The sequence below is a fragment of the Paraburkholderia sp. EG286B genome (assembly GCF_040965655.1).
Taxonomy (GTDB): domain Bacteria; phylum Pseudomonadota; class Gammaproteobacteria; order Burkholderiales; family Burkholderiaceae; genus Paraburkholderia.
The window spans coordinates 1-113,154 of sequence record NZ_JBFRCF010000023.1; the positions used below are offsets into that span (position 1 = coordinate 1).

A 113,154-nucleotide genomic window follows, 5' to 3' on the forward strand; every position below is an offset into this window, starting at 1 on the left:
TCGCGCTGGGCAATGCCCTTTGTCGCGCGCTCTTCGAGATCGCGGATATAGCCCCTGACGGCCTTGGGTACGTGCTTGAGATCGGGTGGATTCATGCGCCCCAGGATAGCGGAGCACGGCGCGCCGCCGTTGTTTACGTGCAACGTGTCTTTTGGGCAGACTAGCTCGCGTGCAGGTAGCGACGTACGGGCTGGTGCCGGCGGCCGTCCAGGTCGGCGGCGTGTCTTTGTCCGATCGATGGAGATCCACTTGCGAAGCTGGTTGGCGTTTACGCCGGCCTTGAGCGCAAGCCCGGCCACTGAGGCGCCGGGCTCCTGGCACGCCGCGATCAGCTTGCGCTTGCTATCGCGGTCGTACCGGTTCTTGCCGTCGGCCGATTTGCCGATTACCCGCAGGGGCAGGAAGTCAAAGTCAGTTTGTGGGTCAGTCATGATCTGCGTCCGCAGTGTGTAAGTTGCGGACGCAATCTTGATCCCTGTTACCCGCAGGTTCCAGATGAGCCGAAATTACCGCTTACGAGCGTTCTGCAAACCGTTGGCGAGGGCTTCGAAGCTCTCGCCGCCCTCAACCACGCAGGCATACTCCCAGCGCGAGAATGCCAGCACGAAGTGATACAGCCGGTGCTCGAACGGAGCGCCGCCGATCGTCACGCACAACTTGCTCATATCGGTGAAGTCAGACAGCCCGCGCACGCCGGGCCGATGCTCCTGGGGGAAGAATATCTCCTGGCTGGGACCTTCGAGCGCCCGCCATTGAGAAATGCGTCGTTCCAGCGTGCGACGCATGCTGTCGGGATAGCAGCCCGGGTGATCATCCTGCAGCTTGCGCAGGATCGTGATGCCCATCAGATGGGGAGCGTTACGCAGCAACGGCACGACCTCGCTGTCCCAGACATCGGCGAACGGATCGGGACGGGTGCGCCAGGAGCGCTGCGGCTTCTGGGATGGCAACGTCGCGTCACGCTCAATGCGGCGTCCGCTGCGCACGCTTATTCCTGCCTTCGCGGCCGCGAGTTCCTGCGGATGGTGTTTGCGCTTGTTCATGTAGAGGCGAACCTGTTGGTCGGTGATGCGGGTTCCAGACATGTGCTGACCGCTTCTTCTTTAAGAATCGATCAGCCATCCTATTGCCCCGCCGACGCGGCGCCGCCGGTGGTTCGTCGTCTCCGGCGGCCAAAACAAACGTCAACGACCGGCCAACATAATTTATATGAACGCCCCCGATGCGCCAGTTTTTCTTGCGTGTTGATTCGACAGGATGGGTTGCAGCTATATATGCGGCCTCGTTGCAGCCTCATACGCTGCGGGCCCCGATGAAATCCGCTGACTCGCCCCTCATTTGTCGCACGAGCTGAACACTTGAATTATGTTTCAGGTTCAGCGAGTCACGGTCCGACCAGTCTTGTCATCACGCTCGATTGCCAACGCAACCTTTCGACGTCATTCCTCCAAGCTTTACTCTATTGCTCGATCTATCAAGCTGACTCTGCTGTTGCATGAGCTGGATCGTACTGCCTGTCATGCGCGAGGATTGCCCAGATTGTTCGGGCCATCTTGTTCGCCAGCGCTACGGTGACCACGTTTGACGGACGTCGCTTCTGCAATTCCTCAGCCCACGGACCCACGTGCTTCCCGTGATAGAGCACACTTCGCGCGCCATGGATCAGCAGTGTACGTACGTATGTGTCGCCGCGCCGGCTGATACCCAGTAGCTGGATTTTCCCGCCCGTGCCAATCTGTTTGGGGACCAGGCCGAGCCACGCGGCAAATTCCCGCCCTGACCTGAACGCCTTCGCGTCGCCCATGGTGGCAACGGTGGCCGTTGCTGTCAGCAGCCCCACACCGGGAATCGCGGCAATTGCCTTGCAAGCTCTGTCTTCCTTCATCCAGGCCTGCAGGCGCCGTTCGATATCAGCGATCTGCCTGTCGAGCCGCTCAAGATCGCTCCATAGCTCGCGTAGTGAATCGATCAGCATCGCCGGCAGTCTCTCGGACAGCCTTGCCAGCACGCCGGGAATCGCCTTGTCCAGCGCAGCACGACTCTTTGCCATCACCTCGCCGTATTCTGTGAGCAAGCCTCGCAGGCTGTTCATCTGCATGGTGCGAAACTTGATTCGCTGTTGCCGCAACCGGTGCAGCGCCAGCACGGCCTGCTGGGCCTCTGTCTTCACGGCGACGGGCTTGCTGGGCATCTGCGTGGCCATCCAGATCGCACGAGCGTCAGCGGGATCACTCTTGTTGCCGATATTGAACGCCTTGACGAACTTCGCTGGCATCAGCTTGACCTGATGGCCCATTTCCGTCAGTCGCCTGGCCCAGTGTTGCGAACCGCCACAGGCCTCCATGCCGATCAGGCAGGGCTCGCGATTCGCAAAATGCTCAAGGAACGCGGCCCGCTTCACTTGCTTGTTCACAATCTCACCCGTGCTGGCGTCCACCCAGTGAAGCTGGAAGACGTTCTTCGCGATGTCCACCCCGACCGTCGTATACTTCATTTGGACCCTCCGGTTTGCCTGTGAAGACCTCGATGATCTTCCATCTGGGCACTTTGATGCCGTCGGCCCGCGAGGGTCCGCCTCCTCTCAGCGTCTCCCACCAGGTAGGTGGGGGCGTTCATTCCATTTGTCGCCCCCCACAGGGGGCGGATCATCCCGTACGAGCGTTGAAGGGCCAGTAATGGGCGTGGAGCAAAGGGGATGACTCAGCTCAAGGAAGGTTGTCGCCAACCGGGAAACCGGGAAGAGCTTTGGATCTTCCGCGTCGCTTTGCCATCGCGAGGTGGCATGGGAATGGCTGGGACGAGCCGTGTAAATGGAGACGTTTACGCACGGTTCTGTGGGCGGCTGGTGGTGAAATTCCACCGGTCGACCCGGCTGCTGAATGAGCCGAGAGGCTCACGTTCGGATGTGCGAGAGACTCGGGGTGCAACTCCCCGGGTCTACTCACCTCCCAATGCATTCTTATCCCAACGAACACGAAACCGGCACTTCTGGCCGAATTAACGCCCGCCGCGATCATCTGATTGTTGGCAGTCACGGCTTCAAAGTCGATTGATGTGCCCGCCCCCAGTGGGCATGACGTGTCTTCGAATGTCACTGTGCCATCGAGCACTTTTTTCCCCGAAGCGCGGGGCTTCAATGATCCGCTGAACGTACACGACCCGCTTGCCCCGGTGAAACTGCCATCGCCGGCAACTGTCATGGTCGTAGGGGCGGCACTTCCCGCCACTGTTGCCGCCCACGTTCCGGCGACTTCGGACACGGATGGCGACGTATCGTAGGCGGAATTGTACGTTGCGTCGAATTTCTGAGTCTGAGTGGCTTCCTTTACCACAGCGATGAGCTTCTGTTTGGCCGCGACCATACCCTTAATCTTGGCCGGCACCGCTGACGCCCCAACGGCGAGGTTCAAGTCGATTGCCGAATGGTCGGAGATTGAGGGGCCGTCGACCGCGAACGTTCCCTCGATCATTCCTTCGACTGAATTGTTGAATGAGTACGCAGCAAAGTACTGCCCTGTCTCCAGCACAAGCATTGCGATCGTGCGGCCACTGCTCGACTTGCCTAGCCAGAAGCCTTGTGGATCTGCATCGGACGTTCCTTGTGGATCTGCAACGGACGTTACATCGCTGCCATCACCACCACCGCATGCAGTCAGGAACGATGCAGCGACAATGCATATAGCTTTTTTCGCATTCATTTTGATCATGACTGATATCCCGGAATTAAATTCAGTGTTACCGTCCCAGGTCAGCGGGTGGAATCGTGCAGTTAGAAGGGTTCCCTTGCGTGACCAGACTTGTTTCAGGCCAACATGGCAACGCGCTCGTGTGGTATCTGCCTGCCTTCATACCAACCTGACGACAGTGTCGTGCATCAGGCTTTCCGCTCAGACATCCTTGTTCCTGCCGAGCAAGGCTGCCTATTCAGGATCCTCTATCAGCTTTGCGTTGACCTGCTGCATCTTGTCGAGGCTGTCCGTATAGATCAATCACACCGATTTCCACGCGCGGCGGATGCGGACGCAACGCGATCATGCCGGTGAGCCGGCCGCTTGCGCGGTCTTCCAGAACTCAGCGGATCAGCGTGCCGTTTAGCCAGCCTTGCGCGGACTCCTCGATGAACGCGAGCGTTTCGTCGATCTGCGTATGACACCTGAAATGGAGGTGGCGCGTGGTCGGCGTTGTCAAGGGCGGTCGAGTAAGATGGCCATATGACCAAGAACAAATCGCTTTATCATGGCCATCGGTTTCCTTGAGTTGGTACATCGCATTCGCAAAGGCCAATTCGGCCTCGCAAAGCTCGGCCTCAAAGATACCACTGCGCCCGCAGTCTGGGAGGCCGTCCTGTCTGCTTGATGAGGTATCCTCTAGATAACAACAATCTCGTACAGACCGCCTATTTGCACCAGAGCCATGCCAGGTAACTATGGCACACACAAATCGGCCTCGATCAAAGCCTGGTTCGCTCGACACGTCAACTCGAAGACGCGATCCGTCAATACCTGGACATCTACAACGCCTATCCACAACCGTTTTCCTGGAGCAAGTCGGCTGATGAAATTCTGGCCAGTCTCGAACGGTTTTGTATGCGGGTTCGGACGGCCGCGGGCGAAGCATCGTGAACATCAACACCGACGCAATTGATGAAGTCGCCCTGGCACTTCTCTACCTGACCCTGCATGATCGATACCGCGCATGGAAGGGTTTCGACTGGGATGTGCTGAACCGACTCTACGAACGGGGTTTCATCGAAGACCCGGCCAACAGGACGAAGTCTTTGATCTTTACCGAAGAAGGACTGCGCGAGTCCGAGCGGCTCTTTAATCAGCATTTCGTCACTCCAGAAAGACCGGGAATCAGCGGGCGGCGCGCTCCATCCCCGCGGCTTCCGATGCGGCAAGCTGACTTTCGCCGTCCATAGCCTTTTGTAGAAGCTGACGGCTGTTTTGCGACACATCCAGCGCCATCTGGCATAGCTGGAATAGCTGCGACATCTGATCGTTGTGCGACTGGAAATCCTGAGGCGACATTTGCGGCGGACCTTCCGGCATGCCGGAAGGCGAATGTGCGGGAGGCGGCTGACGGCTGGCGGACCGCGCACGCCGCGACGGTCCACCCGCCGTCAGGCCGTCGAGCACGCCAGAGTTCTGACTTGCCGTGGGCGCGCCGGAGGGCCGCCGGAGCGGGGATTGTGGCTCGTGCTCGGCGGCGTCGGTGTCAATAGGTGCAGCAGGGCCAATATGATAGTAACCAGGAAGTGTCATGTGCGTTCCTTAAAGCGTGGACGGTCCAGCGTGCAAGCGGCGCGCCCCCGGATTTTGAAAACAGTGAAGCCCGGTCTGACGACGCTAGCATGCGCCACGGGCGCAACGCCCGAAAATGCGAAGATGTTTCGTCACGAGCGAAGAAGAACACACGCTTCCCAGTTCCATCGAACGATTCGCGTTGGCGTTTAAGGGTTTAAGCAGCCGTCCTCGTGCTTCGCACGTGGCGCGCCGCCTTCGCGTCCGGCACGTGCGCATTTTTACGGATGCCTATGATCATCCCTGTGGTCGGTGCTTCTTCACCGGCCCCGGTCAACGCAGCAAACAGCCAACCAACGCAACTTTTCTCATCGGAGGCTCCTATGGCAATGGGCGTTCAAATAGGCGCAATGGCGGCAATGGAAGCCCAGATGGAAGCGCAGCAAATGGCAGCGATGCACTTCCAGATGGTCGAGCAGAAGTGCAACTTCGAGAACGGCATCACGAACGCCGAAGCGCAGTTCTCCAACGGGCTGTCGGACTCGCTCAAGTCAGCGGCAAAGTAACCGACTGATTGCTACGCCGCGCGCCGGCCGCCTGTTGCGGGGCAGCGTGCGGGTCCCCTGTCAGCGTCCTCGATCTCACGCCGCTGGCCGGGCTCCGGCATCCAGCGGTGCTGGCCGGGTTGCATTGGTACCGGCTTCGCTTTCAAGTCTTGTGCTCGCGGATGATACCGGACGTGCAACGAAATTGGACGATGCACTGTCGTCTGGAGAAGTGCCATGTCGGTCATGGTTGATTCCGGTCGAACACGGCGGACGGCCGCAGCGCTGGCGATGGCGATGGCGACGACATCAGGCCGTACGGCGTTGTCACGTAGCGTGTTAGGCACTTACGGCCAAACCTGGTAACCTGGCGGGATGAGCAAACGCCGCCCCTACCCGACGGATGTATCGGACAAAAAATGGCACTTCACTGCGCCGTATCTGACTTTGATGCGCAAAGACGCGCCGTAGCGTCGATACGAATTGCGCGAGATTTTCAACGCGCTTCGCTGGATCGTGCGTGCAGGTGCGCCATGGCGTCTGTTGCCCAACGACTTTCCGCCATGGGAGATGGTCTACCAGCAAACACAACGTTGGATTCAGGCGGGTTGCTTCGAGGCCATGGTCAGCGACCTGCGCTCGATCGTACGGGTCGTTCAAGGCCGCAAGGGGCAGCCCAGCGCAGTGGTTCTCGATGGCCGCACGCTGCAGTCGACGTGCGAGAGCGGGCCGCGAGCCGACTATGACGGTTATAAGCGCAAACAACGTAGCAAAGTCCATATGGCCGTCGATACCCTGGGGCAGTTGCTTGCTGTGCATGTGACGCCCGCCAATGAACAGGAGAGTGCACAGGTCGGCGAACTTGCGCGTCAGGTTCAGCAGGCCACGGGCCAGACGGTTAAGCTCGCGTTTGCCGATCAGGGATATACCGGCGAGGGCCCCCACAAGCCGCGTTTGAAGAGGGAATTGAGATTTCGGCCTTCGCGGCCGGATAGCTGCGCAACTGATCGATGACAATCCTTCGTGGCGCGTTGGCACAGGCGGCCAGCACGCGGTTGAAGAAGCGCTTTGCTGCGGCCTTATCGCGATGTTTCTGCAGCAGGATGTCGAGTTCGGCGCCGTGCTGGTCGACTGCCCGCCAGAGCAGATAAGGTTCACCGCGCAACGTAACGAAGACTTCGTCCAGATGCCATATGCGCCCAGGCTTGCGGCGGGCAGCTTTGACGCGATCTGCGAAGCCCGCGCCGAATTTGAAATACCACCGAACCGCGAGACTAAGGATTGCTGCCGGGAACCGGTGGCCGCGATAAAGCGATTTCTTTTCTTCATCGTGACACCTTACGTGACTACCTCGCCAACGTGACAGTGCCACAGGAGGTTTCCATGGAGTTAAAGCCGTTCGATACCATGAGCGCGTACGGCCTGATTGCCAGGCCGCTCACGCCAGACGACTGTCCGACACTCTTCGAACAGATGTTCAGCGACAACGAAACCATGCTCGATCTCGTGATCCCGAGGCATACTGACGCCTGGGCCACGCACGCATACATCACGGAATCCATGACGGGCTGGCAATACAGCTTGCGATACCGCTACGGCCTGTTCGGCGAGGACGACGGCGCGCTGACGGCTATCGTGGAACTCACGCCCCGGTTGCCGCAAGTCGAACTCGGCGTGATGATCAGCCGACAAGGCGGCAGCCGCAAGCGTCGCAAATTCATCCTTGCCCTGCGCGTCATTCTCGACTGGCTGATTACGCAGCCCGGGGTGTATCGGGTGTTCGCATGCTGTGCGGTGGACGGCCGCGCGCACAGCAGCATGGAGCGGCTCGGTTTTTGCCGCGAGGGGACGATGATCAATTACGAAGCACGTCCGAACCGCGGACTTGTTGCAGGCGACAGTTATTTGTACGCCATGACGCGGCCCGTGGCGCAGGGTGGCGGACCGGGAGAGGCGCGCGCCCGCGGCATGTGCGACCACCACAACATGCCGAACGCGCCGTCGAACCGGGCGGGCACTTCGCCGAGCCGATAAGCGTTCGCGCGCTCAAAACGGACGTGATCTTCTTGTGCAAGCTGCCGCCGGGCACGCCCGAGCGACGCTGCGTCGTAATCCACAGCATATAGCGAGCGCGCCGCCCCCGAGATTGCGCGGGTCCAGTAGCCAGTGCCGCACGCAATTTCGAGCACATCCAGGCCACTTAGCGCGTTGACCAGATGCTGCTTGAGCGGCGCCAGGCCGGCTTCGACCAGCACGGTGCCATACCCCACGGAGGCGTCGTATCCCGGGGCGCGGGCCTCATAGTACCGGGCATGTTCCTTTGCGTTCGACATGAGAGCGCCGTCGGCTCTAGAGGATACCTCATCAAGCAGACAGGACGGCCTCCCAGACTGCGGGCGCAGTGGTATCTTTGAGGCCGAGCTTTGCGAGGCCGAATTGGCCCTTGCGAATGCGATGTACCAGCTCAATACCAGAGAGCGTGATCGCTGCGTTCCTGAAACGTTTGAAGCCGAGCATGACTTTCGTTCGGGACTTGATGTTGCGGTGGTCCTGCTCGACCAGATTATTGAGATATTTCGAGGATCGGATCTTCGTGTCCTCAGGCAGCGAGCCATCGGCCTTCATCTCGCGCACGACGCGGTGCGAGGCCGCATAGCCGTCAAGCGTGATGCTCTTCGGTGGCTGGTCCTGATGTCTGATGGCCTTCCTGAAAAAGGCTTTTGCCGCCTCCACGGGTTCTGTCGCGGTAAGGCGATTTGGGCGAACGATAACGATATGATGAGGATTACTTACATCGCCAGCGAGTAGAATTGCCGGGCGGCCGATGGTCTGAGTTTGCCTGCGCCTTCCATCTGCCCCGTGGCGATCATATGCATGAGTTCAATGCCGCTCAACAAGATGCGGGCACAACGAAATTCCTTGAATCCCAAGATGGGTCAGGTACGGCGCTTGATCGCCCGATGGTCTTGTTCCACGATATTGTTGAGATACTTGGCCTGGCGGATCTTGATGGGCGTCTCACGCTCGGTGTTCACGGCGCGCAGCCCGGCCAGATTGGCACCACTCTTGTCGTTGGTTACCGTTTCGGGCGCGCCATTCTGATCGATGGCCTTCTCGAATTACCGTCGGGCCGCCTCTTTGACCCGCTTCGCTCGCAGCAGGAAGTCAACCGTGTTGCCGGCCTTGTCGACGGCGCGGGAGAGAACTTCCATGCACCCCGGACCTTCACATAGGTTTCGTCCATCCGCCAGCTCTTGCCGACCGGGCGCTTGCAGCGGCGGAACGCCTTTTCAAGCATCGGCAGAAGCTTGATAGGGGGCGAACAAGGTAAGCACTTATGCCCTGCAGCGCATAAGAGACCGTTTCAAAAAGACTGCTCGGCACGTCTGAAGATGTTCCAGCAGACGAGCGAGCAACCAAGTTTAAGGAATGCCTCGTGAATGTCGGCTCGACGCTCAAAGCGAATGCGAAGACGACGAAAATTGTGCAGCCATGCGTGAGTCCGCTCGACCACCCAGCGGAATTTGCCGAGTCCGCTACCGTGTTCCGTACGGCGCCTGGCGATCACCGGTTCGATACCGCGCGCACGAAGCCGCTCACGATGCGGCTCGGAGTCGTAGCCGCGATCTGCGTAGATGACCTTGGGCTTGCGAAGCGGTCGGCCGCGTACGCCGCGAATGGGCGGGATCGCGTCAATGAGCGGCAGCAACTGGGTAACGTCGTTACGATTCGCGCCAGTCAGGATTGCACTGATGGGCACGCCGTTGGCGTCGACGAGGATGTGATGCTTCGAACCTGGTCGCGAGCGATCGGTGGGGTTCGGGCCAGTTTTTCGCCCGCCCCAACGGCTCGCACCGAGGATGAATCGACCGCTGCCCGTGAGAAATCGAGTTCGCCGGCCTCGCGTAACTTGGCGAGCAGCAACTCGTGCAACGCGCTCCACACGCCGGCCTTTTGCCAGTCGCGCAAACGCCTCCAGCAGGTCGGCCCCGATCCGAATCCCAGCTTGGTTGAAAGGTCGCACCAGCGTATTCCGGTCTTGAATACGAACAGGATCAGCGCAGCCCGGTCTGAAATCGGAAGCCGCCCCGGGTATTTCTTGCGACGCGGCTTCGGCGGCGGTAGCAAAGGTTCGATCAATGCCCACAGTTCGTCATCAATGATCGGTGCGCCCATCCCCTTGGTTCCAGTTGTTCAGACGACCAAGGTTAACAGCTTGCCGAAAAGGTTAACAGCCCCCTTGGGGTCTTTTTGAAATGGTCTCTAAGTGCTTTTAGACACAGTTCCTGGTTATCAGCGGTTCTTCGATGTCGGTAGCCGAAGACGCCCAATCAGCAACGAGCAGCGGCGCGCAGTGCCGGAAGCGACTTCGCATAAAAGAGCAAGCTTTACCGATCGGCCATCGTGGCCGGTTGGAGAAGCTGATGTCAACATTACACTGTGCTGTCAGGCCGCGAAGGACCGCCACGTCGCCACGGCTCGTCGAATTACCCGCCGAACTTGATCGCTGGGTCAATGAGTTCGATGGCCACCTGTCGCAAGTCGCCGGTCTCGCGACGGCCACGCGTCGTCAATACTGCTTTTTCGTTCGCAGATTTCTTGCCCAATATCGCGACGTGGTTGTTCCGGAACGATGCGTATTGCGCGCGGAATGGCTCACGGATTTCGCTCGCCAGGAGGCTACCCGGCTTCACGGCCACAGTCGGAATAAGCCGGGAACATCTCTTCGGTCATGGCTTCGGTATCTCGTATTTTATGGGGTAATGGACGCTGGGATGGAGGCCGCGATCCCCTCAATGCCCCAATGGCGGTATGCGTCGCTTCCCGTTCGGCTGACTGCCGACGAAACCGAACGTGTGATCAATGCGTCGCGGGACGGCGGTTCTCACGAGTTGCGCAACCGAGCTATCCTGCTGCTACTGGCGAGGTTGGGATTGCGTGCCTGCGAAGCCAGGCATCTGACGCTCGATGACATCGACTGGGACGACGGTTCTGTACGCATCGCACCGGGGAAGAATCACCGCGAGCGGCGAGTACCGCTGCCGCACGACGTCGGTGACGCATTGTTAGTCTACCTGCGTGATGAACGACCGGCCTGTTCCTGCCGTGAGGTGTTCCTGAGCACGAGGAAACCCTACGGGCCGATTCGCGATTCGTCGCTGGTATCGGGCACCGTTCGGCAGGCAATGAAGCGTTGCGGGATCAATAGCATACCCGCAGCGGCGCATGCCCTTCGCCACTCCGCAGCTACGCGGATGGTCTGTCGGGGTGCGAGTTTCAAGGACGTCGCCGATGTGCTCATGCATCAATCAAGACCACCGGGATTTACGCAAAGCTCGACGTCGCAGCGCTTGCCCACGTGGCCTTGCCGTGGCCGGGAGTGACATCATGAACGGGCATCTTGAACTGCGTGACCATCTCGCTGCTTACCTGGCCGTCCGGGAAGCCCTGGGATTCAAGGATGCCGCGCGAACGAGGATGCTGAACAATTTCGTCGAATATGTGACCGGAGTAAACGGCAGATGGCCGATTGATGCTCGACTTGCGCTTGACTGGGCATGTGGTCCATCATCCGTCCGCAGCCCCGGCGGGCAGGCTTGCCGCCTCTCAACGGCTAGACGGTTTCTCTGCTATCTGAAGGCCAGCATTCCCGAGACACAGATCCCCGATAGTGGGCTGCTCGCTCGACCGCGGCGGCGACGGCCCTATATCTTTACGCAGGAAGAGATCGTTCGAATCCTGGATGCCGCTTCGGCGATGCGGCCACAGCGTACGCTGCGCCCCCACGTCTACGCATCGATGATTGGCCTGTTGGCCAGTACGGGCATGCGCGCGGGCGAAGTCATCCGATTGAGGATCGACGACGTTCTGCTGGAAGCTGATCCGCCATGTGTAACGATCCTCGAGACCAAGTTTCGCAAGTCGAGAATAGTAGTACTCCATCCGACCACTGCGGAGAAATTACGAACCTACGCACTGCTGCGAGGAAAGCTCGGCTATGCCGGACTGTCTGACCTGTTCTTCATGTCCGAAATCGGAACGGCGATCAACTACGGCTTCTTCGCAACCTGGTTTGCCCGCACTACACGCCAGCTCGGCATGGCGCCATCTTCAGGCGCCCGACCACCAACGCTGCACAGCCTGAGACACACGTTTGCCGTTGAGCGGTTGACGCGATGGTGCCAGGACGGCGCGCCAATCCGGGAATGGCTTCCGAACTTGTCCGTGTATCTCGGACACGTTAGCCCAGAGGAAACATATTGGTACCTGACGGCCACGCCAGCGTTGTTGGCGACCGCCTTATCGACGTTTGAACGGTCTGCAATCCGTGGAGAAAGGCAATGAAGCCTACCCAGTTGATCGGCCCGTTGCTGGAGGGTTTTTTCCTCGAACATCTGCTGGCGCATAAGCGGGTGAGTCCACGAACGATATCGAGTTATCGCGATACACTCCATTTGCTACTACTGTTTGTGCGGGACAGAACGCACACGGAACCTTCGTCATTACGTATCGACGCGCTGGATGTGTCGATCATTCTGTCGTTTCTCGATCACCTCGAAACCGAACGCCACAATTGTGCGCGCTCACGCAATACCAGGCTTGCAGCGATTCACAGTTTCTTCCGATGGGTAGCGCTATGCGATCCACTGTCGGTCGGCCTCGCGACTCGGGTGCTCGCGATACCGTGCAAACGGACCGACCGATTGCTGATCCACTCACTGAGCCGCGATGAAATCGACGCCATTCTCGCTGCACCCGACCTTTCGCAATGGCGTGGGCGACGCGACTATGCACTGCTGCTCACGTTGTACAACACTGGCGCGCGCGTATCCGAAATCACCGCGCTCCAAATCGAACAGATTCAGTTCGGCAGCACCACGCTGATTAATCTGATGGGGAAAGGTCGAAAGGAACGCAGCGTCCCGATACCTACGGAGAGCGCGAAAATGCTGAAAACCTGGTTTCGGGAATTGGAGAGCCTGCGCACCACCGTGGCATTTCCCAGTAGTCGTGGCCGGACACTCTCGCGCAACGGAGTCGACTACATCCTGCAACAGGCCGTCGACCGAGCCCACACGCACTGCCCAAGCTTGATTGGCAAGCGGGTTTCACCACATGTTATTCGGCATTCGACTGCCACTCACCTGTTGGAGGATGGTCACACGATCGAGTTCGTCTCCCTTTGGCTAGGGCACGAAAGCTCCCAAACGACCCACCTCTACACTGACATCGATCTTGTAGCCAAAGAACACGCGCTTGGAAAACTAGCACCGACGCATGCCGCGTCATTCCGGTTCAAGCCCGCGGATAGCGTGCTCGCCTTCTTGAAACAGCTCTAATTATTCACAGTACCACCGGCATCTACCGCGAGCCGTCCGCCGAAGTAATGTTGGTGCGTTTTGCGAAGTAAAGTTGGCGCTTTCATGGGGCGGATTGACGGCCACGTAGCCTCGGTCGCTAACGCTCGGGCATGCCAAACGCCTGATCGAACTGCCTCGCCCGTTTGACCTCATCGCCGTGCAGGTAGGTTAAATGTACTGCAGCACATTTGATCTATCTGCACGGGAACGACAGGCAGCGCGCACGACAGGTGAGTGTCGCGTTTGGGCGTGCGACGCAGCGACTATAGTGCTGTCAGCTAACGCCTAGGCCGAAGACCACCGATGAATAAGAAAAAACGCCACTGGCGCAAAGCCAGTGGCGTTTTTCACTGCCTCGACCCACCGCCGTCAGGAACCACCGAGGCGGCGGCGAGCGGGCAGTCCTTACACGGCGGCAATCGCCTGGCGGGCGGAAGCGAGCGCCTCGCTCGCTGCGTCCGGGCCCATCGCCAGGCCTTCAGCGTGGATGAAGCTCACATCGGTCATGCCGAGGAAGCCGAGGAACGACTTCAGGTACGGCGTCTGACTGTCGTGCGGGGTGCCGTGATACTTGCCGCCGCGCGCCGTGACAACGTACACCTTCTTGCCCGTCACGAGGCCTTCGGGGCCGTTTGCGGTGTACTGGAACGTGATGCCGGCTCGCGCGATGAAGTCGAAGTACGTCTTCAGTTGCGACGAGATGCCGAAGTTGTACATCGGCGCGCCGATCACGATAACGTCCGCGGCCTGCAATTCTGCGATGAGCGCTTCACTGCGCGCGGCGATGGCCTGCTGCTCCGGCGTGCGCTGCTCGGCCGGCGTGAAGAACGCGCCAAGAATGGCGTCGTCGAGGTGCGGTAGCGGCTCGGCCTGCAGGTTGCGCGTGACGACTTGCGCACGCGGATTCGCCTGTTGCAGCTTCTCCGTCAGTTCGTTGACGAGGAGCGTCGACTGGGCGCCTTGCGAGCGAGCGGCGGAATTGATTTGCAGGATCGTGGTCATCGTGGTCTCAGGCTTCAGTTGGGGCGCACAGTGTGGTGCGAGTGAGCCCATTCTCCGGGGTAATCAGGACTGGATAAATCCATCCGGGCGCGATGAATTGTTGCACCAGCGGGACAATCGTCCGTGCTCAGCCGCGCTAAGGCGGCGTATTGGTGACAGTCAGGTCTACAGTGAGCTCTCTCGCAGGACAAAAATGGTTCTCAACGGATTACAGGGAAACGCAGCAGAGGCGGCCGAGTTCGGCCAAGAAGCGTCACTCGCCCGACAGTCGTTCGGACGTTCATACGCCCGCTCCGCCCACCAAACGGTCGTTCGAACGGCGAAGCGTCCAACCCTTCGGTTATCGCGTCGACGCAGGATTAGTAGATCTCGCCCAAGCCAGCAATTCTGAAGGCAAGTTGCACGACAGGGGTCAGCCCGTAGAGATGCCGGTCGCCCCGCCGGGAAAGTTTGACCACGCGGCCAGAATAGCCTGACCGACCATCGGTTTGTCTGCCGCATACCCGCGCCAGCACATCAGACAATGGTCCATGCCTCTTCAGCTCCTTCACGGCAGCCTCAAGTTCAATCACACAAGGAAGCTCAGACTTGACTATCCGTTTTGCAAGTTTTGCGTCAATCGGATGCGCGTACTCAGCAAGGTAGGCTCCCATGATGGCCAAAGCCGTCTTAAATCCAGTTATCAGGTCGGTGTTCCAGGTATATTTTCGGTAGGCGCTCTCGAAGCGTTCCGCGGCCCTTGTGAACCGGACGTAGCTAAGGTCATACGCCACATCCGCCGCCTGCTTCGCTGCGCTCTGACTCCGACGTGCCGCCTTCTCCGCCTGCGGATTCAGCGTTTCTGTTTCCTGACGCTGGCGCGCCGACTCCTCCGCTTGCCGTTTGCGCAATGCTTCCTCGCGCTCTTCGGCGGCCATCGCCTCCTCTGCAGCCAGTTTGCGGTCGTACTTGGTGCGCGCCTCTTCATCACCCAAAACGGCCCACGCATCATTAAGGATCTGCATGATGCGCTTCGCATCCGGAGAATTGTTTTTGTCAGGGTGATACTGCTGGCTGAGTGCGCGATATGCGGCCTTGATTACGGCCAGCGGCGCATTGCGCGCTACCTTCAGATTGTCGTAATGAGTGTGCATTTTGTTCTCGTCGGTCCCCGGTTCGCCAACGTCGCGGCGATTACGCGCTTTCTGGACGACAGGCCATAGCCCGCGTCAACCCGGACTCCCCGGCCAGTTGCAGGCCGGGTTTTCTGTTTTGTTTGGGCGACGCCGCCCAACGGCTATTGCGTAAACGTACTGAACACATCGGAGACCGCGACAAAGGACTCCACCGGGTACTGAACGGTGTAGCCGCCCCGATACTCGATGACAATGACGGATCCGCAGGCAGCCCAGCAGCCGTCCCTTGAACTCAGCCCGTCTGCAGCATCTTCCCAGAAATAATGCCCGCCGCGGCAAGCCCCAACCTGGTCGGTCAGCTTAAGACTGGGTTCGTTTCCAACGTGCCGGTAGGCGATCTCACCCACTTCGCCGCTCTCCTGTGCTGATTGTGGTGCCGGCGTGGGAGGGCTTAGCAGCGGTGGCAGGGCTCGTTGTATCGGTTGAGCCGGCACAACCGGAGCTGGTGCGCGCGGTGCTACCTTCTTTTCAGGAAAGACTAGGTTTGGCGTGACGTCGGGCTGCGTGGGGACTGTAGGTGCTGGCGCAACAACTTCCGACGCCGGAGCGGGTATGTTTTGGGGCATCTGCACGATTGCGGGTTCGGAGGGCTGTCCCGCATCCAGAGAAGAGGGCGAGGTGCCCGTCTCGATTGCCCATGCCGCGGGGTCATCCTGCAACAATGCGAGATTGTGTGGGATAACCGCCGCCACGTAGCAGATGCCGATTACGGTTGCAACACGCGCGAAGTAGCCCCATTGGCGCCATTCAACGTTAAACGCACAGCGCCAAGTCGTAACGCCAATAAAAACTGTTACGGATACGCCTCCGAGCAGGTAAGCGAACACTGCGTCGCCATGCACTCCACCTGGCGCCGCCCGGTACAACCCGAAGACGACCGTCCTTACCCAGACATACAAGGCGAACGCGGGGCCGTATCCCCACAACCACCAGACCTTCCACAGGCGCTCTTCACCGCGCCACGCTCTCTGGATTGCGTTCATACAGATTCTCCCCCGTCGTCCCCCGACAGAACCGTAGTCCATCGCGCGAGTGGGGTCCGTGCGGCGGCGAACGCAGGATTTGCACCGATTTTTTTAGTTGAGAAGTCACTTTGTTCCCGCATGGTTTTAAGTGACTGCGCGCAGCTGGCTTCCTTCTACAGGGTTCCTTTTGGAGACTTGCACGAAGCGGCTGATGGATGCGCGCGTGATGCACGAAGAGTCGCTTGCCCCGATTGCTGTGCTGATACGCTTCAATGCGCTCGCCGATGGACTTGCCGAAGCGAACCGCCTGCAGCATGGCCTGTCAGATTAGGCGTTCACGAGCAGTGCGCGAACCTTGCGTTTTACGCAGTGCTTCGTCCCGCGAATGTCTGCTGTACTCCGAGACGCGCCGCACAGGCCGCAAGATGGTGACTGGCTGAAACGGGTCCAGCTTGTGTGAAAACGCATGCTGATCGCCTAAACTGAAGTAACGCGTTCAGATCGGGCGGCCACATGAAGCGATTCGTTGAAGGCGAAGACCGTAAGCAGGCTGTCCTGCTGCCCGAGTATCTCGAAGACTATGTCTCCGAGGATAATCCGGTACGCGTAGTCGACGTCTTCGTCGATGAGCTTGATCTCCATGATCTCGGCTTCGACGGAACCGCGCCCGCAGCAACGGGGCGGCCCTCGTATCATCCATCTGTATTGCTAAAGATTTATATCTACGGCTATCTGAATCGCATTCAGTCCAGTCGGCGTCTGGAGCGTGAAACTCAACGCAATATTGAGCTTATGTGGCTCACGGGCCGCCTTTCGCCGGACTTCAAGACTATCGCCGACTTCCGGCGCAACAACGGCAAGGCAATCCGCAATGTCTGCAGCCAGTTCATCGTGCTATGCCGTAATCTGGACCTCTTCTCAAAGTCGATAGTGGCGATCGACGGCAGCAAGTTCAAGGCCGTCAATAATCGGGATCGCAACTTTACGAGCGCGAAGGTCAAGGCGCGCCTGCAGCAGATCGATGAGAGCATCGCGCGATATCTTTGCGCGATGGAAACAGCAGACCGGACTCAATCCGATGTTGCCGAGGCGAAGACGAGTCGGATCAGCGACAAGATCAGCAAGCTCAGGCAGCAGATGCAGGACCTCAGGGCGATGGAGCAGCGATTGCGCGAGTCACCAGATGGACAGGTCTCCCTCACCGATCCAGACGCGCGCTCAATGGCTACCAGCGGTCGGGGAACGGGAATGGTTGGCTATAACGTTCAGACCGCAGTTGATGACACGCATCATCTGATCGTCGCACACGAGGTCACCAACGTTGGCAACGATCGCGGCCAGCTGACGAACATGGCCGGCCAGGCACGGGCGGCTACCGGCATCAAGGATCTGACTGTTGTCGCCGACAGGGGCTACTTCAAGAGCGAAGAAGTCCTGCAATGTCATGAAGCGGGTATTACGACCTTCGTTCCTAAACCGTTGACTTCGGGCAAGAACGCTGACGGCTATTTCGGCAAGCAGGATTTTATCTACATCGCCAAGGATAACGAGTATCTTTGCCCGGCCCAGCAGCGGCTCAACTGGCGTTTCACGAACATCGAGCATGGCATGACGCTGCATTGCTATTCGAGCTCGGCCTGTTCTACCTGCACCATCAGAAAACAATGCACATCAGGCAAGCAGGCTCGCCGGATAAAGCGCTGGGAACATGAGGCCGTCGTCGAAGCGATGCAGCAACGGCTCGACCAGAAGCCGGAAATGATGCGGGTGCGCCGTCAGACCGTCGAACACCCGTTTGGCACGCTGAAATTCTGGATGGGCGCGGCGCACTTCCTTATGAAAACACGCGCGCATGTCAGCACCGAGATGAGCCTTCATGTCCTCGCATACAACCTCAGGCGCGTCATGGCGATCCTCGGCACGGAGGCGATGATGCAAAAGATGCGAGCCTGAGGATGGGCTCGCACCAGGGCGGTCACGCCGGCGCGCATTACGGCGCCTGGGTACCCCTTCCTCTCACAAAGAGCTCAAAGAGCCCATAACTGTTACACGGGCCAAATTGGGCCGTTGACGCCTTCGGCTGATCGCGTGAATTCGTCATTGCGTCCGCCTCGCGTTTTTACACGACCTGGGTCGCGAAGCGCCTCTCGCTTCGCGCCCCACCGCTCCAAAAGCCGACGCAAGCGGCTGCAGACGTGCATGAATGGCGAAGCCCTATCGCTAACGGAAGACGCGCCACCGGCCGCCAGATCGGCCCACCGCTCCGAAGTTCTCTCCATAAGTCGATACGCGATGTAGCCTATGAAGATAAGTCTTCTTATCATAATGTACATATTTTTCCGTCAAACCACGGGGCCGCAAGAATCGTCTGATGCAGTCCCCCGCCCCCGGCTTCCCCCGAACCCGCCCGCTTGCCCGATGCCGGTGAACGCTCCCTGCTGCGCGCGGGGTATGCGGGCATGCGCAGTCCGATCGTCCCCGGGGAAATGCTGCTCGACCTCCGCAATTTTCCTCACCGATCACCGCCTGGTGAGCAACCGAACGATTTTCTGCACGCTGCGTTCTTGCTGCTCGAGTGCCCGATCGAGCGTACGTGCGCCATAGCTCTCGTTGTCACCTCGGGCTGCCATTCCGGCGACGCGCGTCACGAAAAGCGCGGGCTCTCGGGTCCTCGCGTCGACCACGCCGCGGAAGCGCGTCGTGACCGTCACGCCGGACTCTTCGACCAGCGTACGGCGAAAGATCAATTCGTTCCCGGCCATCCAGCGCGCCCACTCGCTACGGTCGAACACCTCGACAGCCCTGTTCTTCGCATCGAGGACGTAGAAGCGTTCGCAGTGAGGCGGAGCGGGATTTCATTCAGTTTCCCACCAATGCCTTAAAGATAGGCCATTGCCCTGCCGAGCAAATGGCCGTGTTGGGCTCGCAGCCTCTCCTCGCCGACGTGATCGGCAAGGTTCCCGCTGGCTCAGGTCCCGCAATCTCCCGCTTAAGACGTCGGCTCGGCAGAGCCGGGCATTCGTGGAAAATCATGCCAAAGGGGATTTTTCGAGAGCTCCAGCTCGCAAAGGAACAACTGAACGTCATTGGTTTCGAGCTAGCCTCCGAACAGTCAGTCGAATGTCGTATGATCAACGTCGACTTCCAATTGCCCCAGATTGCCTAGCCACATGAACGAAGAAGCCCACCTGATTCCCCTGATCGCCGAAAGGCTGCGCGTCATCGGCGCGGTCGAACTCCAAGAACTTGCAGAGGATATGGCCTTGATCAAGTTCCCGGAGCGCTTTCGTAGAGGAACGTTTGAACGGTATGGGAAGAACATCTACAACCAGACCACAAAAGGCTGGCCCGATGCCTACGTGCTGGCAGACGGCAAGTATGACGCGGTGGAGGCAACCCGCGACCTTGACTGGAAGAAGCATCTTCGCGACGACTTGAAAAAGGCAAGCGAACCGGGTGGTCGCCGCCTCTCCGGCTTCTTCTTCGTCGGCGGATGCTCGAAGCCAGAGCAGAAGGAAGATGTTTCCGGTTGGATCGCCCCGTGGTAGCCGGCGTGGTTCCTTCAAATCCTAAGGAGGCCAGTTCGAGTTCGTCTACGAATGCATCGACGATCCTGATCGGATTGTCTTCAGCGATGAAGTCATCGAGACATTCTGGAAGCAGCGTTGACTGATTGCGGTCTGAACCCTCGACGAATCGCCCCATCTTTGCCTCGCATACCAACGGGTTGATTCAGTCTAGGCGACCAGAACGTAGGTAACCAGGGCGTTTTTACACAACCTCGGCCACGAACAGCCGTTCGAGACAACGAATCCAGTGACCGCTTTGTGATGTATTGCAGCCTCGTCTCTGCGCCTGCCGCCCGAGGCCGACTCACGTGGGGGAAGAGGATCTGAGGATCGCGGCAGCAGTCCGATCGAATACCGCGCTATATCCTCGAGCCTGCCTCACACTTCGTGGTCATGCGCGAGTATGTCTTGCGCCTTTACGAGCACATAGCCGGGTCGTCGCATTGCTTTTGTTGCATCGCGTTCAGAGCCCGCCTTATGGCTCACGATGAGCGAGATTACCGGAAGCAAGCCCCCAATTGTTGCCGCAACTTGGTGCGTCGCCGCGCCGTACGCAGACAGCCCGAAACTCAACAGGCCAAAGGTTCCCTTCCAGAATCGCGCCGATGATCGGCGAACGTCCGTGAGTTCATTTCGAACTTCGACGGTCTGTTGGCGAAGATCCTCGACTATCGAGTTGGATGACGAGCCATCTTCGCGCACCGGCACGGATAGTTGCTTTGCGAGCATCTCGCGGAACGCAGGCAGCGCAGAGGACGCCTCCTCGCGCAGCTGAACGATCTGCGTTGCATCGAGACTGCTGACCCACGGAACGTTCACATTGCGTCGTTCGTCGAGCAACCGCAACTCCGCGCTGCTCCGAGCGATGCCTTCTTTGTACGCAAGCCCAGCTAGGCCGATCGAAGAATTCGAGAAGACTGCGCCAGAGCCCACCATCGCATCCCGGCCCGTCCACAAGGCAGACCTTATCGCCCTATGGACTGCGTGGTATGCGAGATCTTCAAGCTTCGGCGCATCGGAGTTGCCGCCTTCGCGCGGCATGACTCGAAGATACAACGGTGGGTCATACAGATTCCCGGTGCGGAACGACAGCCCTCCGGCAACGTGTGGCTCCAGAGAGAACTCCTGCGAATGCTCAGACAAGATCGTTTCGGAAATCCGATCGACCTCCGTCTCGAAGTGCTCTAAGCAACCAGAGCAGGCGGCTACCCAAGGGCTGCGGAATTTTATGATCCCGGCTGACATCAATGGGTAGAGCTCTAGCAGCACCAGCGTGTCGGCCAATACGGCCTCAAGCTTCCGGTTAGTCACGCGCCCGAAGTCGATGAATTTTTCCGAAATGAAGTCGGTCAACCAGATCGTATCCGCGAGCAAGCCAATGCTGCGCGTGAGCCGCCTGGCTGCCTCTTGCCTGCAGGAAAGCGCGCGACATGACTGATTCTCGTTGAAGAGGTCAAGCCCGCCATCGAGATAGATCTCAAGGCTACCAGGTACCGCAGGCTCGCGCGAATAGCCTGCCGCAGAAACCGCGTATGCCGCAGACTGTTTCTTGAGGTCGGGGAGTACTTCCCGTAGTCGTCCGCGAGCTTCGGTCCAACTTTTGCTTTTGGCAAAGACTTCCTTGACGAGCAGGGGTATAGCGAACGGTATGTGCTTGTTTGACTCCAGCATTGCGCCTCCGAGCGTGCACGCAGATTCTATTTACTATCTCGTGTATGTGCCAGAGCCTCGACATACAGGCACCAGTACATAGGAGTTTTGGCCGATACCCGCCCGGCCAAACTGACGGCCCGAGCGGCCGTTGTGCCTTGGAAGCGGCCCTTGGTTGAGGCCGGGTCGAACGTCTTTAGCGGGTCGATTTGACCCATTCGCTTTTTCATCGAACGGAGGAGCTCCAATCCGCGCGCTCGTTGATCTACGACCTTGCAGGCATTCTGCAAACCTCCAGCGGTGTAGTCTCGCTACTTTTGACACTACAGGTCAACTGTCCGCGGGAGGGGCCCGAATATCCAGCGAACGTCGCCTGCGTCCAACCGAGGGGCGCGGCATGGGCGCTGACCCGGCTGGCAAGGCGGACGCAGTTTCCCCTGCTGCCCCACCGCCCTCCTGACTGGTCTCCAGCACCGTCTCTTCGCTGTTTTCCGCTGGCGTTACGCACAGTCGTTGCTCCGGCCGCGATCGTTTTCCGCGGTCAATGGGCCAACAACCTCTTCAATCCACAGAATGACATCGGAGCCTGTACCCCGAGCGCCATCACCTAAGTCGTGATCCAAGCTGATTTCCTCGACGATTCCAGATTCGAGCAGTCGGATCGCTTCATCAGGCCATTAGACGCGGAGCCAGCCCTTGGGTGTCGGGCGCTCATCGTCAAGAAACACCTTCATGTGTGATTTCCTATGCGTCGCAGCGCAGCGCCCGCGCTACCTCTCGAATTCGCTTCGCCGCGTCTCGCGACGTGTCAGAAACGAGTGTCCAGTCGTGATGCCACCAGCTTATAACTTCGGCGGCCTCGCCTACGGTGCGGGCCGAGACCACATCGCGAACTTCGTCTGCAACTTCATCCCACCAGTTGGCACCTTCGCCGTCGCTCGCGGTCGGGTCGATCGCTTGTCGATAGATTGCCTTTGCCGCATCAAGAGAGATATTCATCGTTTTTCGATCACGCTTCAGTCCTGGCCCGGAGCATCGAATCGTAGAGGCCGATTCCGGGCGTGACAGACAGTTTGACCCGCCAGCAGAAAATGAACGACTTCTCATCGATCAAATCCCACGTCACGGCTACCACCGCAACGGCGACGGTCAAGAAAAGATACTTTGCCTTCGCTCCCGCGTCCCCGCGTTTGCCTATTCCGCAAAGACTTCCTGCAAGGTTCGAAGGGTGTCCGACAACGTTTTATCTGCAACTGAGCCTTCCTTCTTGACCAGTCGCACCTTGTCGATCGCACGAATCTGATCCAGAAGGATCAAGCCGTGCTTGCGCTTGAATGTCACCGGAATCCGAAAAGGGGCAGCCATCCCTTTCGAGGTCATTGGAGCAACGAGGACCGTCCGCAGATGGTCGTGCATTTCGGGAGGCGAGACCACGACACAGGGCCGCGTTTTCTGGATTTCGCTACCCATCGTCGGATCTAGCGCGACCAGCCAAACGTCTCCGCGCACTACCATGCAAGCCCCTCGTCGTCGACGTTGGAGAATTCGCCCATCACCAACTCGTCATCACCGCCCTCCGCGAGCGCCTTGCTCGCTTCCGCCCATCCTTCACGGGGCTTGTGTCGAGGGCGTCGCAGCACAATTGCGTCGTTTTCGACTTCCATTTCCACTTCGTTCTCCAATCCCAACTGCGCGAGGACGGGCTTTGGAATCAGCACGCCTTGCGAGTTACCCATTCTGCGAATCGTCGTTTTCATAGGCCCTCCGTAAGTACAATGTTATGCCGCTATGCGTGGCACGTCAACACAAAGTTATTACGCGCGAGACCGCGTGTCACCACCTGCCCTTTCGCACCCCCGCCGGCCCCTCGAGGAACACCAGCACGCTCCCGTGATTGCTTTGGCCCATGAGCGAACCGGGCCCCTTAAATGTGCAGCAGCCTGTTGCTAAAAGGCGGCCGCGATGAAACCCGTTGCTCACCGGCACTATCGCTGATGCCTGTTACAGGGCAGCGCAGTCACCGAAAGGTGCTTGCCAGGTTAGAAGTAGTCGGACTGTTAGTTGCATTGTATTCCTTGGCCCCTGACGTCAACTTCAGCAGTTGCTCCGCGACTGCGGCGCCACTCCGGGGCACGCTCACGCCGACAGTGACGCGCGCAGTCGTGCCGCGTGCACAGGACATGTTCCGCGTCGACTTCGAGGTGCCAACGCTCGCCGACGCGGAGCTGTACGGAACAGCACATCTACGACACGTACGGTCTGCGCGACGATTTCGTTGCCGCGTTCGTTAGCTACCTCGCCGGCCACAACCTCCCCGTTCATGAAGTGCTTTTTGCAAAGCCCCATTCGCTGGCGCACGAATACGAGGCGGGTTTTGTGGGGATGACGGTGGACGAGGTCAGTCTCGCCCAGCTCGAGGCAGTCCAGGCGGAGATTCATCATGTTCTGCCACGCGCACTGAGCCAGGCTCACCGCGAATTTCTGCTCTCCCTTGTGTGCCTTGATCCGGACCGGGCGCTGATGCCCTAGACCATTTGCAGGACATGCCGCGATCCGCTGGAAGATCGAAAACCTGCGCAAACTCCACCCACGCGACAAACAGCGCCTGTGTGAAGCATTTTCTGCACTCCATCGGGAGGATAAACGCGGATAAGAGATCGCGTGCGTCGCCGTTTTGTCCGGTAAGGCGCGAACCGGCCCAATTGCTGGCGATCACCTGTGTCGTCCGGCGGTCGCTCGAACTCTCGGAGAGCCGCTCACCATTAAATGCGCGCGCATATCGGCCTTTGCCGACGCTCAGTTGTCGACATTCGTAGGGCTGCTTCTGGCCGCTCTTCAGCCATCCACAACTGCGTGACCACGAACGTCAGCTATCACTGCGGTCGGATGCGTACTTTCGACCCACAGCAGTCGTTGGTCAGATCAACAAGTCAACGACCGGTGTAGGCGGTCCAACTGACACTACCCGCCGATGGTGCGGGCAACTCGCGGCGACGAGCCGTGTTTTCGTTCGTTTGCTTGCCGGCGGCTCGGACCCGCTTCGTGGTGACTTACGCCAACCTGTCGCCCATATGTTAGCTGCCGAACATAGAGGGCTCTTAAAGAGTTTAAATGTGCATCCATCTCTGCAAAATGAGAGAAATTAGCGCTAACCTTAGTCAATCACGTCGTTGCTCGAAAATAGTCGTTGAACATGTCTTCATGACGTGCCAAGCGCGGATGACGCAATTTGAGGAAAAAATGCAAGCACGAACGAAGTTGACGAGCGCAGTGCTTCTATCTCTTGTGATTGGCGGTTCGATCATCTTTCCTACGACCGTTAACGCCGAAGGCGCGTCAGCCGTCATTCCGATGAATCATCCCGGAGCTGGTGCGAGCAACCTCTCCGGCCCGGTTTCACTTTTGACGAACCGCGAATTTTTCCTGTCTATTTTCGTACTGATTTTTGGTCTGATCGCTCTTTTGCTGCAGTCGTTTTTGCTTAAAAAGGCCAACGCTTCGGCTGCCGAGGCGAGCAAAGCTTTAATTCTAATTCTAATCGTAATTGGAGTTATTTTTTCGATCACTGCAGGGTTTAGTGCGCAAACTGTCGCGCCTGCCGTTGGCCTGTTTGGAACAATCGCTGGATATCTGCTGGGTCGGCGCGAAGGGCAAGAAGGTGAACGACAATGAAGCAGAGTCATCGCGTCGCGTCGTTCGTGTTTGGAGCGCTACTTCTCCTTCACGCTTCCGCGCAAGGCCAAGATGCTTCTGACGGGACGTTGAATGCTGAATCCCTCGATCAGATAGAGATTGTCAATTTTACTAATCAGATAGTCAAATTCTCTATAGCGGCCGGGGACGAAATAAGGAATTTTGAGCTCGGACCTTCAAGAAATGGTGATTTTCCCGTTGACGATAACACCGGGAAATCAACCGTTTTTATTAATACAGACGGAAGTGTGACTTCGTTGGAGGTTAGGTCAGGGCATCGCTATAAGATAAAATTTAATAGCGGAATTTTTGAGCTTGTGGAAATTCTACCAAGTCAACCAAATCAATAGTTGTCGGCATCTTCTTGGCCAAGACTACTCATTTTCGTACGCAATCGACGCTCGCTTTTACTGATCGTTTCGTTCATTAGTGTCAAGGCATCGTTATCGGTAGCGCAGGATCCGGCGCCTGCAATAAAAACAGTTGCCGATCCAAAATCGGTGCTAACGCCTGGTTGCCCTTGCTCAGATACAGTGAATGCGTACATTAGGCCATTGTTAGAAGTGCAAGCTGGTTGTCGTGTCAGAAAAATCTCAATATTTATTTCTTGTGGCGCCTCGAATTGTGCAAATCCATATATGGATATATTTTGTATTTTCTTGATAAACTGCGCCTTCATCGTATCAAGATTATTTGTTATCTCCGGTGATACTTGATCGGCAGGCCTAAAGCCTGCACCTGAAAGTGGGCTAAATGCGGCATTTTTCAACGCAAGAAAATAAGCCGCTTTTTTGTCGGAACTGAGCGTGGCATCTGGTGAACGTCCAATCTTGAAATCGATTGATTTCATGGTCATAAAGGTTTGCTGACCGTTTGCTGCCACTCGTGTTGGAGGAATATCCACGAAGTGATTAATTTCCAGATTCCAGTTTCCAACTTTATCGCCTACACCCATCGATTTTTCGGGCGCTGCAACGTCTGTGGAGACTGATACAAATTCGATGGCATCTGTATCTCTGCTAGAAATCGACGGATCGACGGATGCGAACCCATGGATAGCAACACTACTAGGCGGATTTGTGTTTCCAAGGCCAATCACAAAACCCACTTCCAGCCGGGAGATCAAGGCTAAATTCCATGGAAGCAAGGATGGAACTGCTTTGTCCGCATCATGGTTGGTAACCGGACAACTTGCCATTTGTGAGAGATAATTCCTTACGGGCCTCGCATATACGTGAGGGTAATCCTCCTCATAATTCCGAATTGCACCGAGGTCCGCGTTCCTGAAACAGTCAACCTGTCTTCCACTTGATGTGCGGACCGCGTAACAAGTGAAATCGCTCAACATACGGACAGGTGGTTGTTGTAGAAAACAAACGTTAGACGTTGAACCGGTCCTTTCTGCTAGACGCCTATATATTTCCTTTCCAAGTGGTATCTGAGGCTCCACGCACTGGTCCGTCGATATGTTGCGAGCGACTTCGTACAAATCGCGGAGATCCGAACACTGTCGGAAAAGAGCATAGTCGATCCCTTCAGCAAATGTCGGAGCGGTAGACGCTACGAGTGTCATGACAATCAAGCAGTTAGACAATTTCATTGTTAGCCATTTAATTGAATCTGTCCAAAAATATCGGACAAGAAATAATTGTTCGCCGCTGTTATGTTATTGTTGAAATCTTCGAATCGAAGAAAATATCCTCTTCGAAATGCCTGCGCACGTTGGTCTGGGTTTCCGTGTGCGGAGTTCGATAATTCTCTGTAGCGGCCAATGAGGCTCATATTATCTTCAAAATCTGAGGCATTTCCATGGAGGTAGTTCTTGTAGACAAGCCCGCAGAGAAAATCCGCGCCTAGTTCGATACACAATGACGATCGTTTTTGGAGGTTTTTCAGGCTGCCTGAATTTTTTACCTGAAAGACATGCGCTAGTTCATGCCCGATAGGCGCAGCGTAGTCTGCCGCCGAATACGCAGTGGCGTCACCCGGATAAAAGATTTTGAACAGCGCCCCGGAGCTTTCACCAACAACGGTCTTAAACGCAGTCTTGTTGCATCCGATAAAGCTGATATTGGACGAGAGCTTGAATGCACTATAGAACGCTGCAGTTTCGGAACGTTGTGCTATCTTGAGTGGATCCGAGCTACATCCAACACTGCCAGCGTCCTCGGTTGTTAAGCTATAAAGGCAGCCATTGTCATCTTCCGCCCGTAGACAAAATGGACAAGCTAGCGCTAGGGCAGAACTCACCAATAGACGCCGACGAACGATGTTCATCTTAGCTCCATTCATGGAGATTGAAGCCAGGACATGCAGAAAAGGCGATGGTCGTTAAATCGTAGCACGTACTGTCGCAGACCAGAGGGCCTCTTATGTGGCGTAGCCAACAATTCGTCGTGGAATATCCACGTGCCAACTGGCAGAAGCAAAATGTCGAGGGCCCGATGAAACATCGGGGTATTCACAGATCGCGAACGGCCGGTATCGAACTGCGAGTCGACGCTGGAGTGCGAGGTTTAGGCTTGAAATGGACGACTCCTCATGGCCGCACTGCGTCCCATGACCGGGCACGTCACTCTCACCGCCCCACGTCTCATGCAACAGGCATAATCGACCCGTTCCGGACGGTCGCGCCTCTCAGTAGCGGACATTCGAAAATCTGATTGTGACCGGCGCAGTCAGAACTCAGATGATAGGTCGATCAGGAACCTGAATGTCGAAACATGGTTCCGCTTCGACGTTCAGAGTGAGGCGTCCTCCATCTTGCAAGAATTTGAAAGCTTCCGGCCCAATCCAGTATGAGCCGATTTTCTGTTTGAAGGTCTTTTGGATAGTTGACTTGAAAAGACGCATGAGACGCTGCGCGTCTTTGCTGTCCGACCACGTCTGAATTAGTCCGTTGATGAGCACTCGCCCTTCCCAAAAGCCACCACCATTGAACTCTACGCAATCGGGACAATTTCCTAACTCAAAACAGGTCTCGGGATTTCCGCCAATGAGCCTTGTCACAGGGGTAATCGCGCTAGTGCGCGGTGCAACAATGTATTGCTCACACGATCCGGTTTGTTTGGCGGTTGCAATGCCAAGACGTGGCAATTGCGATGCGCTTGGATATTCGGCGGCCGTCGGACCGTATGCCGGATGGAGCTGATGATGGGCAAGTATGTATTGCAGTGGAGTCTTCTCCTCCACCGCGTTCGCGACTGCCAGGATATCGATCTTCGTTGCATAAAAAAAGATGCGTTTCATGAATCACATATCCATCGGAAATCGATATGAACCTACGAGTTAGTTTCTGTTCGGTAACGAGAGGTTCAGCGGAAAATCGTTCGCTCTGTGGCAGAAGTCGGATTGTCCGCGGTCTGGGACCTGCCGTCGAGTGGCCGAAACTGGCCGACCAGCGCCGGACGCAGCAGGCCGAGACTGACGTGCAGGGTGCTCGATGCCACTCTCAAGGGCACTCACTGCCTTATGCTCCAAGTGCAGCAGATGATCTCGTAGCACGGACCATCATCAAAGGTGATCATCAAATGTTGTAATGCATCGACAGTCACTTTGTCTTTCTTTCCAGTGCTTCGGACCTCGTTCAGCCACGTACTGTCGAGAGAGACGAGCCTTCCATAAGCTAGTTTGAACATGGCCGCTGTGCATGAGGTCAGAAACGTGCACTTGTACGATTCCACCCCGGAGAACTGAAGCACAATTTCCTTGGACGGCTCCGTCGTCCCCTTCGAGCAATAGGCTCAATGCGCACTCGCGGCGTTGAAGGACCACAAATTCTGGGCTATGCAGTAAAGCAGAGGCTGCTACCGGAAACTGCCAATGTTCTTTCATCGTTTCCCTTCGGCGCGAGCCGTTCGCGCTCTTATTCCTCGACGGTCGCGTGCGACGGTCGTTTCGTACGCATGCTTGATGCAACGGGCATGTCGACCCTGAAGAGACAATGAGCAATCCCGATAACGGACATTCTTCCAGCAGGCTGGCAGGAGCTCACAGCGCCCTAAATGACTGCGCCAGTCTCGGCGAAACGCTTCTTGAATTCTGGCAACTTTGCAATGATCTTGTCGAGATCGTCCGTGCGCTTGGGAAACAGCGTTTTGAAATCGTCGCTTCGATAACGCTCAACAAAATCAAAATCCCCGTACAGGATGTGAGCGATACAAACCACCACCCCCTTGAATTTTTCCATCTGATCGTAAGGCGAATTGACGTGGCGCGTGGTGTACTTCGCTGGCAAGCCCTTCAAAAAGCTATCCTCAGTACCAAGTTCGTAGTGGTTGTCAATGAACGCAATTCCATCTTGCATCATCGAAATTAATGCGGAGCGTGCCCCAGAAATATCCAATGTCCTGCCTTGAACGATCTGGCTTGGCTGACCAACCGATAAATATTCCTTGCGATCCTGCACAATCCAAAATCCTAAGCGCAGTTCTTCTGGTGTGTGTTGGAGCAGATGTGAAACGCTCTGGAGACTAACAATCGAGGTAGACGCGCTGGCCCCAAAGACGTATTTGCACAACTTTTGCGCACGCTTGTTGTCGATGCACACGCTTGGTTGCACAGGAGTTGTTCCGCGCTCAAAGCCAAACCCTGGGTGTATAACTAAATCCGTGTGCTTCAAAGTCCTATTCTTGAACTGTCCGGACACAAAGCTCCATCCAGTAAACTGAGAAGAAACCTCGTCACAGATTTCGTAAAGTTGAGCTTTGAAAGGTCTCATAGTCCTTGGGAATTCTGGCCAGCACAAGGGTTTCGAACGTACCTGGTTTCGAATGTCTCTTCGTTACAGGCTATCAGTGACGTCCTTCAGCAGCTCACCGTTGTGCCTTTCGCCTGAGACCGAGGGGTGGCTGCAAGGGTAGCCTGAATTCCCGAAGCTGAAAAGATTCATCTAACGTATGCATTTAGGGGAAATCCCGCAATTTCCTTAAGGCTGGCGGTTCGCTGCCGATACGAAGGTTAGCTGATTCAATTTGCTTCCTCCGGGCCAGTCGAACTTTGGCCGCCGATTTCTTCTCAACGCGAGGCGTCAACCGTGCAATCTCTCAAAAACCTGAAGGTGGTCACGCAGCTGATCCTGGGATTCTCGTTGGTCATCGTTTTGTTGGTGGGACTGGGCGCGTTCAGCGTATTCGAAGTCAGCAGTGAAAACGATCACGTTGCCCAATTCCGCGATAATTGGTTGCCCAGCGTGCGCAGCAGCTTGCAGATGCAAGCGGGATTGCGTGCGATTAGCCTCGCCGAATACCGCGCGTCCGGTGCCCAGACGCAGTCCGCAAGCCAGGAAGCGGAAGCCCGGATCGACGCCGGCCTTGCAGACTACCGGCGCGCATCGGCCGAGTACGAGAAGCTCATTACTGAGGCGGAAGAGAAGACGGCGTATGCCGATATCCAGACGCTCATGTCGAAGTATCTCGAAGTCGATCAGCAGATCCGTGTGTTCGGACGAGCGAACAACCAGGCAGAAGCGATGGCGCTGATGCAGGGACAATCGGGCGCGCTTCGTGACGCGATGGAAAAGGATATCGGGACGATCGTGGCCGTCAACGAGGCTGGGGCGGCCAAGGAAGGCGAGGCAGCCGGTCAGGCCTATTCGCACGCAATCGTGCTGGTGATCGCCCTGATCGTCTCGGCTACTGCGGTTGCGCTGGGCGTGGCGCTGATCATCGCCCGTGGCATTGCGAAACAGCTTGGCGGCGAGCCTCGCGATGCAGCTGCGCTGGCCAGCGACATCGCAGCGGGTAATCTGCGTGTCGCGTTGCAGCTGAAGTCCGGAGACCGTTCGAGCTTGATGTTCTCGCTAGGCGCCATGAAAGACCAGTTGACTCGTATCGTGCAGGGCATCAAGACTTCCAGCGAGTCGATCTCGGTGGCGGCGGGCGAAATCGCTCAGGGCAACACTGATTTGTCGCAGCGCACCGAAGAGCAAGCCGCTTCGCTCGAGGAAACTGCCTCGAGCATGGAAGAACTGACGAGCACGGTGCGTCAAAACGCCGATAATGCGAAGCAGGCAACCGTGTTGGCCAGTACGGCGTCGGGATACGCGCAGCGCGGAGGAGAAGTCGTCGGGCGCGTGGTCGACACGATGCACAGGATCACGGAAAGTTCGGCCAAGGTCGCCGAAATCATTAGCGTGATCGAAGGGATCGCGTTTCAGACCAACATCCTTGCCCTCAATGCCGCGGTCGAGGCAGCCCGAGCCGGTGAACAGGGACGCGGATTTGCCGTCGTCGCCGGCGAGGTCCGCACACTAGCCCAGCGCAGCGCGACGGCAGCCAAGGAAATCAAGGAACTGATCGGCGAGTCGGTCACTCGGGTCGACACCGGCTCGCAGCTCGTTGAGGAAGCAGGCAGTACGATCAGCGAAATCGTTCAGTCGGTCAAGCGCGTAAGTGACATCATGAGCGAGATTGCGGCGGCGTCCGAAGAACAGAGCACCGGCATCGAGCAAGTCAATCAGGCCGTCACGCAGATGGATGAAGTGACCCAGCAGAATGCCGCCCTGGTCGAGGAAGCCTCGGCCGCGGCACAGTCGATGGCCCAACAGGCGCAGGCGTTGCGTGAAGCCGTGGCCGTATTCAAGGTTGGTGAGGACCGGTCAGTCGGCACATCGTTCGTCGCGACAGCGGGTCGAGAGCGGGTCCTGGATGCGGCGAAGAAGCCGGTGACGCTGTTGCCAACGCGTCACGCACAGCGTCCCTCGAAACAATCCGCAGCCACGAGGTCGTGCGACGTGCCAGCAGAGCCTGACTGGCAGACGGTCTGACGAGCGGGAAGGCTCGAAGCACGGTGCCGGCCGTTCGCCGAGTTCGAGCCGCATGACCCGTGGATGACCGCAATGGCCGACAAGCTAAGGCCAGACGATAGCGAGCGAATGACGGTTGGACTCTGAGAGCAGCCGTCGCACCTTCGACGACTTGACCGGTAGCAACGGGTCGGGTTATGCCGCTTGCATAAGATTCGTTACGAAGCTATTCGTCGCGTTTGGCGTGAGGCTCTGGTCGGCCACAAGCGGCCGTTCGACATCGACACATGAATCGTCGACAATTAGGTTCGTCGCCTCTACCGGCATCTGTCCGGCCATCCCTGTTGAGGGCAGAAAAACCTTGGAGGAGTCTTCTGTGGCATGCGCCCGATGCGAGGATCTTTGCGTTCGGTATGCGATCGAGCATCCTCGCGAGCTACGCAAAGCGATACAGATCGCAGCGGAGAACATCGCGGATAAAACGCTCGTAGAAGTGATTCCCGACAGCCCTTGCGTCTCCGTCTCATTTGACAAACTCGCGGCGGGTGCCGCATGGGACGACTACGTCGAGTACCATTTTCGCTGCCGGCATTGCAATGAAGCTTTTTCGTTGCGCGCGGAAACGTATCACGGTAGCGGTGGGTACTGGGAGCCGAAAGACCCAGCTTCGATACGCGACAACATCACCAACTAGCCGCGAACAGCCAGGAGCGGCCGATTGACGTCTGTGCCGGGTTCTTCCGCAATCTGCAACGACCGGCCACGACTTGATGTCGTTAGACAAATCTTCTTCGACATGGCACACGAATACCTCGTCATTTTTCAATACCACGAGCCAGAACCCCGACAGCTATTCGAGCGCGGAGTGATCGAAGACTATGAATCGACGACCGGAGTTTTCATCGCGGCGGACTCAGCAGAAGATGCTTTGATTTGGTGCGAGGCAATCGCCCAAGAGGTCCTTTGGCGCTGCAATGACGACAGGTCGATAGATTGGAAGCAGTTGGGATATTCGTGCTGGATTGAACCCGATCCCGACACATCGTCATGGAGTCATTGTTTGGGCTTCTTTCAGCATGTGGGGGTCGGCGAAATGCCCAATGTCGACGCCATGGGTACTAACGCCTACGTTATCTGGCAGAAGGGATAGCGCGACTCTCCCGCCACACGCCGTCCCAATGACCGGTTTTGAGAAATGCGAGGGACCGCTTAGGGTCGTGATGATCCGTTCGACGTCAGCGAGAGCGGACTTTCGTGGTCGCGCAGATATGAATGGCTTCAGACCGACCTGAAGCTGCCTTACGAAGGGCGACAGCTGAACGTCAGCAAAGGCCGAACTTGCGATCCACGAGAAATCGAAGTGTGCGACCGGATGGCCCCGTTAGCTGCCGTGGATGTCTGCCGCCGTCCGGCCGCAACGATTCCGCCCTCTGCCCACGGAAGCAGTTCGAGGATGTTCTTGATCTTGTGGGCGATCTCACTATTGTTTCGCCCATCGATTGAGCCTACGGAGGCGCGATTGAGCGCTTCAAACTGCAACCGCCCGACGTTCCAGGTGCAATTTACCCGGCAGGCACGGGTAAACGCTATTCGCACATTTGGCTAAATTATTCCTGCATTAGCTCAGCAGTACAATCACAACCAGTTGAGAGGTGTTTATGGCTACGGGAAAGAAAGACGCCAAGCTCGCTAGCAAGCAGCTTTCGAACAAGAAGAGCACACCCAACCAGAAGTCGGTCGCGGGTTCGGATTTGAGCCAGGCAAAGAAGCAACCGGCACCCCCGCCCAAGAAGAAGTAGCGATGCAACCGACGCTTTGCCCACTTACACCCGTCTCCATGACGGGTTTTTAATACCCCCCGCAACTACCAATGATGGACATTGAAATGGCCACTGCCCCCTGTGCGTCGTATGCCGACGATGGTCCGCTGCGACGGGCGCCCAGAATTAGAACGAGGACGACAGGGATCCGCATGAGTCGCAATCGTGCCGCCGTGCGCGTGCTGATCACAGCTCGATGCGGCAGTCTCGTTGCACTGCTGGCGCTCGCAGGCATCGCCCATGCCTACCAGCCATCGTCGCCCGACGAGTCCCAACTACAGGAGCACGGCCACTACGTGAACCACGAAGGGCATGTCGTGCATTCGCCTGCGCGCTCCCGAAACGGCGCCGTGCCGGTCGGTGCCACGGCAAGATGTGGCGACGGGACATACAGTTTCAGCCAGCACCACTCGGGCACGTGTTCGCGTCATCACGGTGTCGCCGAGTGGGAATAACGAAAAGCCGGGAGCGGACAATGTAACGAGGGCTGACGGGCGTCGCAATGCTGACGCTTGGTGCATGCGCCACGGTTCACGAAAGTTTTCCCCAAATGGGCGACCTGCCTACACGCTGAACTGCAGCGGCTTCGCCCGCGGCTGGGACACGTGCTTCGAGGCAGCTGGGGAGATCTGCAAGACGGCTGGTTTCGACGTGATCGACCGAAGCGACGAAGACGCGGATGCGGTGGGCGCGAGCCGAAGTGGTCTACTCGGCGCGAAGACGAACGAGCGATCGATGGTCATCGCCTGCAGGGAGCCAGCGGCCTGATCCTTGGCGAAGGAATGGCGTCCTGGTTGGCGATGCTCTGCCCTCGCGCGAACTCGCGGGAAGTCCGGGAAGTGCTACCACTCCAGCACGCGATTCGAATGCGCGATTGCCGCGGCGCCGGTCAGATCTATCGCATGTCCGTCGCGAACCTGGTCAACTGACAGGTTAATTGATCGCGCCGATGCGGACGTTGCAGTACCTGACGCGTGTCCGGTGGTCGACCAGTGATTCTTGAAAATGGAGCGCCTAGCATTCGAGCGCGATGCTTGGATTTGCTTGGCGAATTTAAGCGTTCGCTGATTACCTCACCCTTTAGCTTACCAAATACCTTCATAAATGCCTTAACCGAGGTCGCTTGACCGAATCCGCGGACCGCTGGCAGCAAGCGCCCGCAATAGACATTCAGGTTTGGCGATAGCTGTCGTTAACCAGCGGCAGGCGCAATCGAACCGAGCCATTTTCCCTTCTGCACACCGAGCATCATTTCGTCCGATTGAGCGAATCACGTAGAAAGCCGGGCGAAAGCCATCGTTAGAGTTCGCCATCAGAAGTTTTTCATTCGGGCCGAACGACGACCCGTTGGGATGGGCACGACATTCATCGCGTCGACCCTTTGCGTGAACCGATGGTTCGATCGTGCAACGTCGGCCGTCATCAAATATGCGTTTCCGTTCGGTATAAATCGTCCGCCGGTTTTGTCCTGTCGATCGCTGACGCGGATTCCGCAGCCGCGTCCGGCAACATTTCTTCGGCCAGCCGCTCCGATCCTCGCCGTGGACGTGAAACGACTCAATATAAGACCAGACAAGTAACAACTACCGCATGCAACCGCAGAACCGCTACACGAACCAAGCCGTCACTTCCCCAGACCATGCCGCCCCGTCTTCGCCCTCCCCCGCAATGGCGAAACTCTCGCGCGGACAACGCGCCATGTGGTTTCTGTGGAGCCTGAATCCGAATGGTGCGGAGTACGGCCTGCCCATGGCATGGACCATTCACGCTGCGCTCGACCTGGACGCATTTCGCGGTGCATTGCAGGATCTGGTCGAGCGGCATCCGGTCTTGCGTACGACGTACGCGGCACCCGAAGGCGAACCTGTCCAGTTGATCCATGCGCACGGTCAGCCGGATTTCCAGCACGACGATGCGTCGCAATGGGACGCTGCCGCCTTGCATGCGCGCCTGACCCAAGAGGCCGACACCGGTTTCGACCTGAAAAACAGCCCGGTTTTTCGCGCACGCCTTTTTTCACGCGCTGCCGACACGCACGTACTGTTTCTGAACTGCCACCACATTGCCGCCGACACGTGGTCGCTGATCGTGATGATGGAAGAGCTGGGGCTGCTGTACCGGGCGCGCGTTCAAGGCAAGGCGGCGGACTTGCCGTCCACCGGGCTCTCTTACGTCGACTACGTCGCGTGGCAGCAAAACCTGCTCGCGTCCTCCGTGGGTGAATCGCACGCGGCCTACTGGAAAAAGCAGTTGAGCCAGCTTCCCGTGCTCGACCTGCCGACCGACCGGCCGCGTCCGCGCGTTCAGACTCACGTTGGCGCGGGTCATTCGTTCGAGCTGGGCAAAACGCTCACGCAGCAGATCCGCGTCCTCGCGCGCGAGCAGGACGTCACGTTCTACACGGTGCTGCTCGCCGCGTTTTACGTGCTGCTCTACCGCTATACCGGGCAAGACGATATCGTCGTCGGCTCGCCGCGCTTCGGGCGGCCGCCGCAAGGCTATGCGCGCACGGTCGGCTACTTCGCGAGCCCCTGCGCGCTGCGCGCGCGCGTGGACGGCGAAAACACGTTCAATGCGTTTCTGCAGCACGTGCGGGAGGTGCTGGTCGGCGCGAAGGAACACCAGGACTATCCGTTCCCGTTGCTCGTGGAGCAACTGGGCGTGGCGCGCGATGCGAGCCGCAGCCCCATTTTTCAGGTGTCCTTTACGTACCAGAAAGCCCATCTCGACCATATGCGCGGAGTGGCGGCAGCACGAATGGGGTCGGGTGGCGCGCAACTCGATCTGGCCGGCCTGCCGCTCGCGTCTTATCCGCTCGAGCAGCATGGCGTGAAGTTCGATCTCGACTTCGTGGTCGAAGAGGTGGACGGCTGCCTGCGCGCGGTGTGCTGGTACAACACGGCCCTATGGGACGCGCCGAGCATTCGCCATCTGGTCGATCAATTCCAGACCTTGATCGCGAGCGCCGTCGAAGCGCCGCACACTGAGCTTAGGCATTTGTCGATGCTGAGCGCGCGCGAGCGCGCCGCTTACGCCGCCTGGAATGCAACCGAAAGCCGTTTTCCGCAGACGCCCGCGCACCGGCTCGTCGAAGACTGGGCGCAACGCCGGCCGCAGGCCGCGGCGCTGCTGCACGACACGCAGACGGTGTCGTATGCCGAACTCAACGCGCGCGCCAATCAGCTTGCGCATCATCTGCGCCGCCTTGGCCTGAAACCGGGCGAGCTGGTTGGCGTGAGCATGGAACGCTGCCCCGCGCTGGTGGTCGCGATTCTCGCGGTGCTGAAGGCAGGCGGCGCGTATTTGCCGCTGGACCCGAGCTACCCGCAGGAGCGTCTTGCCTACATGCAGGACGATTCGGAGCTGAGCTTGCTGCTCACGGGCCAGGGCGCCGGCGCGGAGGTGTCGTCCGCGAAGGTACGGCGCGTGTGCGTCGATACGGAAGCCACAGCCATTGCAGGCGAGTCCGTGCAGAACCTGGAGCTCGCCTCGAAGCCGAACGATCTCGCGTACGTCATCTACACCTCGGGTTCCACCGGACGCCCGAAGGGTGTGATGCTGGAGCACTACGGCCTGTCCAACATGGTCCATACCATGGCCGCGTTGTTCGAAATCGGGCCGAACAGCCGCCTCCTGCAGTTCGCGTCGGCGAGTTTCGACTCGTCGGTCGCGGAAATTTTCAGCACCTTGTGCGCCGGCGCAGCGCTGTGCCTCGCGTCGAAAGCGGACATGATGCCGGGCTCGGCGCTGATCGACACCATTGCGCGCCACGCTGTAACGGTGATCACGCTGCCGCCTTCCGTTCTCGCTTTGCTGCAGCCCGAAGATGTGCCGACACTGCGCACTGTTGCCGCTGCCGGCGAGGCATGCAGCCTCGACATCGTCAAGCGCTGGGCGCATGGGCGGCGCTTTCTCAATGCGTACGGACCGACCGAAGCGACGGTGTGCGCGACCATTGCGCCCCTGCAGCCGGACGCCGTACGCGTGTCGCTCGGGCGGCCGATCGCGAACACGCGCGTGTATGTGCTCGACGCCCAATTGCAGCAGGTGCCGGTGGGCATTGCGGGCGAGATCCATATTGCGGGCTCCGGCCTTGCGCGCGGTTACCTGAACCGCCCCGACCTCACGGTCGAGCGATTCATCGCCAATCCGTTCGAAGGCCCGCACGCGCGCATGTATAAAACGGGCGACCTCGCCCGCTTTCTGCCCGACGGGAGCCTCGAATACCTCGGGCGCCTCGACCATCAGGTGAAGATTCGCGGCTTTCGCATCGAGCTGGGCGAAGTGGAGTCGGTGATCGCGGGATGCGCCGGCGTGCGCGAAGCGCTGGTGGTCGCGCGGGCGACGAACGGCGGCGCGCCGTCGCTGCTCGCTTACGCCATTGCTCACGAAGCGGGCGCCGTCACCACTGCCGACATTCGCGCCCATGCGCAAGGCAAGCTGCCCGACTTCATGCTGCCCTCGGCGATCATGCTGCTCGACGCATGGCCTCTCACCCCAAACGGCAAAATCGATCGCTCGGCATTGCCCGACGCCGAGCGCGTGACCCCGCAAAGCGTGCTCGCCCCGCGCGACACGCTCGAGCAGCAGATTGCCGACGTGTGGAAAGCGGTGTTGAAGCTGGACGCCGTGGGGATTGACGACAATTTCTTCGAAGTGGGCGGTCATTCGCTCGATCTCGTTCGCGTCGAGATCGAACTCGAACAGACGCTTGGGCAACACGTGCCGACGATGGACCTGTTCCGCTTTCCGAACATCCGGTCGCTGGCAGATCACCTGCGCGGCGCGTCCATGCCGGCAGCCGCTCCAGCGCCGTCCAACCCTGCGCAAGACGTCACGCCAAAAGCGGCGCGCGGGCCGCATGGCGTCGATCATGCGGACACCGACATCGCCATCATCGGCATGGCGGGCCGCTTCCCCGGTGCGGGCAGCGTCGGGGAATTGCGGCGCAATCTCGTGGCCGGTGTCGAATCGGTCAGGGCACTTGGCGATAGCGAACTGCTCGCGGCCGGCGTCGATCCCGCCCTGCTCGCCGACCCGCGCTACGTGAAGCGCAAGGGCGTGCTGGAAGACGTGGACCGATTCGACGCCGCGTTTTTCGGTTACCCGCCGCGCGAAGCGCTCCTGATGGATCCGCAGCAGCGCCTCTTCCTCGAAACGGGCTGGCAGGCCCTGGAACACGCGGGCTACGCGAACGTGGGCTACACCGGCAGGATCGGCGTGGTCGGCGGCACGGGCCGCTCGGGGTATCTGCTTCATTATCTCGACGCGCATCCGGAGAGCGCTGCCGAGCTGTTCCAGACCACCATCCTGAACGAGAAAGACTTTCTCTCCACGCGGCTCGCGTACAAACTCAACCTGCGAGGCCCGGCGCTGACCGTGCAGACGGCATGCTCGACCTCGCTCGTCGCCGTTCACGTGGCCTGCCAGCAATTGCTGCTCGACGAATGCGATATCGCGCTGGCAGGCGGCGTGTCGCTCGAAATGCCGCACGGCACCGGTTACCTGCATCAGGAAGGGCACATTCTTTCTGCCGATGGCCGCTGTCGTCCGTTCGACAGCCGCGCGCAAGGCACGGTGCGGGGCAGCGGCGGCGCGATCGTCGTGCTCAAGCGCCTGTCCGCCGCGCTCGCCGACGGCGACAATGTGTGGGCGGTCATCAAGGGCTCCGCGATCAACAACGACGGCAACGCGAAGATGGGCTTTACCGCCCCGGCTGCCGACGGCCAGGCCGACGTCATCGAGCATGCGCTTGCGCGCGCGGGCGTTGATCCGGCAAGCATCGGCTTCGTCGAGGCGCACGGCACCGCGACGCCGCTGGGCGACCCGATCGAAGTGCATGCGCTCACGCGCGCATGGCGCCGCCATACGGACGCGCGGCAGTTCTGCGCGCTCGGTTCGTTGAAGTCGAATGTCGGCCACCTCGACGCGGCGGCGGGCGTCACCGGTCTCATCAAGGCCGCGCTATCCGTGCATCACGGCAAGATTCCGGCGACGCTGCATTTCGAGTCGGCCAATCCGAAGCTCGAACTCGAAAAGAGCCCGTTCTGGGTGAACGACACGCTGACCGACTGGCCGCGCACCGCCACGCCGCGGCGCGCCGCCGTGAGTTCGTTCGGCATCGGCGGCACGAATGCGCACGTGATTCTGCAGGAAGCGCCGTCGCAGGCCGCGCGCGAGCGCAAAGGCGACGCGGCGTTTCACGTGCTGGCGTTGTCAGCGAAATCGGAGCGTGCGTTGCAGGCGATGACGGACAATCTGGCCAGCCACCTGCGGGACAATCCTGCCGCCGATCTGGGCGATATCGCCTACACGCTTCAACTGGGCCGCACGCACTTCCCGCACCGGCGCGTCGTCGTGTGCGACAGTGCCTCCGCCGCGCTCGAAGCGCTCACTGCACTGCCCGCCGCGCGCAGCGGCACGGGCGTGCCCGCGCCGTCCGCGCGCGTCACCTACCTGTTCCCCGGACAAGGTCTGCAGCAGGTCAACATGGGCCGCGATCTCTACGCGTCCGAAGCCGTGTTCCGCGATTGTGTCGATCACTGTGCCCAGCTGTTGCAGCCGCTCATGGACCTCGACATCCGTACGGTCCTGTATCCGCCAGCCGATGTGTCCGGCGCGACCGATGCCGCGCGCGAGCGGCTCATGCAGACGTCCATCACGCAACCCGCGCTCTTCGTGGTCGAATACGCGCTCGTGCGGCAACTGGAACATTGGGGCGTGCGCCCGAACGCGATGATGGGGCACAGTCTCGGCGAATACGTGGCCGCGTGCGTGGCCGGCGTCATGTCGCTGCCCGATGCGCTGAAGCTCGTCGTCATGCGCGGCCAGCTAATCCAGGCCTTGCCCGCCGGTTCGATGCTCGCAGTCGAAGCGTCGGCGCAGGAACTGGCGCCCTACGTCGCGAACGGCGTGGATCTCGCCGTGGTCAACGCGGCGCGCTCTTGCGTGCTCGCGGGTCCGGCCGAACAGATCGACGCCGTGCAGGTGCGCCTCGACGACGCCGGCTTGCGCTGCAAGCGCGTGGCAACGTCGCACGCGTTTCATTCCGCGATGCTCGATCCGGCGCTCGAGTCATTCATGGCGCTCGTCAGACAGGTCGAGTTGCGTGCTCCGCACATTCCGTACATCACCAACGTGACCGGAACGTGGGTCACCAACGAGCAGGCGATCGACCCGGCACATTGGGTGCGCCATATGCGCCAGACGGTGCGGTTCGCCGAAGGCCTCGACACGTTGCTTCAGTCGCCGGACGGACTCTTCGTCGAAGTGGGTCCGGGCCACGCGTTCACGTCGATCGTCCGGCGGCATGCGGACAGTGCGAATGCGCGAGTCGCAACGGCCACGCTCTCCGGCGCGCCGGGATGGTCCGATTGCGGCGCGCTGGCGCTGAGCATCGGGCGCTTGTGGGTGGCTGGCGTCGCGCCGTGCTGGGATAAGCTGCAGGAAGGCGCCAAGCGGCGGCGTGCCGCGTTGCCGGGCTATCCGTTCGAGCGTCAACGTTTCTGGCCGCAGGCACGAAACACGAGCCCGGCACGCGCTGTGGCTTTGCAGCCTCGCCAATCCGCGCTCGAACCGGACGCAGCCGCATCGCACGATGCGTCGACGGTGGCTTCTTCGCACGACACCGTGGAGTCGCAGCTGACCCGCATCTTCGCGGAGGTGCTGGGCATGCCGTCGGTTGCCGCGACCGACAACTTCTTCGAACTCGGCGGCACGTCGCTCTCCGCGCTGAGCGTCATTTTGCAGGTTGAGCAGTTGATCGGCCATCAACTGCCGGCGGCTGCGTTGCTCGAAAGCCCCACGGTGCAAGCGCTCGCCGCCTCGTTGCAAACGATGCGCGACCCGCGCAGCCAGCAAATGGTGGGCATGCGCACCACGGGCGCGTTGCCGCCGCTCATCTGCATTCACCCGTACGGCGGGCACACGACCAACTACGTCGAACTCACGCGCAGCCTGGGCGGCGACCAGCCCGTGTACGGCATCCAGGCGGGTGGCCTGCAAGGCGAATCGACCCCGCTGCGCAGCATCGAAGCGATGGCTTCGGATTACATCGACCTGATGAAATCGGTGCAGCCCGAGGGCCCATACCGGCTGGTCGGGCATTCGATGGGCGGATGCATTGCGTACGAGATGGCGCAGCAGCTTGAGCGACGCGGCGAAAGCGTGGCGCTGCTGGCCCTGCTGGACTCGCGCGCGCAAAACACCAGCGTGCAGCCGCTGTACCGCAACGGCACCTACGGCAAGATGGCGGCCCGGCAATGGCTCAGCGACGACGCTGTGATGCTCGGCATTCTCATGCCGAAGCTGTCATTCGATTGGGAAAGCTTGCGCGATGTCCCCGTTGACGTGCACTGGCGTCATGTGCTCGAAGCGGCAACGCAACAAGGCTTGCTGCCGGCCGGCACAGGCGAGCGGCAGATCAGGCAGGTGCTTTCGGTGATCGACGCGAATGACGAAGCGCTTCGCACGTATCGTCCGGCGCCCTATAGCGGACGCGTGCTGCTGTGCTGTGGCGAGGAAGGTTTCGCGCGGCAGTTCGGCGAACCCGATCTCGGCTGGGGCGCGCTCGCTGAAGCGCTGGACGTCGTGCACGTGCCCGGCGATCACCACAGCATCATGAGCCGCGAAAGCGCGCAGATCATCGCGCGTCATCTGCAAAGGCACGAGCAGGCGTGCCTCGTCTGATGCCCCAGCCCACCTCGCTCGAGCCCGAAACATTGCAAGGACGGTCTGTGTCCCCATCGAAAAAAGTGCGCTTTAGCCGCGATGAAATGAAGGTCGTCGTGGTGGTCACGGCGTTGCTGCTCATTGGTCTGCTCGGCACGGACATTCATCTTTCGTCGCTGCCGGAAATCATGAACGTCATGCACGCCTCGCAGCAATATGTGCAGGCGTCGATCTCCGTCTTTCTCTTCGGGACGGGCGTGGGAGCGCTTATGTACGGACCGATGAGCGACAAACATGGCCGCAAGCCCGTCATTCTGATCGGCCTGGCGGTGGCGATCATGGGTAATCTCTGGGCCGTGTTCGCCGCGAAGATCACGGGCTTTTTGCTCGCGCGCTTCGTTCAGGGGCTGGGCAGCGGCGTGTGCCTCGCCCTGTCGCGCATCGTGCTGGCCGATATCGTGCAAGGCGATCGTTACGCGATTGCCAGCTCGTACATCACCTTGTTCACGGGTCTTTCGTTCGTGCTCGGCCCGCTGGTGGGCAGCTTCGTGCAAACGTGGTTCGGGTGGCGCGCCAACTTTGTCGTCATGGCGTTGCTGCTCTGCGCGATGTTCGCGGTTTATCTGCGCTGCCGTGAAACGAACGCGCACAAGAATCGCTCGATCACGGCACGCGATGTCTTCGCGGCCTACCGCGTAGTGTTGTCGGATGCGACGTTCGTTTCGTCGACCATTGTGGCCGGTGTCGGCATGACCTGCTTTGTCATGTACACGAGCTCGAGCCCATTCGTGCTGCAGCAGCAGTTCGGCTATTCCGCCACGCATTACGGTTGGGTGAGCGCGCTGGTCGGCAGCGGCCTGGTCGTCAGCCGTCTGCTATTGCCCCGGTGGATCGGCAGATTCGGCATGCTCTCGACAATGATCGCCGGGCTTTTCATCGCCATCTTCTGCGGCGTTGCGTTGCTGACGCTTTCGACGCTGGGTGGCTTGTCCGCGCGCGGCTTTCTGCTGAGCGTCGCAGGCGTGTCGTTCAGCTACTCGTTTATCGTGCTTTGCGCGTCGGCCATTTGCATGAGCCGCTTTACGGCCCATCGCGGCGCCGCAGGCGCCATTTATTGCTGCTCGCAGATGGGCCTGGCGTTTGGTGTGAATAGCCTCGTGTCGTCCGTGTCGAGCGACGTGATTACGCTGCTGGGCGCGAGTTATATCGTGCTTCCCATATTGGGTCTGTTTCTTTGCGCAAGGCAGTCGGCATCCAAGGGCTACCAGGAAAAGCGCACGGGCAACGACGACCAGCACCCGGGCGCGGCGGCTACAGAATAGAAGAGAACACGTTCTTGTATTCGTCAATAGATCGAGCCAACGCTTCGACTCGGCCCCTCAGGCAACTGATTTGGCTTCTGATACGCCGTGACCTATCCGTAGCTGGATGGCATCTGCGAACGTTGCTTTTGCCGCGCCGCATAACTGACCTATGCGAATTCTTTATACACCGTCGAAGCTAAACACTTCCCGCCGCCCCTCACACTCACGCGCATAGCATGTCATCGCCAGTTCCTTGTGTCGCCGCCGTGCGTTTCTTCACTGCTCCGGGTATCGCCGCCACGCCAGGCGTCCCACCTATCGCGCGCTCGACCAGGAAAGCTTGATATAGCTTCCTTGGCAGCGCCGTCCGTTCGGGTTCCGTCAGGTTCTCGATAAGTAGGATGCCCGCCTCGCAGTCACCCTATCAACGGGGTGCAATGGCCCGGCGTTGTATCATTCACTAGCCCCCCGGTCTCCCCACTGGCGATTGGACTACATCGCGATCACATCGCCGACAATGTCTGGATCCGCGCTTCGGCGTCGTCTTTCCTATCTGGCGTCTACTGCGCCTGCGCGGCTGCGCGCTCCTCAGCCGCCCTCTTTGCCTTTTCTTTCGCCATATGGTGCCCAACTGCGCAACCTACAATTGCGCCGGCAACTGCGTGATGGCCAGCCACATGCCCGGCTACAGCACCGACTGCGGCCCCTTTAAGACACCCTGCTGCAACGGCCTGACCAGCGCCGAGGCTCAGAGCCAGAGCTATCGCCATACAGCTTGCCTTCTTCATGATTCTTTCCTTTGTTTTGTCAGAACGACAACACTTCCACTGCACCGTGCGCCGCACTGGACGGGCCGGAGAGAAATACATCCGCTATGAAGCCGTTCGCAGTCGTTTAAGTAAAGCGTGCGTCGAACGCTGCGCTATTCTTCACGTAGCCCCTTCGAAGTCGGAGAAGTCGTGAAGTCGTGCACATCCCGAAACGACTTCAGCTGATCTGGCCGGCAAGCGCCACGTTATAGCGCCGTACAATGCCTGGCAGCATGAACGCATCGACCAATACCCAGATACCAACGACGATAAGCAGGAAAAAACCGATGCCCGCCCAAGTTGTTGCCGCACCGACCAGCGTCAGGGCAATCTGTGCGATGGCCGTCAGCGCCCTTCCTGTGTAGAACCTGTGTGCCCCGAGGTAGCCCAGAAAAAACCAGAACAGAAACGCGACGCCTACACTCTTCTTCTGCGCGTCGTAAAGCATCATGTTGCGCGATGTGTCGTTCATATCTTCTCCCAAGAGGAATTCAATCGATTGTCACGGGCGTGCTTGTGCATCGTTTATCGATAACGGGCAACGAGCGCCTGATAGCGCACGTCCCGTCGCAATGCCTCGAATTCGGGCGTTGCATCCAGTGTCGCGAATTGCCGGTAGCCGTGTTTAAACGCCTGATTCAGATGATCAATCGCGCTGTCTGAGTCAGAGCGTTCCGCCGCCAGAACTGCAAGATCGTAGTCGACGAGCGGGTGTGCCGAAGGCGATGTCTGTGCCTCGGACAGCAGTTTTTCGGCTTGCGCGCCTTCACCTGCCCGCAGCGCCGCCTCTGCCTGCTGCATGAGCCCCTGCGCCGTATCGTTGCTCGCAACGGGCGCCGCAGCGGAAACCTGCCTAACCTCAGCAGGCCGTGCCGCTGGCGTGATGACCGACGGCCCTGCTGGGACGACCGCCTGAACGGCATGTTGCGCTGTTGCGGTGGCGACATCGGTCGTCCCTACCGGCGAATCATCTACACGCCGGTAATACACCTTTCCGATAATCGGCACGTTCAGGTACACGCGATCGGGACTCGCGAAATAAAGCGATATCCCCATGCCATAACTGGTATCGAGCACCGCCTCGTCGCCCTTGCGCTCAATGCCGTCGAGCGGGATTTTCGCGTCCACCCCCGGACTCGTGATCGAGTCCTTGCTGATCACGACATCCGGGCCAAGCGGTAACTTCACGCTGTAGACCTGCATGCGCTCCGCGCGCCAGTGCCCAAGCACCGACGCATCGTCGCTCCTGGAGCAGCCCGCAGCCAGCGCGAGGGGAACCATGGCGGCGATGGCCGCCAGCCGGATCGGCGGCATCACGTCGTGGCAGCGCGATACTTGCTGACGAGCGCGGTAAAGCGCGGATCGCGGCGAATGCTGTCCAGATCCGGATCCTTGTCCATCTCGTCGAAGTACGAGAAGCCGTTGAGGAAACTCGCCTCGAACTGCTTCAGTGCGTCGTCGGTGTGGCCCTGCTTCAGGCGCAGCACACCCAGGTTGTAGTAGACGAGCGACTGCTTCGGGTCCCGCGTCGCCGCGTCTTTGAGTTCCTTGTCGGCATCATCGAGCTTGCCTTGCGCAATGTCCGCGATGGCAACCTTGATCATCTCCTTGGTCGCCGCGTCGTTGCTGGCGGCCTCGGCCCCGGCGGCGTCACCCTGTGCGAGCTTCGCGTCTCCCGACTTGCGCAGCGCGGCGATCTCGGCTGCACTCGGTGCAATGCCGCTTGCGGCTCGCGTGGCCGGTGGCTGTGCGTCGCTTGCCGCGGCGACAACCGCTGATGCGGGCGCGGCCGCGACTGCTGCGGGCGCAGACGCCTGCATTTGCGTTTGCGCCTGGGCTGCGCTGTCCGCGCCCTCAGCTGCCGCGCCGTGCGCCTTCTTGTAGTAAACCCCGGCTCCGCCGCCTGCGAGCGCCAGCGCGACAACGCCCGCCACTGCCGCAACGATCACCGGCTTGCGTGGGCCGCGCGCGGAGACGGGCTTGATCTGCTGCTCGAGCAAGGTTCCACAACCCGGGCAGCTCAGGTCCTCCCCCGGCGCACGCTCGAAAAGCTCTCCACTGTTTGCGCGCTCGCAGTCGCCGAGCGTCGGGCACTTGTAAATCGTCATGTTGGTCCTTGTGTTCATCGTTCGGATCACCGCACTCAAGCGGGCTCGGCCGCCGCATTGGTCAATCCAACGATCTCGCGCACCAGCGGCTTCATCCGTACCAGCGCCCTGTACGCCGGGTCTTCGGTATCCTCGCCACTCTTTTCGAACTGCTCGCGAGCGAGCTTGTTGAACTGCTCAAGGAGCGCTTCCTTCTGCTCGCGATGCTTGTAGCCTGCGTCAAGACGGCGAGCGATCTCCTTCTCGATCAGCTCCTGAACTCCCGCTGCCTGGTCGCCCTCAAGCACGTCCTGCCAGGTCCGACCCGCCAGCACCTTCGAGGTGGGCAGCCCATCGCTCTCGTAGACGAACACCCATTCCGGCTCGCCAGTGGTGCGGTTTTCGCGCAGCTTGATCATCTCGAGCAGGCGCCCGATGAGCCGGTACGGCTGCCGTTTGGCCTGGTTCGCAATTTCGGTTGCGGTACGCGCATAGAGTGGCGGCAGGTTCTTCCCGTTACCGGCGCCATGCAGCAGCCAGGATTCGTTGTAGTCCCCGAGCAGGCCATCGTAATGACGCTTGAGCATCGCGAGGGGCTCGATGAACCGCACCGGCATCAGCGATGCAATCTTCATGATGACGATCTCGTTCGAGAGCTTGCCCGCCGCGACGACCGTGTCGGACGCGGGGTCCTTCTGTGCCTCGAAGAGCGCAGTCAGGTTCGCGTGGAAGTCCTTCTGGCTTTCGCATTCGGGCAGGAACACGCCGACCGTCCTCGCGGTGCCCCGCGAGCCGCCCTCGTTGCCGGCCACCATCCGGTCGACCTCGGTCTTGTTGTACTGAAGCATCGTCCCCGAGGTCTCGTAGAGACCCGAGACGAAATTCTTCAGTCCGCTGGGATTCGCGTCATACTGCTTTTGCAGACGCTCAACGATATTGACGTGCAACACCGGTGGCAGATTCTTCGAGATCTCCGCATGCGCCGACTCAACGATACTCGCCGACGCCTGGGTGATCGTCGAGAGGATCGCCCCGAGCGACAGGCTACGGGAAAGCTTGTCGAACGAGTCCGCATCGGTGCCGGCGAGATCGATGATCGACTGACGCACACGCTGCGTGCGCGCGGCCTGCGCCTGCTCGTCGACGACGACAGCCTTCATCACGTTGGTGATGGCGTTGCGATCGAAGATGCGCTGCTGGTAGATCGCATCCGCGCCCTCAAGACGCGCGGCCTGTTCCTGACGCACTTTCTCGGTCGCTGCAGCGAGATTCTGGTGCAGCTCGTCGATGAGGCCGCGCAGCGTCGTGAGACCGTCCTTCACAAACGGCAGCAGGCTGCTCGCAAAGCGCCGCCCCTCGTGGAGCGTGCGAAGCGCGTACAGATCCTGATGCTGGTTCGCGATGTCCGCGAACAACGAGCTGCGCTTGTCGGTCAAGTGCTGACCAAAGAAGCCGACCTTGTTGAACTGCGTCGTCAGCTCGGCGATGCGCTGCAGGATGGTCTGCTCCGCCGCGGGCGCCTTCGCGATTTCTTCGTTGAAGACTGCAAGGCGCTCATCCAGCACCGCGAGCTGCGCATCTACAAACTGGCGGAGCTGGATAAGCGAATGTGTTCCCACCTTCCACTGGCTGAACAGCTCCTTCTCGATCACCGAGCATATGTGGCGCGCCATTTCGGGACGCGCGTTGCCCTTGATCTCGTAGAACTTGCGCACGCCGCCCATGGTACGGTACGTCTCGTCAAAAACCTTCGCGAGACGTGTATTGAGCGCGTGCGTCCAGTTGGTCTGTTCGAGCGTCTGGTCGGCCTGGATCTCCGGTGCGAGGCGGCTCACGATCTGCTTCCAGTACTCGCGCGCCGGCTTCCACATCGCGTTTTTCGCATCGTCCTCCAGGATGCCGGTCTCGAGCATCAGATGCGCGTCGCTTAGCAGCAGCTGGCGTGCGACTTCGGGTTTTCGCACCTCGGAGCCCCAGTCTTTCTGCAGAGGCTCGTCGGCATAACCTTCGCCCTGGCGAAAGTTGTTGAACATGAGCTGGCGCGTGGCCTGTTCCGCGAAACCGTAGGCCAGAAACTCCTTGATCTCCTGCTCCGGCACCACAATGCGCTCGACGCCGAATGACAGAAACAGCTTCGCGCGTGCCTTGCCGATGTCCGCTTCGCTTTCGAAGTTCTTGATATCGTTCTCGCCCTTCTCCGCGCGGCCGAGCCCTTCCCACTGCTTGTTGAGCGTCTTCTGGTAGATGAACTCAGCGACAACGCGTGGAATCTCCGTGTCGACGTCGAACTGCAGGTTGTGCTCGTTGAGATTGCTCACGAGATAGCAGCCGTTGAAGTAGACGTCGTGCTCCATCGGAGAGCCGTCGAGCACATTCGCGGGATGATACTGGCCGACCGCAATCGCGTTAAGCTCGGCGAGCGCCGCGTAGCCATTCGCGTAGTAATTCGAAAAGCCCGCCACGTCACGCACGCGCTTCGAGTCCTTCTCCGGCAGCAGCGCGTAGATGAGGATACGGTGAAGATCCGGATTGGGATACTTGTTGCGGATAAGCGCGACAGCGTCCACGACCGATCCGCTACCCGTGCCGCCCGCAAGCCCGCAGACAACGTGAATTGTCACGCCCGTGCGGCCTGGTCCGCTTTCGAGCAGGCGCATGCGGTCCTCGACGGCCTTCACGAATTGTGGGGCGTTCTGCGCGAAGACGAGGCGACCGAGCTTGCGGCGCTGCGCTGCACCCGCGATTCCCGGCTTGACGAAGCCGAAGATGCTGCGCGGCTCGATCCAGTCGCGCAGGCCCGGGAACGACTCGGGATCGTCGAGCACGGGACGCACGCTGCTCGCTGTGTTGACGACGTACTGGCTGCGCGCAAGATCGATGTCCTTGCCGAGCACCTTCCATTCGTCGTGCTTGTCGAGCTCATCGGTCGACGTATCGACGTAGAGGTACTCGAAGCACGCATCCGAAGGGCTGTTGCCCTGCGCATCGCGATTGCGTTCGATGGTCTTGCGCAGGTTCCGGATGATTTTTCCGCCCGAGCCGCCAAGGCCGATGATCAGATGGTTGTGTTCCATGGTCGAAGCTGTCCGTTCAGAGGTCCATGACGACGTGCGTCACTCGTGGGCGAGATTGATCTTCAGGTAGAGATTCGCGGCTTCGGGCTTCTTCGCCTGCTTGACAACGTAGGATGCGACCTGGCCACCTGCAGCAGGCGTGGCGTCGTCGCTAAAGGCGATTCCCTTGGCGGCAAACTCCTGAGTATCGTTCGCCGCTACCTTCGCGCCGCAGCCCGTATTCGTATCGGGCGCAAAGGCGATGCCCTTCGCGGCGTAACCGGTGCCAGCGTCCGCAAGACTCAGCGCCGCCGCGCCGCTCGCCCCGGTGTCCGCCGCAGCCGTCGCGGCTACAGGCGCTGCTGCGCACGAACCCGCGTCAGACGCAGTCTGCGTCAGTGGCGTCGAGACGAGATCCGGTGCGACGTGGCGCAGGCGGCGCGTGACATCACCGTGCTCGCGCTCGGGCGTGAGATAGACCATCAGCTTTTCCATGCCCGGATTGCTGTCGAAAACGAACGAGCCTTTGGCCGGGAAGAAAACGACGCCCATCGCGTCGACGAAGTTGTCCTGCGACGCCTGCGGGTAGATCTGCGTTACGGTGCCGTCCGGTGCTTCATTGAGAATGTAGACGTACGAAGGCCGGTTGACCTTCACACCGAGCTGGAAGTGCTCGCCGCTCTTGAACACGCGGCGCGCCAGAACGTCTTGCGTGGTGCCGTCGTTTTCCTTGAGGCGAATGAAGTAGCTTGCGCCGATCCGGGCAACCTTCTTCTTTTGCGAGACCTTCACGATCTTGCCAGCGCCGGCCGTTTGCTGGACGCCGTCGGTCGCTGGCGCAGACGTCGCCGCGACGGCGGTCGGCGGTGCGCCGGTGCCCACGGCAACTACGGCGTTGTCTTGCGCGAAGAACAGCGATTTCGCCGTGAATTCGTCTTCCGCGAAGGCGTGGGATGCAAGCACGGCAAGCGAAAGCGCGACGAGGGGATACCGCATGTCGATTCTCCTATGGACTAACGTCAGCGAGCCGAACCCGGCCGCTTACTGATAAAGATCGTTCTGCTGATCGGGAATGGTCGAGTACTGGCGCGGCGTTTGATGCTTCCCGCCGCTAAGCGCTTTTTGCGACGTGAAGGTCTGCGCGTCGCGGAACGCGGGGCCGAGTTGTCCCTTGTAGTGCGCAAGATATGCGAACAGCGACTGCGTGAAGAACGATCCCCTGAGTGTCTGGTCGGGCGCGAGCGGACTCGTGAAGTGGCCTGACTTCGGGCCGAGCGATTCCTCATCCGGGCTCGTCGCAGTAATGATGTTGTAGCCACTGCGACTGCGATCGATCGTCGTTCTGACCGGGCCACCTTGCGCCGCGCCGTTGCCCGCATCGTCGGCGAAGCGGATCCCCTTCGCGGCATAGGCCTCGCCCGTCCATGCAGCCAGCGAAATTCCCTCGTGCTCGCTTTTGCCGCCGTTGGCACGCAGAATGTAGGCCGTGCTGTCATCGGCGATATCGTCGAGCATGTCGCCGCTATAGCAGGTGTCGATCACAACGCGCATCGTATGGCTAGGCTTGCGTGCGAGATTCTGAACCAGCGTATCCGGCACCGAATGCGCCTGGAAATGCAGCAGGACTTCGGTGCGGTCGTTCGAGCGGACCGTGCTCTGGTCGCCCGAGTCGTAGGTCATGATTGACATCTTGCGCAGATCCCGACCGCCCGGTGTCGGTACCGGCGCGTTGCCGTGACTCGATATGTAAATAAAAACGTCATCGTTCGGCCCAATTTCCTGGTCGAGCTTCGCAATCGCAGCCGTGATGTTGGCCTGGGTCGCGCGTTCGTTGAGCAGCGCCGTGACCTGATAACCAGCCTGTCGCAGGTAGCCCTGGACGACGACGGCATCGTCAGCGCCCAGGATGTCAGGCAGGTGGTACGGATCCGCAAAATGATTGATACCGACGACAAGCGCCCGCCGCACGGGCGTTGCCGACGCGTGCTTCTGCGCCCGAGTGTAGTCCGCGAGTGCCTGACCGGCGGCGGCCTCCCAGCGCTTGTGATCAATCCGTTCCGGATAGATTGGCGAAGTCGACTTCAGCCCCACGATGGACTGTGTAATAAGGAATGCGGTGTCGACTTCGTCTTCGTTGCGATATTCGCCGGCGAGCTGGATTCGGCCGGTGCTATCACGCACTACCGTTGCTCCCGCAAGGCCATGTTCGCGGAACTTGACCTTGATCCGATTGACGAGTGACGGCGGAACATCGTAGCTCTTATAGGCGTTCTGGAAACCCGGCAGGCTACTGGCTGCGCAGGCTGAAAGCAGCAGCGATCCGCCCAGGACCATCAGGCGCACTAGAAACGTTTTCATTGGTTGACACGTAGCAAGGCAGTCGGATACGCGCCACCGACCCCGATGGCGCGCGCATCACCCCGTCCACAGGCGAACGCAAAACAGCGTGCAGGAACCGCGACGCTTATTCGGTGACGGTAAATTTCTGGGACGCGACGACCGGCGCTTTTTCGCCTGCGGCCACACTGAATTGCACGCGATACACGCTGCCCGCCTTGGCATCGGGCGGAACAGGAATTCGCACAACGTCCGTCTGCTCGCCCGGCTCGAACGTGTGCTGCTCCGAAGTCTGGCCAGGGAACTTCAATTCCGTCTCCTTGCCATCGTCACCCACAACGAACAGCTTTCGCTCCACGGTAGCGGGCGTCTCGGCGCCGTCCGGCGTCATGACGATAAACGCGCTGTCGACCTCGGCCTGACCAGCGGCTTTGACCGGTCCGGCAATATTCACTGACTCAACACGCGTCACGATGCCCTGGCTGGGGCGATAGTGAATCTGCTTCTTGACGTTGTCGTAGTCCTTGGTGCGCTGGATATTCGACTCCGGCATCCAGGAGGGATTTTTTTTGTAGCAGGTATCGATCGCCGTGTAGTAGGCGGTTGCGAATCCCGCAATACCACCAGCCACACCACCAGCCACCGCGCCAATCAAGGCAGCCTTACCGGCATCCTGATTCTTGTGCGTCACAAGCATTGCAGTCAGCCCGGTGATCGCACCGATCCCCGCTCCCTTCGCCGTCGTCAGGACCTGCTCCTTCTTGACACACGAATTCAGCTCGTCGTTGGCTGATTCCTGTGCCTGAGCAACCCCGCTCGTGAACAGAACTGCCATCGCAACAGCAATACATGCCTTACCGGTCGTTTTCTCTTTTCTCATTTTTCTCTCGTTAACTTCATGGCTTGATAGAGACAGTTACCTGCTCCGCGCAGAGCCCCAGTGCGCATTTATCAATGCCGCGCATCGTGAACTACTCCGATAGCGCGATTCTTATGCTCGTGATTGTCGGCAGAATCCGACGGAACTTTAGCACCCTGTATGCATCATTGTGAATGATCCCAACGATATTCAAGCTATGCGTTTTGCAACCCATCTGATGCGCCGAGTAAAAACCTTATGGCAAACGTTTTACATCTCCGATTCCCACAAACAATGTAAATATCGCCCCTCGAATTTGCTCCCCCTGTCATCTATTGAAAAACCGTCCGGGCCGTCACACTTTCCTGAGCAGGTTAACGCGCGGCACCTCCGACGCCACGTATCGGCAAAGAGAATTCCTCGCACCATAGGGACGACGACGACTCCATACGATCAGAGTCAAGGCTGATGCAGCGATGAGGCGTGACGGCACAACGACCTTCGATGTTGGCGATACACAGCGCAAGACCGGATTCCCGCGCGTCGCTTTCGTTGCACATACACCAAACGCAGGTGACTTCACCACCCTGCCTGCCAGCTGCCCACATCCCCCGGAGTCGTGAACCTTCTACTCACGGCTGCGCATCAAGGCGCAGCGCTGCCCGCCCCATACCGATATAACTTTTATAACATATCTATCCAGCCTTTTGGCAAGATCCCGACAGAGAACTTGAACACCATCCGGCGCGCACGCGCCAGGATGTACGTTCTTCGCGGGCTCGGCTGACATATGCCAGAGCCGCTCGTACCGTCCGCGCCCGACTGATCGATGGCATGCTTCACGAAGCCCAATTGATGGCAAACTTTGACGCCTGCAAAGAACGGCATTCAACTGGACAGGCGCGCAGCGGTCTCGCTGCACCCCGGAAATGCGCATCTCCTCCGAAATGCATCGATACGTCTACCACGCGACGCCCCGACCGGATACCAGCGCGTATCCACTGGACTGGCTGCTCGACAAACATTCCCTGCTGAGTACCTGTTCGGCAGCCTTGCAAGCTTATTGTTCAGATGTTATATTTTTTGTAACGATGTCGGGCCTGAGAGAAATCGTTGGAATGGCGCGCACCATCCAGCCAGTCGCGCATGAAGGCTCGCATCCAACTTATTTTCCGCTTTTAAGCGCATGAAAAGACTATGCAAGGCGGCCGTCGTTGCCGCGCTGATGCCATCCATCTTCGTCGCGAACCTACCCGCCGCGACTGCAGCCCAGACTGTCAACATCCAGAGGATTCGGCAGACTGTCACGCGCGAAGCGCGTGACAGTCACGTTGCAGTCAACTGGAAAGGAAGCCAGCGCGTGACAGGAGATGTTGCGGGTATTGGCCAGGTCATTGCGCTGTCGTTCGGAGTCGAGCCGACCGATGGCGGAAACTGGTGGTCTGATACCGTCCAGGTGTTCTGGGCAAACGGTCATTCTGACCAGATTGGAACCAAGGGCGTTCAGCAGATGGTCATCAAGGACAGCCTGCTTTACGTCAGGAGCCTTGAACAGGGCGACAACGATCCCGACTGCTGCCCCACCACGATTCAATTGACTGCCTATCGCATCCAGAACGGAAAACTGGTTGCCGTGAGCAGCAAGGTCGTCGGACACCAGAACTCCTGAACGCGATGAGCGTACCCGCAGTTGCCACCGTATGGCAATGCACACGTGACTGCGGCGGCGAAGCGGAGGCGACTAGAGCTTCGTGGATATTCAGCAGATCAGGTGCGTGACGTGCCCCGTACGGGGAGCATCGCGAGGATTCCCTTCACGATATACAGCATGATGAGGGCACCGGACAGATCGCCCGCAAACATCATGAGGAAGCTTTCGACGAGGTTGTGCGTATTTCCTTCCAGTGCGAACCAGATGTGATGCAGCATCGGGTTCGCGACCGAATACGCAACTGCCAGTACGAGCAATCGCTTTGGCGTGAGATTGAGCAGCATGGAATGCAACCCATACCACTCCCTCGCAAGGCGATACGTTGCATACGGCGCGACCGTTGCAATGATTCCACCCGCAAACGACCGAACCGGATCGTGCGGAAAGAAGTAAAAGAAGTCGACGAGCCAGCTAGCGATCAGCAAGCCGATTGCGCCATCGCTGCCTAGAAGCAACGTACTCAGCAGTCTGACGCCTGACGGCAGATAGATCCAGTTCACACCCCGAACGAATTCCGTGTGTGTGAAAATTTCCTGATTGATCCAGAGCGACAGTACGAACACGACGGCGGTGCCCGCCACCGAAACGAAATGCAGTCGTAAGCTAGACATGGAGATAAAATACTGGTGCCCGTTTATACCGGGGTAACATCACGGTTTGCCCTGCGCGCTCCGCTCCGCTGCGCGACGCTTTCTCTGGAGCGATGGTAATGACACGCCCTGCTGATATCTATCTTCGCTTTCTTCAACTCACCGAGGCGCTACGGGGTCTACCTTCCCTTCCCGCACTCGATCCACTTGAAGAGAAGATTCTCGAGTTTGTTGCCCGCATGAGGCAAAAGAACGAACGGCTTTCCGTTCGGGACATGATGGGCCATAGCGAGCTTGGGTCGCCGGCGACGTTACACTCCCGCATCACATCGATGCGTGAAAAGGGCTGGCTCGTGCTCAACGAGACCGAAGATGCTCGCCGCAAACAGATCGAGCTGACACCGGCTGCGCTCCGACACTTTGACAAGCTAGGCGAGGCGTTCGCGAAGGCCGCGAAGGGAAGCTGACGAGAGCGCAGTTCTGGCAAACAAACAGCAAATTCCGGCATTTCTCCAACCCATTCCCCGATGCTTCCTGCAGTGCATTGCCCAGGCGACAGACTGCCTCGGCGGTTTTCCGGGAGGACGCTACCACAGTAACCTTACAACTTCGGCCATGCGTCGATGTATTCGATGGTCTGGGCAAGTTTCAGGGCGGGGATTCTGGCAATTTCAGCTTTCCCGAACCAGATGATAAAGGTGTCCGGGTCTGCCTGACTACGTTGCACCTTGACCTTTCTTCCAGCCTTGTGTGTCTTGCCAACGTTGAACCCGATGTACCGGCTCTCAACCTCGACAAGCAGCTTTGCCGGACGCAGCGGCTCGCCGCTCATATTCTTTCCCATGGATGTCGCCGGATAAGGTACTTCGCTGTAACGGCGAGCGCGCTACATACGCGACACCAGGTACGGGTGATCTTCCCGACAGCGAACGTTCACAAGCGCGATATTTTTTGTCGATAGAATCAGCAAATTCCATCGCCTCGGATATGGAAGCGACGCGAGATAAACGTAACCCCGATTTCGAGTCCGCCCAACCCGGCTTACCCGGTCAAGGCCAATCCTTGTTAAAACGTCTCGCCGTGCCTGAAAAGCAGCTCTGCCCGGCACACAGGATAATTCGACATCCAAATTAATTAGAGAAAAAAGAGCCCACGATCCGTAGCGGACTGTGGGCTCGCAAACACACGCCAAAAGCTCAGGTTTTCAAAACCGTCATAACTTTTGGAACGGTAAACATACCGGGTTTGTGATGCCATGGCAATTTGCCTGTGGTTTAAAACAACACCCGGGATAAAGCTTAGGACAGGTCTATTCCATTGGTCATAAAAAAGGCTCCGCACTGTATCGCGACCCTGATGAACTGGCGGCAATTTCATCAGGATGCGGCGAGAATGTGGACCCAGATGTTTCGCCATCGACGTAAGGCCAACACCTGCCACGGCGGACCGATTACATTGATGCGTCGTCACTCAATGCAAGCCGGCGATCGTCGGAACCTCGTCACCGAACTGGAGCTTCTGGGCAGCTCGTCAGTCAGGCACCCATACAGAGACTGCCAGTCGACGGCAAGCATCGGGATTGTCCTGTCGTTGCGGGACCAGTATGCAAGGAACCGAGCCCAACCCTCCAGGAAAAAGCCCGCGCCAGGACTGAGCAGGCACGGTGGCCTCGCCACAAGAGGGACCCTGGCTGCGGGAAATATTGAACGCAGCGTTTCAAGTTCGTCCGATACTTCGTCAGCAGAGTTCGACCTGTTTGCGCCCCCGGATAGATGATCTCGCACAATTTGCGCGACACAGGGTGTACTGAGCTCGATGTATGAGGCTCGCACCCCTCCCAGATCCGTCCATACGTCTGACGACGCGGTCGCCGGCTCCGTCATCCTGCTTAGCACGGGAAGCCTGGCATAAGAGGGCAGCGCAACCAGATCAGTCTCTTCGCGTTGGAGCGCGTCCCGAAACGTCGGGTAGGATAGAAGCCATGAACTGACCTGGCTGGCGCCCTTCCGCGAAATCAGGTTCAAGTCCGGAGAACCCGGGTAGAACGTATGCATGTTGGTCTCCATTCGTTATAAAAATGATAACGAATAGCTGCAGCGTGCGCAAGAACTCGCCGAGCAGAACGCGCAGCGGTGTGGCATTGCCTGTCAGTGTGATCAGTAACTGCAAAAGCCCCCCTGAAAAGAGAGCCCGCACAGCGCGGACTCACTGAAGACCCCGCGCCGGGCCCATCGTAACGTGGCAATTTCTTCTGCTCACTCTGGTCCCGGAAAGTCCGGCAATCTGGCTCGCGTATGGTTTCGATCTCCTTTCATTTTTCGGAGTTCGGACTGGGTCCGTAGTCATACGCGCCCCGTTCGGGCAGAATGCATCGTGGCGCAGGTTCGGTCGCGAAGCGCCAGAAGGAAACAAGCAAATTCGGGGATAGCAGTTGAAAAATGGAAGACCAGCCGCGGTTTTGGGCGGCATTGCAGTTGCGCTGACGTCCCAGCATGCCTTGGCGCAGAGTTCGGTTACGTTGGGCGGCATGACCGACATCAGCATGCGCTACCTGACGAACGACGATGCACAGAACAACGGCAGATTGTTCATGACAAACGGTGCAGTCATCAATAGCCATTTCGGACTGCGCGGTACGGAAGACCTTGGTCATGGCCGGAAGGCGGTCTTCGACGTTGAGAACAATTTCAATCCGCGGGACGGCAGCCCCGGCGACAACGGGAGACTCTTCGACAGCCAGGCTTATGTGGGCCTTGCAGGCCAGTATGGCACGTTGACATTTGGTCGCCAGAACACGCCGATGTTCGACCAGCTCATCAGCACCTATGATCCCCTGACATACGCGAACTATCCCGAGAATTCGTGGTTGCCTTATGCGCTGGGCGCAGGACTGGCCGCAGACAACGCGATGAAGTACAGCGGGCAGTTCGGCGGTATGTACGTTGGCGCGTTTTATTCGTTCGGCAGCAACTACGAGTCAACCGGCGCAAGCGGCTTCTCAGGCCAGATTCCTGGTCATCCCGGCGCGGGCACGATGTACGCCCTGCTTGCGTCGTATTCAAAGGGTTCGCTCAGCATGGCTGCGGGTATGCAGCAGGTAGGCGACAACTCGAGCGACAAGCAGTCGCTCGTACATGCGAACATGGCCTACGCGTGTGGGCAGACCAGGGTCTATGCCGGCTATTTGCGTTCGCGTGACAACACGGGTCTTGTCGATACGTTGCTTGCGGAACAGCCTGTTCCAGACGTCAGCCAGATGAAGAACACGAATCGCACCGATGACGGTCCATACGCCGGCCTGTCGTGGAAAGCGAACGGTCCTCTCTCCTTGTCGGGCGCGTTCTACTTCGATCACATGCGCAATGCGACGACGGGCGTGAATACAACTGGCAGCGGCAACCGCTACACGGTTGTTGCGCTGGCCGAATACTTATTCTCGAAGCGCACCGAAGTCTACGGAACGGTTGATTTCAACAAGGTCAGCGGAGCGGCCGGGGTGGAATTGCCGGGTCGCAGCGACCAGACGGGTGTTGCAATCGGTCTGCGAAACTTTTTCTGATCATCGGCCTGTCTTGTTGGTCTCACCAACCATGGCAAGAATCAAGGCAGAATATCAGCAGGACGTATCATTTACGCGCTGTTGAGAATAACGTCCGTGTAGCCACAGGCGCGCGTCACCAAGTTTTCGTTTAGAACCTAAGGTAGGTTTCCGCAATGTCTAGCTTACGTTTGCATTTCTGGTCGATCACGGCTACTGTCATCGCGTTTCTTGCGTCCCTGTGGATCAATCAGGAGGTATTCACGCACACGTCATTTGTACGGGGCGTCAACTGGATCTATCTGCCGTCAGGCGTCAGACTGTTGAGCACATTGCTGGTTGGTGTCGATGGATTCGTTGGCTTGCTGCTTGCCGGACTACTCGTGGACTTTGTCTACTGGTTTCCCCACGATCCAGTTCGGGCAATCGCGGGAGCGATCCTTGGTTCACTGGCACCGTATCTGGTCTACCGGCTTGCACTGGAGTACTACGACCTGCGTGCAACGCTGGCCAATCTCACGCCGAAGCGGCTCCTCATCCTCGCGGTTGCTTATTCGGTGGCAAATCCGCTGTTCCATCATTTGTGGTTTGCGCTGACCGGTGCAACGAAGGAATGGTTCGAGAGCTTCTTCAGCATGTTCGTCGGCGATCTGACGGGCACGCTGATCTTGCTGTATACGATGAAGGGAATTTTGGCCTTGTTGCCGAAACAACGGAGTAGTTCACGTATGTCAAACGGCATGTTCAACGTCCAGCTGGCGCTAAACAGGGCATATGACAATCAGTCAGCACGCCACGGCGCGTAATTTCTCGCCACTATTGTTCCTTGCCTTTACTCGAGCAAGTTTCTCTGCCCGCTGATATTCTGGTCCCGGAGGCGCGACGCTCGAAAGCCTGACGATGTGGTCCGGATAGCAGCCCCGCGTGAGGCTCACTCCATTTGACATATGAGGAGCTCGGCGATCCCGACGGCCACAGGGCTGTTTTCCGGTGTCCGGTTCCTTTCGTCCGCGAGCGCGCGGGATTGCTTCGTCGGCGATGGACTTCGAACTCTCAAACGTCACACCGCCATCCCACTCGAGGGCCACCGCCGCACCGCAGGAGGCACACTTGGAAGCCTCGCCGTCGTGCGAGTCGTCATCGAAGCATTGTTCGCCACGATGACCGCATTCTGCGCATTTGTAGATGTAGGGAACCTTGCCGGACCGCGCCATTTCGCCCCCCGTTTTCCGTTCCGCTAACCCGACGTCGCGCCGACTATCTTCACGTCGGCCATACGCGCGCGCAGCCGTCGCGCTACCACCCGCTGCGCTCGCGTGGTCAGGTCGTATGCCCTGGAGGGATCCGCCACCCGCGCAACAAAATCGACGCGACCGGCGACGGGTTTGCCGTTTTGCAATACCTCATAGGTCGCCGAAACCGCTATCCGTTCCACCGCGCTTTGCTTTTCGTGTCTTCCCTTGATTTCCTATGCCTCGCAACGCAGCGCCCGCGCTGTCTCTCGAATTCGCTTCGCCGCGTCTCGCGACGTGTCAGAAACGAGTGTCCAGTCATGATGCCACCAGCTTATAACTTCGGCGGCCTCGCCTACCGTGCGGGCGGCGACCACATCGCGAACTTCGTCTACGACTGCATCCCACCAGCTGGCGCCTTCGCCGTCGCTCGCTGTCGGGTCGATCGCCTGGCGATAGATTGCCTTTGCCGCATCAAGAGAGATATTCATGGTTTTCCGATCAAGCTTCAGTCCTGGCCTGAGCATCGAATCGTAGTGATCGATTCCAGGCGTGATGGGCAGTATGACCCACCGGCAGGAAATGCACGACTTCTCATCGGTCAAATCCCACGTCACGGCTACCACTGCAACCGCGGCGGTCAAGAAAAGGGACTTTGCCTTCGCTCCTGCGTCCCCCCGCGTTTGCCTATTCTGCAAAGACTTCCTGCAAGGTTCGAAGGGTGTCCGACAACGTTTTATCTGCAACCGAGCCTTCCTTCTTGACCAGTCGCACCTTGTCTACCGCACGAATCTGATCCAGAAGGATCAAGCCGTGCTTGCGCTTGAACGTTACCGGAATCCGAAAAGGGGCTGCCCGCCCTTTCGAGGTCATTGGAGCAACGAGGACCGTCCTCAGATGGTCGTGCATTTCGGGAGGCGAGACCACGACACAGGGCCGCGTTTTCTGGATTTCGCTATCCATAGTCGGATCGAGCGCGACCAACCAAACGTCTCCGCGCACTACCATGCAAGCCCCTCGTCGCCGGCGTTGGAGAGTTTGCCCATCACCAACTCGTCATCACCGCTCTGCGCGAGCGCCTTGCTCGCTTCCGCCCATCCTTCACGGGGTTTGTGGCGGGGGCGTCGCAGCACAATTGCGTCGTTTTCGACTTCCATTTCCACTTCGTGCTCCAATCCCAACTGCGCTAGCACGGGCTTTGGAATCAGCACGCCTTGCGAGTTACCCATTCTGCGAATCGTCGTTCTCATAGGATCACCGTAATTACAATGTTATGCCGACGGGTGTAACACGTCAACACAATGTTATTACGCACGAGATCGCGTGTCACTACCTGCCCGCCCGCGGACCGTCGTCAAACGCAGTAACCCTCCTGAGACTTCAAGATACGGGGCAACATGATCCAGATGCACGTGGCTCATCAAAACTTGGTCCGCTTCAAGTGAGTGTCCGGTCGCCATCAGGCGACCCGGGAATGTCCTCTTTCGCCCCCGCCGGACCTCGATGAACGCCAGCACGCTCCCGTGATTGCCTTAACCTATGAGCGAACCAGGGCGCGTTAAATGTGCAGCAGCCTGCTGCATAGAGGCGGCCGCGATAAAGCCCGTTGCTTTCTCACCGGCACTCCCGCTGATGCCTGTTACCGGGCAGCGCAGCCGCCGAAAGGCGTTGGCCAGGTTAAAGATATCCGGACTGTTAGTTGCATCCTGCCGCCACCTTGTACTCCTTTGGCCCCTGCCGTCACCTTCAGCAGCCGGCCAGACAAATGCATTGTTTTTTCGTAGAAAATACAAATTTTCTCGATCCAAACCAGAATAAATCATGCGTCACGCCATCGGATCGAATCACTGACTGGGAAGTCCGGGCGTTGGCACCAGCACCCCACGCCCGCTGAAAGATCGAAAACCTGCGCAAACTCCGCACACGCGACAAACAGCGCTTTACCGATCAGGAAGCGCTGTTGCGTGAAGCGTTTTCGGCACTGGATCGCGCGGACGTACTCGTAGTCCCTTCAGGCGGCGATGTACGTTATCAATGGGGGAGTTCGTCTTTAGCGTACAAGCGATTAAGAACATACAGAGCGGTGACTGTCCGGCCAACTCGCCCCAAAAGAACCAGGATGCGAGGCGTATGTACGTTATTTTCAGTTTGTACGCTTTTGGCGTACAATGAACTGAAAACGTACAGGAGAAAACCTTGAAGGCCGTCACCGACCGCCTTTCGGCCTCTGGGCAAACGGCGCTGAGCCTCGCCTGCGAAGCCTTTTCGGATGCCACCCGGCACTTTTCTGCGTCGCCGCGCTTTGATGCACCAGCGCGCCCGGATGACGCTGACGCATTGGTCCACTTCTCGGTTGCGGGCAGGCGGTTCGACATGCCCGTGGTGTTCGAACCCCGGTGGGAGTCCTCCTTCCACACCGTGCACCGGCACACGCAGGCCAAGCTTGATGCTGCCGCGGACGACCGGCGGCTGATGGTCATCACCTACCATGTGACGCCCAAGGCTGCAGCGGAGTTCATCGCCAGGCGCATTCCGTTTATGGACACGGCGGGCAACGTCTATCTCGACGAGCCAGAAGCCACGATCATGATCGTGGGCCGTGACAAGCCCGCGCTCAAGCCCACGGATACGAGCTCGCGCTCGACGACGCCCAAGGGCTTGCGGGTGACGTTTGCGCTCGCTTGCCAGCCTGGACTGGTCGAGCAGCCCATGCGCACCATCGCCGCCGAGTCGGGCGTGGCGCTCAACACGGTGAACCTGGCAGTCGATGACCTGATCGCGCGCGGGCTCGTCATCAAGAAGGCCACCGGCGAGCGCGTGATCGCCGACCGGCGCCGCTTCATCGCCGAGTGGGTGAGCCAGTACCCAACGGGACTGCGCAAGAAGCTCGGCGCCCGGCGCTTTACGAGCGGCGTCGGCATCGAGTGGTGGAAAGGCGCTCCGCTGTCTGACTTCGACGCGCGTCTGGGCAGCGAGTGCGCGGCTGATGTGCTCACCCATGAGATCAAGCCGGCGTCGGTCGCAGTGTATGTGCACGCTGGTGTGAGCACGGCCCTCATGAAGGCCGCGCGCCTTCGCCCTGACGATCAGGGTGAGGTCGAGATCCTCGAATCCTTCTGGCCGAAGCACGCAGAAAAAAGCTGGGACATCCCACCGGGCATCGTCCATCCACTCCTCATCTACGCCGACCTGATCGCCTCGGGCGACAGCCGGAACCACGCCGTTGCGCAGAGTCTCCATGACCGCTTCCTTGCAAGCTAAGGTGCCGGCCGAACGGCCGGTTCACCCGCTCACCGTCGCGCTGCTCGCCGACGTCACCCACGCGTGCGAGACCCTTGGGGCCCGGTTCGTGCTCGCGGGCGCGAGTGGGCGCGACGTCCAGCTTTGGCACATCCACGGCATCAAGGCGCCGGTTGCCACACGCGATGTCGATGTCGCCGTGTGCGCAGTCAGTTGGGATTTCCACCACCGGTTGGTCGACACGCTGCTCGCCAGCGGTCACTTCCAGCGTGACCCGAAGGCACAGCAAAAGCTCTTGTTCCGCCGCGAGGGAGATGAGTTCAGCGTCGAGCTCGACCTGGTCCCATTCGGTCCCATCGAGGCGCCGCCTGGCGAGATCGCGTGGCCGCCCGAGGGCGACTTCGTCATGACGGTGCTGGGCTTCCAGGAGGCGGTCGACACCGCGCAGCTGGTGGAGATCGGTGAAGGGCTGGTCGTGCCCGTCGTGTCGCTTCCTGCGTTCGTGCTGCTCAAGCTCATGGCATGGAAGGACCGGCGCACCATCAAGAACACCGACGCATCCGACCTGCTCTTCGTGATGCGCAAGTACTTCTACGCGGGCAACGAGGAGCGCGTGTACGAAGAGGCGCTGGATCTGCTCGAAGCGTGCGACTTCAACGTCGAAATCGCCTGTGCGGGGATGCTTGCGCGCGACGCGCGCGATGTGGCAAACAACGCGACCCGTGAAGCCGTGCGAGCCATGCTCCAGTCACCTGAGACCTACGCCACGCTGCAGGCCGACCTGCTCGCACGAGCGGTGACTCACATGTTCGGGGACAACGTTGACGATTCGCATGCGCTGCTCGAGGCATTCAGGGCGCAGTTCGTGATCGATGCGCCCGGGGGATAGCGCCGATCCAGCCGTTTGGTGGGCGAAGGACCGGCCACCCTCGCCGGTCCGTTCCCCACGGGTCCGCCCTCGCCCGCGACGTGTCATCGGCTTGGCCGATCATCGATGACAAACCATCGCATCCGTCGCTCGGGTTGATCCGGTACGGCCAGTTGGCTATCTCGCCGGTTTGAACGTCGGCCCGGTACAACGGGAACACGTGCTTTGCAATATCCGTATGTCGTAGCATTCATTGGGGCCCTCCGTTCTTCAAGTAGACGTGTCGAAATCCACTCTGACATATTGATGCCGTTCGATTTCGGAGGGCCTCGCTTCCCTGCCGGACTCCGCACCCCCAAAGGGAGGGCGGTGTCCATTCCATCTCGGTCGATCTCGGCCGGATGGAAGGCGTCGCGATGCACGTGCGGATGGCACACCCGCCACGATTCGTCTCTTTTGTCCATAACGTGGTTAGCGTTCCGCCGGTGGAAAAATTGACCGCAGGTTTCTGTCGAGAAGCCGATTAAGAGTCGCTAACGCAACCTGGACATGCTGCCAGGATATGGCCGTCATGGCCTCATGTTGCGGTTGTGTTAGCGACACTAAAGCTCGATCCACTCGATGCAGTTCGGTCGACGCGAGCATTCGGCAAATTCTCGCGCAGCCTCCCATGCAACCTCAATGGGTATGACTCGATAATTGGCTACGTCCGTCGTTTCCGTGTCAGTCAGGAAAAACGTGCTGGTACCATCGGGATCCAGTCCATTTATATTGCCTAGGGAAATGAACCCAGGATGACGTGCGTCGGGAAAGTAATGCGCAGTGGCCAACGGCCCATTGGCCATGACCGCCAAGGCTGGAAATTTGGCGTTGCCGTGGAACAGCCAGTAGTCGTTCGCCGCGCCGCTCCACTGCGCAAGCGCGGCGTCCAACTCCTGCCGCGTGTGCATTTCGCACGCGCCGCCAACATATTCCATTTTGATGGCTTCCATCACCTGTCTATGCCCCTATCAGTTCGGTGGCGGCTTGGGATCCGCTGAATTTCCAAAGTAATCCTTGGGCTGATCGTGCCAGTACTTCGTTGGCGCTATCGCGTTCTCTGGAGGAATGACCCGCAGCTTCGCATTTTTTGGAAGCAAAGTCTCCACTTGCCCATAGCAATAGTGACATGTTCCGAATGGGTGATTGTGGATCACCACTGCCTCCGTTATTCCCTCATCTCGCATGATCAAAGCCGCCTTGCCCTCAACGTGACCCGACGAGTCGTAGTTCGATAGCACCTGGCCTCCCGAGTACAGCTTTCTAACGTGGTACTGCCCATTTGCATCCGTGTAAAACATATAGCCAATGGTGGTCTTTCCATCGAACGGTGGGAGCGTGACAGCGTCCATGGATGGGAATTGCTCTCTGAGCAACGCAGCGTCTTCGGCCTCCTGCTTCGTGTTTATGTCGTTGAGGAGCCGCTTGTATTCGTCCTTGTAGCGGCTATCTTTCCCCGTCAGATCGTAGGGTGCGAGGAGTGTTCCCGGATGGCCAGTAACCTCCTCTTCGATTTCCATCCGTCTCGCGATTAATTGCAGCTTCTCCTGACGAATCCGCGCCGCCTCTTCCCGGTCCGCGCACTGCGAACACTCGCTCGAACTTTCGTTGCCATGCGGGCATTCACGGCCCAAAACGTCAACGAGAACTAGTGGGTTAGCGGTATACGCATAGAGGTTAATCCCGCCAGCTTGCCCTGCCGGATCTGACTGCAAGTATCTTCCGAGCACCGGGCTGTACGACCTGAACCGGTTGTAGTGAAGACCTGTTTCAGGATCGAACCAGTGACCCGGCCAGCGTAGGTTGTATTCCAATTCGTTGCCCGGAGCAACACAGATCTCCCCGTAAGGATTGATCTCCTTCGCACTCCATACGCATGCACCAGAAATATCCTCGATCCACTCCGGCAGCCCTACTTGATTCGAGAAAACGTAATAGGACCGGCCAGATGCCGGATCGGCATCCCAACTGTCGTAGTCAATGAACATGAATGGTAGATACGACGTCCCGTTCACATAGACGTATATCCGCAACCTTCCGTCTGGCGCAATCTCTGCGGCCAGACGGTCGCCGTCCCAGAAGTACTGCGTGCGCGCGCACCCCATCGCTTTCGCGATACGCCGGCAGAGTCCGTCGTACTCAGCGGTCCATATCTCCTCACGATCGCTCCATTGGACCTGCACCAGCAGATCCACGCTGTTGTAGTGCCAGGTTGTGCGACGGCTATGTTCGTCGATCTGCTCGGCCAGGTGATTGCGGCTGTTGTAGCGAAACACGCCACATGTGGCGCCCGAAAGCCGGTTGCCCTCGTCATAGCGCATCCACTGGCACGTCGGCGTCGACAGGAGGTTTCCGCCGCGGTCATATTCAAAGCGGCGAACGGTCCAGCCATCGCGGCTCTCGCCAACCAGCCGGTGCGCGGCATCGTATTGGTACTCGGCGGTGCCGCTCGTGCTGTCGATCACGCGCCGCAACTCGCCCGTCGCGCTGTACTGGTATTGCACGTAACGGACCGCTTCCGTGCGACCCTCCGGCCAGCTCAACCGCCCGGTGCATCGACCGTCTGCATCGAACCGGTACAGCACGTTGGTGCGGTTGCCAAGTCTCAAGAGTACCGTGCCGTCCGCTGCGCGCTGAAGCCGATGGACACCTCCGTCCGGCGTGTGAATCACCACGTCATCGGTTGGATCCGTTTCGTAGCGCACGGCGAAGCGCCCGAACCAGGTCGTGCTCGCGAGACGTCCGGCAACGAAGCTGTGCTCGACACCGCGCCCATCGCGCTTGTCGCCTGTACGGCGACCGTATGCGTCGTATGTCACTGTGACTTCGAATTTATCCGTCGATGCTCTGGTAAAGTTACCGCGACGGTCGTACTCGTAGGTATGGGTTTCGCCGCTCGCGAGAATGCGCCTGCTATGCAGGCCGTTCTCGCCTATCTCGAAACGCAGCAATATGTTGCCGGCGCCATCGCGTTTTTCGATCAGCCTGTCGCCCGCGTCGTATGCGTACGATTCGCGTATCGTGTCGTGTCGTGCCACACGGGTAAGCCGGCTCTTGTAGTCATACGTGTACCGGCTCTCGTTGCCGTTCGCGTCGATGACGGCCGTGATGTTTTGCTTGGGTGAATACCGGTATCGGACGGTGTTGCCCAGCGGATCGGTTTCGCTTTCACGCAGGTTCCACGATGCGATGGTGTAGCAATAGTCGCGTCCATCTTTGTCGCGCAACTGCACCACATTGCCGGCCGCGTCACGGTGCAGGCATTCAGCGTGCCCGGATTCGTCCGTGCGGCCGATCACGCGGCACGCTCCATCGCGCTCCTCGGCAGGCTCAAGCACAGCGGCGCTCGATGCGAAAGCGGCCGCCGCGACTGCTTCGATCTCCGGTGGCAGCAGCACCCTGTCCGTCAGCTCTTCGGGGCTGGCATCCCCCCAGAGCAGTTCCAGCGGCCTCGCAGGGACAACATGCGCAAGGGCATTGGGCAACTGTGGGGCCTCGTCTCGCGTCGGCCAGCGATTTCCCCAGCGATCCAGGCGTCCGGTATTTTCACCTCGCTCATCATAGAGCCAGCGCATGACGCGCCCACCCGAATCCACCTCCTCGACAATGCGTCCGCCGTCGCCGATCACGCGCTCGGTCACGCCGCCATATGGATCGACTATACGCGTCACCGTGCGCGCCTCGTTGTACAGGTAGGTCCATCTGCCGCCGTCGGCTTGCGTCACCACCGTGCGGCCAGGCTGATAGTCGAGCAGCACCCGCCACAGGCCGTCCTGCCCCGCGCTTTCCACGCAACGCCCGTCACGGTCGTAACGGTAGGAAAACGAATAACCATTCGCGTCCGTTTCGCGGATCATCCGTCGCCACGCGTCGTAGCCATAGGTCATCGAGGCACCGAGCGCATCGGTGGACGTGACGAGGCACCCGGCGGCGTCATAGCGATAGCGGGCGACGCACAGGACTGCGCCTCGAGGATCGGTCACACGTATTTCCACGACATGGCCGCGCGCTTCGTAAAGCAGGTCGATCACCCGGCGGCGCTGCTCACGCCCGGCTGTTTGCTCGATGTGCTGCAACGTGCCGTCGCCTGCATAGCGCAACGCGCTCTCGACACCCTCGTGCACATGGCATACGAGCCGCGTCGATGCTTGCGCCGCACTCGCACGTTCGAATGTGAATTCGCCGTGCGTGGCGTGAAGCAATACGAATCGATTCTCCCCCTGCTGCTCAAGTTCGTAGCCTGCGAACACATCCTCGTAGCGCCCTAAAGCACTGCGCCGGAACACATAGGCATGACCCTGGCCATCGACGTAAATCGCACGCGTGCGCAGCAAGCGCAGTTCGTGCTGGAAGCTGTGACGAAAGCCGAAGCCCAGCGCGCCGTCGCGCTCGCTCCAGTCGCTACGGTAGTAGCGTTCCCATTTGAATGCGGGCGCGTCGAGGGTCGCATAGTCGGCAAACTCATTCTCCGCCGTACCTCTCACCACGTCGACGGGGTGTCCTCCCTTGCATTCCCCTTGCTCCGTACGCTTGGATTCCCCGGCATCTTCGGGGGCGTGCGCCTTCTTGCGCAGCCCCCAACCCAGCATCAACATGGCAAGCGCATCGGGCATCGGAAAGCCGCCGATCAGCACGCTCGCATCGCCATCGATCAGCGTGCCCATTCCTGGCTCAACGCCGGGATCCTTGCCCATCAGATTGCTCATCGCCATCGCGATCGCGTCTGCCGCTGTCTGCGCTGCCGTCATCTCGGCGGCGGCCGCCCCGGCCCCATCCACGGCCTGGTCGGCGGCCGTCAGCCCGCCGGAGGCCACCGGCGCCGCCATTCCGGCAATGTGCATCGCACGCTTCAGCGCGCTCGCCTTCTCAGCGTCCTGCTCGGCATGCCCGGCACCGCTCATGCCAAGCGGATTGCAGTGACGCGTCAGGTCCAGCGCCATGCGCGCCGCGCGCGCGCCACCGATGAAAGTATTGCTCGATCCGGTGCAGATCTCGAAGATGGGCGCCAAGCCGCCACAGGTGGGCGCGAGGCCGATGTCGAGCACCCGTGCCGCGGGCATGCCCCCATACAGCACGCTCAGGCAGCCGCTTCCGATCGTCACGCCGCAACTCGGCATCGGCACACCATCACTCGGCGGGTGGGCGTGCGCATGTGGCACCCCGAGATGCGGCACGCCGATGAACGCCGCCGGCATGCCAGGCACAAGATTCGCACCGGGAATCATCGCCATGCCCGTATTGAGCAACTGGTCCAGCGCGCCGAGACTGCCCACCGCACCGTTCACGACATTAGTGACGCGGTCAAGCGTGTTGGCCTTCGGGTTACCGAGCTGCTGAAACGGCTGCGCGCCGGCGTTGACCGCACTGGCAAGCGCGTCGACCGACGTGTTGCCGGTCGGCGAGATCAACGGCGCACGCGCCGGGGGCGGCTCGCTCGCCGGGCTGGCCGGATTTCCCGGTGGGGTGCTCATTTATCGATGTGCCCTCCACGATATGCAGGAATCCGATCTTTCTCCATCTCGTAGGCTGTCGCCTGCGTCTTCAGGCCGGCCTGCGCATACAGGGCGGCCAGACGGTCGAGCAGCGAGCGGCGCTGATGCTCGCAACCGAAGCGCTCGCAGAGCGCTTTCGCCTCGGTCCACGTGCGTGCTGCCTCGGCAGTCTTACGCGCACCCAGCAGGGCCACGCCGAGCTTCTCCAGTGCGGCGACGCTCGCGTGCGGGAACATCAGCTTGTCCGCACCGCGGCTCGCGAGCGCGAAATATTCGACCGCGCGCGCGGGCTGTTTCACGCGCAGGCAAGCTTCTCCAGACGCCATGAGAATATTGAGCGTCACGCCCAGGTTGCCGCTGTCCGCCGCGGCATCGAGCGCATGCGCATACCAGCGGCTCGCATCGGCGTGCTGGCCGCTGCGCGTCGCGATATCGCCGATTCCGCCCAGCGCCAGCGCCTGCCCGAGCGAGTTGCGCTGCTCTCGATGCCAGCCATACAGCAGGCGATATTTCTCCAGCGCCTGGTCGAGCCGACCGTGCGTGAGATCGAGCGCGGCCAGTTGCATCGCCGCCTGCATCCGCTCAGCCAGCGGGCGGGCCGCGTCGTTCATCGCGCCCACCATGGCGTCCGCAGTTTTTTCACACGAAAAGTCGAGGTCAAGCGCGAGCACGTGTTGCGCTTGCGCACGCAACTCCTGCGGCAACAGGAAGCGCCGCGAACAATCGTCGCGAACGCAGAAGCGGTGGCCGTCCATCCACGCCTCGAAGCCATCGAGCGCGAGCAGCGGCAACACCGTTTCGCGATAGCCGGCGGCGTCCTCGAGGGTCGATGGCATGAGCCCCCAGACGATATCGACGCCTTCCGCAACCAGCGTGCGCACATGCCCGATCGCCGCTCTTAGCCGCATGGCGGGGTGCTGCGTCGGATCGGTGCAAAGCAGCGGGAGCTCGGCCCACGGCATCACGCCCTCTTGCGCGCGCGCCTGGTTCTCTGCGTCAATCTGCGCGGCGAGCGAAGCCATGCACTGCTGAACAAAGCGGCCCGACGCGGCGCATTCGAACGGAAACAGCAGGTAGACGCGCTGCCTGTCGCGCCGATCGCGTTCCTGCAGCATCCTGAACGCGAGCACGACGTCGAGATCGGTTGCGCCGAGCACGAGCGTCGGATAGTCGGGCTGCTCGATGAACGCGCCCAACGCAGCATCCTTGGCGGCAAATTCACGCTGCATCACCCAATCCTCTCGTGGGTCAGTTCAGCCGAATGTAGCGACTTCTCACCACCGTATCGGCCTCGGTGCGGATATCGACGCCACCGCGGCCCGCCTCCAGCTCCAGTGTCCGCGCACGCAGGCTGAGCTTGCCCGCGGCCTCCAGGTTGACGTTCGGGCTCATGAGGCGCACCACCGGCCCCGCGCTCGAAGCGAGAATCTGCACGAGCGGTTTGCCGTGTGCATCGTCGATCTGCACGCATTCGTCGGGCTGGAGCCTCACGATCTGGCTCGCTTGCGTGTCGGCGGCCTCGGTTGCGCCGTTCATTCCATGCGACTCGGGGATGCCCGCTTCGCCCTCCGCGGCGCCTGTCGAAAGAATCCCCGTGACCAGCGCCTCCGGCCAGTTCGCCGGCTGCTCGACGAGCACGCGATCGCCCCTGCGCGGCCGTTGCCCGCGCAGGCATTGCAGCCAGCACTCCACGGCGTCGCCCTGGGCGGAGTGCCAGCGCACCCGCACCCGGCCGGGGCTGTCCGGATGATGGGTGTCGGTCACCTCGCCTGCGAGCAGCCTCTCGATGGCGGGCCCTCGCGCGGGCGCTGCCGGACCGGGGGCCGCGCCCGCGTCGAACAGGGCGCGCAGCTTCGCGCGTGTAGCGTCGTCGATGGTGCCGGGATCGATGGACGCGGCTTGCGTTGCCATCGCTTCATCGGTCTGATCTGCGTGAGTGTCCATAAGATCCTCTCCATTTCCCTGCGCGACTAGTTGATATGGGCAATCGTCCCCTGAATCGTGATCCCTGACGCGTCGAGCTCGATGCTCGCGCCTTGCGTCGAGATGACGATCTTCTTCGCGTTGATGTTGACCTGCTTGACGTCCTGATCGCCCACGTTGACGGTGGGGGCCGAGACGTCCACGTTGGTCGTGCCATAGACTTCCGTAAAAGGGGTGCCGGTGATGACGACGCCCTTGCCGGTCCCGGTGACCTCCACGCCCCGGCCCTTGCCATCGCCGGTGATGCCGATACCCCCGTCGTTCCCGATCACGTCGACGCCGAGCTTGCTGCCCGTGATGCCGACACCGCCGTCGCCGGTGATGCCCACACCCTGCTTTTTGCCGTACAGGAGCACCGCGGTTGCCGCCGTCACGCTGTAGTCGCCCACGGCAACATCGACGATGCGCGAACCGGCGGCCACCGCATGCGTGCTGGTCTGTTCGACCTGCACGGTATGCGTCCCGTTCGCCACGGTGAAGCTGTGATTGCCGTTGGTGACCGTATGCGTGCTGTCGCCCTTTACCGTGACACTATGGCTTCCGCCTACGCTGGTGGTCTCGTTCCCGCCGATCTGCGCGACCCGATGCTGCCCGATGCTGACTGTCTCGTTCTGCCCGACACTCCTCTGCCGGTTGTTCTTCACCTGCATCGTCTCGTCGTTGCCGACCGTGTGTGCGTGGTCGTGCCCCACGGAAAGCGTATGGTCGAGCTCCGTTTCCGCGTCGAAATTGCGCTCGGCGTGCATCCACAACTGCTCTGAGCCTTTGCGGTCCTCGAAGCGCAGCGCGTTCGCGTGCTCCACCGCGCCACCGGGCGTCGAGCGCGAGAGCAGCCCGCTTTGCGTTGCGCTCACCGGCAGGCTCCAGGGCGGCATGCTCGCGGCGTTGTAGACGCGCCCGGTCACGATCGGATAGTCGGGATCGCCATTCAGAAAATCGACGATCACCTCGTCGCCGATGCGCGGAATCTGCACGCCGCCGAAACCGCCGCCGGCCCAGGGGCTCGAAACACGCACCCAGCACGACGAGTCCTGGTCGCGCCGGCCGTAACGGTCCCAGTGGAATTGCAGCTTCACCCGGCCATAGCGGTCGGTCCAGATTTCCTCACCGGGCGGCCCGACCACGACCGCCGTCTGCGGGCCGTTGGTGTGCGGCACCGGCGTCGTGCGCGGCGTACGGTACGGCAGGTTGTCGGGCTGGGCGAGCAGATCGGCCTCGTGCAGCACGGGCTCGTTGCCCGTGTGGCTTGCATATGGGTTCTCCTGAAAGCGGTACGTGCAACGCACGATCAGGTATTTGCGATTCTGGTCGGCGCGCGGGCAGCGTTCCAGCTCGAAAAGGTACCCCGGCGCGCTGGCGCGTACGTCGGTATGCGCCAGCGCGCGGTCGTAGATACCCTGCAGTTCCTCCAGGCGCACGCGATTGCGCTGGGCGCCGTGCGCGTCGTCGCGATAGCCACCCGGCCATTCGTACACCGAATAGTCGTCGTGGTCGTGACCGCGAGGCTCGGCGCGCTGCACGCCCAGATCGGCGTGCGGCTTCGTATAGTCGTAGTCGCTCGCCTCGCGCCGCCCCGCGCTCACCTCCTGAACCGGCTGCCAGCTGTCGATGTGTTCCTCGTCGGCGATCGCGGCGCGGTCTCGGCCGATATACGGAATCGTCGCGTAGCCGGGCAGATCGCCGTGCGAAGCCATTGCGTCACACAGCACCAGTGTGTGCGTCCCGGCCTCATGGCGGAAAAGGTAATAGATGCCCTCCGCCTCCATGAGCCGCGAGACGAAGTCGAGATCGGTCTCGTTGTACTGCACGCAGTACTCGCGCGGCGCATAGGTTTCGGTCAGCCGGTTCTCTATCGGGTAACCATAGGGAGAAAGCACCTGCTGCACGATTTGCGGCACGCTTTTTTCCTGAAAGATGCGGCAGTCGGCGCTGCGGCTCGCGAGCCAGAGCCACGGCCGCACGATCAACTCGTAAGCGTAGTAACGCTCGGCATGGCGCCCGATCAACGAGGCGCGCGAAACGATGCCGTTCAGGTAGCGCTCCCCGCCCCCCGCCAGTTCGACGCGCACGGTCACCGCCTTGCCGAGCAGTTCGCGCAGCGACACGTTGTGACTCGCGGCAAGCGCCTCGATGCGCCACTCGAACGGACGCCCGAGCGCCTCTTCGCCGTTCAGGCGGTAGAACTTGAGATCGTCGCCTGACGGACTTTCGAGGGTGAAGATGCGCGCCACGCGTCAGCCTCCTTGGGCACGCGCAACCAGATCGACCACGAGGTCGCGCGCGGGTTCATGGCTCAGGCGCCGCCCGAGCCAGGTCGACAAACCGAGCCTGCCCGCGCCGCCGGGCGCTGCGCGTGGCACCGCGGACGCGGCCAGTTCGAGTTGCAGGTCCCAGCCGAACTCGGCGCCGATGTACTCGCGCACCCAATGCACGAGCCGGGCCGAGTCCGTGCCACCGGGCAGGAACGCCTGGTAGCGCGCGAGCGGCAGCGGCCCCAGTACGATGCGGAAGCTGCCCTGCGCGTCGCGCACCGCACGTCCGAGCACCGCGCCCTCGCCGAGTGCCGCGCCCGTTGCACGCTGGCGCGCGACTTGTCCGCCGCCGCGCCGCGGGCCTCGCACGGCGCCGATCGCGCTGCGCTGACGCTCGCCGAGCGCGATCCAGCGCACGACATGCTCGACGATGCGCACGGGCACGCCGAAGTCGTGGCGCAGCATTTGCGCGAGCCCCTCGGGGTTGCGCGTCTGGCGCACCCAGTGGCCCGCCTGGAAGTACTTCGCGTGGCGCCCCGGCACGTCGCGAGCACGCAACGGCGGCGCCGCGATCCGCGCGCCGGCGAGGCCGATGAGGCTCGCGACATAGCGGTCGAAGCGCGACTCTCCGGGCCGGTCGAGGCCGACCACGGGCTGCGCGTCGGCCCACGCGCGATAGAGCAGCACGATCAGCCGATGGTGGAACAGGTCGGCAAACGCGCCCATCGTGTTGTCGCCGAAGCTGTGGGCGCGCTCGTACGCATACTCCGTCACGTGCTGCGGCAGCGGACCGTTCGGCCCGAACAGCCCGAAGCCGTGAATATGCACGCGCGGCAGTCCGTCCGGTGCGTGCCCGTCTTCTTCGCCAGCGACCGCCGCGACCATCGAAGGCGCGAACGACAGCGACGGCGTCTGCCCGAGCCGCACCGGCTCGCCCGCAGGATGCTGCGCCTCGCCGAGCGGCGCTTCGCCGCCTGCGAGCGCGTCGATCCAGCGCAGCAGATGAAACAGGTCATGCTCGTGCGGCGCGGCTCGTAGCCGCCGCCAGAACACCTGGTACCGGTCCTGGCCGGCGGGGATCGGCGCTTGCTGGCTCATGTTCCGGAATCCCGATGATCGATTCATACCGCAGGCCTACGTCCGATCCGCGCGGGCCATTCGGCGATCTCGCCGCGCTGCGCCGAGTACAGCGCGAATTCGACGAACGCATTGATCGACGCATGCCGCGCGAAGAACTGCTCGAGCGCCGCGCCGAGCGCGTAGGGACTGTCGCCCGCGAACGCATGGTCGTCGACGGTCAACTCCACGCGCACGCCGCGCCCGTAGACGAGCGGCCCGGCCACCGGCAGGCGTCTGAACACCGGCCGGCACGCGAGACCCCGAATGCCGCGAATGCGCTGCGCGAGCGGCGCATTCGCGGGATCGGCGTAGATCTCCAGTTGCTCGCGCAGCCGCCGGGCGCCGGCCTCGTCTTCGATATCGGCGAGCGGCTGATAGTTGAGCCCCAGATGCGCGATGAGCCGCCACGTCGCGTCGTCGTGCGCGAGCGGCGGGCGGGGCGGCGAAGGACCGCGCACGATGCGCACGCGGCTCACGGGCGCGGAGATCCTCAGCGTGAGAGCGCCGGCGCTGCCAGACGCAAGATGCAGCGGCAGGTCGCGGTTCGTACAAAGGGTATCGGCCGATAGCAGCGCGATACGTTCGTCGAACGGTGCACGCCGGCGATCGACGAGCGAAACGTAGACATCGGAGCCCGCATAGTTCGAGCGCGTGCCGCTGCGCCGCGCCTGCGTGCCGACGAGCCGCGCCTCTCGCCGCAAGCTGAACCAGGCGCCAGATTCCTGCGCGTCGTCGGCGGCCGATGTACAGAGCGGCAGGAAATCGCAGTCGCCGTCGGCGCCTGCGCGATGGCCGATCACGCGCTTCACGGCGAATACCTCGTAGTCCAGCGCGCGCGTGCGGTCGACCATCAGCCGGTACTCGTTCGCGCCAGGCGTCACGGGGACGCGCTCCGTGCGCTTCGGGAACAGGTTGATCGCGGGCGTGCAATCGAGCGCAAGGTGCGTCGCGTCGATGCTGCGTTCGAGATCGGCGTCGTCGCCGTCCAGCAGCACGAAGAGGTCGACGCTCTCGCTGCTCGCATTGGCCAATGCGCTGCGCAGACCGCACACACTGAAAAAGAGGTTGCGCGCGGCGAACGCGAAATGCTCGCGCAGGATCCGGTAGCCTTCGAAGCTGCGCGCGCCGGGCGGAAAGAGCGCCTGCTGCGCATCGAATCCTTCGTGCACGACGCATTGCGGTCCCAGTGCACCGAGCCACTTGCCCTCCTTGCCCTCGCGCAGCGCGACACCGAGCGAGCGCGCACAGACGAGTTCGAGCAAACGCATCGCCTGACGATCCGGGCCACTGAGGAAGAACGTCAACTGGTCGAGCGGCAACTGGCTCAGCCGCGCCCCGCCCCGCGCTGCCAGCGTGATATGCAAGGCCCGCAGCGGCCCGGTGCCCCCGCCGCTACCCGCTCCTGCACGCGGCATGCCGGGAAGCGACGGCACGCCCGCGGGCGCGGGCGCGAGTTCGACCGCGCGCAGCGTGAGCGGCCACAGCGTGACCGGCTGCGCGGTGCGGAATTCGCAGGCCGTCGCGGTGCCGGCCGCAGCCGCCATCAGACTGGTCCCCGCCGGCACGGTGAACCCCTGGCTCAGCGAGCCTTGTGCGGAATCGGCCTCGAACTGGACGATCGCCATCGCCGGCGTGGGCGCGAGGTGATCCGGGTACACCACGTCGAGCAGCCGCTCGGAGAAGCGCGGAAATTCCGCGTCCATCTTCAGTTGCACGCGCGCGGTGAGAAAGCAGAAACCCTCCAGCAGCCGCTCGACGAACGGGTCCGCCACGTCGATGCCGTGCATGCCGAGGCCGCCCGCAACCTTCGGATACTGGCGCGCGAACTCCGCGCCGGATTCGCGTAACCAGGCAAGCTCACGGTTGTAGTAGTCGAGAAAGCGTGCATCCATAGGGCAGCGTTTCCTTAGCGTCGCGGGCGGGCATCGTCGGTCTCGGCCTGCGCGGCACTGCCGAGCGGCCGCAGCAGCGCGACGCCGGAATCCAGGTCCAGCTCCGTGTGCACCAGCATGGCAAGCGGCGGGTCGCAACAGGCGAGGCGCCCGGCAATCTCGAAGGTCAGCACGTTGTGCCGTCTTGCGCGCGGCGCGTCGCTCACGCAGCGCACCTCGACGCTGCCGCCTTGCAGGCGCGGTTCGAAGCACACGATCGCCTCGCGCAGCGCGTCTTCCAGATATTGCGTATCGATGCCGGAGAGCGGCATGCCCGCCAGCGCGGGTACGCCGAAGTTGAGCACCGAGCGGGCGGCTTCGGCATAGCGGCGCGCGTTGCGCTCGTCGAGCGCGCAGGCCGTGTTGAGCAGCCACGAGAGATCGCGCAGCACCGCATCGAGCAGCGCGTCGGCGTGAACGGCGCCGCGTTGCGGCGCGCCTTCCCTCAGGCGGTCGAACAACATCGGCGCCGCCGGGCGTACGCGTGCGGCGCGGTCCGCTGGCGTTCGCGAAGGGTCCGGAGGATGGGAGGCACTCGGCATGCGGACCTCACATTTCGCTGTTCTTCTTGATGTCCCAGCCCATCGTGACCTCGGGCCCCTTGCCGCCGTTCGCGTTCTGCTCCCAGTACTGCTTCTTCACGCGCGCGGCCTGGAAGCCGTATTGCATCAGGAGACGGTCGGTGGCGTCGCTCGCATCGGCGCCCACCACGCGCGCAGCGGTGACGATCACCTCCTCGAGCGTGACCCGCGAAAACTCGATTTGCTCGCCCCCCGTCTTGCACGACGAGATCTCCACCTTCGAGAGATGCTTGCCGCTCGCGCAATGTTTGATGATCGCCGGCGTCGCTTTGTCCATGTATGCCCTCACGACCAGGTCGTCGAAGTTCGCCTTGCCCGCGTTGCCGCCGCCGCCCGTCGCCATCGCCGCCGGCTGGGTCGCGCCCCAGGAAAACGACTGGATATCGCTCCAGCCGGTGTGCTGCTTGTCGGCGGATTCGCCGGTCGCGCCATCCACCTTCATAAACATCGCCACGCCCATTGCGGTTCTCCCGTCTGCCTGCCTGTTTGCCTGTCGAGCCGGGCCGCGAATCACGCTGCCGGGTTCATTTGATCAGTCATCCTCTTCAACTTGAAGCCTGCACCGCCGGCAGCCGCGACACCAGCCTCAGCGACACCGTGAGGCCTTCGAGCTGATAGTGCGGCCGCAGGAAAAAGCGCGCCGAATAATAGCCGGGGTTGTCCTCCACGGCCTCCACCTCCACCCTCGCGTCGGCCAGCGGCTTGAGCGCCTTGGTCTCCTGCGACGAGTTCGCGGGGTCGCCGTCCACGTAGTTCATGATCCAGTCGTTGAGCCACCGCTCCATGTCCGGCCGTTCGCGGAACGAGCCCACCTTGTCCCGCACGATGCACTTGAGGTAGTGCGCGAAGCGGCTGCACGCGAACAGGTACGGCAGCCGGCCGGAGAGCCGGGCGTTGGCCGTCGCATCGGGGTCGTGGTACTCCGCGCTCTGGTAGAGCGACTGCACGCCGATGAAAGCCGCCACGTCGGAGTTCTTGCGGTGAATGAGCGGAATCAGTCCGTTCTTCGCCAGCTCCGCTTCACGCCGGTCGCTGATCGCGATCTCGGTGGGACACTTGAGATCGACGCCGCCGTCGTCGGTCGGGAACGTATGGCATGGCAGATTCTCGACCGCGCCACCCGACTCCACGCCGCGAATCGCCGAACACCAGCCGTAGAGCTTGAACGAGCGGTTGATATTGGCCGCCATCGCGTAGGCCGCGTTGGTCCAGGTGTAGTGATCGTGCTTCGCGCCGTCGGTTTCCTCCTCGAACTCGAATTCGTCGACGGGGTCGGTGCGCGCGCCGTAAGGCAGCCGCGCGAGAAAGCGCGGCATCGCGAGCCCGACATAGCGCGAGTCTTCCGATTCGCGCAGGCTGCGCCAGGCGGCATACTCCGTGTTCTGGAAGATCTTCGTGAGGTCGCGTGGATTCGAGAGCTCCTGCCACGAGTCCATCTGCATGAGCGCGGACGATACCCCGCCGATGAACGGTGCGTGCGCCGCCGCCGCGATCTTCGAAACGGACTGCAGCATTTCGACATCGGGCGGACTGTGATCGAAGTAATAATCGCCCACGAGGCAACCGAACGGCTCGCCGCCCAATTGTCCGTATTCCTCTTCATAGATCTTCTTGAAAAGCGGGCTCTGGTCCCACGCGATACCCTTGTGGCGCTTGAGCATGCGCGCCAGCTCCTTCTTGCTTGCGGGCATGACGCGGATCTTGAGCATCTCGTCGCTTTCCGTGTTGTTCACGAGGTAGTGCAGCCCGCGCCACGACGCCTCCAGACGCAGAAACTCGGGGTGATGCAGCATGGCGTTGATCTGCGCGGAAAGCTTCTGGTCGATTGCGGCGATCACTTGCCGCACGCCCTCGTAAGCGTCCGACGACAGCGTCGCGCTGCCGCTGTGCTCGAGCGCCTCGCGCGCGAGCGTCTGCACCGCGTTCTGCACCGCCTCGCGAGCAAGCTCGGTCTTGGGGCTGATTTCGCGCTCCAGCAGCACGGCGAACTGGTCGCCGTTGAGCGTGGTTGCGGGCAAGGTGGAGACTGGGCTTTGCAGCGCGTTTTGCGGCTCGGTCCGGCTCATGTTCGTCCTCCTGCTTTTAGTCGTGCTTTGGATCATTGCCGTGTTGCGGCGGGGCGTCCCCATCTTTCGGCCCGGCGAGCGCCCTCGGCTCGGAAAGCTCGGCCAGCAGCGCCGGATCGCCGAGCGCTCGCGTGATCAACGCCTCCGCGCCGCGCTTGCCGTCCATGTAAGAGAGCAGGTTCGCGAGCTGGGTACGCGCTTCGAGCAGGCGCCGCAGGGGCTCGACGTTGCGCGCGAGCGCGGCGGGCGAGAAGTCGTCGATACTGTTGAACGCGATCTCCACGCCGAGCACGCCGTCGCCCGTGAGCGTGTTGGGCACCTCGAACGCGAGCGCCGGCGCAATCGACTTCATGCGGTCGTCGAAGTTGTCGACGTCGATCTCCACGAAGCGGCGCTCGGCCAGCTCGGGCAGCGCATCGCTGCGATTGCCGGCGAGATCGGCCAGCACGCCCATCACGAACGGCAACTGCACTTTCTGCTCCGCGCCGTAGAGCTCGACGTCGTATTCGATCTGCACGCGGGGCGCGCGATTGCGTCCGATGAACTGCTGGGCTCCTGCCGGTGACTTGTGTCGAGACATGTGAGTCAGCTCCCGCGCAACTCGTGCGCTTCACGGGGTCGATTACCGTATCGATCCCTGCGTTGATCCCTGCGCGGCCGTTGCGCATCCAGGGCCGCGCGCCGTCGTGCATCGCCGCGCATCATTGCGGCGACTCGTTGCGATGACCACTCAGATGGTCGAGCTCGCGCACGCTCTCCGGTGCGATGTCGCGGAAGATCTCGTAGAAGTTCAGCGAGAGCAGGCGTTGCGCGCGACGCAAAAAGATCGGCGCAGGATGGCTCGGCTCGTACAGCTCGAAGTAGCGGCACATCTTTTCGAGCCCGAAGTCGATGTCGGACCGGCTCGATATCTCGGCGTCGCGCCACGCGGCGCCGTTTGCGCCATTGGCTGTGCCTGCGGCGGGCGGCGGCGCAGCGCCCCGCTGCTGCGACATGGGTTGCGGTTCTTGCCCGCCGGCTCCCGGCGCGGCTGCCTGCGCCGCTTCCGTTGTCCTGCGGGAAGGCAGCGCCGCAGCCAGGGTGGCGAGCTGCCGCTCGAGCGCGCTCGCATCGAGCGTCCACGCGTCGCCGAGCCGCTCGCCCACGATGCGCCGCAAATGCGCGAGTTGCTCCCGAATCGTGAGCCCCGCGTGCAGAGCCGAGCTGGCCGACTCGAGCGCGTCGCGCCACTCGCGCACGAGCCGCTCGCGTCCGCCGGCGTAGGTGTCTGCGTGCCCCCCATCGGCACCCTCGCCCTGCTGCAGCACGTCGAGCGCCGCGCTCACGCTCAGCGCGCCGAGAAGCGGCCGCTCGCGCGCGGCGCGCGCGCAGCCCTGCGGGCCGGCAAGCTCGGCGAGAACATTGAAGCGCGGCAGCGGATCGGGCGTGCCGTCCACGGCGAGCATGGGATACAGCGGCTCCCAGTACGTGTCGACCAGCGACGTCGCGAGACGCAGCCCGTCGGCATAGCCTTCCAAACCGCGGCTGTCGATCCACGCATACGTGAGCGGCACGACGACGCGCAGATCCTTCGTGCGTGCGAGCAGCGCGAGCGCGATACGCTCCACGTCGCGCCATGCGGGCGGCTGCGCGGCGATGCGGGTCTCGCCGTACTGCTCGTCCGGCTTGCCGGCCGCGCTGCGCTGAAGCGCCAGAAAGTCGGCGTCGTATTCGAGGTCCGGTCCGCACGGCGCGTCGGCGCTGATCGGTGCGAGCAGGGTGTCGATCATCGGGCGGTCTCCTTGCTGGAATTACTCGAACGTATGGCTGATTTCGAGCGGCGCGCTGCCCGCATCGAGCGTCACCATGCGCACGTACGGCTTCGACGTGCCGTTGCGGATCTCGATGCGATGGGTGCCCGGCGCCAGACTCGCCGTGCGAAACGGCGGACTGACTCCGCGCCGCACGCCGTCGACATAGACCTCGCCCCACGGAACGATCTGGAAGTGCACGCGCACAGGCGGCAGCGGCGCGGGCGTGCGCACCGAAGAACGCGGCGCCTGCGCGACGACCGGCGGGGATGCGTCGGACACCGCAGGCGAGGCTTGCGCTTCAGCGGGCGGCTGGGCCGCTGCGTTCGTTTGGGCCGGCTGCACCGTGGCCGCGGCGGCGGTGGCCGCATCGGTCGCGTTGAGGGGTTTGTCCTTGCCCGCCTGGACTTCCACCACGGTCGTGTCGGTGGTCATCGCAGGCGCAGCGGGCATCAACCCCGACGCGCCCGGCTGCTGCTGCGCCTGCGCGGACGACTGCCCCGGCGCGTTGGCGCCGGGAAGCGCCTGCGCGAGAGCAGGCGCATGGCTCGCCGGCGCGGGCGGCGCACTGCGGCTCGCGGCCGCCTGCCGGGGAACGGACGGCGCGTGAATCGCGAACCGCAGAACGGGAACACCCACTACGAGAATGAGCAGCAGGACCAGCGCAGGGATGCGGAACGTGCGCCAACTGAAATGCCGATGAAAAGATTCGGATACCATACTTTCACGGCGTTCCACCGTCTCCGTGGAGACTTCTCCGGCCGGATGGGCAGCAACTTGCTCGTGAGCGGCCTCTCGCGCTGACGCGTTTTGCGCTTGCGGCGCCGCGTCGTCATGCGGCCGGGCATCGACAGACGCCGGTGTTTCGGCTCCATCGCCTTCGTTCGTGGCAGTGGAAGTGGCATCGGCGGCAGCAGGCGCGGCCTCTGCGGCGGGTGTCTCTCCTTGCGGCGCGGGCGCTTCGTGCGTGGCGTCGCCTCGCGCGCTCGTCGCCTCAACGTCAGCGGCAATGCCTGGCGCGCGAGCGGGCGCATCATAGCCCGCGGGCACGAACACGCTTGGCGAGACCTCGTGCAAGTCGAGCGCCTGGGCAAATGCGCCGACCGAATCGGGCCGGTCCTCGATGCGCAGCGCGAGCGCGTGATCGATCGCGGCCCGCAGGCGCTCGCCGTAATGCTCCCCGTCATGCCCGGCGGCTTCACGGCCCGCCAGCGGCCGGTACTGATCCTGAATGCTGCGCACCACTGCCGCCGGCGGCAGTTCACCGGTGATCAGCGCATAAGCGAGCGCGCCCAGCGCATAGATGTCGGTCCAGGGTCCTTGCCTGAACGCGGGATCGTCGGTGTATTGCTCGATCGGCGCGTAGCCGGGCTTGAGCATCATGGCCGTCTCGTCGACCATGTCGCCGATCAGCTTGCGCGCCGCGCCGAAGTCCAGCAGCACCGGGTTGCCGTTGGGCAGCATGAGGATGTTGTCGAGCGAAATGTCGCGGTGAAAGCACTGCGCGCGATGCAGCACGTCCAGCGCGCCCAGCACCGAAGCGAGCATGCGCCGCAGCGCCGCTTCGCTCATCTGCTTGCCGCGCTTCTGGAGTTGCTCGAGCGTCTGGCCTTCGTAGAACGGCATCACCATATAGGCGGTGCCGTGGCTCTCCCAGAAGTGCAGCACCTTCACGAGCCCCGGATGGTCGAACTGAGCGAGCAGCCGCGCCTCGTTCAGGAACGCGGCGCGGCCCGCGTCGAACGCCTGCGAAAAGCGCGCCGCGCGCAGCGCGACCGTGAAGTCGCCGGCGCGCGAAGCGAGCATCGCGGGCATGTATTCCTTGATCGCGACCGCGCGCTGCAGCGTGCGGTCGAACGCCCGGTAGACGATGCCGAAGCCGCCCTTGCCCAGCACCGAGTCGAGCTCGAACCCGGCGAGGCGGTGGCCGTTCGGCAACGGCCGCACGCCATCGGCGCCAGGCGGCGCGGCGTGTGCCGCCGCTTCGGCGTAGTGCGATTCGGTCATGTCCCTCCTCCGTGCGCGGCGCGCGCGCCGCCGCGCCACACGTTCTGCGGGGCGGCGCGTCTCATCGCTCGCCTCTGCCCGGCTCGCCGAAGAGCCGCTGGAACAGCGCGGTGTCGAGCCCACCCGTGTGGACGTCGGTGCGCGGCGCGCCGTCTCCGGCATCGGTCCACCAGAAGCTCGTCATGCCGTTCGGGTCGAAGTATTCCCACAGGTTCGGCCAGCCCCCGTCCGCGGCGGCGGCCTCGCGGGCGCCGTCGCGCGCGCCGTCTCGCGGGGCGCGCGCCGCGTCGTCGCGCAGCCCCTCGGCCAGCGCGAGATCGAACTCCTCCGGCCCATGCGCGCGGCGGATCGCGTCCTGAACGATGGCGTCCATCGCCCGGATGCGCGCGTCGGCGCAAGCGAGCGCCGGCTCGCCGGGTCTCCCGTAGCCCGCGTGAGCGGCCGGCGCGATGGCCTGCGAGACGACGAGTGGATAGCGCCGCCCGACGCGATCGTGGCTCGGCGCGACGCAACCGAGCTGCACCCAGCCGTCGCCGCTGCCGGCGGGAATCGCGAAGCGCCAGACCGGCGCGCGCACGTCGAGGCCCGCGCGAGCGGAGGCCATGCCCTGCGCGAGCCAGCGCTCCCAGGTGCGCGCGAGCTGGCCCGGCATGCGGCGGCCCACGAAGTCGCCCGCCCCCGGCAACTTGCCGTACCACGCCGGCAACCCGAATTCAGCGCCGATGCAGGCACCGTTCATGATTTCCCCGGACACGAGAACGACTCCAGTTGGGTAAGACGCAAGGGATTGCGCACGCTGTCCGCCGTCACCTGCATGGCGAGCGCGTGATGATCCACGTTGAAGCCAACCACCATTTGTTCGGATGCCTGAGCATGTGCCGGTGCGCCGCGATCGAACAGGCGCATCAGCGCCCACGGCCCCTGGATCGTGAAGCCATCGGTCGCGCCCGACTGATCGGTGATCTGCAGGCTCACCTGGTTCATGCCGCGCGGGCCCGGCCACTGCACCGTGACGGCGGCCTGGGGCCCATGCGCGTAGCGCACCTGCTGGCCGTCCACGTCGAGCGTCCATTCGGAGATTTCCGGGTCCATGTCGAGCGGCTTGATCTCCACCTTGATGGTCGGCTCGCGCGCGCCGCCGGGAAAAAACGCGTCGCGTATCACCGCGGCCTTCTCGAACGAGGCGAGCAACGCGCTGTCACCGGACGCGCCGGCTCCGCCGATGAAACGCCACGGCTGGACGCTCGCGTCCACGCGGCTTTGCAGGTTCTTCTGGAAGAAGTCGTCCATCAGGCCGCCCGGCGCGAACACGCGCGCGAAGTCGCCAGGCGCCACGTCGCGTGTCGAAGCGTGCGCGAACGGATAGCGCCCCGCGATCGCCTGGCGACAAAAGTCGCCGATGTTGACCGACGCGTTTTGCGCGAGATTCTGGTCGACGTTGCGCGTCACGTTGCTCTGCGCGGCGTTCGCGAGGTCGCCCAGCATCTGCCGGAACGGCGCGGGCATGCGGCCCGCCTGGGCGCGGATCTGGTCGGCGCTGTCCGACTGCGGCGGGGTCCCGCCGCCGCGCAGTGCGGCGTCGGCGGCCGTGAGCCACGTATAGAGTCCGTCGATCGATTTGAGGACGGCCGCCAGCGCCGCGCTCGTGCCGCTTGCGCCATTCGCGCCGGCGCCGCCCGCCGCGAGGCTGCTGAACTCGCGCAGGTCCGCGAAGTGGGCGTCGACCACCGCTTCGGGGCGGCTCGACTCGCCCGCTGCGTCGCCGCCGCCCTGCGGCTGACCCAGGATCTGCGCCAGCGATTCACGCGCCTGGTTCACCTTGTCCTGCGCGTTCGCGGCGAGGCCGCTCGCGCCGCCCGGCGCGTTCACGCTCTGCGAGAGCGTCGTTTGCCGCGCGGCGGCATCGGCGAGTCGCGCGAGGGGCGAGTCCTGCGACGAGAGAATGCGGGCGATCTGCGTTGTCTGCGCAAGCGTCGACGTGCTCTGCAAGCGCAGATCGCCGAGATAGCCGTCCCAGCGGCGGATGTAGTCGTCGAAGTAGAGCGAGCGCACGTCCTTCGCCCGCGCGCTCACCTGCGCCGGCGTCGCGGCTTCCGGCGCGCTCAGCCCGAGCACCCAGACTTCGTCGCGGCCGAACGCATCGACCGCCGCCGCGAGCCGCCGGTCGAAGACCTTCCAGTAGCCATCGTAGGTGAACAGGCCCGGCACGGCGTCGCTCAGGCTCGCGCCGCTCGCGCGCCGGAACACCAGTGCGCCCGAGGGGCCCGCCATCTGCGCCGCGCTCACGTCCCAGGCCGCCGCGGCGGGCCGCAGCGTGCGCGCGAGCTGCGCATAGAGGCGCTGCGCGAACGTCAGGCGCGTGAGTTTCTCGCGCGCGCCGGCCACCATCTGCTCGTTCTGCGCAAATGGCGAAACCACCACGCGGCCCGCGAAGAGCGCCGCCATGTGCGCCCGCAGATCGTTGCGCTGCGCGGACGTGAGATTCGCGCCCGGCGCCGAGGCGATCTCGAGATCCAGGACCGCCTGCACGAAATCCGGATCGTAATGAGCGGTGTCGTGGAGCATCAGATACGCCTTGAGGGCCGCGTAGAGATAGGCGGGGTCGTCGGGCGGCGCGTCGCGCACCGCCGTTTCAAGGCGCCGCGCAGCGAGCGGCAGCAGCAGTTCGTCGAGCGCGCGGTGATAGACGTTCTCAGCGGCGGACTGCACCTTGTCGCCCTGGAAGAGTCCCCAGCGGTACGCGAGCGACGGGTTGGCCGGATCGACGCCATCCACGTGCGCGATGTTGCGAATCGCGTCGAGCATGGGCAGCACGCGCGCGATATTGTCGGCGTCGGTGATGGTCACGCCCTGGAGCGCGTGATCGATCTGCGGCACGTTCGCCTCGATCGCCGCGAGGTACGCGCGGTTGCGTGCGTAGCTGCCCACCCACGCCGCCAGCGCGCCCGTCAGCAGGAGTGCGAGGAGCGCGTAGCCCACGAGCGCCAGCATGCGCTGGCGCTGGTACCAGCGCAGATCGGTGCCGGCGAGCCGCGCCTCCTTGAAGATGAGTTCCTGCAGCAGGTCCTTGAGGAAAAAGCTGCGCCCGCTAGCCGCCGCATGAGGCGCCGGCGGCGCGCCGTCGATCTTCAGGAAGCGCTTGATGCCGCCCATCACGCGGTCGAACACCGTGCCTTCCTGCGTGCCGCTCGTGAAATAAACGCCGCGCAGGAGCGGCATCGAATCGAATTGCGAGCTCGAGAACACCTGCTCGACGAACTGTCCGAGCACCTCCTGCAGGCCGCTGAACTGCTGCGGCAGCGAGTAGATGAGCTCGCGCCTGCGCGCGTCGGGTTCGGCGCTGAAGAGTTCCGGCAGCGCGTCGTTCAGGCGCCGGTGCAGCAGCCGGTATTCGCGATCGAACACCGTACGCAGGCTGAAGTCGCGCGCCTCGGTCTCGGCGAGCGCGATCGTGAAGCCCCACACCTGTGCGCGCTCGGTGCGATTGAAGCGCGCGAAATACTCGTTGAAGCCGGAGAGCAGGTCCGCCTTCGTCACGAGCACATAGACCGGCAACTGGATACCGAGCTCCGTACGCAGCTCCTGCAGTCGCTTGCGCAGCGCCATGGCGTGCGCGGTGCGCTCGACTTCCGTCGCGCCCAGCAGATCCGATACGCTGATCGTGAGCAGCGCCCCGTTCAGCGGCTGGCGCACACGATACTTCTTGAGCAGCGAGAGGAAGCCCGACCACTCGTCCTGATCGAGCGCCCGATTGCTTTCGTGCGTCGCATAGCGGCCGGCCGTGTCGATCAGAACGGCTTCGTTGGTGAACCACCAGTCGCAATGGCGCGTGCCGCCCACGCCGCGGATCGCGGCCTTGCCGAACTGCTCGGCGAGCGGAAACGTCAACCCCGAGTTGACGAGCGCCGTGGTTTTGCCCGAGCCCGGCGCGCCGATGAAGACGTACCAGGGCAGTTGATAGAGATACTGCCGCGTGAACCCTTCGAACCAGCGCCGGGTGCGTCCCCGCAGACCCTGAGCGACCTGTGTGCCCTGCCCGCCCTGCGCGGCGCCGAGCCGTGCGTTGCGCAACAGGCGCGCGGCCTCGTCGAAGCGGCTGCGCAGCTCCTGGGCGTGGGGCACTTCCTCCGCAGGCGCGGCGCGCGCTTCCACGGGCTCGCGCAACTGGCTCAGCAACTGCGCGTTGAGCTGCGCGGCGCGCCAGTGCCGATACCCCGCGCGGCCGGCCCACACCGCGAACAGCAGCACGATGACGAGCACGCGCGCCACGGCGCTGTCGAGCGGCCGGTACGCACCCACCGCGATCAATGGTCCGACGAGCCAGATGAGCGCCGCGAGCGCGACCAGCCCGATCACGGCCCAGACGCGCGCGCCAAGCAGCGCACGCACCCCGCCCCACGCGGAACTCGCGACGCGGCTCACGGAGCGTCTCCCGAGCCCGGCGTCGCGAGCTTCGGCGGCGCGGCGCGCAAGGTGATCTCGACGCGCCGGTTGCGCGCCCGGTCCGCCGCATTGTCGTTCGGCGCAACGGGATCGGTGGCGCCGCGCCCTTCGGCGCGCACGCGGGTGCTGTCGCCAAGACGCGCGGCTAGGATGCTCGCGACGGCCTGCGCGCGCTCGACCGAGAGGTCCCAGTTCGACGGAAAGCGCGCACTATGCACCGGCACGTTGTCCGTGTACCCGGCCACGACCACCGCGCCAGGGACCTGAGCGAGCGCTGCGGCGACGCGCGCGAGCGTCGGCTGATAACGGTCGATCACGGTGGCGGATCCGGACTCGAAGAGCCCGTCGCCGCGCAGCACGATCACGCTGCGGTCGGCGAGATCGCGCACTTCCACGAGACCTTCGGCGATCTCCGGAGCGAGAAAGCCCGCAAGGCGCGGCGGCGGCACGGGGCGCACCGCCTGCGGTTCGGCCGCCTGGAGGCGCACGCTCGGCACCTGGAGGCGGCCAATCATCGCGAAAGCCTTGTCGGAGCGGCCGGCCAGCGCGAGATCGAGCCCGACATAGACGCCGAAGCCCAGCAGCACCGTCAACGCGGCGCAGGCCCAGAGCGGCACGGCGAAGCGCTGCGGGTCCTCGCGCGCGATCTCGTCGCGCCAATGCGTGGACAGCGCCGCGTCGTAGTCGCCGCGTACGCTGCGGATCGTGCGCGCAAGCGTGTGCCGCAGGTCGTCGAGCTGCGCGCGGCCGTTGTCGAGCACGCGATAGCGTCCCTCGAAGCCGAGCACGAGGCAGTAGTAAAGCAGTTCGAGCAGATTCAGCTGCTCGCGCGGCTGCTGCATCAAACGATTGAGGAGTTCGAAGAATTTTTCTCCGCCCCACGTCTCGTTGTGAAACGCGACGAGCAGGCTGTTCGCCGACCAGTCGCCCGTTCCGCCCCATGGCGTGAGCGCCGCGGCTTCGTCGAGGGCCGTGCACAGGCAATAACGCGCCGCGCCGATCTGCTCGGGCGAGGCGAGCGCATCGCGCGCGCGCTGTTCGAACTGGCGGATCTCGTTGGCGAGATGCTCGCGCAGCCACGCCGGGTTCGGGTGGTGCACGGTGTAGCGAATCTGCGGAATCAGATTCAGCAGCGCGTTGGCCGCGGCGACGAGTGGGTTGCCGCCATCCCCGGAAGCTGCCGGGCCCGGGAACCAGTGCGCCTGCTCGTGAAGCGCGTCCGCCTGCCACGCCTCGTCGCCAGGCGCCGGGCCGAACCCGGAACGCGAAGTCGTGAAAGCGCCGTGTCCGGAAGCGCGTTCGGCAGAGACGGGATCGTTGAGCGGATTCATCGGATGTCCCGTTCACGCGTGTCGCCTGCGCGCATGCCGCCTGCGCGCATCTCGCGGATCGCCCAGAACTCCATCGCCAGGCCCGGGAAATCGCCCGCAAGATGAAGCGCGAGGCCCCCCGAGCGTTCGAGCTGGCGCCAGAGGTCGCCGCCCTTGTCGACCTCGAAGTAGCTGTGGCCAGCGTGGTAGGGAATCTGATGCGGCGCGACCGGCAGCGGCCGCACGGCGATGCCCGGCAACTGCAGTTGCACCAGATCGCGAATGCGCTCCACCGGGCCCAGCTTGATCTGGGACGGAAAGCGCGCACGCACGCTCTCGGCGGGAATATCGGCGCGCACGGCCAGCACGAAGCCCGCATCGCGCAGCAGCGAAGGGTCGGCGATCACGGCGACCCGCACGCCGTTGCCCGCTTCTTCGAGCGCGATCTGCAGCGCGTGCTGGTCGAGCACTGTCGCGAGCGAGCGGCGCAGCTCCGCGAAAAGCGCGCCGAAGGTCGCGCGCAGGTCGTCGTGCTGATACACCGGCAGCACCTCGGGCCGCCGTGAAGCCGCCGTGAAGGTGGCGAAGTCGGCGGCCAGCTTGAGCCAGTCGCGAAACAGCAGCTCCGGGTGAATACCCGGCGTTTGCGCCGTGTGCGACGCGATCGCGAGGTAACGGTTGACGAGCTGCAACAGCAGGAAGTCGGCGACTTCCGACACGCCGCCGCGCCCCGCCTGCGCCAGGCGCCCCGCCAGCAGCTCGCTGCGTTGCGAGAGCAGCCGGTCGAGCTCCTGCACATAGCCCGCGAGCTGCGGGTGGGCATGCGCGTCGAGCAGCGGCGGAATATACGTTTCCTCGATCACCAGCTGGCGGTCAGTGCGCCGCTCCACCACGCGCAGCACACCCATTGCGTGCCAGTCGTCGTCCACCTCGGCGGCGAGCGCGAGCTTCAGCTTCAGTCGTCCCAACTGAACCAGCGCAGGCTCCAGCCGGACCTCGTTGACATCGGCGATCTCGGCTTCGTGCGCCAGATAGCGCGCAAGCATGCGTTCGCCGCCGCCGAACGTCACCTGTGCGCTGCTGCTGCGCAACGCCGGCAGCGCGAGCACGACCGTCGCGTCGCGCACATCGGCGCTCACCTCGAGCGCTTCGGGCGCCTCGTCGAGATGCGAGAAGTCGAACGGCGTGCCGTCCGGCAGGATGCCGCTTGCCGCGCGCAGCATCACCTTGCCAAGCGCCAGCGCCTCCTCGTCGATCTGCAGCGATGCGAAGCCCCACAGGAAGCGCTGCAGCGGCGCGCAGCGCAAGTGCACATAGCGCTCGAAATAGCGCTCGAGCTGCTGAAAATGTTGCGGCCGCAAAAACATGCCTTCGGACCACACCACCCGGTCGCGCAGTCCGGCGCTGCCCGTGGCAGGCGCAACAGGAGGATTCATGCGGTCGTTCATCGTGCGTCACCGCCGGCCGGCGTCGCGACGAGCCCGTCGCCCTGCACCACGATCACGAAATGCGCTTCGGATGGCTTGCCCTGCCAGAACTTGAACAGATTGGTGCTGGCGGGCTGCGGCAGCGCCACGGTAATTTTCCAGCGGCGCTTTTCGAGGGTGCGATAGCCTGCCACGATGCCTAGACTGCGCACCGATTCGCCGCCGGTGTAGTGGAGCGTGCGCGACTCTCCGGGTCTCAGGACGATCCGGTCCGTGCCCGCCAGTTCCGCGCCCAGCGCGTCCTCAGGCTTGTTCTGCAGAGAAAAATAATCCGCCCTCCTGAAATTATTATCGGATTTGAGCTGAAACGTTTGCAATGCAACAGGAGCAGGCCGGTTTTGCGAGTCGCGATTAACGTCAGCCGCCACCTGAAACGTGACGGCATAAGGGACCGGCAGATCTTTCTCTGTCGATGCGCACCCGCACAATAATAAAAGGGCAAAATATATCCCTTCGCGTGGATTATGCACGCGCTTAAATGGCACTCCGTACATACCGTCCAAACCCTCTGAATCAGCGCGAATTCTCGTTGCAAATTCAAAGGCAAAAACGTCCCCCGCCCCTGCATTCATTCCTGAATTCAGGGGTTGGAAGTCTCTGCTCCCGGAACGCTTGCCCCGAAATTTTCCACGTCAACAAGCGGAATTGGGGCAATGCCTTTCGAATATTCGCGGAATTAAATTAATCTATCGCCGGCCGTGTCTCACGAGTAATAATTCATATGATGAAAATTCAGGTGACTAGACTATAGTTCGTACGATTCGTGATCGCAACGCTATCCGAATGCCACCTCTATAAAAAATTTCACGGGCCGTAGAAATTACTTTCATGGCTCGCATGAAGAAGTAAATACCGGATCGCCGAAAATGACCTGGCCGATTACGTGGAACTTGTTACGTGCGAGTCGCACGCGGGCTGCCCTCGCGGGCGCATTTTTACTGGCCCTGGCCGCGACACTTCTTGCCGAGGGCGGTTGCACGAGCCTGTCGCCCGCGCAACGCACCGCCGCGAATGCCGTTGCTGCCGCACAGGACTCGTACGCTGCGGGCGACTACCCGCGCACCATCCAGCTGCTACGCAACAGCAACGCCTTCGTCGACGGCGACCGCTCCACGCAGATCGACGCGCACAAGCTGATGGCGTTCAGCTACTGCGTGACGAACCGCGTTGCGCAGTGCCGCTCGGAGTTCGAGGCGATCTTGCGGATCGATCCGCATTTCGAATTGTCCGCCGCGGAGAAGGGACACCCGATCTGGGGACCCGCATTCGACGCCGCGCGCCGCAAGGTGGCACCCTCCTGATAGACCGTCCCGCGCTGCGCGCTTTTTTATCCGTCTTTATGTGATTCAGTCCGCATCATGCAATTGACCGTCATCGAGTACGCAGGAGAACCGGTCCACGCCGAAACCAGCGTGGAATTTCGTCCGCCGGGCGGCACGATCGGACGCAACGCCGACAACCAGATGGTGCTGCCCGACGAAACGCGTCAGGTTTCGCGGCTGCAGGCGCTGCTGCAGATCGACGGCGACCACTGCGTGCTGAAGAATCTGAGCAGCGTCTCGGTGGTGGAGATCAACGACACGCCGCTCGAATACACCGAGGAGCATGCGCTCGAATCCGGCGACGCGATCCGCATCGGCCCGTATGTGTTGCGTGCGCAGGCGGGTGTTGGCGGCAACGCTGGTGCGACGAGTGCAAGCGCGGCCGCTACGCCTCGCGCGCAATCGGGCGCGAGGCAAAGCACGGCAACCGCCGCGCTCGACGACACGCCGCCCATCCCCACCGATCCCCTCGCGCTTTTCGCACGTTCGGGCGGTGCCGACTCGTCAATGGCGCAACCCGTTACGACGCAGGCGGCGCAATTCGCGATGCGCAGCGCCATCGAGCGGGCGGCCGATACGCCTTTGCGCACGAGCGCGTTCGCAAAGCCGGACGCCGGGCGTGAGCGCGATGCACTGCCACCCGCGCCTCAGCCGGCCGCCCAAAAACCGGCTGCCGCGAGCGACAGAAGCAACGCAAAAAGCGCAACCGCGTCGCCGTCGACCAGCACCGCTTCGGCGGATGCGGACACTGCCTCCACGGCGCCCGACTCGGCCGACGCCCTGCTTTCCGCCTTCCTGCGCGGCGCGGGTCTCGACAAGGCCACCTGCGACTGGTCAACCGAGCAATTGCACACTGCGGGGCAACTGCTCGCGCTGTTCGCCAATGGCACCGTCGAGCTGCTCTCCTCGCGCAGCATCCTCAAACGCGAAGTGAAAGCCGACATGACTGTGCTGCTCGATCGCGAGAACAACCCGCTGAAGCTGCTGCCCGATGGCAGTGCGGCGCTACGGCAGATGTTCGGCCTGCCGTTCCCCGGCTTCATGACGCCGCCCGGCGCCGTGGAAGACGCGTTCCACGACCTGCAGGCGCACCAGATCGCCATGGTCGCGGGCATGCGCGCCGCCTTGAACGACCTGCTGCAGCGCTTCTCGCCCTCACGTCTCGCCGAACGAAGCGAACCGACCCGCTACGAACAGCTCGTCCCGATGCTGCGCAAGGTGCGCTTGTGGCATCGCTATGAACGCATGCACCACGAGACGATGCTCGCCGTGGAGGATGACTTCAGCGCCGTATTCGGCAGGGCCTTCCTGCGCGCGTACGACGACGAGGTGAGGAACTATCACGCGCGACGCCGCCCGGCGCGTTCTGCCGACGCATGAATCTCTCGTGTGCCCAGTTCTCGCGCGCGGGACAGCGGGACAGCAACCAGGATGCGCTTGGCTACACGATCACGGACGACTACGCCTGCTTTGTCGTGAGCGACGGCGTCTCCGGTAATCCTGGCAGCGAAATCGCCTCGCGTTGCGCCGTCGAGCGCATCCTCCACCGGGCGCAGGACACCGGCCGCACGCTCGCGCACACCTTGCTCGAGTGCATCGAGGAAGCACACGCCGCGATCCTCGCGATGCAGCAGCGCGACCGCGAGCGCGGCCGCATGAGTGCGACCGTCGTGGCGCTCTTCATCGACCGGCGGCACGACATGGCGCAATGGGTCCATCTCGGCGACAGCCGGCTCTACCGGTTCGCACGCGGCGCGCTGATCGAACAGACGCGCGATCATAGCGTGCGGCAGCAGCTGCTGGACTCGGGCCTGCCAGGCGACGGCGTCAATCCCGCCTGGCTGCATATGGCGCTCGGCATGCGCGGCCAGATTGCACCCGCGATCAGCCCGCCGCACGTGCTCGAAGATGGCGATGTGTTCTTGCTCTGCACCGATGGGCTCTGGCAATCCGTCGCGGAGGATGCACTCGAAGATCGCTTGCGCGTCGTTCATACCGTCGACGACTGGGCCGCGCTGATCGAGCACGAGGCGATCCGTCATGCGGGCAGCGCGCCGCACGCCGACAATTACTCCGCGCTCGCAGTCTGGGCCGGGAGCCCACAGAACGTCACGCTGGCGCGGGTGCGGGCGCGCCGGGCGACGTGAGATGGCGCGAATCGGGCGCGTCCAATGTCCAGAGTGGAGCATCACTGAATACGCGGCAAAACATCCTGACTGACATGACGTCGGAGCTTCGTGATCCGGAGCGGAGCTAATTATCGCCCCGGGTTCGGTGCAATCCGGAATGGCTTTGCGTGACGGCTCCCGGCTCGTCGGGCTCGGTGCCCAGGTTTTCACGACATAGTGATCTTGTTCGGCCGCTTCGGGCAATGGTCGGCCAGGAAGAGTCGTTCGCCACGACACTAGCTCGGACATTCGGACGTCTGTTCGTGCTCGCAAGGCGGCCATATGCCTTCCTCGGACGGTCTTTCGCTCGCAGCCTCACTTTAGTAGTGCTTTAGAAGTCTGTGGGCCCGCGCCATAGCGCAATCCGTCGAGAAACAGAGTCACCAGCCTCCGTGTGTCCGGTGGGTCGGGACATTCAAACGGGGCGCACAGGGCGCCCACCGCGCACAGGAGCTCGTCCGGTTGGACACCTTTACGAATTTCGCCCGCAGCTATCGCAGCGTCGAGGAGACCCTGAACTATGGGGCGGAGCCGTTGGAGGAAATAAACAGGCAAAGCCTTGAAGGCGGGATCGCCTGAATTTAGGGCGGCAGCAAGACCGCGTCTCCTCGTCACGAATTCCACGTAATGCTCGACCCATCCAACTAACGCCTCGCCGGCACCTAGCGTGGCGGCAAATTCAACACCAGCATCCGCGCACGCGTCCACTTCACTGCACAACGCGGCCACGACAAGGTCGGAACGTTGCGGGAAGTGGCGATAGATCGTGCCGATGCCCACCCCAGCCTTTTGCGCAATCTCGCGCACCGGAGCATCGATTCCCGAGGATTCGAAAACAGCCAGCGCCGTTCGGAGGAGCGTTTCTATGTTCCGTCGCGCGTCTGCGCGTACGGGGCGCGGTGCACTTTCGTTTGCGGACTTGTTCGTCTTGCTACTCAACTCATTTTCCTCTTGATAAACGGAACAAGGTTCCGTATAGTCCGAACCGGAGCGACGTTCCACTTACATTCTACCGTGAGCGAATCGCGCTCGCCCATCATTTTCGAACGGAGCAAACATGCACAGCACACCCGTCGCGCTCGTTACCGGCGCAAACAAAGGAATTGGCCTTCAGATCGCCAAGGACCTAGCCGTCAAAGGCTTCAAGGTACTCATCGGTGCACGCAAGCTGGACCTGGGCGTGGCGGCCGCGAAGAGCGTTGGTGCAGACGCCCAGCCCATCCAGCTCGATGTGACGGATCAGGCGTCGATTGCCGCCGCGGCGAGGCAGATCGAGGACACGTTGGGACGTCTCGATGTGCTGGTCAACAACGCGGGTATCTCACGTCCTATCAAACCGGGGACGCCTATCGAAGAAATTCAGGTCGCGGACAAGGTCAGCCGTGTATCGGTTGACGACATGCGTTTCGTGTTCGAGACAAACGTGTTTGGCGTTGTCGCCGTTACGCAGGCGCTGCTACCGCTTCTTCGAAAAGCACCGGCCGGCCGCATCGTCAATGTTTCGAGCGCGGGTGGCTCCCTCACGCTCAAGGACAACCCATCGGATTACTCGCGCCTGTATGTCGGGGTTTATCAGACCTCGAAGACCGCACTCAATGCTGTGACGCAGGCATTCGCCATTGAGCTGGAGGGAACCAGCATCAAGGTCAATGCAGTCTGTCCGGGGTTTACCGCAACTGATTTGAGCAACTATGCCCCAGGAGCTGGACCGGTTGAGGATGCGGCACGAGAACCGGTCCGCCTGGCGCTTCTTGATGCAAACGGGCCGACTGGCAGTTTCTCGAACGCAGCGGGTCCGCTTCCCTGGTGAGATGGTCGGTGAAACACCACCGGGATAGTTGAGCAATGATTTTTCGAGCGCCGGAAAACATCCCGCCGCTTCATTGTTATGGGAGCGCGAGTCTCGGAAAGAATGCTTCCACGGAGGCGGAGGTTGCCCCCTGTTGCGCAGCGGCTGCCGCACGCAATGCCGGCATCGCGAAGAAACGGCACGCGTGCGGCCCATCCTTCGCCCACGGCTGGACGGCCGAGTGTGCCTGTCGGCCACTCGAAACAAGCCTACACTCATCCATGCTCCGCGCTACCTGAATGCCGGCCGCCACATCAGTTCGACGGGCGCGGGGGGACATGTTCGTTCCTCATGGCGCCGCTCATTCGCGGCAAAGGAGAAATCATGGAAAAGATCCCAAAAGCCACGGCCTTGTTCGTCGCAGGCTTCGGCCCGATTGTCATTGAAGCCCAGGCAAGCCGCGAACTCTACAGTCGGGCCTTCGGTATTCCCTTCAAGGAAGAGAAAGGCGGCTACCTCCATACGGAGAGTCTGCAAGGCGCAAACACTTTCGCCTTGTGGCCGCTCTCCCAGGCCGCTCAGTCGTGCTTCGGCACGGATTCGTGGCCTCGTGACGTACCGATCCCGCAAGCCTGGATTGAGTTTGATGTCGGCAATGTCGAAGCGGCTACGGCAGAACTTGAATCACGAGGGTATCGGATGCTGGTCAGCAACCGGAATGAGCCGTGGGGCCAGACCGTCAGTCGCTTCATCGGGCCAGAAGGATTGCTGGTAGGAATCACCTTTACGCCATCAATGCGGCAAGAGAAATGATGGCGGTCGCTGTGGCAGTCCCGCGTGCGACTGATTTGGCCGCCGAGCCGCACTCGCTTCCCCCAGGTGAATGGCTGATGAAGTGCTGAGAACAGGCCTCGCCGTCCTTGCGGACCTGGTGGCTGCAACGGGGTCGACTACGTAAGTTCGCCGGCCAATGCGATCCGCTGCGCACGGGCTTTCGATGGACCTCCGGGTTCGGTCATCGACAGGCGCTGGCCCACACCTTCGCGCGGACGTTCGAACAGCGGCGACACCCCTACGACGTGCCTTTCGAGCGAGATCACGTCGGTCGCGCATCGCCTTCGCTGAGTCCACGCATGACAACACGGGACACATAGTCGGACATACGGACGCCGTTGCGGTAAGCAGCGGGTACGCAATGAAAGGGAGCCGGCTATTCCCACGAGCCTATGTCGGCGTCGTTACCCTCACCGCCTTGCTTTGCGTCGGCGCCGTAGCTGAATACGTCGATCTCACCATGCACACCCGGATTGAGATACCGATACGCGTTGCCCCATGGATCGTTCGGCAAACGCTGGAGATAGCCGCCTTCCTTCCAGAAGGTCTGGCACCGGACTAGTAGCAGGTTTCTCGGTCAGCGCCCGCAGGCCTTGCTCCTGGGTTGGATAGCGGCCGTTGTCGCGGTGGTATAGCGTCAGCGCCTGCATGATCGTGTCGACGTCCTGTTTCGCAGCGACACGCTTCACCCCTTCCGGGCCACTCATGACCTTCAGGGCGATCAGTGTGGCCAGCACGCCGAGCATCGCAACCACGACGATAATTCTTTTAAACGCAAACCCTTGCTGATCACGGCTGCGCAGACCCGCGATATCTGTGCGGCGACCAGTCCTCAATTTCATAATTTGTTGCCTATTGTTCGGGAAAAAACGCGCGGGGGTTCCTCGCGACCAGAGAGCGGTCAAATAAGGCCGGCCGGTCATTCTAAGTTTTGTCGTGCCAGGGATGTAAAGTAAATGTAGTCTGCGGAGCGGCCAGACAATGGATGAGGAACGATCCTGCGCTCTGACCGATGCCGTGTCTTCGATCGCCGATAAATGGATGAATCTCGAGCCGGAATGATCGTTGCGTTCAGTCGTGGGGCGCTGTGCGGCCAACTGGAGCTGTTCGCCCGCGCGCTCAGAAGGGCACTAAACGGCAGATCCGCATCAAACAACGGACGTTCGTGCGAGGCCGGATCGAAGGACTTATAGCGCCGACATTCACGCATCGGCGTGCGTGCGTCGGCAAGCAGCTTCGACAACGCTGCAGTGAAGGGGCGATTGAAGCGGTGACGAGCGCGCCACGGCCCTTCAACGGGACCGGCGTCACTGTCCGCTCCTCAAACCGGCAGCTTGCCAAAAAATCTTGAATATAGCTGACAAGTCAGATAAGCTGCACATCGGACACGTGAAACGCGCCGATGAGCTATGTCAACGAACATTTTGAGCAAGCTCAGAACTTCATGTTCGCGGTCGACAAAGCTCGCAATTTGTTGGCCGCGGAACTGGATGCGAGGCTCAGTGCGGAGATAAACGCGGTCTATCGAACGGTTGCCTTCGCGCAGTACGGAGCAGGCCGATGTCGAGATCGCGAAGATCATCGAGGAAAGCATGAGCCCGTGGATGAATTGGAGAGCATATTTTGAACGAAGAGCCTGTGAACCGCAGCGTCAGCAATCCTCAACAAGGAGTGCTGCGGGCGCCGGAGGGCTACGTCGCCTGGAGCATCGCGATGATTGCGCTGGCTGTTTGTCCGGAAATCATATGCGCCTGCATTGCGCAAGCCTCTGGACATTGGGATCTATTCGAACGGTCCGGATCGATAGCGACGATCATCGGGCTTCTGCTGGCATCACGCCCGTACATTGAGCACACCGTGACCGATCTGGTTATCGCCCGCGCAGACACGGGCGCGATATTCAAGTCCGGTGAAGTTCTGAGCGACATCCTGGCCGCCAAGCGTGGGCTAACGCTTTCGGCGTTCGGGTCGCTCATCTGGGGATGGGGATCATATCTACGATGGTGGAGCTTCAGCTTGCTCGTGCTCTGGATGGTCTTTGTGGTGTATCGGGCACGTCGCGACCCGGTATTGCACCGCCGTCGTACAGACGTTTCGTGAGTTGGCTCGCGTTGGACACCGAAGAGACGGTTTCGATTTCGAACGCTTCGAAAATTGAGGTACGGCTGGAAGATACAGCCCGCCGCCCGGTTCGTGGGGCGTGTCAACGCTATCCGCTTGGACGGTCGCCAGGGCGCTTACGGCCCCGTCGATTTTGGACTTTGCCAACCCGTTGCTCCGGTCGTGTCTTGATGGTTGAAGGTCTATGATGGGACTGTGAGGTTGCCATGCGTTGTCAGGACCGGAGCATCGAATGAAGCCACCACGCAATACCGACTCTGTGCCTGGAGAGTGGTATATCGACACAGCGTGCATCAATTGCGGTGCATCGCGTCATGTCGCGCCCGGGCTGATCGTCGAGCGAAACGACAAAAGTATCTTCGTTCGGCAGCCCGGCACGCCGGAAGAGCAGCTTGCTGCCTGGCGTGCGGTGTTCGTATGCCCGACAGCATCGGTACGCAGCGAAACGAAGCAGCTTCGTCCGAACGCGGTGATCTTTCCACAGCAGATCACATCGGGCGTGTGGCGCTGCGGATTCAACTCACGCTCATCGTTTGGCGCACATTCTTATTTTGCCTCGCGTGCGGACGGCAATCTGCTGATCGACTCACCGCGCTATGCGGCAGAGCTCGTCAAATGGTTCGACGACGCCGGTGGCGTCGCACACATTCTTTTGACGCATCGTGACGACGTCGCAGACGCCGACAAATACGCGCGTCGATTCGGCGCGCGCGTCTGGATTCACCGGGAGGACCGCTCGGCTGCCCCCTATGCAACGGATCTTCTCGACGACGTGTCGGCGCCGACCATTGCGGCGGGCGTACAGGCAATCCCCGTGCCCGGTCACACTCGGGGTAGCGTCGTGTATCTCCTCGACGATCGCAATCTCTGCTCGGGTGATTCGCTTGCCTGGAGCCCACGCGAGCAGGACCTGGTCGCATTCAGGGACGCGTGCTGGTACTCATGGACCGAGCTCACCGAATCGCTCAGCAAGCTGGCCGTGTATCGTTTCGAATGGCTGCTTCCTGGTCACGGCTGGCTCGCGCACTTGCCGGCCAAGGAAATGAGTGCTCGCTTGGTCGCATTAGTTGCGCGCATGCGAAATGGTTGAAGTCGCCGGGATAGCTCCTTCCGGCATGAGGCGCTTCGAATCCTCCCTGATTCCAGCCCTGCAATGAGGTGGCAAGACTCGGCCACCTACGGCCGTTCGACCGCGCTTTCTGGCGGACATTCGAACGTTGGCTCAGCTCGGGAAACGGACAGTCCACCGATGATCAAACTCGTTGCATCCTCGACCAAACCGCCCATCCTGCTCCCATCATTCGCAGACCAATGCGCTTGCAGCGCTAAACGAACTTATCATCGGCACTTGCGCTTCGTTGTGCCTCTTCGCGGCGCCACGTCGAAACGCTGCAACCAAAGCGACCGCTGAACCAGCGGGAGAACGCGCTCAACGATGAGAAGCCAACCAGCGAGGCGACTTCAGACAGCGGCCTGTTGCCACTGCCAACATACCGCTTCACCATCTCTACCCGTACCGAATCGACAAGCGACAGATAACTCTCGCCGTACGGTGCGAGATGGCGATGCACAGTCCTGCGATCCATGCCCAGATGCTGCGCAATCCGATCGACCGAACAGGTGCCTGACGGCAGCAGCGCAACGATCAGCTTCCTGATCTTGTCGGGCATCGTCGAGCTGGACTGCAGCAGCATCGAATCCAGGTAGCGGCGCACCTGCTGCGCCATGACCGGATCGTAGGCAGGGATCGCGGCGTCAAGATCGGACGCGAGACACACAATGCCGTCGAAATCCTGGTTGAATTCGACGGTCACGCCAAATACGCGCGTATGAATCGTCGTGCCGGCCGGAGCAGGATGCGTGAAGCAGACGGTGCGGGGTTTCCAGGCGGCGCCCAGCACCATGCCCAGTACGCGGTAGAGGACCCCCAGTACCAGCTCCGTTGCCTGACGCATCGAACCCGGTATGCCGCCCACGATGTCCTCGCGGATGACCGCCAGACCCTCCGATTCCTCGATACGCATCACCACTGCCTCGTTCTGCAGCCGAAGGTAGTGCGCCGCGGATTCCAGCGCCTTTCGCAGCGTTGGCTGTTCCCGCATCACAAAACCGAGCGCGCCGAGGTTCGAGATGTGGCGGGTCTCGGCCATGCGCAGCCCCAGATCCTCGACCGCGGCGGACCGGGCCGATGTCTCCAGCAGCCGCGCGACCGCCTCGGCCCGAATCATGATGTCGGGGTCGAGCAGCACAGACCGCTCAATTCCTGCGTCGCCCAACTGCTGATAGGGATCGAGACCCACCGACCGGGCCACCTCGACGTAATTGGTGAGGGCTGCACTGCGAAGCAGATAGGACATATCGTTTTCCCGTAGTGTCCCAGAATGTAAATTATTTGTCCCAATCCGTCAAACGTCTTCCTGCCGAACCCGGATACTTGTCTCCGTTGGCACAGCACCGGGCAATGTACCGATTCATTCAGGAATACCGAGGACACAGGCAATGAGCAATGAGACGAACCACAGCGCCACGACAGTGTGCGATCAGCTGCGCGCCACAGGCAACTGGAATCCTTCGTGGGATGCCATTGCCGAACTCGATCCCGTGTGGGCCGAGAAATTCATGACGATGGGCGCACACACCATGATGTCCGGGGTGCTTGAACCCAAGGTGCTCGAGTTCCTTGCCATCGCAGTCGATTCGTCCTGCACGCACATGTATGCGCCGGGCACGCGCCGCCATATCCGCAAGGCGCTCGAACTGGGCGCCACGAAGGAAGAGATCGCGGCGGTTCTGCAGGCTGTCAGTGTTCTCGGCATTCATTCGTCCAGTCTCGGCGCACCAATCCTGCTGGAGGAGCTGGCCGCGTTTGAGCAGGCAAAAAACAAGGGTGCGCAGGCCGCTGCCTGACGCCACCAACACACCCACCCCATTCTTGATAAGGAATACACATCATGCATTTCATGGACGACTCGCTGCTGCCTGAAAATCAGCAAAAACTGGTCATTCAGGTGGCGCCGTACGGGCCGCAATGGATCCCCGGTGATTCAGACGATATCCCGGTCACGATGGACGAACAGGTGCAGAAGGCCGTGGACTGCTACAACGCAGGCGCGACGGTGCTGCACGTGCACGTGCGCGAAGAGGATGGTAAGGGCAGCAAGCGTCTGTCGAAGTTCAACGAGATGCTCGCCCTTCTGCGCGAAGCGGTGCCGAAGATGATCCTGCAGGTCGGCGGTTCGATCTCGTTCGCACCGGAAAGCGACGGCGAAATGGCGAAATGGGCGAACGACGACACGCGCCACATGCTCGCGGACCTGGACCCGCGTCCCGAACAGGTGACCGTGGCGATCAACACGGGCCAGATGAACATCATGGAGTTGCTGACCGAGGCCGACATCGCCGGCACCTCGTTCATGAACCCCGCACTGCAGGCGGCTTACCGCGACATGATCTCGCCATCCAATCCGTCGTGGCATGTCGAGCACATCCGGCGGCTGTTTGCCGCCGGCATCCAGCCGCAATTCATGTTGGGCAATCTCGCGCAGCTCGAAACGCTCGAGCGCCTGATCCGCAAGGGCGTCTATACCGGCCCGCTCAACCTCAATTACGTGGCCATCGGCGGTGGCGCAGCAGGGCTGCATCCGGCCGACATGCTGGAGTTCGCGCGTCGCACGCCGGACGGTGCCGTGCTCACGATCGAAACGCTGGGCCGCAATGTCGTGCCGATGAACACGATGGCCATCGCGCTGGGCCTCCATGTGCGCGTCGGCATCGAGGACACGCTGCTCGGCCCGGACGGCAAACGTGCGACCTCCGTGCAACAGATCGAGCAGATGGTGCGCATTGCGCGCGAACTCAATCGTGACGTCGCCAGTGCGGCGGAGGCACGCGACATCTACCAGATCGGTACCCAATGGAAGTCGGTTGAGGAGACGCTGGACAGGCTGGGCATGGTGCCGAACCGGGCACCCGAGCAGCGCGGCGTGCCGGCACGCAAGGTTGCCTGACCGGCATGTCGAGGTGCAGGGGTGGCAACATGCTGCGCCTCGCATGCAGTCCAACCCATCAGGCATGGAGACAGATGATGTTCTGGAAGAAAAGCCCCGCTGCCGTCCTGGCGACCCTGCTGGCGATCCACCTGCTGGCGCACATCGACCGCAACATGCTGCTGGGGTTCTCGCCGCAGATCATCCGGGACCTGGCGCTCAACCGTACACAATACGGGTTTCTCGCCGGCGCGGTGTGGGTGCTGAGTTTTGGCGTGATGGCGATGTTCATGGGTACGCTCGCCGACCGTTTCAGCCGCCCCCGGATCATCGCCGCCGGTTTGCTGATCTGGAGCGTTTGCACCCTGGCGTCGGGCCGCGCCCAGAGCTTCGAGCAGATGGTGGTGGCCCGCTTTTTCGTTGCCAGCGGAGAGGCGGCGCTGGTCCCTGCCGCAGTGGCCCTGCTGGCTGAACTCTTCTCCGGCAGGCGGCGTGGCACGGCAATGGGGCTCTTCTTCATGGGCATTCCGCTGGGTGTCGGCTGCAGTTTCCTGCTTGCTGGCAGCTTTGGCGCCACGCTCGGGTGGCGGTCCACGTTCCATGCGCTGGGCGTGATTGGCATTGCGATTGCGCTGCCGCTGGCGCTGCTCAGGGAAGACCGAAGCGTACTCGCGCCGCAGGAGCGCGGCGCACCATTCCTCGAGCAGGCGCTCGCCGTGTTGCGCACCGTTGTCAGTAATCGTGCACTGGCTTTCACGATTGTCGGTTTCGTGCTGGTGCATCTGGTTTTTGCCAGCTTCTCCTTCACGCAGCTCTGGCTCGTCGACGAGCGAGGCATGAATGCGGCCGGTATTGCCACACGGATCGGGGCGTTGCAGCTGGTATTCGGCACGCTCGGCGCGGCAGCGGGAGGTGCAGTGGGGGATCGCGCGGCGAGGCGCCTGCACGGGGGACACGCAAGCTTCATGGCTTTGCTCGTCCTGGTCTGCGCGCCGTCGATGCTGGCATATCGATTCGTACCGGCCGGCTCGCCCCTGTTCTATATCGGCATGTGTGCCGGATTCGTTCTGCCGATGGCGGCATATGGCTCAGCCCTGACGGCCATAACCAGCATGACGCCGGCAAAGATGCGCTCGACGGTGACTGGCTTCACGATGTTGCTGATCAATGCATTTGCGCTCGCCATTGGCACGGTGGCCATTGGCATGCTGGCTGACCATTTGAAGCATGCAGGCAGCACCGCACCCTTGACGGGCGTCCTGCTCGTCAACGATGTGCTGGCGATCAGCTCGGCCGTCTGGTTTGCCCTTGCGGCGCGCGCCTCAGGCAGGCAGCGCGTTGCCTCAACCGAACATGTTCAACCTGCGAGATCCTGAGAATGCAAAACCAACGTCAGAATCTGGCTGGGCGTATCGCCCTTGTTACGGGTGCCGGCCGCGGCATGGGCGGCGCCATTGCCATCGACCTGGCCCGCGCGGGCGCAGACGTCGCGATCTGCGACATCGACATGCCAGCGCTCGAAGCAACGCGCGCGGCGGTGGAAGCAGCCGGCGCGCAGTGTCTCGCGCTACGCTGCGATGTCTCGTCGAGCAGCGAAGTTGCCCGGCTGTTTGCCGCCATCGTCCAACGCTTCGGCACGTTGCACATTCTGGTCAACAATGCTGCGCGCGTGCCGAACACGCCGCTAGATACGATGCGCCGCAACCAGCACTACGCCTACATCACCACGCCCGTGCCGCGGCAGTCACTGGGCTTTACCAGCACCATCAGCGATGAGGAGTGGCATCGCTACTGGGATGTCAATGTGCACGGGCTCTTCTATTGCACACGCGAAGCGCTAAGGCTGATGGAGCCGCAGCGCGACGGCAGGATCATCAACATCGCGTCGATTGCCGGCATGTCGGCGATGAGCGCGCACAGTCCGCACTATTGCGCGACCAAGGGTGCGGTGATTGCTTTCACGAAGTCGGTTGCGGCCGAGGTAGCGGGCGCCAACATCTTCGTCAATGCGATGGCGCCAGGCGGCGTGGCCACGCCCGAATTCACCCAATACTTCAAGGCCGCAGGCGAGGAAAAGTGCAACCAGTTCTGGCAGCTGATACCCGCCGGACGCCTAGGCACGATGGAGGAATACGCCTCGACGGTGACCTGGCTGGCTGGCGATCACTACCTGGTGGGCCAGGTGATCAGCCCCAACGGAGGGGTAGTGATCTAACCGGATACGCCATATGACCCGAAGCAACCCCGTCATGAATCCCTGCATCAATATCTGCCGGATGGACCCGAACGATCAGTTCTGCCAGGGGTGCTGGAGAACGCTCCGTGAGATTGGCCTATGGGATCAGATGACTGACCAGCAGAAGGCCGAAATCGCAGCGGCGGTCGAACGCCGCCGACCCACATTCGCGTGCCGTTTGACGCCGCGCCACAACTGCGATGTTTTAGAAAATGGATTGCTAGAGTGAACGGATTGATGCTGCAAAAGCAGTTGCTGGTTCCCGACCGGCGATATCGCGACGATCGATGCGGACGGCTTCATGCAGATCCCTGACCGCAGATTGCGAAGCGGTGGATGCCGGACGCGGTCGTGTTCGTCGAGGCGCTGCCCATGGGCGCCACCGGCAAGGTGCTGAAGAACCAGCTGCGTGAAGCGTTCCATGACTATCTGCTGGTCTGATTTCCGGGCGGATGGTTGCTTGGTATCGAACGCGGATGGACGTCGTTACGGGTTGCTTGGATATACCAAACAGGAGACAAAATGAAACTGAAGTGGTTGGTGGCGGCTGTGCTGGCTGCAATGGGAGGCACCACGTACGCGCAGTCATCGGTGACGCTGTATGGCGTCATCGATTCGGGGGTGTTGTATCAGAGTGCGAATGCAGCGAACTTTCAGTCGAAAGTGAACCTCGGCCATGTCTACGAGCTCAAGGATGGCGGAATCTATTCGAGCATCTGGGGTCTCAAGGGCAGCGAAGACATCGGGGGTGGCTACAAGGTCAATTTCAGGTTGCAGGGGGCATTCAACAGTTCGAACGGCAAGCCCGGGCTGGCCGACACGCCGGGCGCCACAGCGCTGTTCAACCAGCAGACGACGGTGGGTGTATCGAGCCCGTTCGGTACGATCGACATGGGGCGGCAGATCGTGCCGATGATCTATGCGATGGCAGATACAGACGTACGGAACGCCCAGTACTTCGGCAGTATCCTGACCGCATGGCTAGGCATGAACCAGGCCGCGGGCTGGCAGGGCCTCAGCACGAACGGCCCGATCGGCGCGCTGTACGACGACAACGCGATCGTCTACCGGTCGCCGAAGTTCTACGGCGCGTCGCTTGCGCTCGAGTATGCTCCCGGCGGCGTTCCGGGTCAGTTCCAGGGCGGCACGCGCGAGTCCGCCGTGCTGCAGTATTCGAACTATGGCCTGAACCTGGCAGCTGTCTACTACAACGGTCACGACACGAATCCATTCACGCAGACGGGCCCCACGACAATCGTCACGGCGCCGTCGACCGGCCTGGCCAACAACCGCTTCTGGTATCTGGGCGCGCAGTACACCTTCCACGATTTTTCCGTGTCAACGTCATACAGCATCGGCAAGAACCCCGCGAACAGTGGCCACGCCAACTTCGAGATGATTTCCGGGGGGCTCGGCTACAAGTTCAGCCCGACTTTCAAGGTCACCTCGGGCTTTTATTACCTGAAGGATCGTAACCACTCATCCAGTCAATCGAACGAGTTTGCGCTGGGGGCCGAATACAACCTGTCCAAAACCACCCTCGGCTACGCGCAGGTCGGCTATGTCAACAACCGCGGCAACATGAGCCAGACAATCACCTACGGTGCGCCTGTTCCGGAAGGCAGGTCAACCACGGCGGCGATGGTCGGTATTCGCCATAGCTTCTGAACTCCCCCACACAGATAACAAGTGGAGCATTCAATGAAAACAAACTGGGCGCTCGGGATTGCGGGCGGCGTATTGATCGTATTGGCATCGGTTCATGCCTGGGCGCAGGCGGGTGCAAGCGAAACGAGCGCCGCTTCGAGCGGAACCGCGGTTGCGGCCTCGGGCAGCATGACGGCGAAAGACATCCGGAAAGCCGATCATGCGCTGCGCCGCAAGGTCTACTCCGCGATCGTCACGCACAACAAGGAGATCAACGCTGGCAACATCAGCGTCATCGCGAAGGGCGGCGCAGTGACGCTCGACGGCACCGTGGTCGATGCATCGCAGATCGACAAAGTGAGCGAGATCGCGAAAGGCGTTCCGGGCGTCACATCCGTTACCAACAAGTTGACGGTCAAAAAGCCGTTTGGCGGCCAGTAACTGGGCTTGGCGGCGATCCGACAGAGCCTGATGTGATGTCGGGGCAGGCGCTTAACGCCCAATCCATTTCTATCAACCGAACGCTTCTGGGCCAGGGGCAGGCGCCGAACAAACCTCAAGAGCCACCGCCGGCCGACGTGATCGCGCGAATGTCCGTTGACGTTTAAAACCCGCCGTCGAGGCGGCGCCGGGTCGAATGGCGGGAGTGGGTCGACTGCTGCCCGATGCGTGTCGATTCAACGGCGGACCATGGCGCCGTCTTCGAGGGTCGGACGGGGTCCGGCGGCGGATTCAACCGGTCGATGCAACACCTAGAATCTGCGTGAGCAGTTGCGGTGTTCCCATCCTAAACCAAGCTTTCGTAATTTTCCCGTTGGTGACCTCGTAAATCGCAAGCACATCGATTTCGCCAGTACCTTCCGGGAATGTCCGGGTCACGCGCTCGTGATCGAAAACCACATTCCCAAGTACGGCGCGATGGATAAGTCGACCGAGCAAGTTGGGTTCAGTGAAACGGGCAACTTGGCGCTCTCGAATCTCTAAAGCGCCACGCTCGAGCAGCCGAGAGGGGAACTCGTAATACTCGCAGTCATCGGCCCACCATTGCATGAGCGAGTCGATATCGCGTGCGTTGTAGGAGTGGAGTTGCTGTTGCACGGTGAATTCGGCGGAATCTACGAAAGGCGCGTCGGTGGTCATTTTTTTCGATCTCTTCGAAATCAAGGCAGATTGTTGATTCCAGCGACCGTTCGTCCGTTTGAAGGCAAGCTCGCGTCCCCAAGATCGCGACGCATATTGCGACAGCATTTCATTGATTAGCTAACGTGCGGACGCTCGGCGAACGCTGACCGGCGACCCGCAACGCACGCTTAAGCACTCGCAGGGCGAGTCGCTCCATCGGTAGTTGTCGTGTGACCACGTAGGTGTCGAAGGCGGCAGGATTCCTGGTGCCTTCCGGCCGAAGCCGTTGCTTGATCGCACACCGGTGAAGATACATTGCAATCAGCGCGTCCCACATGTTTTCCAGAAGTCGGCGAGCTTCCACGGCGTCAAGGCCAGCACCTTGCAGGAATTCCACCCGGCAAGCCTGATCAACCAGACGCCAGGTTGCCGCGCTGATATGGTCACTCGCTTCGTGCAGTTCTTGCAATTCCGAAGTCAGATCTTGCATCAGTCGCCTCCTGTCACTGACCGGCATATTCGAGCCATTCCGGGATCGGCGTAATCGAGCCACCGGATGATCGCCGCAATCGGGCCACGTAGCGGGCTCCGTGTTCTGTCGGGCGGCAGCCCGAAACGCATTTCGAATTTCCGCAACCCGGTACCTTCAGGCTTTTTGCCCGCTGCGCCGCTGAGGCAACAGATGAACCTTCATGGCATTTTCAAGCACCGGGATCTATGCTCCACGGATATGGATCTGCCAGCAAGATTCATGCTGCCGCAGTTGAGAATTGTTCAACCTCTGCTCCGCGAACCCCATTGTGAAGCCAGAAGACAAGGTTGCATTCGGCGCTGCGCTCGCTGAACTGAGCAAAGCGACGCAAGATCTGCAACGCCTGGAGCGCGATCCAGCGACCTCCCTCGCTGCGCTTGCGAGGGCGGAGCACCGTTACGAGCTGTCGCGGCTGGAGTGGCTGCGCTGCGAGTGGCAGCTGCGCGCGTCGGGTGCCCATGCGCTACCGACGCCGCCACCAGCGGTCGGACCCATAATGATAGTGGGCCGCGACGAGGTGATACGGGAGTCTCTAGCCGTTCTGCTCAATGTGAATGGGTATGGGCGGTCGAAGGCATGTGGTTTCGACAGTTGGCAGAAATTCTGCCTTGAACCGTCGCAACAGTTGATCGTACTCGACGTTGCAGAATTTTCTCGGGGTCCCTCTGCGTGGTTCGTGGAGAGTTTCGATGTGGCAACCGAAAGACCGCACATCATCGCGCTCGTGTGGCCGCAGGACGCACCGAGCTTCAAAGGCAAGGTTGATGACGTAATCGCCAAGCCACTCGTGTTCAAGAAGCTGCTTCACGCGATAGATCGAATCAGTTCGGAGGCTGAGGCGCTTCCCGTTGCGAATGACACACCGACCGGAGACGGGAAAGCGCAACCGTGTCGTAGTCAACACGACTGCCCCGTATCGAAGGTCTGGCAACGTCCTCAGCAAGAGCGGACACAACCTTGCTGACGGTGGATGTCAGCAACGGGTCGGGTCATGCCTGGTGTATGAGGCGGCCCGGTGACGAACAGCATGCCCGCTCGTTGGGCACAGGGCGGCCATGGAGGAACGTTCAAGAAGGCATTCAGTTGTTTGAGGCCAGCCGGAACGGATCAACGGCCCACATTTCGCCCGCGCGAATATGCGGCTGTGACCGAGCGAGCCACTCTTCGAGCGACGTCAGACTGATGCCCGGTGAAACTGCACCGCAGAACGACTCCGAAACAAACGGCACGCTATCCTCAGGGCGGCGCACAATCTGGACAATGTGGGTGATTCCGCGAGGACGAGGATGGTTGTTCGCCCACGAAGGCTCTCCCATTTTCAGCCCAATGGTGGCGCAGCGCGGAAGACTTTTTGCCGTAATATTGTCCCCTCCGAGGACAAATCCCGTTCGAGTCTCGATCTCCTGAATGATTCGATCCGACCACGCTTGAAGGGCTTTCACGTCGCCAGAACCAAACACCTCGCGACCCGCGGCCTCGTTCTCTGCTTGCATCGCCTTAGTGAGGAGCAACCTTGTCCACCCCGAGCAGTCGATGACCGGCGGCTCAGCCGAGAGCCCTTCGGACTTCATGCCGCGCTGGTAGCCAACTCGGCCTGTATATGTTTCCACGAGACCCCACATCGTCCTCTCAGCAGTCTCGAATTGCATGACACCCCCCGGTCACTGCGGCTCATGCTCATTATCGCTCGTCAGCAACGTGCCAATCCAATGACTGCTACCGGGCGAATGAAAGGTCCGGCGTGGGTCGGTTTCACCCACTGACCAGGAGGGCAGTTGCCGTTCGATCAGGCTGTGTGACCAATGGCTGGTCTGGAACGTTGAGCGACCACTGAGCGTCGTTCGTTCAACGTCCGCTCAGGCCGAACAGTGGCCTCCGAGAAATCAGAGTGGATGACCTACTTCCGGCTTTTCAGGAACGCCCGTCCGGCAGCCGTAATCGCAATACTGGAGCGCGCACCAGATGGGTAGCTAACGAAGCCCGCGCTGATCAACTCCCGGGTGACCGACCAACCGAGCGCCGGGGCGTCTCTCCCATAGCGAACTTCAGCGAGGCGCTCCAGCGCCCAGATTGCGGACGCGGATAGGGTTTGCTCATTTGGTGAGTCGTTGTCGATCATTGCTTCTCCAAGGAATTAACGGCTAGTCGTTGCGGATTGCGAGGCGCTACGCCATCAGAGGAAAATCGACGCCTCCTGTCGCGTCCAGTCGTAGCGCGCACCCATCTCGATGCGTACGGCTGTTTCAACGAGGTCAGCGCCATGTTGCCCGGCGTGTTGATCCGCCTCCTTCATCAGCGCCTCGAGTGAAGGTAACGGGACACCGTTCTTCCACGCGAAGGCAATGATGTTTCCGGCGCTGTCTTTGGCCGGGGCGAGCGCGACCGATGAACCGAACGTCTCGCGAATCCGGGTGAGATTGTCCCCAAGCCGTGGATCCTCTGCCTGCAGGTTGGCGGCCAGCACGCCGTCGTCGTTCAACCGCGAATGGCAGGCTTCGTAGAAGGCTCCGTCAGATAGCTCGGGGGGCACGCCGTGCGCATTGAAACCGTCGAGCAGCAGCGCATCGAAGGTGTGCGTGGTTGTCGACAGATACTGCGCGGCGTCCGCACAAACGACCGACAGCCGCTCGTCGTCGGGTGGGATGCAGAAGCGCTCGCGCAGCGCAATCACCTCCGGATTGATCTCGACTACCGTGATGCGTGCATCCGGCAGATGCCGATAGCAGTACTTGGTCAGTGATCCTCCACCCAGCCCGATCATGCAGATGTGTCTGGGAGCGGGCTGCAGCAACAGGAATCCCATCATCGTGCGCGAATATCCCAATACAAGCGCATCCGGCGCCGCGCGCAGCATGGTGCTTTGCATGCCACGGCCGTCAAAGTACAGCGAGATGAGATGTTCGGATTGCACAACAACCGGGATATCCGGAGCAGCGCCTGGGCCACGGGCACGGAAATTCGGGAGTGGCCAGTTGAACCGGGGCATGCGGTTCACCCCTGCTGTAGCAGCGGTAAAAGCGCGTGAAGTGCCGCCTCTTCGTCCGGGCCCGCGACCAGCACCTGGGCAGCGGTCCCGCCGCGCACCCGTAGTGCGTCGATTGCCATGCCATCCTTCGCGTTACCGCGGCGTCCATTCGCGACCAGCAGGATGTCGCTTTCGAAACGGCGCGCCACATTGACGAATACATCCCGGGCAGCGTGCGCCCCATTCCGGTTCCACCCGGAACCGGCTTCAACATCCACAACGGTTGCCATGTTCTTTTCCAAAATCTCGGGACAGGTCCCTGGATTCAGTGCGAATTATCGACCTGACAGTCCGCGAGAAACGCCCTGAGTTCGCCTTCCCACGTTGTGTCCTGCAGGTCGATGCTGACGCCGGCAAGGCGTGTCATTTCGAGGTTCAGGTGAACCGCTTCAAGCGATCGGGGCCACACGGCCTGCGCAAAACACCGGCGGTCCACGTCCAGAAGGAGCCGCGGATGGTGCCGGAACCTCGCACTGGCGACTGAGATCGCGTCCAGCACGTGCCGGGCCGATTCCCGCGGATAGACGAAGGCCAGGTGAATACCGACCGCCGCGAGCTGCTCGCCTACGTCATGGAAGCGGTGGATCATCTGGAACCCGCGTTCGCCACCGCGCCCGACCCCCACCAGGATCAGACCCCGGCTTCCCGCGATTTCCTGCACGCGAACCATGCGCCGGTCAGGCAGCAGCAGCGCTCCATCCAGATCCAACATGACGACATCCTCAGCGAATCCGCCCGCAAGTTCGCGGAAGGGCGGCGATCATCATTATAATACAGCAACAATTTCATGTGCCTTACATTATAATACACTGTGTGCGAGCAGATGATCGCCTCCGGCGAACACCCGTCTTCTTCCTGACTGACCCGAAACTGTTTTTAATGAAATCCGCAATGAACGCCGCCCCCGCATGCCCGCAATGCTCAATGGAGAACACGTACCCGGACGCAGCGCTGTATGTGTGCGCGGACTGTGGCCATGAATGGTCAGAGAACGGGGGTGTGGAAACCGTGGGCGAATCGGAAAGGAGTGTGGTCCGGGACGCAAACGGAGCCGTGCTCTCAGACGGTGACTCGGTCGTGCTGATCAAGGACCTGCGCGTCAAGGGCTCCTCGATCATGCTGAAGATGGGCACCAGGGTGAAAAATATCCGGATCGTCGGCGGCGATCACGAGATCGACTGCAGGACCGATACCGGCAGCTTCATGCTCAAGGCCTGCTTCCTGAAGAAGGCCTGACCGGGCGGCCTGCACCCGCTCGCGAAGCGCCGCGGTTTTTTACGCACTTGCCCGACTACAGGTTATATCGAGAATGGACGGCGACCAGACATCCTGTGACGCATTCGTCGAGTTCCTCTCGACGCCACTGAATGACAGGCGACCCTTCGTGCTGGAAACGCAGCACGCCGTGTCCCTGCACTTCGATCACTTTGCCACCCAGAGCTGCATGTCGCTTCGTGCGCCGGACAGGCTCACGCTCGTCTATACGCGCACGATGATGGGGTTCCTGCTGCTGCAGCCCGCTCCCAGGCACATCTGCATGATCGGGCTGGGCGGGGGCTCACTGGCGAAGTACTGCTATCTGTGAGGCTGACCCGGTTCGACGGACGGATTTGCAGCCAGCGATTTGATGCGATCTAACCTCCGCTGAGTGTTGAGTCGCGGGTTGTCCACGGGCGGGGGGCGGGTCGCCTCTCACGACCATGACGCTGCCCGCCGGTGGGCAACCCGCAAGGCGATACGGTTTGCCTTTTAACGTTGAGGTTTTCGAATTCAAGCGGCGAACGGTAGCCAATGCTGCTGTGCAGG

Annotated in this window: 98 protein-coding genes and 13 pseudogenes; 44 read left to right on the forward strand and 67 right to left on the reverse strand. The window is 61.3% G+C overall.

What is annotated here, in order from left to right; genetic code table 11:
* The 4 genes and pseudogenes from AB4Y42_RS34900 to AB4Y42_RS34915 all read right to left on the reverse strand — a co-directional run.
* The coding region (locus AB4Y42_RS34900) for a transposase (RefSeq protein WP_368696723.1) at positions 1-431 on the reverse strand (431 nt) is incomplete at its 3' end.
* Positions 432-518: 87 nt separating this feature from the next.
* Positions 519-1,085 (reverse strand): annotated as a pseudogene (locus AB4Y42_RS34905) (IS21 family transposase); the annotation flags it as partial.
* Between the two features lie 389 nt (positions 1,086-1,474).
* The gene (locus AB4Y42_RS34910; protein WP_368692930.1) at positions 1,475-2,494 is read right to left on the reverse strand and encodes an IS110 family transposase; all 1,020 of its coding nucleotides are present in this window, start codon (positions 2,492-2,494) and stop codon (positions 1,475-1,477) included.
* A gap of 211 nt (positions 2,495-2,705) precedes the next feature.
* Positions 2,706-3,707 (reverse strand): hypothetical protein, encoded by a 1,002-nt coding sequence (locus AB4Y42_RS34915; RefSeq protein ID WP_368696724.1) that lies wholly within the window; start codon positions 3,705-3,707, stop codon positions 2,706-2,708.
* Between the two features lie 756 nt (positions 3,708-4,463).
* On the opposite strand from AB4Y42_RS34915, the pseudogene AB4Y42_RS34920 reads away from it, so the two are divergent.
* The 4 genes and pseudogenes from AB4Y42_RS34920 to AB4Y42_RS34935 form a co-directional block, all read left to right on the forward strand.
* Positions 4,464-4,622 (forward strand): annotated as a pseudogene (locus tag AB4Y42_RS34920) (IS630 family transposase); the annotation flags it as partial.
* A pseudogene (locus AB4Y42_RS34925) lies at positions 4,619-4,837 on the forward strand (DUF6429 family protein); the annotation flags it as partial. The pseudogenes AB4Y42_RS34920 and AB4Y42_RS34925, both read left to right, overlap by 4 nt.
* A 699-nt stretch (positions 4,838-5,536) precedes the next feature.
* Positions 5,537-5,809 carry a hypothetical protein gene (locus AB4Y42_RS34930; protein ID WP_368692932.1) on the forward strand — a complete coding sequence of 91 codons (273 nt, stop codon included), beginning with the start codon at positions 5,537-5,539 and terminating at the stop codon, positions 5,807-5,809.
* Positions 5,810-6,163: 354 nt separating this feature from the next.
* A pseudogene (locus tag AB4Y42_RS34935) lies at positions 6,164-6,724 on the forward strand (IS5 family transposase); the annotation flags it as partial.
* Positions 6,725-6,758: 34 nt separating this feature from the next.
* Here the strand turns inward: AB4Y42_RS34935 and AB4Y42_RS34940 are convergent.
* A pseudogene (locus AB4Y42_RS34940) lies at positions 6,759-7,154 on the reverse strand (DDE-type integrase/transposase/recombinase); the annotation flags it as partial.
* On the opposite strand from AB4Y42_RS34940, the gene AB4Y42_RS34945 reads away from it, so the two are divergent.
* Complete coding sequence (locus tag AB4Y42_RS34945) at positions 7,070-7,822, forward strand: GNAT family N-acetyltransferase (RefSeq protein WP_368692933.1); 753 nt, start codon at positions 7,070-7,072, stop codon at positions 7,820-7,822. The pseudogene AB4Y42_RS34940 and the gene AB4Y42_RS34945 sit on opposite strands and share 85 nt — an antisense overlap.
* Here the strand turns inward: AB4Y42_RS34945 and AB4Y42_RS34950 are convergent.
* The 6 genes and pseudogenes from AB4Y42_RS34950 to AB4Y42_RS34975 form a co-directional block, all read right to left on the reverse strand.
* Positions 7,810-8,121, reverse strand: a pseudogene (locus AB4Y42_RS34950) (class I SAM-dependent methyltransferase); the annotation flags it as partial. The gene AB4Y42_RS34945 and the pseudogene AB4Y42_RS34950 sit on opposite strands and share 13 nt — an antisense overlap.
* A 31-nt stretch (positions 8,122-8,152) precedes the next feature.
* Positions 8,153-8,521, reverse strand: a pseudogene (locus tag AB4Y42_RS34955) (DDE-type integrase/transposase/recombinase); the annotation flags it as partial.
* A 56-nt stretch (positions 8,522-8,577) separates the two neighbouring features.
* Positions 8,578-9,101, reverse strand: a pseudogene (locus AB4Y42_RS34960) (IS6 family transposase); the annotation flags it as partial.
* A 51-nt stretch (positions 9,102-9,152) separates the two neighbouring features.
* On the reverse strand, positions 9,153-9,812 hold the full coding sequence (locus AB4Y42_RS34965) for an IS5 family transposase (protein ID WP_368692934.1): 660 nt from the start codon (positions 9,810-9,812) through the stop codon (positions 9,153-9,155).
* Positions 9,776-9,964 (reverse strand): annotated as a pseudogene (locus AB4Y42_RS34970) (transposase); the annotation flags it as partial. The gene AB4Y42_RS34965 and the pseudogene AB4Y42_RS34970, both read right to left, overlap by 37 nt.
* A 311-nt stretch (positions 9,965-10,275) precedes the next feature.
* Positions 10,276-10,482: a hypothetical protein gene (locus AB4Y42_RS34975; RefSeq protein ID WP_266233561.1), complete on the reverse strand. Its 207-nt coding sequence runs from the start codon at positions 10,480-10,482 to the stop codon at positions 10,276-10,278.
* 81 nt (positions 10,483-10,563) lie between these two features.
* Between AB4Y42_RS34975 and AB4Y42_RS34980 the strand changes: the two genes are divergently transcribed.
* From AB4Y42_RS34980 to AB4Y42_RS34990, 3 genes are read left to right on the forward strand one after another with little or no spacing between them, the layout of a single operon-like run.
* Positions 10,564-11,172 (forward strand): tyrosine-type recombinase/integrase, encoded by a 609-nt coding sequence (locus AB4Y42_RS34980; RefSeq protein ID WP_368696725.1) that lies wholly within the window; start codon positions 10,564-10,566, stop codon positions 11,170-11,172.
* A gap of 4 nt (positions 11,173-11,176) precedes the next feature.
* The gene (locus tag AB4Y42_RS34985) at positions 11,177-12,133 is read left to right on the forward strand and encodes a tyrosine-type recombinase/integrase (RefSeq protein ID WP_368696726.1); all 957 of its coding nucleotides are present in this window, start codon (positions 11,177-11,179) and stop codon (positions 12,131-12,133) included.
* Positions 12,130-13,128: a tyrosine-type recombinase/integrase gene (locus AB4Y42_RS34990; RefSeq protein ID WP_368692823.1), complete on the forward strand. Its 999-nt coding sequence runs from the start codon at positions 12,130-12,132 to the stop codon at positions 13,126-13,128. Before AB4Y42_RS34985 ends, AB4Y42_RS34990 begins: the two co-directional genes overlap by 4 nt.
* 426 nt (positions 13,129-13,554) lie before the next feature.
* Here AB4Y42_RS34990 and AB4Y42_RS34995 read toward each other — a convergent pair whose 3' ends face one another.
* From AB4Y42_RS34995 to AB4Y42_RS35005, 3 genes are all read right to left on the reverse strand, one after another.
* On the reverse strand, positions 13,555-14,151 hold the full coding sequence (locus tag AB4Y42_RS34995) for an FMN-dependent NADH-azoreductase (protein ID WP_368692824.1): 597 nt from the start codon (positions 14,149-14,151) through the stop codon (positions 13,555-13,557).
* 359 nt (positions 14,152-14,510) lie between these two features.
* A complete protein-coding gene (locus AB4Y42_RS35000) occupies positions 14,511-15,284 on the reverse strand; it encodes a J domain-containing protein (RefSeq protein WP_368692825.1) in 774 nt (257 codons plus the stop codon).
* 143 nt (positions 15,285-15,427) lie between these two features.
* Entirely contained in the window at positions 15,428-16,309 is an 882-nt protein-coding gene (locus AB4Y42_RS35005; RefSeq protein ID WP_368692826.1) for a hypothetical protein, read from the reverse strand.
* Between the two features lie 495 nt (positions 16,310-16,804).
* On the opposite strand from AB4Y42_RS35005, the gene AB4Y42_RS35010 reads away from it, so the two are divergent.
* Complete coding sequence (locus AB4Y42_RS35010) at positions 16,805-18,244, forward strand: IS1182 family transposase (protein WP_368692827.1); 1,440 nt, start codon at positions 16,805-16,807, stop codon at positions 18,242-18,244.
* 566 nt (positions 18,245-18,810) lie between these two features.
* Here AB4Y42_RS35010 and AB4Y42_RS35015 read toward each other — a convergent pair.
* Complete coding sequence (locus AB4Y42_RS35015; protein ID WP_368696727.1) at positions 18,811-19,083, reverse strand: hypothetical protein; 273 nt, start codon at positions 19,081-19,083, stop codon at positions 18,811-18,813.
* 378 nt (positions 19,084-19,461) lie between these two features.
* Between AB4Y42_RS35015 and AB4Y42_RS35020 the strand changes: the two genes are divergently transcribed.
* Positions 19,462-19,839 (forward strand): hypothetical protein, encoded by a 378-nt coding sequence (locus AB4Y42_RS35020; RefSeq protein ID WP_368696774.1) that lies wholly within the window; start codon positions 19,462-19,464, stop codon positions 19,837-19,839.
* Here AB4Y42_RS35020 and AB4Y42_RS35025 read toward each other — a convergent pair.
* The 6 genes and pseudogenes from AB4Y42_RS35025 to AB4Y42_RS35050 all read right to left on the reverse strand — a co-directional run.
* Positions 19,826-19,996, reverse strand: a pseudogene (locus AB4Y42_RS35025) (IS5/IS1182 family transposase); the annotation flags it as partial. The gene AB4Y42_RS35020 and the pseudogene AB4Y42_RS35025 sit on opposite strands and share 14 nt — an antisense overlap.
* Positions 19,997-20,238: 242 nt before the next feature.
* Positions 20,239-21,531 carry a hypothetical protein gene (locus tag AB4Y42_RS35030; protein WP_368696728.1) on the reverse strand — a complete coding sequence of 431 codons (1,293 nt, stop codon included), beginning with the start codon at positions 21,529-21,531 and terminating at the stop codon, positions 20,239-20,241.
* Positions 21,532-22,010: 479 nt separating this feature from the next.
* Positions 22,011-22,133: a hypothetical protein gene (locus AB4Y42_RS35035; RefSeq protein ID WP_368696729.1), complete on the reverse strand. Its 123-nt coding sequence runs from the start codon at positions 22,131-22,133 to the stop codon at positions 22,011-22,013.
* A gap of 121 nt (positions 22,134-22,254) precedes the next feature.
* Positions 22,255-22,509, reverse strand: a complete 255-nt coding sequence (locus tag AB4Y42_RS35040) for a hypothetical protein (protein WP_368696730.1) — start codon at positions 22,507-22,509, stop codon at positions 22,255-22,257.
* 195 nt (positions 22,510-22,704) lie between these two features.
* Positions 22,705-23,025 (reverse strand): type II toxin-antitoxin system PemK/MazF family toxin, encoded by a 321-nt coding sequence (locus AB4Y42_RS35045; protein ID WP_368696731.1) that lies wholly within the window; start codon positions 23,023-23,025, stop codon positions 22,705-22,707.
* Entirely contained in the window at positions 23,019-23,267 is a 249-nt protein-coding gene (locus tag AB4Y42_RS35050) for an AbrB/MazE/SpoVT family DNA-binding domain-containing protein (protein ID WP_368696732.1), read from the reverse strand. Before AB4Y42_RS35050 ends, AB4Y42_RS35045 begins: the two co-directional genes overlap by 7 nt.
* 1,354 nt (positions 23,268-24,621) lie before the next feature.
* On the opposite strand from AB4Y42_RS35050, the gene AB4Y42_RS35055 reads away from it, so the two are divergent.
* Entirely contained in the window at positions 24,622-25,182 is a 561-nt protein-coding gene (locus AB4Y42_RS35055) for a hypothetical protein (protein WP_368696733.1), read from the forward strand.
* The gene (locus tag AB4Y42_RS35060; RefSeq protein WP_368696734.1) at positions 25,179-25,553 is read left to right on the forward strand and encodes a hypothetical protein; all 375 of its coding nucleotides are present in this window, start codon (positions 25,179-25,181) and stop codon (positions 25,551-25,553) included. The genes AB4Y42_RS35055 and AB4Y42_RS35060 overlap by 4 nt, the downstream gene beginning before the upstream one ends.
* Here the strand turns inward: AB4Y42_RS35060 and AB4Y42_RS35065 are convergent.
* The 4 genes from AB4Y42_RS35065 to AB4Y42_RS35080 form a co-directional block, all read right to left on the reverse strand.
* Entirely contained in the window at positions 25,547-26,329 is a 783-nt protein-coding gene (locus AB4Y42_RS35065) for a hypothetical protein (RefSeq protein ID WP_368696735.1), read from the reverse strand. The genes AB4Y42_RS35060 and AB4Y42_RS35065 overlap by 7 nt on opposite strands.
* Positions 26,330-26,805: 476 nt before the next feature.
* Entirely contained in the window at positions 26,806-27,480 is a 675-nt protein-coding gene (locus AB4Y42_RS35070; protein WP_368696736.1) for a hypothetical protein, read from the reverse strand.
* 408 nt (positions 27,481-27,888) lie between these two features.
* On the reverse strand, positions 27,889-28,452 hold the full coding sequence (locus AB4Y42_RS35075; RefSeq protein WP_368696737.1) for a hypothetical protein: 564 nt from the start codon (positions 28,450-28,452) through the stop codon (positions 27,889-27,891).
* A 751-nt stretch (positions 28,453-29,203) separates the two neighbouring features.
* Complete coding sequence (locus AB4Y42_RS35080; protein WP_368696738.1) at positions 29,204-29,824, reverse strand: hypothetical protein; 621 nt, start codon at positions 29,822-29,824, stop codon at positions 29,204-29,206.
* Between the two features lie 414 nt (positions 29,825-30,238).
* Between AB4Y42_RS35080 and AB4Y42_RS35085 the strand changes: the two genes are divergently transcribed.
* The 6 genes from AB4Y42_RS35085 (at position 30,239) to AB4Y42_RS35110 (ending at position 43,760) form a co-directional block, all read left to right on the forward strand.
* Positions 30,239-31,969: a methyl-accepting chemotaxis protein gene (locus tag AB4Y42_RS35085; protein ID WP_368696739.1), complete on the forward strand. Its 1,731-nt coding sequence runs from the start codon at positions 30,239-30,241 to the stop codon at positions 31,967-31,969.
* A 706-nt stretch (positions 31,970-32,675) separates the two neighbouring features.
* A complete protein-coding gene (locus AB4Y42_RS35090) occupies positions 32,676-33,098 on the forward strand; it encodes a hypothetical protein (protein ID WP_368696771.1) in 423 nt (140 codons plus the stop codon).
* 508 nt (positions 33,099-33,606) lie between these two features.
* Positions 33,607-33,747, forward strand: a complete 141-nt coding sequence (locus AB4Y42_RS35095) for a hypothetical protein (RefSeq protein WP_368691578.1) — start codon at positions 33,607-33,609, stop codon at positions 33,745-33,747.
* A 173-nt stretch (positions 33,748-33,920) separates the two neighbouring features.
* Complete coding sequence (locus tag AB4Y42_RS35100) at positions 33,921-34,223, forward strand: DUF3761 domain-containing protein (protein WP_368691577.1); 303 nt, start codon at positions 33,921-33,923, stop codon at positions 34,221-34,223.
* A 1,213-nt stretch (positions 34,224-35,436) separates the two neighbouring features.
* Entirely contained in the window at positions 35,437-42,456 is a 7,020-nt protein-coding gene (locus AB4Y42_RS35105) for an amino acid adenylation domain-containing protein (RefSeq protein ID WP_368696772.1), read from the forward strand.
* Between the two features lie 47 nt (positions 42,457-42,503).
* The gene (locus AB4Y42_RS35110; protein WP_368696740.1) at positions 42,504-43,760 is read left to right on the forward strand and encodes a multidrug effflux MFS transporter; all 1,257 of its coding nucleotides are present in this window, start codon (positions 42,504-42,506) and stop codon (positions 43,758-43,760) included.
* Between the two features lie 542 nt (positions 43,761-44,302).
* Here AB4Y42_RS35110 and AB4Y42_RS35115 read toward each other — a convergent pair.
* The 8 genes from AB4Y42_RS35115 to AB4Y42_RS35150 form a co-directional block, all read right to left on the reverse strand.
* Positions 44,303-44,530, reverse strand: coding sequence for a hypothetical protein (locus AB4Y42_RS35115; RefSeq protein WP_368696741.1), 228 nt, complete (start codon positions 44,528-44,530; stop codon positions 44,303-44,305).
* Between the two features lie 199 nt (positions 44,531-44,729).
* A complete protein-coding gene (locus AB4Y42_RS35120; RefSeq protein WP_368603073.1) occupies positions 44,730-45,023 on the reverse strand; it encodes a TM2 domain-containing protein in 294 nt (97 codons plus the stop codon).
* Positions 45,024-45,076: 53 nt separating this feature from the next.
* Entirely contained in the window at positions 45,077-45,868 is a 792-nt protein-coding gene (locus tag AB4Y42_RS35125; RefSeq protein ID WP_368696742.1) for a hypothetical protein, read from the reverse strand.
* On the reverse strand, positions 45,865-46,659 hold the full coding sequence (locus AB4Y42_RS35130; RefSeq protein WP_368696743.1) for a tetratricopeptide repeat protein: 795 nt from the start codon (positions 46,657-46,659) through the stop codon (positions 45,865-45,867). The genes AB4Y42_RS35125 and AB4Y42_RS35130 overlap by 4 nt, the downstream gene beginning before the upstream one ends.
* 35 nt (positions 46,660-46,694) lie before the next feature.
* Positions 46,695-49,712, reverse strand: coding sequence for a tubulin-like doman-containing protein (locus AB4Y42_RS35135; protein WP_368696744.1), 3,018 nt, complete (start codon positions 49,710-49,712; stop codon positions 46,695-46,697).
* Between the two features lie 39 nt (positions 49,713-49,751).
* A complete protein-coding gene (locus AB4Y42_RS35140) occupies positions 49,752-50,687 on the reverse strand; it encodes a DUF4384 domain-containing protein (RefSeq protein ID WP_368696745.1) in 936 nt (311 codons plus the stop codon).
* A 45-nt stretch (positions 50,688-50,732) separates the two neighbouring features.
* Positions 50,733-52,049, reverse strand: coding sequence for a caspase family protein (locus AB4Y42_RS35145; protein ID WP_368696746.1), 1,317 nt, complete (start codon positions 52,047-52,049; stop codon positions 50,733-50,735).
* 106 nt (positions 52,050-52,155) lie between these two features.
* The gene (locus AB4Y42_RS35150; RefSeq protein WP_368603079.1) at positions 52,156-52,908 is read right to left on the reverse strand and encodes a hypothetical protein; all 753 of its coding nucleotides are present in this window, start codon (positions 52,906-52,908) and stop codon (positions 52,156-52,158) included.
* A 908-nt stretch (positions 52,909-53,816) separates the two neighbouring features.
* Here AB4Y42_RS35150 and AB4Y42_RS35155 point away from each other — a divergent pair.
* Positions 53,817-54,077 (forward strand): hypothetical protein, encoded by a 261-nt coding sequence (locus tag AB4Y42_RS35155; RefSeq protein WP_368696747.1) that lies wholly within the window; start codon positions 53,817-53,819, stop codon positions 54,075-54,077.
* Positions 54,074-54,556 (forward strand): hypothetical protein, encoded by a 483-nt coding sequence (locus AB4Y42_RS35160; RefSeq protein ID WP_368691837.1) that lies wholly within the window; start codon positions 54,074-54,076, stop codon positions 54,554-54,556. Before AB4Y42_RS35155 ends, AB4Y42_RS35160 begins: the two co-directional genes overlap by 4 nt.
* A 98-nt stretch (positions 54,557-54,654) precedes the next feature.
* Here the strand turns inward: AB4Y42_RS35160 and AB4Y42_RS35165 are convergent, their stop codons facing one another.
* A complete protein-coding gene (locus AB4Y42_RS35165) occupies positions 54,655-55,209 on the reverse strand; it encodes a hypothetical protein (RefSeq protein WP_368696748.1) in 555 nt (184 codons plus the stop codon).
* Between the two features lie 98 nt (positions 55,210-55,307).
* Here AB4Y42_RS35165 and AB4Y42_RS35170 point away from each other — a divergent pair, with 98 nt between their 5' ends.
* Positions 55,308-55,655, forward strand: a complete 348-nt coding sequence (locus tag AB4Y42_RS35170) for a winged helix-turn-helix domain-containing protein (protein WP_368691839.1) — start codon at positions 55,308-55,310, stop codon at positions 55,653-55,655.
* Between the two features lie 134 nt (positions 55,656-55,789).
* Here AB4Y42_RS35170 and AB4Y42_RS35175 read toward each other — a convergent pair whose 3' ends face one another.
* A complete protein-coding gene (locus AB4Y42_RS35175) occupies positions 55,790-56,032 on the reverse strand; it encodes a hypothetical protein (protein ID WP_368696749.1) in 243 nt (80 codons plus the stop codon).
* A gap of 1,587 nt (positions 56,033-57,619) precedes the next feature.
* Here AB4Y42_RS35175 and AB4Y42_RS35180 point away from each other — a divergent pair.
* Together AB4Y42_RS35180 and AB4Y42_RS35185 are read left to right on the forward strand one after the other, a co-directional pair.
* On the forward strand, positions 57,620-58,747 hold the full coding sequence (locus AB4Y42_RS35180) for a porin (protein WP_368696750.1): 1,128 nt from the start codon (positions 57,620-57,622) through the stop codon (positions 58,745-58,747).
* Positions 58,748-58,902: 155 nt separating this feature from the next.
* Positions 58,903-59,532 (forward strand): hypothetical protein, encoded by a 630-nt coding sequence (locus AB4Y42_RS35185; protein WP_368691842.1) that lies wholly within the window; start codon positions 58,903-58,905, stop codon positions 59,530-59,532.
* 662 nt (positions 59,533-60,194) lie between these two features.
* On the opposite strand, the gene AB4Y42_RS35190 is transcribed toward AB4Y42_RS35185, so the two are convergent.
* The 4 genes from AB4Y42_RS35190 to AB4Y42_RS35205 all read right to left on the reverse strand — a co-directional run bounded on the left by AB4Y42_RS35190 (position 60,195) and on the right by AB4Y42_RS35205 (position 61,781).
* A complete protein-coding gene (locus AB4Y42_RS35190) occupies positions 60,195-60,602 on the reverse strand; it encodes a hypothetical protein (RefSeq protein ID WP_368691843.1) in 408 nt (135 codons plus the stop codon).
* 43 nt (positions 60,603-60,645) lie between these two features.
* Positions 60,646-60,966, reverse strand: a complete 321-nt coding sequence (locus AB4Y42_RS35195) for a type II toxin-antitoxin system PemK/MazF family toxin (protein WP_368691844.1) — start codon at positions 60,964-60,966, stop codon at positions 60,646-60,648.
* The gene (locus tag AB4Y42_RS35200; protein WP_368691845.1) at positions 60,960-61,208 is read right to left on the reverse strand and encodes an AbrB/MazE/SpoVT family DNA-binding domain-containing protein; all 249 of its coding nucleotides are present in this window, start codon (positions 61,206-61,208) and stop codon (positions 60,960-60,962) included. The genes AB4Y42_RS35195 and AB4Y42_RS35200 overlap by 7 nt, the downstream gene beginning before the upstream one ends.
* A gap of 282 nt (positions 61,209-61,490) precedes the next feature.
* Complete coding sequence (locus AB4Y42_RS35205) at positions 61,491-61,781, reverse strand: hypothetical protein (RefSeq protein ID WP_368691846.1); 291 nt, start codon at positions 61,779-61,781, stop codon at positions 61,491-61,493.
* 373 nt (positions 61,782-62,154) lie between these two features.
* On the opposite strand from AB4Y42_RS35205, the gene AB4Y42_RS35210 reads away from it, so the two are divergent.
* Both AB4Y42_RS35210 and AB4Y42_RS35215 read left to right on the forward strand, forming a co-directional pair.
* Positions 62,155-63,219, forward strand: a complete 1,065-nt coding sequence (locus AB4Y42_RS35210; RefSeq protein ID WP_368691847.1) for a type IV toxin-antitoxin system AbiEi family antitoxin — start codon at positions 62,155-62,157, stop codon at positions 63,217-63,219.
* On the forward strand, positions 63,197-64,087 hold the full coding sequence (locus AB4Y42_RS35215) for a nucleotidyl transferase AbiEii/AbiGii toxin family protein (RefSeq protein ID WP_368691848.1): 891 nt from the start codon (positions 63,197-63,199) through the stop codon (positions 64,085-64,087). The genes AB4Y42_RS35210 and AB4Y42_RS35215 overlap by 23 nt, the downstream gene beginning before the upstream one ends.
* Before the next feature lie 581 nt (positions 64,088-64,668).
* Here AB4Y42_RS35215 and AB4Y42_RS35220 read toward each other — a convergent pair.
* The 18 genes from AB4Y42_RS35220 to tssJ all read right to left on the reverse strand — a co-directional run bounded on the left by AB4Y42_RS35220 (position 64,669) and on the right by tssJ (position 91,138).
* Positions 64,669-65,058, reverse strand: coding sequence for an Imm1 family immunity protein (locus AB4Y42_RS35220; RefSeq protein WP_368691849.1), 390 nt, complete (start codon positions 65,056-65,058; stop codon positions 64,669-64,671).
* An 18-nt stretch (positions 65,059-65,076) separates the two neighbouring features.
* Positions 65,077-69,576, reverse strand: coding sequence for an RHS repeat-associated core domain-containing protein (locus tag AB4Y42_RS35225; RefSeq protein ID WP_368696751.1), 4,500 nt, complete (start codon positions 69,574-69,576; stop codon positions 65,077-65,079).
* A complete protein-coding gene (locus tag AB4Y42_RS35230) occupies positions 69,573-70,826 on the reverse strand; it encodes a hypothetical protein (RefSeq protein ID WP_368696752.1) in 1,254 nt (417 codons plus the stop codon). The genes AB4Y42_RS35225 and AB4Y42_RS35230 overlap by 4 nt, the downstream gene beginning before the upstream one ends.
* 19 nt (positions 70,827-70,845) lie before the next feature.
* On the reverse strand, positions 70,846-71,541 hold the full coding sequence (locus AB4Y42_RS35235; protein WP_368691852.1) for a hypothetical protein: 696 nt from the start codon (positions 71,539-71,541) through the stop codon (positions 70,846-70,848).
* A 26-nt stretch (positions 71,542-71,567) separates the two neighbouring features.
* Positions 71,568-73,811 carry a type VI secretion system Vgr family protein gene (locus AB4Y42_RS35240; RefSeq protein ID WP_368696753.1) on the reverse strand — a complete coding sequence of 748 codons (2,244 nt, stop codon included), beginning with the start codon at positions 73,809-73,811 and terminating at the stop codon, positions 71,568-71,570.
* 3 nt (positions 73,812-73,814) lie between these two features.
* Positions 73,815-74,930 (reverse strand): type VI secretion system baseplate subunit TssG, encoded by a 1,116-nt coding sequence (gene tssG / locus AB4Y42_RS35245; protein WP_368691853.1) that lies wholly within the window; start codon positions 74,928-74,930, stop codon positions 73,815-73,817.
* A 23-nt stretch (positions 74,931-74,953) separates the two neighbouring features.
* Positions 74,954-76,843 (reverse strand): type VI secretion system baseplate subunit TssF, encoded by a 1,890-nt coding sequence (tssF, locus tag AB4Y42_RS35250; RefSeq protein WP_368696754.1) that lies wholly within the window; start codon positions 76,841-76,843, stop codon positions 74,954-74,956.
* A 14-nt stretch (positions 76,844-76,857) separates the two neighbouring features.
* Positions 76,858-77,346: a type VI secretion system baseplate subunit TssE gene (tssE, locus tag AB4Y42_RS35255; protein WP_368691855.1), complete on the reverse strand. Its 489-nt coding sequence runs from the start codon at positions 77,344-77,346 to the stop codon at positions 76,858-76,860.
* 85 nt (positions 77,347-77,431) lie between these two features.
* Positions 77,432-77,923, reverse strand: a complete 492-nt coding sequence (locus AB4Y42_RS35260) for a type VI secretion system tube protein Hcp (protein WP_028207687.1) — start codon at positions 77,921-77,923, stop codon at positions 77,432-77,434.
* A gap of 85 nt (positions 77,924-78,008) precedes the next feature.
* Positions 78,009-79,529, reverse strand: a complete 1,521-nt coding sequence (tssC, locus tag AB4Y42_RS35265) for a type VI secretion system contractile sheath large subunit (RefSeq protein ID WP_368696755.1) — start codon at positions 79,527-79,529, stop codon at positions 78,009-78,011.
* A 16-nt stretch (positions 79,530-79,545) separates the two neighbouring features.
* Positions 79,546-80,109 carry a type VI secretion system contractile sheath small subunit gene (tssB, locus tag AB4Y42_RS35270; RefSeq protein ID WP_368696756.1) on the reverse strand — a complete coding sequence of 188 codons (564 nt, stop codon included), beginning with the start codon at positions 80,107-80,109 and terminating at the stop codon, positions 79,546-79,548.
* A 121-nt stretch (positions 80,110-80,230) separates the two neighbouring features.
* Positions 80,231-81,298, reverse strand: a complete 1,068-nt coding sequence (gene tssA, locus AB4Y42_RS35275; RefSeq protein ID WP_368691858.1) for a type VI secretion system protein TssA — start codon at positions 81,296-81,298, stop codon at positions 80,231-80,233.
* A 21-nt stretch (positions 81,299-81,319) separates the two neighbouring features.
* Positions 81,320-83,326 carry a serine/threonine protein kinase gene (locus tag AB4Y42_RS35280; RefSeq protein WP_368691859.1) on the reverse strand — a complete coding sequence of 669 codons (2,007 nt, stop codon included), beginning with the start codon at positions 83,324-83,326 and terminating at the stop codon, positions 81,320-81,322.
* Between the two features lie 61 nt (positions 83,327-83,387).
* The gene (gene tagF, locus AB4Y42_RS35285; RefSeq protein ID WP_368696757.1) at positions 83,388-84,080 is read right to left on the reverse strand and encodes a type VI secretion system-associated protein TagF; all 693 of its coding nucleotides are present in this window, start codon (positions 84,078-84,080) and stop codon (positions 83,388-83,390) included.
* Positions 84,062-87,715, reverse strand: coding sequence for a type VI secretion system membrane subunit TssM (tssM, locus tag AB4Y42_RS35290; RefSeq protein ID WP_368696773.1), 3,654 nt, complete (start codon positions 87,713-87,715; stop codon positions 84,062-84,064). Before tssM ends, tagF begins: the two co-directional genes overlap by 19 nt.
* Before the next feature lie 29 nt (positions 87,716-87,744).
* Positions 87,745-89,100, reverse strand: a complete 1,356-nt coding sequence (locus tag AB4Y42_RS35295; RefSeq protein WP_368691861.1) for a DotU family type VI secretion system protein — start codon at positions 89,098-89,100, stop codon at positions 87,745-87,747.
* Positions 89,097-90,515 carry a type VI secretion system baseplate subunit TssK gene (tssK, locus tag AB4Y42_RS35300; RefSeq protein ID WP_368696758.1) on the reverse strand — a complete coding sequence of 473 codons (1,419 nt, stop codon included), beginning with the start codon at positions 90,513-90,515 and terminating at the stop codon, positions 89,097-89,099. The genes AB4Y42_RS35295 and tssK overlap by 4 nt, the downstream gene beginning before the upstream one ends.
* A gap of 8 nt (positions 90,516-90,523) precedes the next feature.
* A complete protein-coding gene (gene tssJ, locus AB4Y42_RS35305) occupies positions 90,524-91,138 on the reverse strand; it encodes a type VI secretion system lipoprotein TssJ (RefSeq protein ID WP_368691862.1) in 615 nt (204 codons plus the stop codon).
* Positions 91,139-91,432: 294 nt separating this feature from the next.
* On the opposite strand from tssJ, the gene AB4Y42_RS35310 reads away from it, so the two are divergent.
* From AB4Y42_RS35310 to AB4Y42_RS35320, 3 genes are read left to right on the forward strand one after another with little or no spacing between them, the layout of a single operon-like run.
* Positions 91,433-91,867: a TssQ family T6SS-associated lipoprotein gene (locus AB4Y42_RS35310; protein ID WP_368691863.1), complete on the forward strand. Its 435-nt coding sequence runs from the start codon at positions 91,433-91,435 to the stop codon at positions 91,865-91,867.
* Positions 91,868-91,924: 57 nt separating this feature from the next.
* Positions 91,925-93,268 carry a type VI secretion system-associated FHA domain protein TagH gene (tagH, locus tag AB4Y42_RS35315; RefSeq protein WP_368696759.1) on the forward strand — a complete coding sequence of 448 codons (1,344 nt, stop codon included), beginning with the start codon at positions 91,925-91,927 and terminating at the stop codon, positions 93,266-93,268.
* Complete coding sequence (locus AB4Y42_RS35320; RefSeq protein ID WP_368691865.1) at positions 93,265-94,035, forward strand: PP2C family serine/threonine-protein phosphatase; 771 nt, start codon at positions 93,265-93,267, stop codon at positions 94,033-94,035. The genes tagH and AB4Y42_RS35320 overlap by 4 nt, the downstream gene beginning before the upstream one ends.
* Positions 94,036-94,371: 336 nt before the next feature.
* On the opposite strand, the gene AB4Y42_RS35325 is transcribed toward AB4Y42_RS35320, so the two are convergent.
* On the reverse strand, positions 94,372-94,995 hold the full coding sequence (locus AB4Y42_RS35325; protein ID WP_368691866.1) for a TetR/AcrR family transcriptional regulator: 624 nt from the start codon (positions 94,993-94,995) through the stop codon (positions 94,372-94,374).
* 118 nt (positions 94,996-95,113) lie between these two features.
* Here AB4Y42_RS35325 and AB4Y42_RS35330 point away from each other — a divergent pair, with 118 nt between their 5' ends.
* The gene (locus AB4Y42_RS35330; RefSeq protein ID WP_368696760.1) at positions 95,114-95,866 is read left to right on the forward strand and encodes an SDR family NAD(P)-dependent oxidoreductase; all 753 of its coding nucleotides are present in this window, start codon (positions 95,114-95,116) and stop codon (positions 95,864-95,866) included.
* A gap of 363 nt (positions 95,867-96,229) precedes the next feature.
* Positions 96,230-96,658 carry a VOC family protein gene (locus AB4Y42_RS35335; protein ID WP_368691867.1) on the forward strand — a complete coding sequence of 143 codons (429 nt, stop codon included), beginning with the start codon at positions 96,230-96,232 and terminating at the stop codon, positions 96,656-96,658.
* Between the two features lie 397 nt (positions 96,659-97,055).
* Here AB4Y42_RS35335 and gspG read toward each other — a convergent pair.
* A pseudogene (gene gspG, locus AB4Y42_RS35340) lies at positions 97,056-97,521 on the reverse strand (type II secretion system major pseudopilin GspG).
* A gap of 560 nt (positions 97,522-98,081) precedes the next feature.
* Between gspG and AB4Y42_RS35345 the strand changes: the two are divergent.
* The 3 genes from AB4Y42_RS35345 (at position 98,082) to AB4Y42_RS35355 (ending at position 99,890) form a co-directional block, all read left to right on the forward strand.
* Positions 98,082-98,306, forward strand: a complete 225-nt coding sequence (locus AB4Y42_RS35345; protein WP_368696761.1) for a hypothetical protein — start codon at positions 98,082-98,084, stop codon at positions 98,304-98,306.
* An 11-nt stretch (positions 98,307-98,317) separates the two neighbouring features.
* Positions 98,318-98,779 carry a hypothetical protein gene (locus tag AB4Y42_RS35350; RefSeq protein WP_368696762.1) on the forward strand — a complete coding sequence of 154 codons (462 nt, stop codon included), beginning with the start codon at positions 98,318-98,320 and terminating at the stop codon, positions 98,777-98,779.
* A gap of 253 nt (positions 98,780-99,032) precedes the next feature.
* Positions 99,033-99,890 carry an MBL fold metallo-hydrolase gene (locus AB4Y42_RS35355; protein ID WP_368696763.1) on the forward strand — a complete coding sequence of 286 codons (858 nt, stop codon included), beginning with the start codon at positions 99,033-99,035 and terminating at the stop codon, positions 99,888-99,890.
* A gap of 235 nt (positions 99,891-100,125) precedes the next feature.
* On the opposite strand, the gene AB4Y42_RS35360 is transcribed toward AB4Y42_RS35355, so the two are convergent.
* Complete coding sequence (locus AB4Y42_RS35360; RefSeq protein ID WP_368696764.1) at positions 100,126-101,157, reverse strand: AraC family transcriptional regulator; 1,032 nt, start codon at positions 101,155-101,157, stop codon at positions 100,126-100,128.
* Positions 101,158-101,299: 142 nt separating this feature from the next.
* Between AB4Y42_RS35360 and AB4Y42_RS35365 the strand changes: the two genes are divergently transcribed.
* The 8 genes and pseudogenes from AB4Y42_RS35365 to AB4Y42_RS35400 all read left to right on the forward strand — a co-directional run bounded on the left by AB4Y42_RS35365 (position 101,300) and on the right by AB4Y42_RS35400 (position 107,110).
* Positions 101,300-101,707, forward strand: a complete 408-nt coding sequence (locus tag AB4Y42_RS35365) for a carboxymuconolactone decarboxylase family protein (protein ID WP_368696765.1) — start codon at positions 101,300-101,302, stop codon at positions 101,705-101,707.
* Between the two features lie 44 nt (positions 101,708-101,751).
* Positions 101,752-102,807 (forward strand): 3-keto-5-aminohexanoate cleavage protein, encoded by a 1,056-nt coding sequence (locus AB4Y42_RS35370; RefSeq protein WP_368691873.1) that lies wholly within the window; start codon positions 101,752-101,754, stop codon positions 102,805-102,807.
* A 74-nt stretch (positions 102,808-102,881) separates the two neighbouring features.
* The gene (locus AB4Y42_RS35375) at positions 102,882-104,162 is read left to right on the forward strand and encodes an MFS transporter (RefSeq protein ID WP_368696766.1); all 1,281 of its coding nucleotides are present in this window, start codon (positions 102,882-102,884) and stop codon (positions 104,160-104,162) included.
* A 2-nt stretch (positions 104,163-104,164) separates the two neighbouring features.
* Entirely contained in the window at positions 104,165-105,001 is an 837-nt protein-coding gene (locus tag AB4Y42_RS35380; protein WP_368696767.1) for an SDR family NAD(P)-dependent oxidoreductase, read from the forward strand.
* Positions 105,002-105,014: 13 nt separating this feature from the next.
* Positions 105,015-105,251 (forward strand): DUF1289 domain-containing protein, encoded by a 237-nt coding sequence (locus tag AB4Y42_RS35385; RefSeq protein WP_368691876.1) that lies wholly within the window; start codon positions 105,015-105,017, stop codon positions 105,249-105,251.
* Between the two features lie 27 nt (positions 105,252-105,278).
* Positions 105,279-105,463, forward strand: a pseudogene (locus AB4Y42_RS35390) (hypothetical protein); the annotation flags it as partial.
* An 81-nt stretch (positions 105,464-105,544) separates the two neighbouring features.
* Positions 105,545-106,690: a porin gene (locus tag AB4Y42_RS35395; RefSeq protein ID WP_368691877.1), complete on the forward strand. Its 1,146-nt coding sequence runs from the start codon at positions 105,545-105,547 to the stop codon at positions 106,688-106,690.
* 33 nt (positions 106,691-106,723) lie between these two features.
* Positions 106,724-107,110, forward strand: a complete 387-nt coding sequence (locus AB4Y42_RS35400) for a BON domain-containing protein (RefSeq protein ID WP_368691878.1) — start codon at positions 106,724-106,726, stop codon at positions 107,108-107,110.
* 291 nt (positions 107,111-107,401) lie between these two features.
* On the opposite strand, the gene AB4Y42_RS35405 is transcribed toward AB4Y42_RS35400, so the two are convergent.
* Complete coding sequence (locus AB4Y42_RS35405) at positions 107,402-107,809, reverse strand: nuclear transport factor 2 family protein (protein WP_368691879.1); 408 nt, start codon at positions 107,807-107,809, stop codon at positions 107,402-107,404.
* 109 nt (positions 107,810-107,918) lie between these two features.
* The gene (locus tag AB4Y42_RS35410) at positions 107,919-108,281 is read right to left on the reverse strand and encodes a hypothetical protein (protein ID WP_368691880.1); all 363 of its coding nucleotides are present in this window, start codon (positions 108,279-108,281) and stop codon (positions 107,919-107,921) included.
* A 310-nt stretch (positions 108,282-108,591) separates the two neighbouring features.
* Between AB4Y42_RS35410 and AB4Y42_RS35415 the strand changes: the two genes are divergently transcribed.
* Positions 108,592-109,287: a response regulator receiver protein gene (locus AB4Y42_RS35415; RefSeq protein WP_368696768.1), complete on the forward strand. Its 696-nt coding sequence runs from the start codon at positions 108,592-108,594 to the stop codon at positions 109,285-109,287.
* 115 nt (positions 109,288-109,402) lie between these two features.
* On the opposite strand, the gene AB4Y42_RS35420 is transcribed toward AB4Y42_RS35415, so the two are convergent.
* From AB4Y42_RS35420 to AB4Y42_RS35440, 5 genes are all read right to left on the reverse strand, one after another.
* Entirely contained in the window at positions 109,403-109,972 is a 570-nt protein-coding gene (locus tag AB4Y42_RS35420; protein WP_368691882.1) for a hypothetical protein, read from the reverse strand.
* Between the two features lie 248 nt (positions 109,973-110,220).
* A complete protein-coding gene (locus AB4Y42_RS35425; protein WP_368696769.1) occupies positions 110,221-110,442 on the reverse strand; it encodes a hypothetical protein in 222 nt (73 codons plus the stop codon).
* A gap of 54 nt (positions 110,443-110,496) precedes the next feature.
* Positions 110,497-111,309, reverse strand: coding sequence for a fused MFS/spermidine synthase (locus AB4Y42_RS35430; RefSeq protein WP_368691884.1), 813 nt, complete (start codon positions 111,307-111,309; stop codon positions 110,497-110,499).
* 5 nt (positions 111,310-111,314) lie between these two features.
* Positions 111,315-111,578 (reverse strand): HPr family phosphocarrier protein, encoded by a 264-nt coding sequence (locus AB4Y42_RS35435; protein ID WP_368691885.1) that lies wholly within the window; start codon positions 111,576-111,578, stop codon positions 111,315-111,317.
* A gap of 35 nt (positions 111,579-111,613) precedes the next feature.
* The gene (locus tag AB4Y42_RS35440; RefSeq protein WP_368691886.1) at positions 111,614-112,060 is read right to left on the reverse strand and encodes a hypothetical protein; all 447 of its coding nucleotides are present in this window, start codon (positions 112,058-112,060) and stop codon (positions 111,614-111,616) included.
* Between the two features lie 179 nt (positions 112,061-112,239).
* Between AB4Y42_RS35440 and AB4Y42_RS35445 the strand changes: the two genes are divergently transcribed.
* Positions 112,240-112,584 carry a zinc ribbon domain-containing protein YjdM gene (locus AB4Y42_RS35445; RefSeq protein WP_368696770.1) on the forward strand — a complete coding sequence of 115 codons (345 nt, stop codon included), beginning with the start codon at positions 112,240-112,242 and terminating at the stop codon, positions 112,582-112,584.
* A gap of 73 nt (positions 112,585-112,657) precedes the next feature.
* Positions 112,658-112,927: pseudogene (locus tag AB4Y42_RS35450) on the forward strand (spermidine synthase); the annotation flags it as partial.
* Between the last annotated feature and the right edge of the window lie 227 nt (positions 112,928-113,154).

Coding starts and splice junctions, on each gene's coding strand:
- AB4Y42_RS34910 (WP_368692930.1), bottom strand. CDS start 2,494: ATGAAGTATACGACGGTCGGGGTGGACATCGCGAAGAACGTCTTCCAG.
- AB4Y42_RS34915 (WP_368696724.1), bottom strand. CDS start 3,707: ATGATCAAAATGAATGCGAAAAAAGCTATATGCATTGTCGCTGCATCG.
- AB4Y42_RS34930 (WP_368692932.1), top strand. CDS start 5,537: ATGATCATCCCTGTGGTCGGTGCTTCTTCACCGGCCCCGGTCAACGCA.
- AB4Y42_RS34980 (WP_368696725.1), top strand. CDS start 10,564: ATGGAGGCCGCGATCCCCTCAATGCCCCAATGGCGGTATGCGTCGCTT.
- AB4Y42_RS34985 (WP_368696726.1), top strand. CDS start 11,177: ATGAACGGGCATCTTGAACTGCGTGACCATCTCGCTGCTTACCTGGCC.
- AB4Y42_RS34990 (WP_368692823.1), top strand. CDS start 12,130: ATGAAGCCTACCCAGTTGATCGGCCCGTTGCTGGAGGGTTTTTTCCTC.
- AB4Y42_RS34995 (WP_368692824.1), bottom strand. CDS start 14,151: ATGACCACGATCCTGCAAATCAATTCCGCCGCTCGCTCGCAAGGCGCC.
- AB4Y42_RS35000 (WP_368692825.1), bottom strand. CDS start 15,284: ATGCACACTCATTACGACAATCTGAAGGTAGCGCGCAATGCGCCGCTG.
- AB4Y42_RS35005 (WP_368692826.1), bottom strand. CDS start 16,309: ATGAACGCAATCCAGAGAGCGTGGCGCGGTGAAGAGCGCCTGTGGAAG.
- AB4Y42_RS35010 (WP_368692827.1), top strand. CDS start 16,805: ATGAAGCGATTCGTTGAAGGCGAAGACCGTAAGCAGGCTGTCCTGCTG.
- AB4Y42_RS35020 (WP_368696774.1), top strand. CDS start 19,462: ATGAACGAAGAAGCCCACCTGATTCCCCTGATCGCCGAAAGGCTGCGC.
- AB4Y42_RS35030 (WP_368696728.1), bottom strand. CDS start 21,531: ATGCTGGAGTCAAACAAGCACATACCGTTCGCTATACCCCTGCTCGTC.
- AB4Y42_RS35040 (WP_368696730.1), bottom strand. CDS start 22,509: ATGAATATCTCTCTTGATGCGGCAAAGGCAATCTATCGACAAGCGATC.
- AB4Y42_RS35045 (WP_368696731.1), bottom strand. CDS start 23,025: ATGGTAGTGCGCGGAGACGTTTGGCTGGTCGCGCTAGATCCGACGATG.
- AB4Y42_RS35050 (WP_368696732.1), bottom strand. CDS start 23,267: ATGAAAACGACGATTCGCAGAATGGGTAACTCGCAAGGCGTGCTGATT.
- AB4Y42_RS35055 (WP_368696733.1), top strand. CDS start 24,622: ATGTGCATCCATCTCTGCAAAATGAGAGAAATTAGCGCTAACCTTAGT.
- AB4Y42_RS35060 (WP_368696734.1), top strand. CDS start 25,179: ATGAAGCAGAGTCATCGCGTCGCGTCGTTCGTGTTTGGAGCGCTACTT.
- AB4Y42_RS35070 (WP_368696736.1), bottom strand. CDS start 27,480: ATGAACATCGTTCGTCGGCGTCTATTGGTGAGTTCTGCCCTAGCGCTA.
- AB4Y42_RS35075 (WP_368696737.1), bottom strand. CDS start 28,452: ATGAAACGCATCTTTTTTTATGCAACGAAGATCGATATCCTGGCAGTC.
- AB4Y42_RS35095 (WP_368691578.1), top strand. CDS start 33,607: ATGGCTACGGGAAAGAAAGACGCCAAGCTCGCTAGCAAGCAGCTTTCG.
- AB4Y42_RS35100 (WP_368691577.1), top strand. CDS start 33,921: ATGAGTCGCAATCGTGCCGCCGTGCGCGTGCTGATCACAGCTCGATGC.
- AB4Y42_RS35105 (WP_368696772.1), top strand. CDS start 35,437: ATGGCGAAACTCTCGCGCGGACAACGCGCCATGTGGTTTCTGTGGAGC.
- AB4Y42_RS35115 (WP_368696741.1), bottom strand. CDS start 44,530: ATGAAGAAGGCAAGCTGTATGGCGATAGCTCTGGCTCTGAGCCTCGGC.
- AB4Y42_RS35120 (WP_368603073.1), bottom strand. CDS start 45,023: ATGAACGACACATCGCGCAACATGATGCTTTACGACGCGCAGAAGAAG.
- AB4Y42_RS35130 (WP_368696743.1), bottom strand. CDS start 46,659: ATGACGATTTACAAGTGCCCGACGCTCGGCGACTGCGAGCGCGCAAAC.
- AB4Y42_RS35135 (WP_368696744.1), bottom strand. CDS start 49,712: ATGGAACACAACCATCTGATCATCGGCCTTGGCGGCTCGGGCGGAAAA.
- AB4Y42_RS35140 (WP_368696745.1), bottom strand. CDS start 50,687: ATGCGGTATCCCCTCGTCGCGCTTTCGCTTGCCGTGCTTGCATCCCAC.
- AB4Y42_RS35145 (WP_368696746.1), bottom strand. CDS start 52,049: ATGAAAACGTTTCTAGTGCGCCTGATGGTCCTGGGCGGATCGCTGCTG.
- AB4Y42_RS35150 (WP_368603079.1), bottom strand. CDS start 52,908: ATGAGAAAAGAGAAAACGACCGGTAAGGCATGTATTGCTGTTGCGATG.
- AB4Y42_RS35155 (WP_368696747.1), top strand. CDS start 53,817: ATGCGCATCTCCTCCGAAATGCATCGATACGTCTACCACGCGACGCCC.
- AB4Y42_RS35160 (WP_368691837.1), top strand. CDS start 54,074: ATGAAAAGACTATGCAAGGCGGCCGTCGTTGCCGCGCTGATGCCATCC.
- AB4Y42_RS35165 (WP_368696748.1), bottom strand. CDS start 55,209: ATGTCTAGCTTACGACTGCATTTCGTTTCGGTGGCGGGCACCGCCGTC.
- AB4Y42_RS35170 (WP_368691839.1), top strand. CDS start 55,308: ATGACACGCCCTGCTGATATCTATCTTCGCTTTCTTCAACTCACCGAG.
- AB4Y42_RS35175 (WP_368696749.1), bottom strand. CDS start 56,032: ATGGGAAAGAATATGAGCGGCGAGCCGCTGCGTCCGGCAAAGCTGCTT.
- AB4Y42_RS35185 (WP_368691842.1), top strand. CDS start 58,903: ATGTCTAGCTTACGTTTGCATTTCTGGTCGATCACGGCTACTGTCATC.
- AB4Y42_RS35195 (WP_368691844.1), bottom strand. CDS start 60,966: ATGGTAGTGCGCGGAGACGTTTGGTTGGTCGCGCTCGATCCGACTATG.
- AB4Y42_RS35200 (WP_368691845.1), bottom strand. CDS start 61,208: ATGAGAACGACGATTCGCAGAATGGGTAACTCGCAAGGCGTGCTGATT.
- AB4Y42_RS35205 (WP_368691846.1), bottom strand. CDS start 61,781: ATGATTTATTCTGGTTTGGATCGAGAAAATTTGTATTTTCTACGAAAA.
- AB4Y42_RS35215 (WP_368691848.1), top strand. CDS start 63,197: ATGACCGCTTCCTTGCAAGCTAAGGTGCCGGCCGAACGGCCGGTTCAC.
- AB4Y42_RS35220 (WP_368691849.1), bottom strand. CDS start 65,058: ATGGAAGCCATCAAAATGGAATATGTTGGCGGCGCGTGCGAAATGCAC.
- AB4Y42_RS35225 (WP_368696751.1), bottom strand. CDS start 69,576: ATGAGCACCCCACCGGGAAATCCGGCCAGCCCGGCGAGCGAGCCGCCC.
- AB4Y42_RS35230 (WP_368696752.1), bottom strand. CDS start 70,826: ATGCAGCGTGAATTTGCCGCCAAGGATGCTGCGTTGGGCGCGTTCATC.
- AB4Y42_RS35235 (WP_368691852.1), bottom strand. CDS start 71,541: ATGGACACTCACGCAGATCAGACCGATGAAGCGATGGCAACGCAAGCC.
- tssG (WP_368691853.1), bottom strand. CDS start 74,930: ATGAGCCAGCAAGCGCCGATCCCCGCCGGCCAGGACCGGTACCAGGTG.
- tssF (WP_368696754.1), bottom strand. CDS start 76,843: ATGGATGCACGCTTTCTCGACTACTACAACCGTGAGCTTGCCTGGTTA.
- tssE (WP_368691855.1), bottom strand. CDS start 77,346: ATGTTGTTCGACCGCCTGAGGGAAGGCGCGCCGCAACGCGGCGCCGTT.
- AB4Y42_RS35260 (WP_028207687.1), bottom strand. CDS start 77,923: ATGGGCGTGGCGATGTTTATGAAGGTGGATGGCGCGACCGGCGAATCC.
- tssC (WP_368696755.1), bottom strand. CDS start 79,529: ATGAGCCGGACCGAGCCGCAAAACGCGCTGCAAAGCCCAGTCTCCACC.
- tssB (WP_368696756.1), bottom strand. CDS start 80,109: ATGTCTCGACACAAGTCACCGGCAGGAGCCCAGCAGTTCATCGGACGC.
- tssA (WP_368691858.1), bottom strand. CDS start 81,298: ATGATCGACACCCTGCTCGCACCGATCAGCGCCGACGCGCCGTGCGGA.
- AB4Y42_RS35280 (WP_368691859.1), bottom strand. CDS start 83,326: ATGACCGAATCGCACTACGCCGAAGCGGCGGCACACGCCGCGCCGCCT.
- AB4Y42_RS35295 (WP_368691861.1), bottom strand. CDS start 89,100: ATGAATCCGCTCAACGATCCCGTCTCTGCCGAACGCGCTTCCGGACAC.
- tssK (WP_368696758.1), bottom strand. CDS start 90,515: ATGAATCCTCCTGTTGCGCCTGCCACGGGCAGCGCCGGACTGCGCGAC.
- tssJ (WP_368691862.1), bottom strand. CDS start 91,138: ATGAATGCAGGGGCGGGGGACGTTTTTGCCTTTGAATTTGCAACGAGA.
- AB4Y42_RS35310 (WP_368691863.1), top strand. CDS start 91,433: ATGACCTGGCCGATTACGTGGAACTTGTTACGTGCGAGTCGCACGCGG.
- tagH (WP_368696759.1), top strand. CDS start 91,925: ATGCAATTGACCGTCATCGAGTACGCAGGAGAACCGGTCCACGCCGAA.
- AB4Y42_RS35320 (WP_368691865.1), top strand. CDS start 93,265: ATGAATCTCTCGTGTGCCCAGTTCTCGCGCGCGGGACAGCGGGACAGC.
- AB4Y42_RS35330 (WP_368696760.1), top strand. CDS start 95,114: ATGCACAGCACACCCGTCGCGCTCGTTACCGGCGCAAACAAAGGAATT.
- AB4Y42_RS35335 (WP_368691867.1), top strand. CDS start 96,230: ATGGAAAAGATCCCAAAAGCCACGGCCTTGTTCGTCGCAGGCTTCGGC.
- AB4Y42_RS35345 (WP_368696761.1), top strand. CDS start 98,082: ATGAGCTATGTCAACGAACATTTTGAGCAAGCTCAGAACTTCATGTTC.
- AB4Y42_RS35355 (WP_368696763.1), top strand. CDS start 99,033: ATGAAGCCACCACGCAATACCGACTCTGTGCCTGGAGAGTGGTATATC.
- AB4Y42_RS35360 (WP_368696764.1), bottom strand. CDS start 101,157: ATGTCCTATCTGCTTCGCAGTGCAGCCCTCACCAATTACGTCGAGGTG.
- AB4Y42_RS35365 (WP_368696765.1), top strand. CDS start 101,300: ATGAGCAATGAGACGAACCACAGCGCCACGACAGTGTGCGATCAGCTG.
- AB4Y42_RS35370 (WP_368691873.1), top strand. CDS start 101,752: ATGCATTTCATGGACGACTCGCTGCTGCCTGAAAATCAGCAAAAACTG.
- AB4Y42_RS35375 (WP_368696766.1), top strand. CDS start 102,882: ATGATGTTCTGGAAGAAAAGCCCCGCTGCCGTCCTGGCGACCCTGCTG.
- AB4Y42_RS35380 (WP_368696767.1), top strand. CDS start 104,165: ATGCAAAACCAACGTCAGAATCTGGCTGGGCGTATCGCCCTTGTTACG.
- AB4Y42_RS35385 (WP_368691876.1), top strand. CDS start 105,015: ATGACCCGAAGCAACCCCGTCATGAATCCCTGCATCAATATCTGCCGG.
- AB4Y42_RS35395 (WP_368691877.1), top strand. CDS start 105,545: ATGAAACTGAAGTGGTTGGTGGCGGCTGTGCTGGCTGCAATGGGAGGC.
- AB4Y42_RS35400 (WP_368691878.1), top strand. CDS start 106,724: ATGAAAACAAACTGGGCGCTCGGGATTGCGGGCGGCGTATTGATCGTA.
- AB4Y42_RS35405 (WP_368691879.1), bottom strand. CDS start 107,809: ATGACCACCGACGCGCCTTTCGTAGATTCCGCCGAATTCACCGTGCAA.
- AB4Y42_RS35410 (WP_368691880.1), bottom strand. CDS start 108,281: ATGCAAGATCTGACTTCGGAATTGCAAGAACTGCACGAAGCGAGTGAC.
- AB4Y42_RS35420 (WP_368691882.1), bottom strand. CDS start 109,972: ATGCAATTCGAGACTGCTGAGAGGACGATGTGGGGTCTCGTGGAAACA.
- AB4Y42_RS35425 (WP_368696769.1), bottom strand. CDS start 110,442: ATGATCGACAACGACTCACCAAATGAGCAAACCCTATCCGCGTCCGCA.
- AB4Y42_RS35430 (WP_368691884.1), bottom strand. CDS start 111,309: ATGCCCCGGTTCAACTGGCCACTCCCGAATTTCCGTGCCCGTGGCCCA.
- AB4Y42_RS35435 (WP_368691885.1), bottom strand. CDS start 111,578: ATGGCAACCGTTGTGGATGTTGAAGCCGGTTCCGGGTGGAACCGGAAT.
- AB4Y42_RS35440 (WP_368691886.1), bottom strand. CDS start 112,060: ATGTTGGATCTGGATGGAGCGCTGCTGCTGCCTGACCGGCGCATGGTT.
- AB4Y42_RS35445 (WP_368696770.1), top strand. CDS start 112,240: ATGAACGCCGCCCCCGCATGCCCGCAATGCTCAATGGAGAACACGTAC.